This window comes from uncultured Croceicoccus sp. (genome assembly GCF_947496385.1).
Lineage (GTDB): Bacteria > Pseudomonadota > Alphaproteobacteria > Sphingomonadales > Sphingomonadaceae > Croceicoccus.
Genome location: NZ_CANMCP010000005.1, coordinates 115,344 through 228,242 on the forward strand (window position 1 = coordinate 115,344; position 112,899 = coordinate 228,242).

At 64.6% G+C, this 112,899-nt stretch carries 110 protein-coding genes, 2 tRNA genes and 1 other RNA gene (2 of these 113 running past the window's edge); 58 read left to right on the forward strand and 55 right to left on the reverse strand.

What is annotated here, in order from left to right; all coding sequences use genetic code 11:
- The 3 genes in view from Q0897_RS09900 to Q0897_RS09910 are tightly spaced (each overlapping or abutting the next) and all read left to right on the forward strand, a layout consistent with a single transcriptional unit that may run on beyond the window.
- Positions 1-128 carry the end of an HAD-IA family hydrolase gene (locus Q0897_RS09900; RefSeq protein WP_299309227.1) on the forward strand. It extends 529 nt beyond the left edge of the window, so only the last 128 of its 657 coding nucleotides appear in the window; its start codon lies off the left edge, out of view; it ends in the stop codon at positions 126-128.
- On the forward strand, positions 125-340 hold the full coding sequence (locus Q0897_RS09905; RefSeq protein WP_299309228.1) for a hypothetical protein: 216 nt from the start codon (positions 125-127) through the stop codon (positions 338-340). Before Q0897_RS09900 ends, Q0897_RS09905 begins: the two co-directional genes overlap by 4 nt.
- Positions 337-1,035 (forward strand): ATP12 family chaperone protein, encoded by a 699-nt coding sequence (locus Q0897_RS09910; protein WP_299309229.1) that lies wholly within the window; start codon positions 337-339, stop codon positions 1,033-1,035. The genes Q0897_RS09905 and Q0897_RS09910 overlap by 4 nt, the downstream gene beginning before the upstream one ends.
- Before the next feature lie 46 nt (positions 1,036-1,081).
- On the opposite strand, the gene Q0897_RS09915 is transcribed toward Q0897_RS09910, so the two are convergent.
- The 4 genes from Q0897_RS09915 to Q0897_RS09930 are packed head-to-tail and all read right to left on the reverse strand — an operon-like array spanning position 1,082 to position 4,669.
- Positions 1,082-1,675 (reverse strand): ABC-type transport auxiliary lipoprotein family protein, encoded by a 594-nt coding sequence (locus tag Q0897_RS09915; RefSeq protein WP_299309231.1) that lies wholly within the window; start codon positions 1,673-1,675, stop codon positions 1,082-1,084.
- 11 nt (positions 1,676-1,686) lie between these two features.
- The gene (locus Q0897_RS09920) at positions 1,687-2,631 is read right to left on the reverse strand and encodes an MlaD family protein (protein WP_299309232.1); all 945 of its coding nucleotides are present in this window, start codon (positions 2,629-2,631) and stop codon (positions 1,687-1,689) included.
- A 9-nt stretch (positions 2,632-2,640) separates the two neighbouring features.
- Positions 2,641-3,516, reverse strand: a complete 876-nt coding sequence (locus Q0897_RS09925; RefSeq protein WP_299309368.1) for an ABC transporter ATP-binding protein — start codon at positions 3,514-3,516, stop codon at positions 2,641-2,643.
- Positions 3,517-3,559: 43 nt separating this feature from the next.
- Positions 3,560-4,669 (reverse strand): ABC transporter permease, encoded by a 1,110-nt coding sequence (locus Q0897_RS09930; RefSeq protein ID WP_299309369.1) that lies wholly within the window; start codon positions 4,667-4,669, stop codon positions 3,560-3,562.
- Between the two features lie 215 nt (positions 4,670-4,884).
- Between Q0897_RS09930 and Q0897_RS09935 the strand changes: the two genes are divergently transcribed.
- Positions 4,885-7,647 (forward strand): valine--tRNA ligase, encoded by a 2,763-nt coding sequence (locus Q0897_RS09935; RefSeq protein WP_299309233.1) that lies wholly within the window; start codon positions 4,885-4,887, stop codon positions 7,645-7,647.
- 26 nt (positions 7,648-7,673) lie between these two features.
- On the forward strand, positions 7,674-8,417 hold the full coding sequence (locus Q0897_RS09940; RefSeq protein ID WP_299309234.1) for a 7-carboxy-7-deazaguanine synthase QueE: 744 nt from the start codon (positions 7,674-7,676) through the stop codon (positions 8,415-8,417).
- A 25-nt stretch (positions 8,418-8,442) separates the two neighbouring features.
- On the opposite strand, the gene Q0897_RS09945 is transcribed toward Q0897_RS09940, so the two are convergent.
- From Q0897_RS09945 to Q0897_RS09965, 5 genes are all read right to left on the reverse strand, one after another.
- The gene (locus tag Q0897_RS09945; protein ID WP_299309235.1) at positions 8,443-10,116 is read right to left on the reverse strand and encodes a DUF87 domain-containing protein; all 1,674 of its coding nucleotides are present in this window, start codon (positions 10,114-10,116) and stop codon (positions 8,443-8,445) included.
- A 96-nt stretch (positions 10,117-10,212) separates the two neighbouring features.
- A complete protein-coding gene (locus Q0897_RS09950) occupies positions 10,213-10,983 on the reverse strand; it encodes a TIGR02186 family protein (RefSeq protein ID WP_299309236.1) in 771 nt (256 codons plus the stop codon).
- On the reverse strand, positions 10,980-11,897 hold the full coding sequence (locus Q0897_RS09955) for a sulfite exporter TauE/SafE family protein (protein WP_299309237.1): 918 nt from the start codon (positions 11,895-11,897) through the stop codon (positions 10,980-10,982). Before Q0897_RS09955 ends, Q0897_RS09950 begins: the two co-directional genes overlap by 4 nt.
- Positions 11,898-12,027: 130 nt before the next feature.
- Positions 12,028-13,188 carry a hypothetical protein gene (locus tag Q0897_RS09960; protein WP_299309239.1) on the reverse strand — a complete coding sequence of 387 codons (1,161 nt, stop codon included), beginning with the start codon at positions 13,186-13,188 and terminating at the stop codon, positions 12,028-12,030.
- Positions 13,185-14,624: a glycosyl transferase family protein gene (locus Q0897_RS09965; RefSeq protein WP_299309240.1), complete on the reverse strand. Its 1,440-nt coding sequence runs from the start codon at positions 14,622-14,624 to the stop codon at positions 13,185-13,187. Before Q0897_RS09965 ends, Q0897_RS09960 begins: the two co-directional genes overlap by 4 nt.
- 186 nt (positions 14,625-14,810) lie before the next feature.
- Here Q0897_RS09965 and nhaA point away from each other — a divergent pair, with 186 nt between their 5' ends.
- Positions 14,811-16,034 carry a Na+/H+ antiporter NhaA gene (gene nhaA, locus Q0897_RS09970; RefSeq protein ID WP_299309241.1) on the forward strand — a complete coding sequence of 408 codons (1,224 nt, stop codon included), beginning with the start codon at positions 14,811-14,813 and terminating at the stop codon, positions 16,032-16,034.
- A gap of 81 nt (positions 16,035-16,115) precedes the next feature.
- Here the strand turns inward: nhaA and Q0897_RS09975 are convergent, their stop codons facing one another.
- Positions 16,116-16,553: a VOC family protein gene (locus tag Q0897_RS09975; RefSeq protein ID WP_299309242.1), complete on the reverse strand. Its 438-nt coding sequence runs from the start codon at positions 16,551-16,553 to the stop codon at positions 16,116-16,118.
- A 182-nt stretch (positions 16,554-16,735) separates the two neighbouring features.
- Positions 16,736-17,563 (reverse strand): TorF family putative porin, encoded by an 828-nt coding sequence (locus Q0897_RS09980; RefSeq protein ID WP_299309243.1) that lies wholly within the window; start codon positions 17,561-17,563, stop codon positions 16,736-16,738.
- A gap of 292 nt (positions 17,564-17,855) precedes the next feature.
- On the opposite strand from Q0897_RS09980, the gene Q0897_RS09985 reads away from it, so the two are divergent.
- A complete protein-coding gene (locus Q0897_RS09985; RefSeq protein ID WP_299309244.1) occupies positions 17,856-18,614 on the forward strand; it encodes a metallophosphoesterase family protein in 759 nt (252 codons plus the stop codon).
- A 22-nt stretch (positions 18,615-18,636) separates the two neighbouring features.
- Here the strand turns inward: Q0897_RS09985 and rnpB are convergent.
- The 8 genes from rnpB to Q0897_RS10025 all read right to left on the reverse strand — a co-directional run bounded on the left by rnpB (position 18,637) and on the right by Q0897_RS10025 (position 26,889).
- Positions 18,637-19,109: RNase P RNA component class A (rnpB, locus tag Q0897_RS09990), an RNA gene on the reverse strand.
- Positions 19,110-19,116: 7 nt separating this feature from the next.
- Entirely contained in the window at positions 19,117-19,866 is a 750-nt protein-coding gene (locus Q0897_RS09995; RefSeq protein WP_299309245.1) for an N-acetylmuramoyl-L-alanine amidase, read from the reverse strand.
- On the reverse strand, positions 19,859-20,515 hold the full coding sequence (locus Q0897_RS10000; protein ID WP_299309246.1) for a histidine phosphotransferase family protein: 657 nt from the start codon (positions 20,513-20,515) through the stop codon (positions 19,859-19,861). The genes Q0897_RS09995 and Q0897_RS10000 overlap by 8 nt, the downstream gene beginning before the upstream one ends.
- A gap of 157 nt (positions 20,516-20,672) precedes the next feature.
- On the reverse strand, positions 20,673-22,172 hold the full coding sequence (locus Q0897_RS10005; RefSeq protein ID WP_299309247.1) for an exopolyphosphatase: 1,500 nt from the start codon (positions 22,170-22,172) through the stop codon (positions 20,673-20,675).
- Positions 22,173-22,227: 55 nt separating this feature from the next.
- Positions 22,228-24,348 carry an RNA degradosome polyphosphate kinase gene (locus Q0897_RS10010; protein WP_299309249.1) on the reverse strand — a complete coding sequence of 707 codons (2,121 nt, stop codon included), beginning with the start codon at positions 24,346-24,348 and terminating at the stop codon, positions 22,228-22,230.
- Between the two features lie 99 nt (positions 24,349-24,447).
- Entirely contained in the window at positions 24,448-25,491 is a 1,044-nt protein-coding gene (locus Q0897_RS10015; protein WP_299309250.1) for a glycosyltransferase family 1 protein, read from the reverse strand.
- On the reverse strand, positions 25,491-26,312 hold the full coding sequence (locus tag Q0897_RS10020; RefSeq protein ID WP_299309370.1) for a UDP-2,3-diacylglucosamine diphosphatase: 822 nt from the start codon (positions 26,310-26,312) through the stop codon (positions 25,491-25,493). Before Q0897_RS10020 ends, Q0897_RS10015 begins: the two co-directional genes overlap by 1 nt.
- 199 nt (positions 26,313-26,511) lie before the next feature.
- Positions 26,512-26,889 carry a M67 family metallopeptidase gene (locus Q0897_RS10025; RefSeq protein WP_299309251.1) on the reverse strand — a complete coding sequence of 126 codons (378 nt, stop codon included), beginning with the start codon at positions 26,887-26,889 and terminating at the stop codon, positions 26,512-26,514.
- 17 nt (positions 26,890-26,906) lie between these two features.
- Between Q0897_RS10025 and Q0897_RS10030 the strand changes: the two genes are divergently transcribed.
- Together Q0897_RS10030 and rpoH are read left to right on the forward strand one after the other, a co-directional pair.
- A complete protein-coding gene (locus tag Q0897_RS10030; RefSeq protein WP_299309253.1) occupies positions 26,907-27,860 on the forward strand; it encodes an RluA family pseudouridine synthase in 954 nt (317 codons plus the stop codon).
- 131 nt (positions 27,861-27,991) lie between these two features.
- Positions 27,992-28,891 carry an RNA polymerase sigma factor RpoH gene (gene rpoH / locus Q0897_RS10035; protein ID WP_366519921.1) on the forward strand — a complete coding sequence of 300 codons (900 nt, stop codon included), beginning with the start codon at positions 27,992-27,994 and terminating at the stop codon, positions 28,889-28,891.
- A 62-nt stretch (positions 28,892-28,953) separates the two neighbouring features.
- On the opposite strand, the gene map is transcribed toward rpoH, so the two are convergent.
- Positions 28,954-29,721, reverse strand: coding sequence for a type I methionyl aminopeptidase (gene map / locus Q0897_RS10040; protein ID WP_299309255.1), 768 nt, complete (start codon positions 29,719-29,721; stop codon positions 28,954-28,956).
- 1 nt (position 29,722) lies between these two features.
- Entirely contained in the window at positions 29,723-29,926 is a 204-nt protein-coding gene (locus Q0897_RS10045; protein ID WP_299309256.1) for a ParD-like family protein, read from the reverse strand.
- A gap of 182 nt (positions 29,927-30,108) precedes the next feature.
- Here Q0897_RS10045 and mtgA point away from each other — a divergent pair, with 182 nt between their 5' ends.
- Positions 30,109-30,801 carry a monofunctional biosynthetic peptidoglycan transglycosylase gene (mtgA, locus tag Q0897_RS10050; protein WP_299309258.1) on the forward strand — a complete coding sequence of 231 codons (693 nt, stop codon included), beginning with the start codon at positions 30,109-30,111 and terminating at the stop codon, positions 30,799-30,801.
- An 81-nt stretch (positions 30,802-30,882) separates the two neighbouring features.
- Here the strand turns inward: mtgA and Q0897_RS10055 are convergent, their stop codons facing one another.
- On the reverse strand, positions 30,883-33,384 hold the full coding sequence (locus Q0897_RS10055; RefSeq protein ID WP_299309259.1) for a TonB-dependent receptor: 2,502 nt from the start codon (positions 33,382-33,384) through the stop codon (positions 30,883-30,885).
- 355 nt (positions 33,385-33,739) lie between these two features.
- On the opposite strand from Q0897_RS10055, the gene Q0897_RS10060 reads away from it, so the two are divergent.
- Complete coding sequence (locus Q0897_RS10060; RefSeq protein ID WP_299309260.1) at positions 33,740-34,669, forward strand: cation diffusion facilitator family transporter; 930 nt, start codon at positions 33,740-33,742, stop codon at positions 34,667-34,669.
- A gap of 66 nt (positions 34,670-34,735) precedes the next feature.
- Here the strand turns inward: Q0897_RS10060 and clpX are convergent, their stop codons facing one another.
- Positions 34,736-35,992, reverse strand: a complete 1,257-nt coding sequence (gene clpX / locus Q0897_RS10065) for an ATP-dependent Clp protease ATP-binding subunit ClpX (protein ID WP_202086032.1) — start codon at positions 35,990-35,992, stop codon at positions 34,736-34,738.
- A 176-nt stretch (positions 35,993-36,168) separates the two neighbouring features.
- Positions 36,169-36,831 carry an ATP-dependent Clp endopeptidase proteolytic subunit ClpP gene (gene clpP / locus Q0897_RS10070; protein WP_299309262.1) on the reverse strand — a complete coding sequence of 221 codons (663 nt, stop codon included), beginning with the start codon at positions 36,829-36,831 and terminating at the stop codon, positions 36,169-36,171.
- A gap of 144 nt (positions 36,832-36,975) precedes the next feature.
- Between clpP and Q0897_RS10075 the strand changes: the two genes are divergently transcribed.
- The gene (locus tag Q0897_RS10075) at positions 36,976-38,499 is read left to right on the forward strand and encodes an amidase (RefSeq protein WP_299309264.1); all 1,524 of its coding nucleotides are present in this window, start codon (positions 36,976-36,978) and stop codon (positions 38,497-38,499) included.
- Between the two features lie 438 nt (positions 38,500-38,937).
- On the opposite strand, the gene tig is transcribed toward Q0897_RS10075, so the two are convergent.
- Positions 38,938-40,530: a trigger factor gene (tig, locus tag Q0897_RS10080; RefSeq protein WP_299309266.1), complete on the reverse strand. Its 1,593-nt coding sequence runs from the start codon at positions 40,528-40,530 to the stop codon at positions 38,938-38,940.
- Between the two features lie 67 nt (positions 40,531-40,597).
- Positions 40,598-40,682: transfer RNA gene (locus Q0897_RS10085), tRNA-Leu, on the reverse strand.
- A 159-nt stretch (positions 40,683-40,841) separates the two neighbouring features.
- Here Q0897_RS10085 and Q0897_RS10090 point away from each other — a divergent pair.
- The gene (locus Q0897_RS10090) at positions 40,842-41,024 is read left to right on the forward strand and encodes a hypothetical protein (protein WP_299309268.1); all 183 of its coding nucleotides are present in this window, start codon (positions 40,842-40,844) and stop codon (positions 41,022-41,024) included.
- 18 nt (positions 41,025-41,042) lie between these two features.
- Here the strand turns inward: Q0897_RS10090 and sppA are convergent, their stop codons facing one another.
- Positions 41,043-42,932, reverse strand: a complete 1,890-nt coding sequence (gene sppA, locus Q0897_RS10095; protein ID WP_299309270.1) for a signal peptide peptidase SppA — start codon at positions 42,930-42,932, stop codon at positions 41,043-41,045.
- A 137-nt stretch (positions 42,933-43,069) separates the two neighbouring features.
- Here sppA and Q0897_RS10100 point away from each other — a divergent pair, with 137 nt between their 5' ends.
- Together Q0897_RS10100 and Q0897_RS10105 are read left to right on the forward strand one after the other, a co-directional pair.
- Positions 43,070-44,134 carry an aspartate carbamoyltransferase catalytic subunit gene (locus Q0897_RS10100; protein WP_299309271.1) on the forward strand — a complete coding sequence of 355 codons (1,065 nt, stop codon included), beginning with the start codon at positions 43,070-43,072 and terminating at the stop codon, positions 44,132-44,134.
- Complete coding sequence (locus Q0897_RS10105) at positions 44,131-45,366, forward strand: dihydroorotase (RefSeq protein ID WP_299309273.1); 1,236 nt, start codon at positions 44,131-44,133, stop codon at positions 45,364-45,366. The genes Q0897_RS10100 and Q0897_RS10105 overlap by 4 nt, the downstream gene beginning before the upstream one ends.
- Positions 45,367-45,378: 12 nt before the next feature.
- On the opposite strand, the gene Q0897_RS10110 is transcribed toward Q0897_RS10105, so the two are convergent.
- From Q0897_RS10110 to Q0897_RS10120, 3 genes are all read right to left on the reverse strand, one after another.
- On the reverse strand, positions 45,379-46,263 hold the full coding sequence (locus tag Q0897_RS10110; RefSeq protein ID WP_299309274.1) for a universal stress protein: 885 nt from the start codon (positions 46,261-46,263) through the stop codon (positions 45,379-45,381).
- On the reverse strand, positions 46,263-47,747 hold the full coding sequence (locus tag Q0897_RS10115; RefSeq protein ID WP_299309275.1) for a SulP family inorganic anion transporter: 1,485 nt from the start codon (positions 47,745-47,747) through the stop codon (positions 46,263-46,265). The genes Q0897_RS10110 and Q0897_RS10115 overlap by 1 nt, the downstream gene beginning before the upstream one ends.
- A 120-nt stretch (positions 47,748-47,867) precedes the next feature.
- Positions 47,868-48,065 (reverse strand): hypothetical protein, encoded by a 198-nt coding sequence (locus Q0897_RS10120; protein WP_299309277.1) that lies wholly within the window; start codon positions 48,063-48,065, stop codon positions 47,868-47,870.
- Between the two features lie 130 nt (positions 48,066-48,195).
- On the opposite strand from Q0897_RS10120, the gene Q0897_RS10125 reads away from it, so the two are divergent.
- Positions 48,196-48,627: a DUF3597 domain-containing protein gene (locus Q0897_RS10125; protein ID WP_299309278.1), complete on the forward strand. Its 432-nt coding sequence runs from the start codon at positions 48,196-48,198 to the stop codon at positions 48,625-48,627.
- A gap of 77 nt (positions 48,628-48,704) precedes the next feature.
- On the opposite strand, the gene Q0897_RS10130 is transcribed toward Q0897_RS10125, so the two are convergent.
- The gene (locus Q0897_RS10130) at positions 48,705-50,288 is read right to left on the reverse strand and encodes a phosphoenolpyruvate carboxykinase (RefSeq protein ID WP_299309279.1); all 1,584 of its coding nucleotides are present in this window, start codon (positions 50,286-50,288) and stop codon (positions 48,705-48,707) included.
- Between the two features lie 380 nt (positions 50,289-50,668).
- Here Q0897_RS10130 and Q0897_RS10135 point away from each other — a divergent pair, with 380 nt between their 5' ends.
- From Q0897_RS10135 to Q0897_RS10165, 7 genes are all read left to right on the forward strand, one after another.
- Entirely contained in the window at positions 50,669-51,379 is a 711-nt protein-coding gene (locus Q0897_RS10135) for a response regulator transcription factor (RefSeq protein WP_299309280.1), read from the forward strand.
- Positions 51,366-52,988, forward strand: coding sequence for an ATP-binding protein (locus Q0897_RS10140; protein ID WP_299309281.1), 1,623 nt, complete (start codon positions 51,366-51,368; stop codon positions 52,986-52,988). Before Q0897_RS10135 ends, Q0897_RS10140 begins: the two co-directional genes overlap by 14 nt.
- The gene (locus tag Q0897_RS10145; protein WP_299309282.1) at positions 52,985-53,416 is read left to right on the forward strand and encodes a serine kinase; all 432 of its coding nucleotides are present in this window, start codon (positions 52,985-52,987) and stop codon (positions 53,414-53,416) included. Before Q0897_RS10140 ends, Q0897_RS10145 begins: the two co-directional genes overlap by 4 nt.
- Before the next feature lie 81 nt (positions 53,417-53,497).
- The gene (gene rapZ, locus Q0897_RS10150; protein WP_299309283.1) at positions 53,498-54,433 is read left to right on the forward strand and encodes an RNase adapter RapZ; all 936 of its coding nucleotides are present in this window, start codon (positions 53,498-53,500) and stop codon (positions 54,431-54,433) included.
- Positions 54,434-54,509: 76 nt separating this feature from the next.
- Positions 54,510-54,914 (forward strand): PTS sugar transporter subunit IIA, encoded by a 405-nt coding sequence (locus Q0897_RS10155; RefSeq protein ID WP_202086057.1) that lies wholly within the window; start codon positions 54,510-54,512, stop codon positions 54,912-54,914.
- Entirely contained in the window at positions 54,911-55,201 is a 291-nt protein-coding gene (locus Q0897_RS10160; RefSeq protein WP_299309284.1) for an HPr family phosphocarrier protein, read from the forward strand. Before Q0897_RS10155 ends, Q0897_RS10160 begins: the two co-directional genes overlap by 4 nt.
- A gap of 20 nt (positions 55,202-55,221) precedes the next feature.
- Positions 55,222-56,019, forward strand: a complete 798-nt coding sequence (locus Q0897_RS10165; protein ID WP_299309371.1) for an RNA methyltransferase — start codon at positions 55,222-55,224, stop codon at positions 56,017-56,019.
- Between the two features lie 10 nt (positions 56,020-56,029).
- Here Q0897_RS10165 and rmuC read toward each other — a convergent pair whose 3' ends face one another.
- Positions 56,030-57,610 carry a DNA recombination protein RmuC gene (gene rmuC / locus Q0897_RS10170; protein ID WP_299309285.1) on the reverse strand — a complete coding sequence of 527 codons (1,581 nt, stop codon included), beginning with the start codon at positions 57,608-57,610 and terminating at the stop codon, positions 56,030-56,032.
- Between the two features lie 124 nt (positions 57,611-57,734).
- Here rmuC and Q0897_RS10175 point away from each other — a divergent pair, with 124 nt between their 5' ends.
- Positions 57,735-58,136: a four-helix bundle copper-binding protein gene (locus tag Q0897_RS10175; protein WP_202086061.1), complete on the forward strand. Its 402-nt coding sequence runs from the start codon at positions 57,735-57,737 to the stop codon at positions 58,134-58,136.
- A 56-nt stretch (positions 58,137-58,192) separates the two neighbouring features.
- Here the strand turns inward: Q0897_RS10175 and Q0897_RS10180 are convergent, their stop codons facing one another.
- Positions 58,193-58,759, reverse strand: coding sequence for a peptide deformylase (locus Q0897_RS10180; RefSeq protein WP_202086063.1), 567 nt, complete (start codon positions 58,757-58,759; stop codon positions 58,193-58,195).
- Positions 58,760-58,815: 56 nt separating this feature from the next.
- Positions 58,816-59,424 carry a recombination mediator RecR gene (recR, locus tag Q0897_RS10185; RefSeq protein ID WP_299309288.1) on the reverse strand — a complete coding sequence of 203 codons (609 nt, stop codon included), beginning with the start codon at positions 59,422-59,424 and terminating at the stop codon, positions 58,816-58,818.
- Between the two features lie 44 nt (positions 59,425-59,468).
- Between recR and fmt the strand changes: the two genes are divergently transcribed.
- Together fmt and truA are read left to right on the forward strand one after the other, a co-directional pair.
- Positions 59,469-60,374, forward strand: a complete 906-nt coding sequence (gene fmt, locus Q0897_RS10190) for a methionyl-tRNA formyltransferase (protein ID WP_299309289.1) — start codon at positions 59,469-59,471, stop codon at positions 60,372-60,374.
- The gene (truA, locus tag Q0897_RS10195; RefSeq protein WP_299309291.1) at positions 60,371-61,117 is read left to right on the forward strand and encodes a tRNA pseudouridine(38-40) synthase TruA; all 747 of its coding nucleotides are present in this window, start codon (positions 60,371-60,373) and stop codon (positions 61,115-61,117) included. Before fmt ends, truA begins: the two co-directional genes overlap by 4 nt.
- Here truA and Q0897_RS10200 read toward each other — a convergent pair.
- A complete protein-coding gene (locus Q0897_RS10200; protein ID WP_299309293.1) occupies positions 61,102-62,505 on the reverse strand; it encodes an MATE family efflux transporter in 1,404 nt (467 codons plus the stop codon). The genes truA and Q0897_RS10200 overlap by 16 nt on opposite strands.
- Positions 62,506-62,663: 158 nt before the next feature.
- Here Q0897_RS10200 and Q0897_RS10205 point away from each other — a divergent pair, with 158 nt between their 5' ends.
- Entirely contained in the window at positions 62,664-63,779 is a 1,116-nt protein-coding gene (locus tag Q0897_RS10205; protein ID WP_299309295.1) for a zinc-binding dehydrogenase, read from the forward strand.
- A 7-nt stretch (positions 63,780-63,786) separates the two neighbouring features.
- Here the strand turns inward: Q0897_RS10205 and Q0897_RS10210 are convergent, their stop codons facing one another.
- The 3 genes from Q0897_RS10210 to Q0897_RS10220 form a co-directional block, all read right to left on the reverse strand.
- Entirely contained in the window at positions 63,787-65,715 is a 1,929-nt protein-coding gene (locus Q0897_RS10210; protein ID WP_299309297.1) for a transglycosylase domain-containing protein, read from the reverse strand.
- A 51-nt stretch (positions 65,716-65,766) separates the two neighbouring features.
- Positions 65,767-66,756 carry a cobaltochelatase subunit CobS gene (gene cobS, locus Q0897_RS10215; protein WP_299309372.1) on the reverse strand — a complete coding sequence of 330 codons (990 nt, stop codon included), beginning with the start codon at positions 66,754-66,756 and terminating at the stop codon, positions 65,767-65,769.
- Positions 66,757-66,825: 69 nt separating this feature from the next.
- Positions 66,826-67,425: a J domain-containing protein gene (locus Q0897_RS10220; RefSeq protein WP_299309374.1), complete on the reverse strand. Its 600-nt coding sequence runs from the start codon at positions 67,423-67,425 to the stop codon at positions 66,826-66,828.
- 62 nt (positions 67,426-67,487) lie between these two features.
- Here Q0897_RS10220 and Q0897_RS10225 point away from each other — a divergent pair, with 62 nt between their 5' ends.
- The 10 genes from Q0897_RS10225 to Q0897_RS10270 are packed head-to-tail and all read left to right on the forward strand — an operon-like array spanning position 67,488 to position 75,267.
- Positions 67,488-67,784 carry a BolA family protein gene (locus Q0897_RS10225; protein WP_299309299.1) on the forward strand — a complete coding sequence of 99 codons (297 nt, stop codon included), beginning with the start codon at positions 67,488-67,490 and terminating at the stop codon, positions 67,782-67,784.
- Entirely contained in the window at positions 67,781-68,506 is a 726-nt protein-coding gene (locus Q0897_RS10230) for a glutathione S-transferase (protein WP_299309300.1), read from the forward strand. Before Q0897_RS10225 ends, Q0897_RS10230 begins: the two co-directional genes overlap by 4 nt.
- On the forward strand, positions 68,503-69,396 hold the full coding sequence (locus Q0897_RS10235; protein WP_299309301.1) for a pirin family protein: 894 nt from the start codon (positions 68,503-68,505) through the stop codon (positions 69,394-69,396). The genes Q0897_RS10230 and Q0897_RS10235 overlap by 4 nt, the downstream gene beginning before the upstream one ends.
- Before the next feature lie 26 nt (positions 69,397-69,422).
- A complete protein-coding gene (locus tag Q0897_RS10240) occupies positions 69,423-70,349 on the forward strand; it encodes an alpha/beta hydrolase (protein ID WP_299309303.1) in 927 nt (308 codons plus the stop codon).
- A gap of 44 nt (positions 70,350-70,393) precedes the next feature.
- On the forward strand, positions 70,394-71,086 hold the full coding sequence (gene hisG / locus Q0897_RS10245) for an ATP phosphoribosyltransferase (protein WP_299309304.1): 693 nt from the start codon (positions 70,394-70,396) through the stop codon (positions 71,084-71,086).
- Positions 71,086-72,390: a histidinol dehydrogenase gene (gene hisD / locus Q0897_RS10250; protein ID WP_299309305.1), complete on the forward strand. Its 1,305-nt coding sequence runs from the start codon at positions 71,086-71,088 to the stop codon at positions 72,388-72,390. The genes hisG and hisD overlap by 1 nt, the downstream gene beginning before the upstream one ends.
- Entirely contained in the window at positions 72,387-72,911 is a 525-nt protein-coding gene (locus tag Q0897_RS10255) for a DUF1993 family protein (RefSeq protein WP_299309306.1), read from the forward strand. The genes hisD and Q0897_RS10255 overlap by 4 nt, the downstream gene beginning before the upstream one ends.
- On the forward strand, positions 72,908-73,360 hold the full coding sequence (nusB, locus tag Q0897_RS10260; protein WP_299309307.1) for a transcription antitermination factor NusB: 453 nt from the start codon (positions 72,908-72,910) through the stop codon (positions 73,358-73,360). Before Q0897_RS10255 ends, nusB begins: the two co-directional genes overlap by 4 nt.
- Positions 73,347-74,306, forward strand: coding sequence for a thiamine-phosphate kinase (gene thiL, locus Q0897_RS10265; RefSeq protein ID WP_299309308.1), 960 nt, complete (start codon positions 73,347-73,349; stop codon positions 74,304-74,306). The genes nusB and thiL overlap by 14 nt, the downstream gene beginning before the upstream one ends.
- A gap of 58 nt (positions 74,307-74,364) precedes the next feature.
- Positions 74,365-75,267, forward strand: a complete 903-nt coding sequence (locus tag Q0897_RS10270; protein ID WP_299309310.1) for an acyl-CoA thioesterase II — start codon at positions 74,365-74,367, stop codon at positions 75,265-75,267.
- 13 nt (positions 75,268-75,280) lie between these two features.
- Here Q0897_RS10270 and Q0897_RS10275 read toward each other — a convergent pair whose 3' ends face one another.
- Positions 75,281-76,528 (reverse strand): tetratricopeptide repeat protein, encoded by a 1,248-nt coding sequence (locus Q0897_RS10275; RefSeq protein WP_299309311.1) that lies wholly within the window; start codon positions 76,526-76,528, stop codon positions 75,281-75,283.
- Between the two features lie 110 nt (positions 76,529-76,638).
- Between Q0897_RS10275 and Q0897_RS10280 the strand changes: the two genes are divergently transcribed.
- The 3 genes from Q0897_RS10280 to bfr all read left to right on the forward strand — a co-directional run bounded on the left by Q0897_RS10280 (position 76,639) and on the right by bfr (position 78,826).
- Complete coding sequence (locus Q0897_RS10280) at positions 76,639-77,943, forward strand: DUF418 domain-containing protein (protein ID WP_299309313.1); 1,305 nt, start codon at positions 76,639-76,641, stop codon at positions 77,941-77,943.
- Positions 77,944-78,019: 76 nt separating this feature from the next.
- Positions 78,020-78,190: a (2Fe-2S)-binding protein gene (locus tag Q0897_RS10285; RefSeq protein ID WP_299309315.1), complete on the forward strand. Its 171-nt coding sequence runs from the start codon at positions 78,020-78,022 to the stop codon at positions 78,188-78,190.
- 117 nt (positions 78,191-78,307) lie between these two features.
- Positions 78,308-78,826: a bacterioferritin gene (gene bfr, locus Q0897_RS10290; RefSeq protein WP_202086097.1), complete on the forward strand. Its 519-nt coding sequence runs from the start codon at positions 78,308-78,310 to the stop codon at positions 78,824-78,826.
- Between the two features lie 62 nt (positions 78,827-78,888).
- Here the strand turns inward: bfr and der are convergent, their stop codons facing one another.
- Positions 78,889-80,265 carry a ribosome biogenesis GTPase Der gene (gene der, locus Q0897_RS10295; RefSeq protein WP_299309316.1) on the reverse strand — a complete coding sequence of 459 codons (1,377 nt, stop codon included), beginning with the start codon at positions 80,263-80,265 and terminating at the stop codon, positions 78,889-78,891.
- A 76-nt stretch (positions 80,266-80,341) separates the two neighbouring features.
- Positions 80,342-80,680 (reverse strand): DUF3297 family protein, encoded by a 339-nt coding sequence (locus Q0897_RS10300; RefSeq protein ID WP_299309318.1) that lies wholly within the window; start codon positions 80,678-80,680, stop codon positions 80,342-80,344.
- A 143-nt stretch (positions 80,681-80,823) separates the two neighbouring features.
- On the opposite strand from Q0897_RS10300, the gene Q0897_RS10305 reads away from it, so the two are divergent.
- A tRNA-Val gene (locus Q0897_RS10305) sits at positions 80,824-80,898 on the forward strand.
- Between the two features lie 372 nt (positions 80,899-81,270).
- Here the strand turns inward: Q0897_RS10305 and Q0897_RS10310 are convergent.
- The 10 genes from Q0897_RS10310 to Q0897_RS10355 form a co-directional block, all read right to left on the reverse strand.
- Positions 81,271-81,603: a hypothetical protein gene (locus tag Q0897_RS10310; protein ID WP_299309319.1), complete on the reverse strand. Its 333-nt coding sequence runs from the start codon at positions 81,601-81,603 to the stop codon at positions 81,271-81,273.
- 287 nt (positions 81,604-81,890) lie between these two features.
- Positions 81,891-82,298 carry a hypothetical protein gene (locus Q0897_RS10315; RefSeq protein ID WP_299309320.1) on the reverse strand — a complete coding sequence of 136 codons (408 nt, stop codon included), beginning with the start codon at positions 82,296-82,298 and terminating at the stop codon, positions 81,891-81,893.
- A 14-nt stretch (positions 82,299-82,312) separates the two neighbouring features.
- On the reverse strand, positions 82,313-82,984 hold the full coding sequence (locus tag Q0897_RS10320) for a DUF2231 domain-containing protein (RefSeq protein WP_299309321.1): 672 nt from the start codon (positions 82,982-82,984) through the stop codon (positions 82,313-82,315).
- A gap of 231 nt (positions 82,985-83,215) precedes the next feature.
- Positions 83,216-83,947 (reverse strand): PepSY domain-containing protein, encoded by a 732-nt coding sequence (locus Q0897_RS10325; RefSeq protein WP_299309322.1) that lies wholly within the window; start codon positions 83,945-83,947, stop codon positions 83,216-83,218.
- Between the two features lie 27 nt (positions 83,948-83,974).
- On the reverse strand, positions 83,975-84,493 hold the full coding sequence (locus Q0897_RS10330; protein WP_299309324.1) for a nuclear transport factor 2 family protein: 519 nt from the start codon (positions 84,491-84,493) through the stop codon (positions 83,975-83,977).
- Positions 84,494-84,517: 24 nt separating this feature from the next.
- Positions 84,518-85,831, reverse strand: a complete 1,314-nt coding sequence (locus Q0897_RS10335) for a copper resistance protein B (protein ID WP_299309325.1) — start codon at positions 85,829-85,831, stop codon at positions 84,518-84,520.
- Complete coding sequence (locus tag Q0897_RS10340; RefSeq protein ID WP_054522842.1) at positions 85,828-87,636, reverse strand: copper resistance system multicopper oxidase; 1,809 nt, start codon at positions 87,634-87,636, stop codon at positions 85,828-85,830. Before Q0897_RS10340 ends, Q0897_RS10335 begins: the two co-directional genes overlap by 4 nt.
- Before the next feature lie 55 nt (positions 87,637-87,691).
- The gene (locus tag Q0897_RS10345) at positions 87,692-88,252 is read right to left on the reverse strand and encodes an RNA polymerase sigma factor (RefSeq protein ID WP_299309326.1); all 561 of its coding nucleotides are present in this window, start codon (positions 88,250-88,252) and stop codon (positions 87,692-87,694) included.
- A gap of 6 nt (positions 88,253-88,258) precedes the next feature.
- The gene (locus Q0897_RS10350) at positions 88,259-88,693 is read right to left on the reverse strand and encodes a periplasmic heavy metal sensor (RefSeq protein WP_008603940.1); all 435 of its coding nucleotides are present in this window, start codon (positions 88,691-88,693) and stop codon (positions 88,259-88,261) included.
- Between the two features lie 3 nt (positions 88,694-88,696).
- Entirely contained in the window at positions 88,697-88,993 is a 297-nt protein-coding gene (locus Q0897_RS10355; protein WP_299309328.1) for a hypothetical protein, read from the reverse strand.
- 133 nt (positions 88,994-89,126) lie between these two features.
- On the opposite strand from Q0897_RS10355, the gene Q0897_RS10360 reads away from it, so the two are divergent.
- The 16 genes from Q0897_RS10360 (at position 89,127) to Q0897_RS10435 (ending at position 107,268) form a co-directional block, all read left to right on the forward strand.
- Complete coding sequence (locus tag Q0897_RS10360) at positions 89,127-89,831, forward strand: class I SAM-dependent methyltransferase (protein WP_342528958.1); 705 nt, start codon at positions 89,127-89,129, stop codon at positions 89,829-89,831.
- Positions 89,828-90,292 carry a DUF411 domain-containing protein gene (locus tag Q0897_RS10365; RefSeq protein WP_029140646.1) on the forward strand — a complete coding sequence of 155 codons (465 nt, stop codon included), beginning with the start codon at positions 89,828-89,830 and terminating at the stop codon, positions 90,290-90,292. The genes Q0897_RS10360 and Q0897_RS10365 overlap by 4 nt, the downstream gene beginning before the upstream one ends.
- A 211-nt stretch (positions 90,293-90,503) precedes the next feature.
- Complete coding sequence (locus tag Q0897_RS10370) at positions 90,504-90,776, forward strand: hypothetical protein (RefSeq protein WP_010240151.1); 273 nt, start codon at positions 90,504-90,506, stop codon at positions 90,774-90,776.
- A gap of 284 nt (positions 90,777-91,060) precedes the next feature.
- On the forward strand, positions 91,061-92,365 hold the full coding sequence (locus tag Q0897_RS10375; RefSeq protein WP_299309375.1) for an APC family permease: 1,305 nt from the start codon (positions 91,061-91,063) through the stop codon (positions 92,363-92,365).
- Complete coding sequence (locus Q0897_RS10380; RefSeq protein WP_299309334.1) at positions 92,362-92,775, forward strand: potassium channel family protein; 414 nt, start codon at positions 92,362-92,364, stop codon at positions 92,773-92,775. Before Q0897_RS10375 ends, Q0897_RS10380 begins: the two co-directional genes overlap by 4 nt.
- On the forward strand, positions 92,772-93,299 hold the full coding sequence (locus tag Q0897_RS10385; RefSeq protein ID WP_230782961.1) for a DUF305 domain-containing protein: 528 nt from the start codon (positions 92,772-92,774) through the stop codon (positions 93,297-93,299). The genes Q0897_RS10380 and Q0897_RS10385 overlap by 4 nt, the downstream gene beginning before the upstream one ends.
- On the forward strand, positions 93,296-93,784 hold the full coding sequence (locus tag Q0897_RS10390) for a DUF6692 family protein (protein WP_054522845.1): 489 nt from the start codon (positions 93,296-93,298) through the stop codon (positions 93,782-93,784). Before Q0897_RS10385 ends, Q0897_RS10390 begins: the two co-directional genes overlap by 4 nt.
- A 108-nt stretch (positions 93,785-93,892) precedes the next feature.
- Positions 93,893-94,597, forward strand: a complete 705-nt coding sequence (locus tag Q0897_RS10395; RefSeq protein WP_299309337.1) for an NAD(P)H-binding protein — start codon at positions 93,893-93,895, stop codon at positions 94,595-94,597.
- 43 nt (positions 94,598-94,640) lie between these two features.
- Positions 94,641-95,990, forward strand: a complete 1,350-nt coding sequence (locus tag Q0897_RS10400; protein ID WP_299309338.1) for an MBL fold metallo-hydrolase — start codon at positions 94,641-94,643, stop codon at positions 95,988-95,990.
- Positions 95,991-96,524: 534 nt separating this feature from the next.
- Entirely contained in the window at positions 96,525-97,760 is a 1,236-nt protein-coding gene (locus Q0897_RS10405; protein WP_299309339.1) for a TolC family protein, read from the forward strand.
- Between the two features lie 8 nt (positions 97,761-97,768).
- Positions 97,769-99,265 carry an efflux RND transporter periplasmic adaptor subunit gene (locus Q0897_RS10410; protein ID WP_299309340.1) on the forward strand — a complete coding sequence of 499 codons (1,497 nt, stop codon included), beginning with the start codon at positions 97,769-97,771 and terminating at the stop codon, positions 99,263-99,265.
- Positions 99,262-102,429: an efflux RND transporter permease subunit gene (locus tag Q0897_RS10415; RefSeq protein ID WP_230782966.1), complete on the forward strand. Its 3,168-nt coding sequence runs from the start codon at positions 99,262-99,264 to the stop codon at positions 102,427-102,429. The genes Q0897_RS10410 and Q0897_RS10415 overlap by 4 nt, the downstream gene beginning before the upstream one ends.
- A complete protein-coding gene (locus Q0897_RS10420) occupies positions 102,408-102,794 on the forward strand; it encodes a copper-binding protein (RefSeq protein WP_225082053.1) in 387 nt (128 codons plus the stop codon). The genes Q0897_RS10415 and Q0897_RS10420 overlap by 22 nt, the downstream gene beginning before the upstream one ends.
- 58 nt (positions 102,795-102,852) lie before the next feature.
- The gene (locus Q0897_RS10425; protein ID WP_010240406.1) at positions 102,853-104,394 is read left to right on the forward strand and encodes a multicopper oxidase domain-containing protein; all 1,542 of its coding nucleotides are present in this window, start codon (positions 102,853-102,855) and stop codon (positions 104,392-104,394) included.
- A gap of 13 nt (positions 104,395-104,407) precedes the next feature.
- Complete coding sequence (locus Q0897_RS10430; protein WP_010240409.1) at positions 104,408-106,747, forward strand: heavy metal translocating P-type ATPase; 2,340 nt, start codon at positions 104,408-104,410, stop codon at positions 106,745-106,747.
- Positions 106,748-106,776: 29 nt separating this feature from the next.
- A complete protein-coding gene (locus Q0897_RS10435; protein ID WP_230782967.1) occupies positions 106,777-107,268 on the forward strand; it encodes a hypothetical protein in 492 nt (163 codons plus the stop codon).
- A 17-nt stretch (positions 107,269-107,285) separates the two neighbouring features.
- On the opposite strand, the gene Q0897_RS10440 is transcribed toward Q0897_RS10435, so the two are convergent.
- Positions 107,286-109,238 carry a cytochrome c/FTR1 family iron permease gene (locus tag Q0897_RS10440; RefSeq protein ID WP_299309343.1) on the reverse strand — a complete coding sequence of 651 codons (1,953 nt, stop codon included), beginning with the start codon at positions 109,236-109,238 and terminating at the stop codon, positions 107,286-107,288.
- A 96-nt stretch (positions 109,239-109,334) separates the two neighbouring features.
- Positions 109,335-109,952, reverse strand: coding sequence for a cation transporter (locus Q0897_RS10445; RefSeq protein ID WP_299309345.1), 618 nt, complete (start codon positions 109,950-109,952; stop codon positions 109,335-109,337).
- A 75-nt stretch (positions 109,953-110,027) separates the two neighbouring features.
- Here Q0897_RS10445 and Q0897_RS10450 point away from each other — a divergent pair, with 75 nt between their 5' ends.
- On the forward strand, positions 110,028-110,426 hold the full coding sequence (locus Q0897_RS10450) for a helix-turn-helix domain-containing protein (RefSeq protein WP_060703638.1): 399 nt from the start codon (positions 110,028-110,030) through the stop codon (positions 110,424-110,426).
- Between the two features lie 137 nt (positions 110,427-110,563).
- Here Q0897_RS10450 and Q0897_RS10455 read toward each other — a convergent pair whose 3' ends face one another.
- The gene (locus Q0897_RS10455; RefSeq protein ID WP_054522851.1) at positions 110,564-111,958 is read right to left on the reverse strand and encodes an aldehyde dehydrogenase family protein; all 1,395 of its coding nucleotides are present in this window, start codon (positions 111,956-111,958) and stop codon (positions 110,564-110,566) included.
- Positions 111,955-112,899 carry the 3' portion of an acetolactate synthase large subunit gene (locus tag Q0897_RS10460; protein WP_054522852.1) on the reverse strand. The gene runs 696 nt beyond the window's last position, so only the last 945 of its 1,641 coding nucleotides appear in the window; its start codon lies beyond the right edge, outside the window; its stop codon occupies positions 111,955-111,957. Before Q0897_RS10460 ends, Q0897_RS10455 begins: the two co-directional genes overlap by 4 nt.

The following is a 112,899-nucleotide window of genomic DNA, read 5'->3' on the forward strand; positions in this document are numbered from 1 at the left end:
ATGCCGCCGGCGTTCGCGGCATCGGGGTCGCGTGGGGCTATCATGCGCCGGACGAATTGATGGCGGCCGGTGCCGATGCGGTGGCGAACGACATGGACGATCTTCAAAAACTGCTGGGCGCGGCGTGAGCGATCCTGCGGCGCGGCGGTTCTTCGTGATACAGGCGGTGCGGGTGGCAGGCGTCGTGGTGGCCGTGTGGGGCTTGTCGGCCAGCTATGGCCGGGCGCCCTGGCTGGGCGGCGCGCCTGCGTGGGTCGGCGCGGTGATGCTGGCGGCGGGAACGGCGGTGGCGCTGATCGGGCCGCGGCTGCTGGCGCGCAAATGGCGGAGCGGATCGTGAAGCGATTTTACAGCGATGTGCATGTCGATGCGCAGGACGGCGGCTGGCAGGTCCGGCTCGATATGCGGCCACTGAAAACCGCGGGCGGCGCGCCGCAGATCGTGCCGGCTCGCGATCTCGCCGAGGCGCTCGCCGATGAATGGCGCGCGCAGGAGGACGAGATCGACCCTGCGGGCTTTCCCTTGCGCGACATGGCGGATTACGCGATCGACCGCGTCGCACCCGACCGGCGGGCGACCATCGCCAAGCTGCTCAGCTATGCCGAAACCGACACGCTGTGCTATCGCGCGGACGAAGGCGATGCCTTGCGCACGCGGCAGGACGAGGCGTGGGAGCCGCTTCTGACCGAAGCGGAGCGGCGGTATGAGGTGCACTTCGAACGGATAGGCGGCATCGTCCACCGACGGCAGCCCGACGCGACCATGACCCGCCTGCGGGACGAGCTCGACGGGTTCGGGCCGTTCGTGCTGACCGGCCTGCTCAATCTTGCCGGGCTTGCCTGCTCGCTCACCGTGGCGATGGCGGCCCAGGCGGACGACGCCGATGCCGACGCGCTCTGGGCCATCGCCAATCTGGAAGAGGATTGGCAGGCGGTGCAGTGGGGCTGGGATTCAGAGGCGCTCGAAAACCGCAATCGCCGCCTTGCCGGCTTTGCACTGGCGCTGCGTTTCGCGCAATTGTCGCGCGGCGGCTAAGCGCGCGCTCCGGCGGTGCGCCGGATCCCCGCCCGCGGCGATAGGCCTATTGCGCGATCCAGTTTGCGATTTCCATCGCCACCGTATTGGCCGCCTGGTTCAAAGCAGGCGCAACCGCCGCGGCATCGGGCGCGATGCCGGGCACCGTGCTCGAAAACCGGCGTGAAACGACCTCGCGCCCTTCCTCGATCCGGATGGCGTCATAGGTGACGGTCACGCTGCTATCGCGGGCGTCATAGCCCATCTCGATCAGCCGGCCGTGGAGGCGGATGCGCGGCTCGGCGCCGGGCTCGATCCCCTCGAACACGAGCCGGCCGGTCTGTGCGCGCAATGTCTCGGCCAGGAGATGCTGCATCAGCCGCGTCGGCTTATCCACCAGGAACGCGTTTTCGAGATAGGCGATGCCCGTCTCGTCGATCCGCACCGGCACGCGTTTGGCATTCAGCCTGTCTTCGGTTTCCGCCTCCATCACGGCGATGGCCGTGCTGGCCGTGCCAGTGGTGCTGCTCGCGCCTGCCGGGGTAACCGCCTGCGACGTGAGGCCGATGAGCTGTTCGGGCGCATCGCCGCCGCCGATGCTGACGCAGGCCGGCAGGAGGCCGAACAGGGCCAGCGGGGCGGCGATACGGGTGATACGCATGGGAGGCATCCTCAATTGTCGGGTTCGTATGTGGGCAGTTTCTGCCCGCCGATCAGTCCGGTCGCCCCCTGATCGTCAAGCTTTTCGGTAATCGTGCGCAGCGAGCGTGTCGTCGTGCGCAATTCGCGGATCGCGGCCTCCGCCTCCGGCAGGGTGCCGGTGGTAATCTGGCGCGCGGCGGGACGAATATCGGCGAGCGTCGCCTCCAGCTCCTCCATCGCACCATTCGCGGTGCGCAGCGTCACGCGCAATTCGTCCGCGATCGATCCGCCTTCCTGATTGATGACCTTGTCGGTGGATGCGGCGACCTTTTCGAACTGCGCCAGCGTCATGTTCGCCTGGCGCAGCGTCGCCTGCAATTCGGCCATGGTCTGATCGATGCGCGGGCTCGTATCGGCGAGCGTGTCGGTCAGCCGCTCGGTATTCTGCAGAATGCCGGTCAGCGCCTGCTGATTATCGTCCGACAATGTCATCGTCAGCCGCTCGGTCAATGTCGAGAGCCGTTCGAGCAGAAGCGGCGCATTCGACAGGATCTCGCCAATCCCGCCGCGACGGGTCGGAATGACGGGCACGCCTTCGGGCCCGATCTCGGTAATGGGCGGGGCGCCGCGGACCGCGCCTTCCATCTGGATCGTGGACACGCCGGTAAAGCTACCCTGCATCGTGGCGGTGGTGCCCTGAAGAATGGGGACACTTTCGTCGATCTCGATCCGCACGCGCACGAATTCGGGATCCTTGTCCCAGAGGCGAATCTGCTTCACCTGCCCCACCGGCACGCCGGAATAGGCCACCTGCGATCCGCGGGCGAGGCCGCTGACCGACTGGCTGAAGAAGATGTCGTATTCCTGCTGCGCCCCTTCGTTCAACCGGGCGAGCCAGATGATGAACCCCGCCAGCAAGGCGAGCAGGATGAGCGTGACCGCCCCGACCCAGATATGATTTGCGCGCGTTTCCATCGCGATGTCCTATGCCTTGTCCATGGTCGGGTTGTCCACTTGCGCGTGTTCGTCGGCGAGGCCGCGCGCCTGCGTTTCCTCGCGCAGGTCGGTGGCCTGGGCGGCGCGTCCGCGCGGACCGTTGAAATATTCCTGAATCCACGGATGATTGGTTTCGAGCAGTTCGGGGATCGTGCCGACCGCCGTCACCTTCTTGTCCGCGAGCACCGCCACGCGGTCGCAAATGGCGTAAAGCGTGTCGAGATCGTGGGTGATGAGAAACACGGTCAGGCCCAGAGTATCGGTCAATTCCCGCGTCAACGTGTCGAACGCGGCCGCGCCGATCGGGTCCAGCCCGGCCGTCGGCTCGTCGAGGAACAGGAGTTCGGGATCGAGCGCGAGCGCACGGGCCAGGCCGGCGCGTTTCTTCATGCCGCCCGACAATTCGGAGGGAAACTTGCTCGTCGCTTCCTCGGGCAGGCCGGACAGCCGCACCTTGTAGCGGGCGATTTCATGGCGCAACTCCGGCGTCAGCTCGGGAAAGAACTGCCGGAGCGGCACCTCGACGTTCTCCGCCACCGTCAGCGTGGAGAAGAGCGCGCCGCCCTGGAACAATACGCCCCAGCGCGAGCGGATGTCGATGTCTGCGTCCTCCTCCGCCTCCGTGATGGAGCGGCCCAGCACCTCGATCGAGCCTTCGTCGGGCACCTGCAACCCGATGATCGAGCGCATCAGCACCGATTTGCCCGTGCCCGATCCGCCGACCACGCCGATGATCTCGCCGCGCCGGACGTTGAGGTCGAGATTGTCGTGAACCGTCTGCGAACCGAACTTGTTGACCAGCCCCTTCACCACGATGGGGTATTCGCCGGTGAACATCGGCGGGACGTATTCCGCCTCGTTCATGGCGCGCTTCATCAACTTTCTGGCGCGTGCGCTGCTCATCGCATCAATCCCAACCCAGATTGCTGAAGAATACGGCGAAGAATGCGTCGAGCACGATCACCATGAAGATGCCCTGCACCACCGCGATCGTCGTGCGCAGGCCGACATCCTCGGCATTGCCCTTCACCTGCATCCCCTGATAGCAGCCGGCGATGCCGATGATGAGGCCAAAGACCGGCGCCTTGATCAGGCTGATATAAAGGTCGGTGATCGGCACCACCTCGCGCACACGCAGGAGGAAGGTCCAGAACGGAATGTCGAGCGCGAAATTGGCGATGAACGCCCCGCCGATGATCGCCAGCACCGAGGAATAGAAGCCCAGCACCGGCATCAGGAACACCACTGCGAGGATGCGCGGCATCACCAGCCGCTCCATCGGCGAGACACCGATGGTCCGCATCGCGTCCACCTCCTCGGTCAGGCGCATCGTGCCGATCTGCGCGGCAAAGGCGCTCCCCGAGCGGCCCGCCACCATGATCGCGGTCATCAACACGCCGAGCTCGCGCAGCGACAGCCGCCCGGTCAGGTTGATGGTGTAGATTTCGGCGCCGAACTGCTGCAACTGCACCGCGCCCTGCTGCGCGATGACGATGCCGATGAGGAAGCTCATCAGTCCGACGATGGGCAATGCGGCGACGCCGACCACCTCGAACTGACGGACCATCGCGGTAAAGGGAAACCGGCGCGGATGGCGGATCAGCGTGAAAGACGAGGACACCACCGCGCCGAAGAAACCGACGACGCCCTTGATCCCGCTGCCGAAATTGTCGACCGCCTCGCCGACGGCGGCGGGCACGCGTTCGACCGGGCCGGGCCGCGGCGGCGCGATCGCCGCCTCGCTCTTGGCGTCCTGCACGGCGGAGATCAGCCGTTCGGCCTTTTCACTGACCCCGCGCAATTCGGCATCGAAATGCCCCGCGGCGCGCGACACGGTCCAGGCGCCGACGGTGTCGATCTCGGTAATGTCGGCAATGTCGATGACGTCGAGCGGTTCGTCGATTTCGCGGAGCCGATGATCGAGCGGCCCCACCGACGATACCGTCAGCGGCCCACTGATTTTCAACGTGCGGCCACCCTCCGCATCGATCGTATCGAAATCTGCCCATTCGCGCATGGCCATGCTCATGGGCGAAATCACGGCCCGCGACAAGCGTTTCGTAAAGGCGCCACGCAAGGTCGGTCCATTTCCGGATTTTCTTCACGCCGCATTTCGGCCCCGCCTGATCGGTCGCTGCGCGTGCCCGTGCCCCCCCCCCCCCATGCACCATGTGCGCCGCGCGTTGCGCTATACCCTTGCCCCCCTCGCCCGCCGCTGGCAAAGCGCGGGCCATGACGACGCACGAAACCGACACGCCCGCCCACACCGATCAGGCCGATGGCGGCGCCCTGCCCAAGACGTTCGACCCCGCCGGGATCGAGGCGCGATGGTACGCGCATTGGGAAGAAACCGGCCTGTTCCGGCCCGAGCGCCCGGATGCAGAGCCCTTCACCATCGTCAACCCGCCGCCCAATGTGACGGGATCGCTGCATATCGGCCACGCGCTCGACAATACGTTGCAGGACATCATGGTCCGCTACGAACGGCTGCGCGGCAAGGATGCGCTCTGGGTCGTGGGGACCGACCATGCCGGCATCGCGACGCAGATGCTGGTGGAGCGCAAGCTGGAGGCCGAGGGCGACAAGCGCACCAACCACTCGCGCGAGGATTTCATCGCGAAGGTATGGGAGTGGAAGGAAGAAAGCGGCGGCACCATCACCCGGCAATTGCGGCGGCTGGGCTGTTCCATGGACTGGAGCCGGGAGCAGTTCACGATGGACCCGCATTTTACGCAAGCGGTGCTCAAGGTGTTCGTCGACCTGCACGAACGCGGGCTGATCTACCGTGACAAGCGGCTGGTGAACTGGGATCCGAAGCTCAAGACCGCGATCTCCGACCTCGAGGTCGAGACGAAGGACGTCGCCGGCGGTTTCTGGCACTTCCGCTATCCGCTGGCCGATGGCGCGGTGCTTGCCGACGGGCGCGATTATATCGAGGTGGCGACGACCCGGCCCGAAACCATGCTCGCCGACATGGCCGTCGCGGTGCACCCCGATGACGACCGCTATGCCAGCGTGGTGGGCAAGGAGATCGTCCTGCCGATCACCGGGCGGCGCATTCCCATCGTCGCCGACGAACATGCCGACCCGGAACTCGGCAGCGGGGCTGTGAAGATCACGCCGGGCCACGATTTCAACGATTTCGAGGTCGGCAAGCGCGCCGGCTTCAAGCCCGTCGACATGCTCAACATGCTCGATGGCGAGGGCAATGTGGTGCAGACCGCCGACGGGCGCGTACCGGACGAATTCATCGGCCTGCACCGGTTCCGCCGCGATGGCACCGATGGCGCGCGCGAGGCGGTGGTGCAGCGGATGAAGGCCGACGGGTTCCTCCTCCCCCATGTCACGAAGGACGCCGACGGCAACGAGACCCAGCACGATGCCGAACCGCGCAACATCGCCACCCCCTATGGCGATCGTGGCGGCGTGGTGATCGAACCGTGGCTGACCGATCAATGGTATGTCGATGCCGCGACGCTGGCCAAACCCGCGATCGAGGCGGTGCGTTCGGGCGCGATCGAGATCGTCCCGAAGACATGGGAAAAGACCTATTTCAACTGGATGGAGAACATTCAGCCCTGGTGCGTCTCGCGCCAGCTGTGGTGGGGGCACCGCATTCCGGCGTGGTACGACGCGGACGGCACGCCCTATGTCGCCATGACCGAGGAAGAGGCGCAGACAAAGGCGGGCGCAGGCGTCGCGCTGACCCGCGACAATGACGTGCTCGACACCTGGTTCTCCTCCGCGCTGTGGCCGTTCGCGACGCTGGGCTGGCCGGAAAAGACGGATCTTCTCGCCAAGCATTACCCGAATGACCTGCTGATCTCCGGCTTCGACATCTTGTTCTTCTGGGACGCGCGCATGGCGATGCAGGGGATCGAATTCATGGGCGAAGCCCCGTGGAAACGGCTTTATCTCCATGGCCTCGTCCGCGCCGCGGATGGCGCGAAAATGTCGAAGTCGAAGGGCAATGTCGTCGATCCGCTCGGCCTGATCGAGCAGTATGGCGCCGATGCGCTGCGCTTTTTCATGGCGGCGATGGAGAGCCAGGGCCGCGACGTGAAGATGGATGAAAAGCGCGTCGAGGGCTATCGCAATTTCGCGACGAAGCTTTGGAATGCAACGCGTTTCTGCCAGGCGAACGGCATTGGCGCATCGCAAAGCGTCGCTGCGCCGCCTGCGACCAGTGCGGTCAATCGCTGGATCGTGGGTGCGGTCATCGCGGCGCAGGGCGAGCTGGACCGGGCGCTGGGCGATCTGCGCTTCGATGCGGCGGCCAATGCGATCTACCATTTCGTGTGGGACGATTTCTGCGACTGGTATGTGGAGCTGATCAAGCCTGCGCCGGGCGCGGAGATGAATGCCGAAACGCGCGCCGTCGCGGGATGGGTGCTCGACCAGATTTTCGTGATGCTGCACCCGTTCATGCCCTTCATCACCGAGGAATTGTGGCATGCGCAGGGGGAGCGCCCCTACGAATTGATCGTGGCGCAATGGCCCCGGCCCGATGCCGCCGTCGATGCCAACGCGAAGGCCGAGGTCGAATGGCTGATCGCTCTTGTCGGCAATCTGCGCGCGGCGAAGAACGAGCTGGGCATCGCGCCGGGCGCCCGGCTCGACGCCTATCTTGCCGAGCCGTCCGCCGCCGGTCGCCGCGCGATCGAGCGTAACGCCGCCGCGATCGAACGGGTCGCGCGGCTGTCGTCGGTGCAGTTCGCGCCCGCCCCCGATGGCCCCGCAATGCAGGTCGGCGCAGGCGAGGATGTGTTCGTCATCCCCCTCGAAGGGGTGATCGACATTGCGGCGGAACGTGCGCGCCTCGAAAAGGCGAAGGCCGCCGCGCAGAAGGAAGCCGACAGCCTCGCCAAGCGGCTCGACAATCCGAAATTCGTGGAAAAGGCAAAGCCCGAAGCGGTCGAAAAGGCCCGCGCCGATCACGCGCATCACATGGCGGAGGCGGAGCGGCTCGACGCGGCGCTGGCGCGGCTTGGATAAGGCCGGGCGCGCATGATGACACGCATATGCTGACCCTCGCGACCGTCACGCCGGGCGAACCCGAAATCTTCGCCTCGTTACAGGGCGAAGGCCCGTCGATGGGGCGGCCCAGCGTATTCGTGCGCGTGTCGCGGTGCAATCTCGCCTGCGTATGGTGCGACACGGCCTATACCTGGCATTTTACCGGGGACGAACGCCCGCATCGCGGGGGCGAGACATTTGCGCGGACCGCCAATCAGCTCGCCCTGCCGGAGGCGGAGGTCGCGCGCCGCGTGTTGCGCGCCGGCGCGGACCGGCTGGTGCTGACCGGCGGCGAGCCCTTGCTGCAGGGGGCGGCGCTGGCGCGGATGGTGGGCCTTGTGAAAGAAACGCGGCCCGATTTCCACGTCGAGGTCGAAACGAACGGCACCGTCGCCGCGCCCGCCGCGCTCGACCCGCTGATCGACCAATATAACGTCAGCCCGAAACTCGCGCATAGCGGCAATCCCGCCAGCCTTGCGCTCCTGCCCGACCGGATCGCGGCCTATGCCGCCGACGCGCGGGCCTTCTTCAAATTCGTGGTCGCGGACGAGGACGATGCCCGCACGGTGCTGAGCCTGCGCGACGCATTCGGCATGGCGGCCGACCGGCTTTTCCTGATGCCGGAGGGGACGGAGAGCGCGACATTGCGCGAACGGATGCAATGGCTGGCACCGTTCTGTCAGCAGCACGGCCTCCGCCTGTCGGACAGGCTGCACATTCACCTCTACGGCGATACGCGCGGGACCTGAGCGCGGGCGCGTCCTATCGCGGTCCCTATCGCGATTGCGCGCGCCAGCGTCCCACGATGCGCTCCACAGCCTCGCTTTCGCCGCCGGTCTCGTTCCACAATGCGGCAAAGCTGGGATCGTCGGACGCGGGGCGCTTTTCCTCCTCCAGATCGTCGAAGGTCACGCGCATCGGGATCGCCGTGCCCTCGCCGCACACGATGCATTCCCGGTTGCGCAGCGCCGGAATCGCGGCGAGGAAGCCGCGCGCACCCTCCGGCATGGCGGCCTTCACGAAATCCTGGTCCCGCTCGTTATTGAGCCGCATCGACAGGATGGTCCCGCATTGCGAAAGCACCCCTTCGGCAAGATCCGACGGACGCTGCGTAATGAGGCCGAGCGAGATGCCGTATTTGCGCCCTTCCTTCGCAATGCGCGACAGGATGCGCCCGACCGACGAACCGTCCGCATTGCGTTCGTTCGGCACGTATCGGTGCGCCTCCTCGCATACCAGGAGGATCGGACGTGTCTTTTCATCGCGGCCCCAGATGGCGAAATCGAACACCAGCCGCGACAACACCGCCACCACCGTGCTGGTGATTTCGGACGGCACGCCCGATACGTCGATGATCGAAATGGGCTTGCCCTCGCCCGGCATGCGGAAAATGCGTTGCAGGAACCCGGCCATCGTATCGGCCACCAGCATGCCGGAAAACATGAACTGATACCGCGGATCGGTCTTGATCTCGTCGATCTTGCTTTTCACCCGCATGAAGGGGGCGGTGTTGGTCGCCTTGTCGAGCTTGCCCATTTCGGCGGTGATCGCGCCGGTCAGGTCGGACAGGAGGTAGGGGATCGGCGCGTCCACGGTCAGCTTGCCGATCTGTTCGGCGAGCCTGTTCTTCGACCGGGCATGCAGCAGGCATTTGGCGAGGATGTCCATGTCCGCCTGCCGGTCGGGGCCTTCGTTGGTGATGAAAACCTCGCAATGTTCCTCGAAATTCATGAGCCAGTACGGCATGCGCAGGTTCGTCACGTCGAGGATTTCGCCATTGCCCGCAAAGGCCGCGGAATATTCGCCGTGCGGGTCGATCATCACGACATGCCCCTCCGGCGCCATCTGGCAAATGCGGTGGAGGATGAGCGCCGCACTCGTCGATTTGCCCGTGCCGGTGGAGCCGAGTAGCGCGAAATGCTTGCCCAGCATCGCGTCGACATAGAGGCCCGCGCGGATATTGCGGGTGGGAAACACCTTGCCGATCTGGATATTGGGGCGCCCGTCACTGGCGTAAATCTGCTCCAGATCGGAATTGGTCGCGGGGTATACCTCTGCACCGGGGACGGGATACTGGCTGATGCCGCGGCGGAAACCGCGGATCCGGTTGGTGACCCTTTCGTGCTGCCCCTCCCCCAGAAAGTCGATCTCGGCGATGATCCGCCCGGTCGCGAGGTCCTGTTTCTGTGTGCGGACATTGGCCAGAAGCCAGTTCGACCCGGCCCGCACCTTGATCTGGCTCCCGACAAGGCCGGCAAGCTGCACCGTCGGGTCCTCGTCGCAGGCGCAGGCCTTCAACGCCTCCGGATCGAGCACGGCGCGCGACGAATCGCCGGCGATGTCGCACACCATGCCGATCGGCCGGGACGCGGCGCCGGATGGCGTCACGGCGGCATCCGGCGAGGCCGCGGCGGAATCGGCGACGAATTGCGAGACCATGTCGTTCATTGGGCGATACCATTCTCGATAGACTGAAACATTCGTCCACGAGTGCTATCGCCGCAGGGTTAACGCCCTCTAAACACCGCGCCGGATCGCGGCGCGTCAGGCCATCGCGAACAGGCGCCCGGCGCCCCACCCCATCAGCACCGACAACACCATGGCCGTCAGACCGTAGAGAAACGCCTGCCGGATGGAGAACAGCTCGATCCCGCGTTCGAAGCCGCGCTTGACCACGGTGACTTCGCTCGTGGCGGACGCGACCACGCGGCCATCGGCAATGGCGAAGGTTTCGGCCGTATATTCGCCGGTGATCACGCTCGACGGGAGGGGGATGCGCGCCTGATACAGGACATCCCCGCTGATGGTGACGCCATCGTCGTCCTGCCGGTAAAGGCCGGAGGCGACGCGCTTTTCCACCAAACCGGCGGCAAAGCGCACCTGCTCGTCCGGGTCGATCGTGCCGATAGGCGACAATTGCAGCCAGCGCAGCCCAAGCTCGTAAATCGCGGCGGTCCGCTCATCGACGATCCGGTCGACAGGCCGCGACGAGGCCAGCGCATAGAACGACGGGGCTGAGCGCAGATTGGTGCTGTCGGCATTGATCCACATGCCGAGGCGCTTCTGCTTTTCGCGCAGGGTGATCGATTGCAGCGGACCTTTGAGGACGACGACGATATCATATTGCCGGTCCGGGTCGGGCCGCGTCCCGTCGGGTTCGAGAATCGCCCCGTAAAGGAGCAGGTCCGCCCCGGTGAAGCCCTGCCGCACGACGATTTCATGCTGCGATATTTCCGGCACCAAAATCGGGTCGCGCGCACCGGTCGCACCCACGAGGATGCACAAGCCGGCAAGGATGCGCCAAAACCGCCTCACAACGGTTCCACCGTGTAGATTTCGGACGGCCGGAACGTCAGCCCCACCGCCATGCCGAGCGCCACGGCAAGCACCAGCGCCGCCAGCACCAGCCGCAGGATTTCAGGCCGCGCGTTCGACGCAAAGCGCGCCCCCACCTGCGCCCCCGTCACCGAACCGAGCAGCAGCAGCGCGGCCAGCACGATATCGACCGCCCGCGTGGTGAGCGCGTGCATCATCGTCGTCGCCATCGTCACGAACAGAATCTGAAACAGCGAGGTGCCGACAACGACCTGCGCGCTCATCCCCAGAACGTAGAGCATCGCGGGCACGAGCAGAAATCCGCCGCCGATCCCCATCAGCATGGTGAGCACGCCCACCCCCATGCCAAGCAGGAGCGGCGCCAGCGGGGAGATATAAAGACCCGAGCGATAGAACCGCCAGCGCAGCGGCAATGTCGCGACGAGTGGATGGTGCCGCCGTTTCGTCGCCGGTTTGGCAAAGCGGGAAAGATGGCGCGAAAACACCTGCGGCACCGATTCGCGTGCCATCACGATGCCAATGCTGCCCAGCACGACGACATAGAGGATGTTGATCACGACATCGATCTGACCCAACGCGGAAAGCAGGTTGAACAGCACCGCGCCGATGCCGGTGCCGATGACGCCGCCGGCCACCATCACGCCGCCAATCTGGAAATCGATGCCGCCGCGCCGCGCATGGGCAAAGGCGCCCGATACGCTGGCCCCGGTGACCTGGCTCGCGGCGGAGGCGGCGGCCACGGTCGGCGGCACGCCGTAGAAGATCAGCAGCGGCGTGGTCAAAAACCCGCCGCCCACGCCGAACACACCCGAAAGCAGCCCAGTCAGACCGCCCAGAAGGACGATGACCAGACCGTTTACCGAAAGATTCGCAATCGGGAGATAGACATCCATCGCCGGCCGCCGGAATTGCCGCCAACGAATGGGCGGCTATGGCGGCTTATGCACAAATGCTGCGCCTGTGTCTGCACCCGGCGGGACTGTTTTTGCGGATTATTTCGCTGTTATAGCGCAATCGCGGCGATCAGAACCCTGCCGAAAGCGTGAGCACGGGACCGGAGCCCGGCTCCGCATCGCCCGCCACCCTTTGCCGCCAATCGACCGCGATGCGGGCAAAGCCCGGCCCCACAGGCACGAACGCGGCGACAGTGGGACCGACATCGACGCGCGCGGCCCCGCTCTGCGCACCCGCCCTCGCGCCCGCGCCGGCGCGGACCGCCGTCCGCCCCGCCCGCATGATTTCCCGCGAGAGCCGGATCTGACCATCGGCAAAGGCGGTGGCATCGCGCCCACCGACATAGCCCGCCTGCACATAGCTCTCCGCCTCGATATTGAGGGGGAGCGATACGAGCGGCGGGCCGGCGACCGCGACGATGGCGGGCCGCACCTGCGTCTCGGTGGCAAAGCGCCCAATGCGCGCCTCCGCCAGGATTTCGACCGGGACGCGCGACAAAGGCCGCACCCCGAAGCCGAGGGCGAGCTCATCCTGCCGCGGGCCGTCGATGGCGCTCGTGATGCGGGCGTGGGCGCGCGGATCATGCCTACCCGGCGAACCAAGGCGATACCGCACGATCGCCCCGGCCTGGCTCCCGCCATAGGATGACGCACCGATCCCCGCCGCCGCGGCCCCGCTCTCCCGCAACAGCAACCATCCATCCGCGGACCAGCGTGATGGCCCCTTCGCGGCGCCCCGTATCGCCGACGCCCCCGAAAACCCCGGGGCAGCTTCGCGTTCGCGCGGGACGGGCACCGCGTCGGATGCGGCGCGCGCGGCGGCGGACGGCGAAGTTCCCGCGGCCATTCCCCCGCCCGCCGCACGCCCCGTGGCAGCGCCGCGCGCGGACGGCGGGATTGGGCGCCGGTGCGGGGCAACGTCTGCGAACCGGGTCGGGGCACCTGTCCGCGACCCGGTCGCCGCCAGCGGGCCTCCGCCCCGGCGCAAGGCCATGCGCCCGTCGCCTTGCCCTGCCGCGTCGAAGAAGCCTTGTCTGTCACCCAATGCCGGCGTTTCGAGCGCCGGTCCGCGTCGTTGCGCAGTCATGGGCGGGCCTGCATCCGCCCCCTCCGACGCCACCGGAAGCGGGAGCGGCGGGAGCAGCAGGTCGCGCCCCGGCCCGGTCACGCGGAATGCCATCCACGCTCCCGCAATCGCGACCAGCGCGACCAGCGGCGCCCCCCGCTTCACGTCGCATGCTCGGCAGGATGGAAATCATGCTCGGTCTTTTCCCAGCGTGTCGGCTCGCCGCGCAGCGAGCGCGCATATCGCACGAGGGCGAGCCGCGCCGCGATGATTGCGATGATATTCGCAACCGGGATGCGCACCACCGCGGCGAGCCCCTCTTCCCAACCATATTCGCGCGTCACCGTCGCCGCCCGCACCAATGCGCGCCATGCAAAGGCGGCGGTCGTGATGACCAGCATCCAGTCGACCACGAGCGGCAATTCGCGCACCCGGTACCAGCCCAGCCATTGCGCCACCGCCAGAGCACCCGTCAGGACGAAGGCGACATAGGCTGCAGCCAGCACGATCGCGACGAGCGGCCCGCGCCGGTCGCGCATCCGCATCCACAATTCGAACGGATGCGAGGCCCAGCCCAGCGTGTCCCACCCGTCAAAAGCGATGCCCTGCAACCAGCGCGCCTTTTGCCGCACCGCAGCGTCCAACCGGTGCGGAAACGGCGAACGCGTCGCGATGAGCGTGCCATCGGCGGCTCGCACCCGGACAAAGCGCCCGCCCTTCCCCGCGCGATCCTGCGGCGGACCGGCGCGCGACGGTCGAGAGCGCGCCGCACGGCCGATCTTCATGCCAAGCTCGTAATCCTCGGTCAGCGCGTCGGGGGTGAACGGCGCATCGCGGTCGTCGCGCTCCATCGTGCGGGCGAGCGCCTCGCGCGAAAAGGCACAGCCCACCCCCGCCGCCGGAATTCCCGCGCCCAGCCGGTCCCGCACGACCATTTCGCGCAGATGCGCCTCGGTAAACTCGTCGGTGTAATGGCCCGCGATCCACGTGCTGCGCGATTGCGGTTCGGGCCGCACGGGCAATTGCACGAAATCGGCATCGTGGAGTGCCTCGTCCACCAGCGTCAGCGCGTCGGGATGGACCATGTCCTCCGCATCCTGAAGCAGGATGGCGCGATACTGGCGGGCGGACGCGATTTCGTCGCGCACCATCGCGTGCCAGATCGCGTTGAGGCAATCGCCCTTCGTCGTAGGTCCGTCATGCCCGACGACGACCGGACGCACGCGCCGGTCGGCCCGCGCCACCACCGCAATGGCACGCGCGGTCGCCGCATCGTTGGGATAGCATCCGACATAGATGCGCAGGTCGCGATGGGGCCAGGTGCGCAGGCAATGCGACAACATCGTGCCGATGACCCGCGCTTCGTGCCAGGCCGGGACATAAAGCGCGATCGGCCCGGAAAGCTCGGCCGGAAGCGCAGCGTCGAGCACGCGGGTGCGGCCCTTTCCGGCAAGGTGCAGGCCCGCCCAGACCCCGTCCATCAGCAATTCGTCAAGCGCGCCGACACAGAACCAGAAACCGGCAAACAGTAACAATTCCAGCCGGATCGCGTCGACCCCGGCAAAGAATGCAGGCACCCACCCCGTTTCTGCGACCCACATCCCTTATCCCCCCCGCGCCCCAGAGGCGCTCGGTGCAACTTTGCTTACAAAGCCGCCCGGTGTCTTGCAAGGCCCGCCAATTTCGGGAAAAGGGGGCGGCATGAACGCTTTCTTCGCATCCACAGCATCGAGCCCGGTCGTTTTCGGCCCTTGCCGCCTCACCCGCGCAAGACAGGGTGCACGCCCATGGTGATCGCCACGAAAGAAGTTCTTAACCGCACGCTCAAGCGGTTTTTCGACAGCGAGGCGTCCTCGGGCATCCTGCTCATCGTGGTCGCGATCCTGGCGATGCTGGTGGCCAATTCGCCGCTCGCCCACGGCTATCACGACCTGTTCCACGGCAAGCTCGCTTGGACGCCGATTCCCAAGCTCGACACGCTGCACATGTGGATCAACGATGCGTTGATGGTGATCTTCTTCTTCGTCGTCGGGCTGGAGATCAAGCGCGAGGTGGCCAATGGCGCGCTCTCCAATCCGGAGGCGCGGCGCCTGCCGGTGATCGCCGCCTTCGCCGGGATGGCCGCGCCCGCCGCCGTGTTCCTGCTCGTGATCAGAAGCGCGGGCGAAACCGGGCTGACCAATGGCTGGGCCATTCCGGCCGCGACCGACATCGCCTTTGCCATGGGGGTCATGGGCCTGCTTGGCAACCGGGTGCCGTCCTCGCTGCGCCTGTTCCTGCTCACCGTGGCGATCGTGGACGACATCGGCGCGGTCGCGATCATCGCGCTGTTCTATACCGCGAATATCAAGCTTTTGTGGATCATCCTGTCGATGGTCGTGCTGGGCGTGATGATCGCGTGCAACCGGTTCCGGATCGACCGGTCCTGGGCCTATGCCCTGCTGGCGATCGTGCTTTGGTTCTGCGTGCTGAATTCCGGCGTGCATGCGACCATTGCCGGCGTCCTTGCCGCGTTCACGATCCCCATGCGCCTCGACGCGAAGGGGGACAGCCCGTTGCTGCGCTTCGAACATGCGCTGCTGCCGTGGAATGCGTTTCTCGTGGTGCCGCTTTTCGGGTTTGCCAATGCGGGGGTGGAGCTTGCCGGCGTCGGGCTGGCGGGGGCGTTGGCGCCCTTGCCGCTGGGCATTGCGGCGGGTCTCGTCATCGGGAAGCAGGTCGGGATTTTCAGCGCCGTCACCATCGCGGACAAGCTCGGCCTGGCAAAACGTCCCAAAGGCGCGTCGATCATGCAATTGTGGGGAACCGCCGTGCTGTGCGGGATCGGCTTCACGATGAGCCTGTTCATCGCCGCGCTTGCCTTCCCGCGCTATCCCATATTGGTGGAGGAAGCGAAGATCGGCGTTCTGTCGGGCTCGCTCATCTCCGCCCTTCTGGGGTTTGCGCTGCTGCGCTTTGCCCCCGGTCCGCGCGGCGATACGGAGGAAGAGCAGGAGACGCAGACCGCCTGAGCGGGTTTGCGCGATCTGCGAGAAAAAAGGGGCGCCGGTGTCGATCCGGCGCCCCTTTTCACATGCGTAATCTATGCGAGATCACCAGCTTCCGGTGTTTTCCATGCTCGCCCATGGCTCCTGCGGCGGCAGATGCCCGTCCTGCAACAGCTCCACCGAAATGCCGTCGGGCGTGCGCACGAAGGCCATGTGTCCGTCGCGCGGGGGACGGTTGATGGTGTGCCCCGCGGCAGCCAGCCTGGCGCAGGTGTCATAGATATTCTCGACCTGATAGGCGAGATGACCGAAATTGCGCCCGCCGGCATAGACCTCGGGCGCGCTGCCATCCTCCGCCGGCCAGTTCCAGGTCAGCTCGACCTCGGCAATGCCCTCTTCACCCGGCGCGGCGAGGAAGACGAGCGTGAAGCGGCCGCCTTGCGATTCCTGCCGCCGCACTTCGTGCACGCCGATCAGTTCGAAAAAGGCAAGCGTCGCGTCGATGTCGGTGACGCGGATCATCGTGTGGAGAAATTTGGTCATGAAGCCCCTCGTTCGGACGCGGTGATGGCAGCGCCCGCTCCGGTTGAGCAGGCGATGCCGCAGCCGCCCCCTTCGCATTTGCCGCGGCGCAGCGCGAGGGTTTTTCCGGATCGGGAGGGGTGGCGACGACCGGTTCGGGACGGCCCACTTCTGCGGACCGCCCCGAAATCCGGATGACGCGATCAGAAGCCGGCCGAAACGCCGAACACGATCTGACTGTCGGCGATGGAACCGCCGTTCTTGGTGTTCTGGAAATTCGGCAGCAGATAGGCCGATTCCGCACGGCTGATGTCGGTGTCGACATAGGCGACGCTGAGCGTGAGCGGACCCAGCGCGTAGCCTGCACCCAGCGACCAGTCGAGATAGGTGCCGGTCGGCGCGATGCTGGTGCCGTTGGGGCCGAGGCCGGGGTTACCGTCCGAATAGCCGAGATGCGCGCTGAGCGAGATCGGCGAGTTGGGAATGCCGGTCGACAGGTCGCCCCAGATGTAGAGATTGTCTTCCTTCTGCCCGTTGCTGAACGGCGTGGCGGCCACATTGGCCAGCGCTTCCTGCTTGGGCGCGTAGGCGACACCGACGAGCACGTCCGCCGGGCCGAGACCGTAGCCGACCTTTACATAAGGTTCGGCGAAATCGGTCGTGTCCGAGCCGCCCGGATACATGTACCAGGTCAGGCCGACATCGACCGACGCGTTCTGAAGCTCGAACACGTAGCCGCCGTAGAGGTCGAGTTCCATGTTGGAGCCGCCAAACGTGCCCCAGCCCGCGAGGTTCGACGCCCAGGTCCCCGCATAGAGCCCCGATTCGTGCGAAACGGAGATACCGCCTTGAAGCGCCATTTCCTCATCGGTCTGCGAAACGCCGCGGAACCGGTAATCGGAAACCAGCGCGACATCGGCGGAAACCTCGAACGGTCCGGGAGGGGCGACATCCTGTGCATGGGCGGTGCCGGCCATCATGGTCCCGACAACGAGAGCGGCGCCCAGGGCGCGGCGGGTGAAAGCGGTCATAGCGATTTAATCCCTTTTATTATCCAAGACCCTCTTCCTCCTGGATGCTTGCGCCATGGCCTCTTTTCGTTGCGGGCTGATGTGCACTTGCGCAACAAAACTGCAGAATAATGCCGCATTGCACAAGCGTTAACTCGCTCTTCATCACCGACCAATCATAAGGTGTGTGGTTTTTGCAACGCGGCATCGGCGCTACCCTCGCGGATCGGCTTGGACCGGACGGGCTTTTGCCGTAGCGAACCGGCTTTCGCGCAACAGACAGAGAGACATGTTTCGAAAACTGGGCAATCTTATGGGACGATCGCGCGATGATGCATCCGCTCCCTCCGTTCCCGCGGGGCAGCGAGTCTATGCGATCGGCGACATTCACGGCCGGCTGGACCTGTTCGACGCGCTGATCGCGAAGATCCGCGCCGACGATGCCACCCGCCCCGCCGCGGAAACGACGATCGTCCTGCTCGGCGACCTGATCGACCGCGGTCCCGACAGCGCCGGCGTGGTCGAACGCGCCCGCGAACTGTCGCAGGCCGGCGACATGCGCGCGATCATCGGCAATCACGAGGAAATGTTCCTTCGCGCGCTGGGGGATCCCGATGCGCTGCGCCATTTCCTGAAAGTCGGGGGCAAGGAAACGATCCTGTCCTATCCGGTCCCGAACGAGGCGTATCGCGATGCGACGCTGGACGAATTGTGCGCTCTGCTGGCGCAATACGTGCCCGACGAACATCTGGCCTATCTGCGCGCGATGGAAACGCATGTCGTGATCGGCGATTACCTGTTCGTGCATGCCGGTATCAAACCGGGCGTGGATATTGCCGAGCAGAGCGCGCGCGACCTGCGCTGGATCCGGGAGCCGTTCCTGTCGCATCCGGGGCCGCACAGCCATTGCATCGTGCACGGCCACACCATCCGCGAGGAGGTGGAAATCCTGCCTTCGCCGAAACGTCCGCACCGGATCGGGATCGACACCGGCGCCTATTCCTCCGGACGGTTGACGGCGATCGGGCTGGAGGCGCGCGAGCGGTGGTTCATCGAGGCTGCGCTGCCGTAAAACACCGTGCGCGTGCCAAAATGATGCCGGGGGGCCTGTAAGCCGGGTTCTGTATCGCGCGCCCGTTTCCGCCGTGCCCTTGCAGGCGGCGGCGGACGCGGCGCACGATGGCAGCCATTCCTCTAGACGCCATGTCGCCACGGCGTTCCAGCAACCAACCCGGGCGATCACGGTCCGAAACGGACCTGCCTGTGGCACGAAGCCTTCGGCGCGCCGCCCCTATTCGGTCTTGCTCCGGATGGGGTTTACCATGCCGCGAACCGTTGCCGGCCGCGCGGTGCGCTCTTGCCGCACCCTTTCACCCTTGCCTGTGTCCGCATGCGGACCATCGGCGGTCTGCTCTCTGTGGCACTGTCCCTGAGCTTCGGCGCGGTGCGCAATGCACCATCGCCTCGCCCGGCGGGCGTTACCCGCCATCCTCGTTTCGTGGAGCCCGGACTTTCCTCGGCGCACCAACGGTTTCCCGTGATGCGACGCGGCTGCCCGGCCCCCCGGCACGCCCCTATCTAGCGTTTCCGCGGTCGCGGTCCAGCAATAATGCGAAAAGCAGCGCGCGCACCTGCCCGTCGATGACGCCGTCGATCCGTTCGGGGCGAAAGCGCCGCTGAAACGCGCGGACGGCGGCGGGGCCATCGGTAATGTCGTAACCGAACCGTTCGAGCGCCAGATAGAACGCCCCGTCATTGTCGAACGGATCGCCCAGCTTTACCGCAGGCCGCGGCAGCGCCAGCCGCAATTTCGCCAGCCGCTCCCAATCGAACAGCTCGCCGGGGTCTTCCTTGCGCTCCGGCGCCACATCGGAATGGCCGACGATATTGGCGCGCGGCACGTCATGACGCTCGATAATGCCGGACAACAGCAGGATCAGCGCCTGCATCTGTTCCTCGGTAAACGGGACGTAGCCGTGGGTATGCCCCGGATTGTCGAGCTCGATCCCGATGCTGGCCGAATTGACGTCGGTATGCCCGCGCCAGTACGATTTTCCCGCATGCCATGCCCGCTTCGTTTCGGGGACGAGCCGGATGACCTCCCCCGCGCGCGTGATGCAGTAATGCGCGCTCACCGCCGCGTCGGGGTTGCACATCTTGTCGATGGCATTCTCGACATCGGGCATGTCGGTGTAATGGATGACCACCATGCTCACCGGCAGGGTGCGTTCGTTGAAATTGGGGGACAGCATCTCGCGATGCACGATCTCGCCGGGACGCGGACCGCGCGGGAGCGGCCCCGTTTCGCGCGGGCGGTCAGTCATGGGGGATGACCGCACCCAGGATCAGCGAGCCTTCGCTTATCGCATGCTGCACCGCGCCGCCGCTGTCGGCTGCGACCAGCCGGACAAGCTCGGCCGCGGCGGTATGCGCCGACAGATCCTGTGCCGCGACCTTCCCGTCGAGCGCATGGCCCAGCTCCGCGTCGAACACGACCCGCTGCCCTTCGGCGCGCAGGGCGATTTCATGCGCCCCGGCCGTTTCCTCCGCCGCGACGGAGAGGGTGCCGCCGCGGGGCATGGCCTCGATCCCCATCATGGCGAGATTGAGCAGCACCTTGGCCGCCGGTTTGGGCAAGGTCGGCACGGCCACGGCCCAATCCACCTTCACGTCGCGCGCCTCGCCCGCCAGCGTCTCGACCAGTTCCTGAAGGTCGCGGCTCGGCAATTGCGAATCGAAACCGCCCGCAACCCCGAAGGCGAGCCGGAAAAAGCGCAGCTTTGCCGACGCGCGCCGGGCGCCTTGCGACAAGAGCGTCACGCATTGCTCCCGCATGCCCGGATCGCTCTCATCCTCGAGCAGTTCGACGCCATTGATCATGCCGCCCACCGGCGAAAGCAGATCATGGCAAAGGCGGGAACACAGCAGGCTGGCCAGATGGGTGCAGTCTGCGGTCAAGTCACGGTCGGCCATGGGCGGGAACCTTGTCGGAGCGAATGGGTGGCGGGCAATGCGCGGCAACGCATCCTTGCCGGCACGAAAACGGAAGGGCCGTGCCATAGCGGCACAACGGGCAACAGGAAAGGCCCGCCAGCCGTTCGTCCGCAAAACGCAGCCGGCGGCCCCCGGGCTACTCCACCGCGCCGACCCGCATTTCGGATTTCAGCCGCGACGCGTCGGCAAGATTGGCGAGATCCTTCGCCGTCCCCTCCCCGTAAAGCGGCAGCAGGCGGCGGTTCAGCGTGAGGACGAGCGTGCCATCCTCGATCGAGAGGTCCGACGCGACAAGCGATCCGATCGACGCCCCGCCGAGCCGTTGACACAGCCGCACGGCCAGACCCCAGATGCGCCCCTCGCGCAATTGCTTCTCGCTCGCCATCGCGGCGACGTCATCGGGCACCGGTTCGGCGCGAATGGCAGCCAGCAATGCGGAGGCCAGCATCGCGCGTTCGGACGGCAGGATCGCCATCCACCGCTTGCGCAGCGCCCAGTCGAGCACGTGCTGCCGGCGCAGGTTGGGCTCGATGTCCCGGCTCGCCAGGGTAAGCAATATCGCGGCAAGATGCAGGCTCTCCCCGGCATAGCCGCCATCCTTGCGCACGGCCGCGCTCCACCCCGCGATCATCGTCGCCAGCCGCGGCGACCCGCCCCTCTCCGCGGTAAAGGCGGCCACATCGGTGACGAGCGGATCGCCGCTGCGCGTTTCGGGGCCCAGCCTGCGGAACAACAGCCCTTCGCGAAGACCCCATGCGCAGATGCGGATCGTATCCGGCTTCAATTCGCGGCACAGCACCGCCAGCAATGCCGCCGTGTCGGGAAGGGTTTCCCGCCGCGAGGACGATATGCGGCCAAAATCGTTCAGCGCCTTGACGCTGCTATCCGCCAGCATCCGGGCGAGCGAAAGCGCCTCGTCCGCATCGATGATATAGCCATGCGCATCTTCGAGCGGGCTTTGCGCGCGGATCATCGCATATTGGCCGAACGCACGGAACGATCCCCCCACGAGGTACAGCGTCTGCCCCTTGATCCTGGAAAGTTCGGCCTCTTTCAGCATTTTGGCGACCTTCGCGCCAAATTTCGCATCGCCTTTCTCGCGAAGGGGCGGCAGGCGCAGCGTACCGAGCGGCAGGCTGATTCCCGCCTGCGGCGCCGCGCCATCGACGGGCACGAGTTCGAGACTGCCCCCGCCCAGATCGGCGACCATGCCGGTCGCGCCGGGAAATGCGCCCAGCACCCCCTGCGCCGAGGCCTCGGCCTCTTCCTCCCCGCTCAACAGGCGGGGCGCAAAGCCCAGACCACGCACCGCGTTCAGGAATTCCGGCCCGTTCTCCGCGTCGCGCACGGCGGCGGTCGCGACGACCTCCACGTCGGCGACCTCCATCTCCTCGACCAGAAGCGCAAAACGGGCGAGCGCGGCCAGCGCCTGCTCGGCCGCGGCGTCGGCGATGCGCCCGGTCGTGGCAAGATCGCGGCCGAGACGCGCGGTCACCTTTTCATTGTGCAGCGGGCGCGGCACGCGCAGCGGCCCGTCATAGATGACAAGGCGCACGGTGTTCGAGCCGATGTCGACGATGGCCCGGCGCGGGCCGTTGCGGCTCCACCCCGAACGCAGGCTGCTCCTGCGCGTCATCGCGCGGTGTCCGTGGTTCGGGATTGGCCCGGCCCGGCCCGTGTTGCGGCACTTGTCATGGCTGTATCCCCTTGCGCAGGGACAGACGCGGCACGTCCTCGCCTGCGCCCAAAGCGTCGCCCCTTCCGGAAAGCGACGGATTTATCATGAAATAGCGGTGGAGGTTGAACGGGCGTGCGCCTTCCTCGACACGTTCGTACCGCCCGTCCGGCAACAATCGCCAGCTGCGTTCGGTATCGAGAAGATTGGCCAGCATCACCTGTTCCAGAACCTGATCATGCACGGTCCGGTTCCGCAAGGGGACGAGCACCTCGACCCGGCGGTCGAGATTGCGGCTCATCCCGTCGGCCGACGAGATGAACACCCGCGCCCGGCCATTGGGCAGCGTCGCGCCATTGCCGAAGACATAGATGCGGCTGTGTTCCAGAAACCGGCCGATGACCGATTTGACCGTGATGTTCTCCGACAATCCCGGCACGTCGGGCCGCAGGCAACAGATGCCCCGCACAACGAGGGCGATCCGCACGCCCGCCTTGCTCGCGGCATAAAACCGCACGATGAGGTCGGGATCGGTCAGCGAATTCATCTTGCACCAGATGACCGCCGGGCGCCCCTTGCGCGCATTGGCGATTTCGTGGTCGATGCATTCATACAGCCGTTCGCGCAGGCCCGTCGGCGAGAAATGGAGCAGTTCGGTCCGGCGCGGCTCGACATAGCCGGTGATGAAATTGAACAGCTTCGCCGCGTCGCGCCCGGCCTTGGGATCGGCGGTGAAAAAGCTCAGGTCGGTGTAGATCTTCGCCGTGGCGGGGTGGTAATTCCCGGTCCCGAAATGGCAATAGGTGCGGTAACCCTCGCCCTCGCGCCGGACGACCATCGACACCTTGGCATGGGTTTTCCAGTCGACGAAGCCATAGATCACCTGCACCCCTGCGCGTTCCAGCTCGTTCGCCCAGAGCAGGTTCTGCTCCTCGTCGAAACGCGCCTTCAACTCGACCACGGCGGTCACGGTCTTGCCCGCCTCCGCCGCCGCGATCAGTGCGCTGATCACCGGGGACTGGTTGCCGGCGCGGTAGAGCGTTTGTTTGATCGCGACGACATCGGGGTCGCGCGCGGCCTGACGCAGGAAATCGATCACCACCTCGAAACTTTCGTAGGGATGGTGGATGATGATGTCCTTTTCCCGGATCGCGGCAAAGCAATCGCCATCGTGTTCGAGCACGCGTTCGGGATAGCGCGGGCTATACGCCTCGAACTTCAGATCGGGCCGGTCCTCGCCCACGATATCGGACAGCTGGTCGATACCGATGAGGCCGTCGGTCTTCTTCACGATCGCATTGTCGAGCCCGAGCTGCTCGCGCAGCAGCGTCTCGGCCTCGGGATCGAAATCCTCCTCGATTTCCAGCTGGATCACGTCGCCGCGGCGGCGCCGTTGTATGGCGGTACGGAAATGGCGCACGAGGTCCTCGGCATCTTCCTCGATCTCGAGATCGCTGTCGCGCAGCACGCGGAACAGGCCGTTGCCCTCCACCCGAAAGCCCGGAAACATCAGCGCGGCATGGCGACACAGCATCTGCTCGATGCTGATATAGCGTGCATCGTCGCCCGGCACGCGGATGAACCGCGGCACCGATTGCGGGATCAGCACCATCTCGATCACCGGCATGCCATCGGAAATCCGCGTCAGCTTGAATAAGAGACCCATGCCGCGATTGGTCACGAAGGGGAACGGGTGGGCGGGGTCGATCGCCTGCGGGGTGATGACGGGCTGAATATGTTCGATGAAGAAGGTCTTGAGCCAGCGGGCGATGTCCGGCTTGCACCGTTCGCGCGCGATCACCTCGATGCCCGCTGCGGCCAGCTCGCCTTGAAGATCGTGCCAGATCGCCTGTTGATCGGTGTTGAGGATGTCGACCTGTTCGTGAATCGCGCGCAATTGCTGCGACGGGGTCAGGCCGTCGATCGAGGGTTCCTCGATCCCGCGCCGCGCCTGCCCGGCGAGCCCGGCCACGCGCACCATGATGAATTCGTCGAGATTGCTGCCCGAAATGGACAGGAAGCGCAGCCGTTCGAGCAGCGGATAATCGTGATTGCACGCCTCGTCGAGAACGCGGCGATTGAAAGCCAGCCAGCTCAGCTCACGGTTGAAGAAAAGGGGTTGGGGATCCGAGCTCATCGCACATTACGCACTATCATGCGCGCTGCATGCGGCCAACGTATGACAGAATTATGAAGCCTTGCAGACCTGCCCCTGCGAAAGCCGGGCGCGAGCGCTTCAGGCCGATTGTCCGGCACGCCTTTCCTGCCGTATTCCGGCGCGCATCGGGACGAGCGCATTCTCGAACTGATCCGTCGCCGCGTCCCAGGTAAAGCGGCGGGCATGGCGCACACACGCCGCCCGGTCCCGGCCAAGCGCCGCCGCGATGGCCGCGTCGAGGTCGCCGCCCATTGCCGCGACCGTGTCGCACAACACGTCGCGCGGCCCCGCCACGTCGAAGGCCGCAACCGGGACGCCGCAGGCCAGCGCCTCGATCATGACGAGCCCGAACGTATCGGTGAGGCTGGGAAACACGAAGCAATCCGCCGCGCGATAGGCCGCGGCAAGCGCCTCGCCCCGCAGCATGCCGAGGAAATGCACATCGGGATAGCGGCTTTGCAACAAAGGCCGCGCAGGCCCGTCCCCGACAATGAACTTCGTGCCGGGATGCGCGCTTCGCAGGAACGCCTCCAGGTTCTTTTCCACCGCGACGCGCCCGGTATAGAGCAGGCGCGGGCCGGGCGCCGCCATCATGACCGGATCGCGCGGCCCGTCCGGCCCGAACTGTTCGAGGTCCACCCCCCGTCCCCACCGGACGACGGGCCCGATGCCCCGCCGCGTCAGATCGCGCGACAGGCTTTGCGTTGCGGCCATCGTCGCATGCGACGGCGCGTGAAACCGGCGGACAAAGCCCCAGAATACGGAGGGCGGCATACCCGTGCGCTGCGCCAGGTAATCGGGAAATTGCGTGTGATACGCGGTGGTAAAGGCAAACCCCCGCCGCATCGCCCACCGCCGCGCCGCATGGCCGAGCGGCCCTTCGGTCGAAAGATGCAGCATGTCCGGCGCGAAATCCGCGATCCGCGCGCCCACGCTGCGCTCCCCCGCGATGGCCAGCCGGATCTCGGGATAGGACGGGCACGGGACCGACCGGAACGCGTCCGGCCCGATCACCGTCACCGCGTGGCCGCGCCGGCGAAGATGGTCGCATGTCGTCTGAAGGCTGCGCACCACGCCGTTGACCTGCGGGTGCCAGGCATCGGAAACCATGCAGATCCGCATCACGCCGCCGCCATGTCGGACGCATCCCGCGCGGCGATCTCGCTCGGCCAGTGGAGGATTTCCATCCGCCCGTCGAAATGCTCGACCAGTGCGGTGCAGCTTTCGACCCAGTCGCCATCGTTGTAATAGGCGATGCCGTCGAAATCGCGGTGTTCGGCGGTGTGGATGTGGCCGCATACCACGCCGTCGACGTTGCGCTTGCGCGCGGCGGTGGCGACCGTCTCCTCGAACCGGGAGATGAAGGCGACGGCATCCTTCACGCGGTGTTTCGCATGGGCGGACAGCGACCAGTACGGCAGGTCGAACATCCGCCGCACCGCGTTCACCGCGATATTCGCGCGCAGCAGCAAGGTGTAGGCCGCGTCGCCGGCAAAGGCGAGCCAGCGCTGCCCCATCACCACCGCATCGAACTCGTCGCCATGAATGACGAGCAGCCGGCGACCGTCGGCGGTGGTGTGCACCGCGCTGCGCCGGATTTCGACGCCACCGAAGTCCAGCCCCGAAAACTGGCGGAACATCTCGTCATGATTGCCGGGGATGTACACGACCTTCGTGCCGCGCTTGGCCCGCTTCATCACGCGGCGCACGATCGCATTGTGCCCCTCGGGCCAGTAGAATTTTTTCTTCATGCGCCACCCGTCGATGATGTCCCCGACGAGATAGAGATGGTCGCTGTCGCAATGGTCGAGGAAATCGATCAGCAGCCGGTGATTGCACCCGCGCGTGCCCAGGTGCACGTCGGAGATCCAGATCGAGCGGTAGCGCCGCCGGGGCGTCCCCGACGGGCCGAAACGCTTGTCCTGCTTCGACAGAGCCTTCATCGCGGTGCCGTCCGCGGTGCCGTCCGCCCGGCCGCGCGCCGTGCCTGCTCCGATTTTCGCAATGAGCGCCATGTGTCCCCCGCATCCCTTTTCCGCCGACGGACAGGAGGATGGCGGGACCGCATGACCGTTTCGGGGCAGTATGACCCGCAGGTTGCGCATCACCTTGCCGTGACCCGCATACCCTTGGAAACACACGCTAGTTTTCTTCGCGGAAGCCGTCCGGCCCGTCGCGCCAGCAGCGCACGCGCCCCTCCCCCGCGATGGCCCAGAGCCGCCCGTCGCCCGATGCCATGGCCCGGTCCGTGGCCGACGGCATCGCCGGGCCGGCGGGGTGCGAATGGTAATAGCCGAGGACCTGCGGCCCACCGTCCCGCGCGGCGCGATACGCATCGATCAAGGCCTTCGGATCGATCTCGAAATGGCGGGCGGGGTCGGGCGCGACATTGCGGGCGGGGCGCGCCGTGTCGATCCGCCCATCATGGCCGAGCAGCAGGCCGCAACACTCGTGCGGGTGCGCCTTTTCCGCCGCGTTCAACACCGTGGCCGCGACCGCTCTTGGCAAGCATGGTTCCATCACCCATCTTCCATAGCATGGGGGGCGAAAATCTCATTACCGGCGTGATCGGCGGCGCGGCTGGCGGCGCGCGTCTGGACAAGGCGCTGGCCGAGGCGACCGAATTGTCGCGGGAGCGGGTGAAGGCGCTCATCGCCGAAGGCTGCGTGACGGTGGATGGGCAAGTGGCGTCCTCCGCATCGGCGAAGGTCGGCGACGGGGCATCGTTCACCATCGCCGTACCGCGCGCCATTCCGGCCGAGGCCGAGGCGCAGGCGATCCCGCTTTCCATCGCCTTTGAAGACGACCATCTGATCGTGGTGGACAAGCCGGCGGGCATGGTCGTGCATCCCGCCGCAGGGAATGCGGACGGCACGCTGGTCAATGCGCTGCTGCATCATTGCACGGGGCAATTGTCGGGCATTGGCGGGGTGGCGCGGCCCGGCATCGTCCATCGCATCGACAAGGATACCTCCGGGCTGCTCGTGGCGGCAAAATCGGATGTCGCGCACGAAGGGCTGGCCCGCCAATTCGCCGATCATTCCATCGAACGGGCCTATCGCGCCGTCGTGAAGGGGCGCCCGATGCCGCCGTCGGGGACGGTGCGCGGCATGATCGGGCGCAGTTCGAGCGACCGCAAGAAAATGGCCGTCCTGCCCGACGATACGGGGCGGGGGAAACACGCGGTCACGCATTATCGCACGGAACGCACGCTGGACCGCGCGGCGCTTATCGAATGCAGGCTCGAAACCGGGCGTACGCACCAGATCCGCGTTCACATGTCGTCCATAGGTCACATGCTAATCGGAGATCCAGTCTATGGGCGTTCCGATTCGCGGCTTCGGCCGATCCTTCACAGGATTTCCTTTCACCGTCAGGCACTCCATGCCGCGGTGCTGGGATTTATCCACCCCGTCACACACGACGAGGTGCGCTGCACAAGCGACCTGCCGCGCGACATGGTGGAACTTATCGAAGAACTTGGTGGTTGATATTAAGAAATTCAACGGGCCAAACGACGGAAATTCGCCTATAACCATCTTGTGGCCGTCGACATGCAAGGTGCCCAGAAGGGGCCTGCGACCGGGGGCTGACGAATAGAAAGGTTTGAAGGAAAGTGGCAATTACGAAATCACCCAGCGTCCCGGCCCTTGGCGGCGAGCAGAGCCTCAACCGCTATTTGTCGGAGATCAAGAAATTCCCCGTGCTGAAGCCGGAGCAGGAATACATGCTCGCGGTTCGCTACAAGGAGCATGAGGACAGGGAGGCCGCGGCACAGCTCGTCACCTCGCACCTCCGGCTCGTGGCGAAGATCGCGATGGGCTATCGCGGTTACGGCCTGCCGGTGTCGGACCTCATTTCCGAAGGCAATGTCGGCCTGATGCAGGGCGTCAAAAAATTCGAGCCCGATCGCGGGTTCCGCCTCGCGACCTATGCGATGTGGTGGATCAAGGCGTCGATCCAGGAATATATCCTGCGTTCGTGGAGCCTTGTCAAAATGGGCACCACCGCGGCGCAGAAGAAGCTGTTCTTCAACCTTCGCCGGATGAAGAAGAATCTCGAGGCGTTCGAGGATACCGACCTGCATCCCGACGACGTGAAGACCATCGCCAACGATCTCGGCGTGCCGGAGCAGGAGGTGGTCAATATGAACCGCCGCATGCTGATGGGCGGTGACAGCTCGCTCAACGTTTCCATGCGCGGCGACGAGGAAGGCGCGAGCCAGTGGCAGGACTGGCTCACCGACGACCGCCCGCTTCAGGATGAAACCGTCGCCGATGCCGAGGAAAAATCGGTCCGCCACGAAATGCTGGTCGACGCGATGGACGTGCTGAACGATCGGGAGAAGCACATCCTGACCGAGCGGCGCCTGACCGAAAATCCGCAGACGCTCGAGGAACTGTCGCAGGTTTACGACGTCAGCCGCGAACGCATCCGCCAGATCGAGGTCCGCGCCTTTGAAAAGGTGCAGAAAGCGATGCAGCGGATCGCCGGCGAAAGGCTCGTCCCCGCCGCGGCCTGACCCTACACACACAGAAAAGGCCCGTGCAGCGATGCGCGGGCCTTTTTGCTTGGGCCTCTGCGTTACAAAAGCGGCCGCTCCCCCTGGCGCAGGGTCAGCACCTCCACCCCGTCCGCCGTCACCGCGACGGTATGTTCGAACTGCGCCGAAAGCTTGCCGTCGCCCGTCACCACAGTCCACCCGTCGTCCAGCGTGGCGACTTTCCGCGTGCCCTGATTGACCATCGGCTCGATGGTGAAGGTCATGCCCTCCACCAGCCGCTGCCCCGTGCCGCGCCGACCGAAGGCGAGCACCTGCGGTTCCTCGTGCATTTCGCGCCCGATCCCGTGCCCGCAATATTCGCGCACGATGGAGCAGCCGTTCCGTTTCGCATGGCGTTCGATCGCATGGCCGACATCGCCGAGCCGCGCGCCTGGCCGCACCTGCGCAATGCCCTGCCACATCGCCTCCTGCGCGATGCGGACAATCCGCCGCGCGGCGGGCGCGACTTCGCCAACCATGTAGGTCTTGCTCGAATCCGCGATGAAGCCGTTCTTCTCCAGCGTGATGTCGAGATTGATGATGTCGCCTTCCTTCACGAATTCGGTCGCGCTCGGCACGCCGTGGCACACGACGTCATTTATCGAGCAGTTGAGGACATAGGCAAAGCCATATTGCCCCTTGCTCGCCGGGCGCGACGCCAGATCGCCTGTGATGAAACGCTCGACCAGATCGTTGATCTCCATCGTGGAGCGACCGGCGAGATCCACGCGATCCAGCATTTCGAAGACCGAGGCCAGCAGCCGCCCCGATATGCGCATCAGGGCGACTTCCTCCGGCGTCTTCACCATTTCAGGCGGCGAGGTCCGGAATGTCGATATCCGCGGCGGCAAGCTGCGACCGGACGATCTCATTGAACGACAGCGCGGGATTGGCCTCCGCCAGCATGCCGATCTTCATCCAGTATTCCGCCTGCGCATTGATGGAGCGGCACATGACGGTGCTCGCCCGGCGGGCATCCTCATGCAGATCCTCGGCAATTTTCACGATGCCCATGATGTCAGTCCTCTGTCAATACGGTTCGTATGTGTTTCATATATGGTTCGTATATGGTTCGTATATGGTTCGTATATGGTTCGTATAGCCAAGGCCGGCGATTGGCAAGATTCGCGCGGCATCCTGCCCATTGCGGGCGACCGGGATTGCCCGATGCGGGGCGCGCGGATAGCGTGGCGCGCATGGCACGATCCTCCTCCAACATTTTCGCCCGCCTGTTCGGCTTCCTCTTCCGCCTTGCGCTGCTCTTCGTGGTGCTTTCGCTGGTATGGGTGGGGGCCTATGCGCTTGTGCCCGTTCCGGTGACGGCCACGATGCTGATGGATGACAACGGCATTACCAAGGACTGGACCCCGCTGTCCGAGATCGACCGCAACATGGTTCGCGCGGTCATCGGGGCGGAGGATGGCAAGTTCTGCTCCCACGACGGGTTCGATGCCGAAGCGATCGCCAATGCCATGGCCCGCAACGCGCAGGGCGGGCGTATCCGCGGCGGCTCCACGATCAGCCAGCAGACGGCGAAAAACGCCTTCCTGTGGCAGGACGGCGGCTATTTCCGCAAAGGCCTGGAGGCGTGGTTCACGTTTCTGATCGAGACGATCTGGGGCAAGCGCCGGATCATGGAAGTTTATCTCAATATCGCGGAAACGGGCATCGGAACCTATGGGGTCGAGGCGGGCGCGATCCGCTATTTCAACCACGGCGCCGACCGGCTCTCGGCGGACGAGGCCGCGCGCATGGCCGCCGCCCTGCCCCTGCCGAAGGAACGTTCGGTGGTGAACCCGTCGGGCTTCACCCGCCGTTATGGCAATACCATCCGCGCCCGCATCGGGCAGGTGGAGCGCGACGGCCTCGACGCCTGCGTTTACAACTGACGCCCCACCGGCGAACGGCGCGCACGAAAAAGCGCGGGAGGATCGCTCCTCCCGCGCTTCTTTCATCTGTGCTGTCGCGGCTTAGTAGCCGATGATCAGCGAGAGGCTGGCCGCGCGCGGCGCACCGATCTGGGCAAAGCCGAAACCGCTGAGCGAGCCGCCGAAGAAGCCGACGTAATATTCGTCGAACAGGTTCGTCACGTTCAGCTGTACCGCCACATCGCCGCCCGTGGGGAATTCGGCGATGTTCAGACGCGCGTCGAGATCGACGATCGTGTAGGCCGGGACTTCATCCTCGTTCGTGTCGTTGATGAAGCGGGGCCCGGTCCGCTTGCCCTGCACGCCCAGTTCGAGCGGGCCGAGAGCAACCTGACCACGCGCACCGAAGCTGTACTCCGGCGTGCCCGATTCGCGGTTGCCCGCGGTCGGGATGATGCCGTTGTTGGGACCGAGCACGTTGTCTTGAATTTCGGAGTCGTTGTACGAACCGAAGACGTAGATCAGCGTGTTGGTGGTCGGACGATAGGCGATGGAACCGTCCACGCCATACTTGTCGACCTCGCCCAGGTTGCGGAATATGGTCGCGCCGTCGCCACCTCGCGCCTCCGGATCGAACGCGGATGCGAGACGATTATTATACTTCGTGTACCAACCCGCGATCTGCGCCTGGATACGACCACGCTGGAACCGCAGCCCCGCGTCGAAGCTGTCCGTGGTTTCGGGAACCGGCGCCCGCGCATCCACAACGAACAGAGAATCGTAGAGTGGATCGGTACCCGGGACCGAAAGACCCTTGGCATAGTTAGCGAAAACCGAAGCCGCATCAGTGAGCGAGAAGGTCAGGCCGACATTCGGCAGCAACTTGTCATATTTGTACGTACGCGAAAGCGGCGCAACATAGGAAGGGTTAGCTGCTTCGTATGCTGACAAATCCTGACCGGCTGGTAGGCAGTCGACGTCGCCCCCTTCATTAATCGTATAACAGTTCTGGTTCAATTCACGCTCGAAGAACGGAACGCGAAGGCCAAGAACAGTAGTGAGCCGATCATCGATAAAACGACCGCGATACTCACCCGATATTTGATTCAATATCGCGTAAGACAGTCGATCGCGCTTATTGATCTGATTGCCGTTCACGTCGTTAAGAGCATTATCGATTGCGAAAACATCGCTCGGCTCGCCGTTGTTCAGCATATTTGTAATCTGGCCGGTCTGGCGATGCCGAGCGTGGTCAAGGGTATAAGCCAGTCGAACGCGGTGGGCAGGCGCCAGGTCATAAATAACATTGGCGATAACACCATAGCGATTGGTCACGGTCTGGCTGGGCGCGTTGCCTGCGATGCCATCGAGCAGATCCCCATCGCCATTGAGATCGCGACCCAGATAATAACTTTGGTCAAACGAGCCAGTTAATGGAGTGCTGGTGTTGGCGGGAGTAAAAAAGCCTTCGTTCAAAACAGCGTTACCGCCGCCATTGGCTTTAACATATTGATAGCTAGGATCAAAAGTGAACGTCAGGCCATCAGAAAGAGAGAAGCGCGACGAGCCACGAATATTGCCTGTGTCGGACGGATTATAGCGGCGATAAAACGGTGCACCGCAACCATTCCTTCGGTCATAAACATCGGCGACGGCATTTTGGCCACCCTGCCCCAACACCTGCCCGTCAGGAACGCTGCAGGGAAACGGCGCATCGCTTGGCTTTGACCAGATATTGAACCGGTCTTCCTTGGAGTACGTACCGTCATAAAACCGGAGCAGGTCGCCTAACCGTTCCGAACCGGCGAAATTGTTGCGGTTCTGGTTCCAGTGGCCCGCGACCGAGATGAAGTCGCCGTTGTTGCCGATATCCTGGAAGATACGGCCGTTGAACTGCGTCTTCTCGACTTCGCTATACGGGTTGTAGGGCACGCCATAGGAGGTGAAGCTGCCCGAAACGAACGCCCGCAGGCCGCCGCCGGTGATGTCGCCGGTGTCGACCATCGCGAACCCGCGCATGTAGAGCGAATTCTGGAAATCGTTCATGGCGAACACATCGCCCACCGACATGGTGGTGGTGATGCCGGGCTCCATGCCGGGGATGCGCGTGCGGATGTTGACGGTGCCGCCGGTGGCCGATGCGGTCGGGCTGTCGACGTCGGTGACGCCCAGGTTCACGTTCACCTCTTCCAGCACTTCGGGGTCGACCTGCTGATTGGTGTAGAGCGCGTAATTGCCCGAATCGTTCAGCGGCAGACCGTCCAGCGTCTGCGAAACGCGATCGGCGCCAAAGCCGCGAATGGTGAAGCCACCGCCCGACGAACCCCAGGGATCGTTGTTCTGAAAGCTGACGCCCGGAACCAGGTTGATGATGTCATTGACCGTCTGGCCGGGGCGCTGACGACGGATAATTTCCTGGTTGAGGACCTGCTTCGCCTTGGGCGTGTCGGGAATTTCGACACCGCCGACGCTGCGGTCGCGGGCGCCGGTGACGACGATGACGTCTTCTTCGCTGAAGTCGATCGAGCCGGTCGACTGGGCATGTGCGGAAAGCGGCAACATGATCGCCACGACGGCGCTGCTGCCAAGGAGGAAGTTCTTCATTGCAGATGTCCCCTGATACGGTGGTGACTACGAATCCCGTTAAAGCGGAAAAAACGGGGCGATCCCGATGCGGCGATTCGCCCGTTTATCCGCTTTCGGCGCCCCCTTAACGCCTCCTACGTGACAATCGAGTGACAAAACATGCGTCATTTGGGAACCTGTAATAAGCTTTCAAAAATAGGCCGCCGAATGGCGTCGTTAACCGTATCACATCGGCCCTGCGGCAAGATTCTGGCACGGGTCCAGAGCGCCAAAAAGATTTTCGCTGCACTGCGGTAAATCTGCAACGCTTCGGCGAAAGGGATCGGAAGGTGGGGCGGTTCGCATCCGTGGTTTTTGCGGTATAGGTCGCCGCATGGGTATTGGACACGATCATTCGCACGGGCACGGGCACAGCCACGCACACGCGCCAAAGGATTACGGGCGCGCGTTCGCCATCGGCGTGATTCTCAACGTCGGGTTCGTCGCGATCGAGGGGTTGGCAGGGCTGATCTACGGCTCGATGGCGCTTCTGGCCGATGCGGGGCATAATCTTTCCGACGTGCTCAGCCTGCTCATCGCCTGGGGGGCGAGCATTCTTTCCCGGCGGCCTCCTTCGGCGCGGTTCACCTTCGGCTTGAAAAGCAGTTCGATCCTCGCCGCAATCGCGAATGCGGCGTTTCTGCTGATCGCATTGGGCGCCATCGCGATCGAGACTTTGCGCCGGCTGTTCGATCCCGCCCCGGTCGAGCCGGGTCCGATCATGGTCGTTGCCGGGATCGGCATCGTCATCAACACGGCCACCGCCTTGCTGTTCATGGCCGGGCGGAAAGGCGACCTCAACATTCGCGGCGCCTATCTGCACATGGTGGCGGATGCGGCGGTGTCCGCGGGGGTGGTGGGCGCGGGCCTGCTGATCTGGCTCACCGGTTTTGCCTGGATCGATCCCGTGACCAGCCTGCTGATCGTCGCGATCATCGCGGTGGGCACGTGGGGCCTTTTGAAGGACAGCGTGAAGATGGGCCTGCTCGCCGTGCCGGACAGCGTGGACGAAGGCGCGGTGCTGCAAACGCTGTCCCGCCTGCCCGGCGTGGCGGCGGTGCATGACCTTCACATCTGGCCGATGAGCACAACCGAAACCGCGCTGACCGCGCATCTGGTGATGCCGGGCGGACATCCGGGCGATGCGTTCCTGCACGATGTCGCGCACAGGCTGGACCATGATCACGGCGTGCATCACACCACGTTGCAGGTGGAACTCAATCCCGAGGCGGGCTGCGCGCTGGCCGATGGCACGGTGGTATAGGGCGCAACGCAAAAGGGCCGGAGGTTTCCCCCCGGCCCCTCGCTATCGCATGGAAATGGCGCGGTTTTACGCGGCCTCTTCCTTGGACTTGTGCACCTGCACGGGTTCCTTGCGGCCCTCGACGACATCCTTGTCGACGACCACCTCGGCCACGCCTTCGAGCGTCGGCAGATCGAACATGGTATCGAGCAGCATGGCCTCCACGATGGAGCGCAGGCCGCGTGCGCCGGTCTTGCGCTTGATGCCCTTCTGCGCGATCGCCTCGAGCGCGTCGTCGGTGAAGGTCAGTTCGACATTCTCCAGCGCGAAGAGCTTCTGATACTGCTTGATCAGAGCGTTCTTCGGCTCCTTCAGGATCTTGACCAGCGCATCGACGTCGAGATCCTCGAGCGTGGCGATCACCGGGAGGCGACCGACGAATTCGGGAATGAGACCGAATTTCAGCAAATCCTCAGGCTCCGCCTTGGACAGAAGCTCGCCGACCTTTTTCTTTTCCGGGTCGGCGACATGGGCGCCAAAGCCGATCGAACGCTTCGCCATGCGGTCCGAAATCAGCTTTTCGAGGCCCGCAAACGCGCCGCCACAGATGAACAGGATGTTCGTCGTGTCGACCTGCAGGAATTCCTGCTGCGGATGCTTGCGCCCGCCCTGCGGCGGGACCGACGCGGTCGTCCCCTCCATCAGCTTGAGCAAGGCCTGCTGCACGCCTTCACCCGACACGTCGCGCGTGATGCTCGGGTTCTCGGCCTTGCGCGTGATCTTGTCGATCTCGTCGATATAGACGATGCCGTGCTGCGCCTTCTCGACGTTATAGTCGCTGGCCTGCAGCAGCTTGAGGATGATATTCTCGACATCCTCGCCGACATAGCCCGCCTCGGTCAGCGTGGTGGCATCGGCCATGGTGAACGGCACGTCGAAGGTGCGCGCCAGCGTCTGCGCCAGCAGCGTCTTGCCCGAACCGGTCGGCCCGACGAGCAGGATGTTCGATTTCGCCAGTTCGACATCGTCGTTCTTGCCGCCATGCTTCAACCGCTTGTAGTGATTGTGCACGGCCACCGACAGGACGCGTTTGGCCCGGTCCTGCCCGATGACGTAATCGTTCAGGGTCGCGAAAATCTCGGCCGGGGGCGGAACGCCGCCGTCCTTCTTGCCGGCGATGCCCGCCTTGGTTTCCTCGCGGATGATGTCGTTGCACAATTCGACGCATTCATCGCAGATGAACACGGTCGGTCCGGCGATCAGCTTGCGCACCTCATGCTGCGACTTTCCACAGAAGCTGCAGTAAAGCGTGCTCTTGCTGTCCGTTCCGCTCACTTTGGTCATAAGTTATCCTGTATCGCCCGAATCCGGGCGGGGTCATAAAATCTACGCTTGCGCCTGCGATAATCAAGGTCGCTGTCCGCCCTGCGCATCAGCATGTGCATAACGCACTTGTGCTGACGCGCAGGTTAAGAACGGATGGCCGTGCCAAAATTATCGTCGCCGCGGCGTTTTGCCGCTCAACTCGGCTTTGTCTCAGCGGCGGTGCCTTCGGCGTCGGTGCGGGATACGAACACCTTGTCGACGATGCCGAATTCCTTCGCCTCGTCCGCTTCGAGGAAGGTATCGCGGTCCATCGCCTTTTCGATCTCGTCGAGCGGACGGCCCGTATATTGCGCGTAAAGGTCATTCATCCGGCGGCGAATACGCAGGATCTCGCGCGCCTGAATCTCGATATCCGACGCCATGCCGCGCGCGCCGCCCGAGGGCTGATGCACCATGATCCGCGCATTGGGGAGCGCGATGCGCATGCCCGGCTCACCCGAGGCGAGCAGGAAGCTGCCCATCGATGCCGCCTGACCGATGCACACCGTGCTGACGCGCGGCTTGATATATTGCATCGTGTCATGGATCGCCATGCCGGCGGTCACGACGCCGCCGGGCGAATTGATGTACATCGAGATGTCCTTGGTGGAATCCTCCGATTCCAGGAACAACAGCTGTGCCACGATGAGCGAGGCCATGTTGTCCTCGACCTGTCCCGTGACGAACACGATCCGTTCGCGCAAAAGGCGGGAGAAGATGTCGAAACTGCGTTCGCCGCGGCTGGTCGATTCGACGACGACAGGCACCAGTGCGCCGGTTTCCGGGTCGATCCGCATGTTTCCGATCATGTCCGTCATGTATTCCTCTGATTTTCCGGTGAAGCGCCTATGTCGGCGCTTGGGACGCCATGTTCAACCCCCCTGATGCGGGGACAGCGGGCGGCACCATCCCGCATAGCCGGCGATTGACGGATGCGCCACCGACGTGGATCAATGCAGGCGATGAAAACGCTCACCCTTGCCGGGCTCGCCGCCCCTCTCGCCCTCCTGTCCGCATGCGCCGCCCCGATGACGGCGGACGCGCCACCCGCCATGCACCACGGCGCCGCGCCCGACGGCGGCGGCGCGGCGGCGGCGCGCCATTATGTCGACCGGATCGCGCGGCTCGACGATGCGGGGCCGATGCTCAATGCGGTCATCGCCCACGACCGCGGCGCGGCGGCGAAGGCGGATGCCCTGCGCGGCACGCCGCTCGCCGGGCGCACCGTGCTGGTGAAGGACAATATCGAGACGCGCGAATGGCCCACCACCGCGGGGAGCGAGGCACTGCGCAGCAACGCGACCGGCCGCGATGCCCCGCTCATCGCCAATCTGCGCGCGGCGGGCGGGCTCGTGCTGGGCAAGACCAACCTGTCCGAATGGGCCAATATCCGCAGCACGCATTCGACCAGCGGGTGGAGCGCGATCGGCGGCCTGACCCGGAACCCGCACGCGACCGACCGCAACAGCTGCGGCTCGTCCTCGGGCAGCGGGGCGGCGGTGGCGGCGGGCCTCGCATGGGCGGCGATCGGCACCGAGACCGACGGGTCGATCACCTGCCCGGCAAGCGTGAACGGCGTCGTCGGGTTCAAGCCCACCGTCGGCATGGTCAGCCGCACCCATGTCATCCCGATCAGCCATTCGCAGGATACCGCGGGCCCGATGGCCCGTTCCGTCGCCGATGCCGCGATGCTGCTCACCGCGATCGCCGGGCCGGACCCGGCGGACCCCGCCACCGCCGAGGCCGCGAGCCATCGCACCGATTTAGCCGCCGGGCTGGATGCATCCTCGCTTCGCGGCGTGCGGATCGGGGTGCTGACGAATCAGGTGGGCGACATTCCCGGCGTCACCGCATTGTTCGAGCAGGCGAAGGCCGATCTCGAGGCGGCGGGCGCCGTCCTCGTGCCCATTGCATACGAACCCGACCCGAAGATGTACGAGGATGAATTCGCCGTCCTGCTGTACGAATTGCGGGAGGATCTGGGCGCCTATCTCGCCGGATCGCCCGCCGATATTCCGATTCGCACGCTCGACGATGCGGTCGCGTTCAACATCGCCCATGCGGATACGGAAATGCGATGGTTCGATCAGGATATCTTCGTAATGGCACAGGATGCCGACGACCCCGCCGCTTACGAAAAGGCGCGTACGAATTCTCTGCGCCTTGCCAAGGACGAGGGGATCGATGCCCTGATGGAGCAGCACGACGTGCGTGTCCTCCTCGCGCCGACGACCGGCCCGGCGTGGCCGAGCGACCTTATTTACGGCGACAATTACCCCGGCGGCGTGGGCGCCGGCAGCCTGGCGGCGATCGCCGGCACGCCGCACCTGACCGTGCCGATGGGCGCGGTCGAAGGGCTTCCCGTGGGCCTGTCCTTCATGGGCGGAAAATGGGCGGACCGCGATGTGCTCGCCATCGGCGCGGCGTATGAACGGGCGCGCACCGCGCCCTTGGCGGTTCCGGATTTCGCCCCCTGGCAGCAATAGATTCGCCCCCTGGCAGCAATAGAAAGGCGCGGCGCCCGGCGGAAGAGATCTCCCGCCGGAACGCCGCGCCTTTGTCGGCCAGGTTCGTGTGAACATGGCCCGGCAACGGTCAAATGCGCGATGTGGCCCCTTTTTCTTCAGGTCGCGAATTCAACCGTCACCGTTTCGATACGACCCTATTTCCGTAGCGGAAAAAGGATTGTGAAGCGGTCCTGTGGCCCGCCCCGGCGATCACGCGCCGGTGCGAGTCTCATCGACGGCCAATAGCGCCGCAACGCCGCTCGTAAAGCCTGCCCGGATTTTTTCGCGAACCGCTGTGGTAAAAACGCCGCTATCCCATTGGGGCAGTGCGAGGCCGACGCAGCCGGACAACGAAAAAGGGGTCGCCGGACATCCGGCAACCCCCTTTCGATCCGCAAGCGGGACTGGCGCCCCGATTCAGGCGTCGTCCTTCTTGGCTGCGGGCTTTTTCGCAGCGGCCTTCTTGGCCGGAGCCTTCTTCTTCGGCGCGGCCTTTTCCGCGTCCTCGTCGGCATCCGCGTCCTTCTTGGCCGGGGCCTTCTTCGTCGCGGCCTTCTTGGCCGGGGCCTTCTTCACAGCTTCGGCATCGCCATCTTCGGCCGCGTCATCGTCGGCTTTCTTGGTGGCGGGCTTCTTCTTGGCCGGGGCCTTCTTCTTGGCGGCGGGCTTCGCCTCTTCACCGTCTTCGGCCTCGATCGCGGCCTGCAATTCCTCGCGCGTGACTTCGCGCTCGGTCACCTCGGCCTTGTCGAAGAGGAAATCGACGACCTTGTCTTCGTAGAGCGGGGCGCGAAGCTGCGCAGCGGCCATCGGTTCCTGCTGAATATACTGCATGAAACGCTGGCGATCCTCGGGGCGGTACTGCTGCGCGGCCTGCTGGATCAGCATGTTCATTTCCTGGCCGCTAACCTCAACATTATTGGCCTGGCCGATTTCGGACAGCAGCAGGCCGAGGCGGACGCGGCGCTCGGCGATCTTGCGGTAATCGTCCTTCTCGCCCTCGATTTCCTTCATCGCGGCTTCGGGATCGTCCTCGCGCGCGGCTTCCTGCTCAAGCTGTGCCCAGATCTGCTGAAACTCGGCGTCGACCATGCTCGGCGGGACGGCGAAATCATGCCCCTCGGCCAGCTGGTCGAGCAGCGCGCGCTTCATCTGCGTGCGGGTCATGCCGTCGGTTTCCTGCTGCAGCTGACCGCGGAGCAGTTCCTTGAGCTTGTCCAGCCCTTCGAGGCCGAGCGACTTTGCGAAATCCTCGTCGATCTTCGTCTCGGTCGGGGTCTTCACCTCCTTGACCGTCACGTCGAAGGTGGTTTCCTTGCCCTTCAGGTTCTCGGCCGGGTAATCGTCCGGGAAGGTGACGGTGATGGTCTTTTCCTCACCGGCCTTCGCCCCGATCAGCTGCTCCTCGAAGCCGGGGATGAACTGACCCGACCCGATTTCCAGGCCGTGATCCTCGCCCTTGCCGCCTTCGAAGGGTTCACCGTCCAGCTTGCCGACGAAATCGATGATGACCTGGTCGCCCTCGGCGGCCTTCTTGGTCTTGGCGGCGGACTTGAAGCTCTTCTGCTGCCCGGCGATACGCTCGAGCGCCTCGTCCATCTGCGCGTCCTCGACCGGCACGACCAGCTTTTCCAGCTTCAGCCCGTCGAGCGAGGGAACCTCGACCTCGGGCAGGACCTCGAGCTCGATCGTCACCTCGGCATCCTTGCCCTGCTCGTAATCCTCGCCCAGCGAGACGCTCGGCTGCATCGCGGGGCGCAGCTTGTTTTCGGCGACGACCTTGTCCACGCTCTCGCGCACGACATTGTTGAGCGCGTCGGCGTGGAGCGCCTCGCCATGCATCTTGCGGACCAGATTGGCGGGCACCTTGCCGGGGCGGAAACCGGGCATCTTCACCTGCGGGGCGATCCGTTTCACCTCGGTATCGACGCGGCCCGAAATCTCGTCGGCGGGGATGGTGACGGTGTATGCGCGGGCCAGGCCCTCGTTCTTGGTTTCGCTAATCTGCATCGTGCTCTCTTTCGAACAGGTCTTGTAAAGCCGGGAGAAACAGCGGGTGCGAAGCGGCGCTTGGGCCTGGTGCGGGCGAAGGGACTCGAACCCCCACATCTTGCGATACCAGGACCTAAACCTGGCGCGTCTACCAATTCCGCCACGCCCGCAGCACACCTCGCTGCCCTACGGCAGGAAATTCGGCTGTGCGCCTCTATCGAAGCCATGAACAAAGAGCAAGCGCGACGGCGCAATTGGATGCGCCGCGCCGGGGCAATCGCGCGACGGGACGGCGGAACGCGTCCGCGGGCCCATGCGTTTCAGTTTCCATGGCTACACGACCCGACATTCCCGCCCCCGACCGCATCGAACCGGCCGCACCGCCCGAAACCCCGGCGACGCCCGATCCGTCGGAAACCCCGTTCCGCGAACCGGACGAGATCACCCCGCCCACGCCCGACCGCGACAATCCGGGGACGCAGCCGCTCGAAACGCCGCCGCCGCCCGACTGATAGGCGGCGCGTCGCGGACTAAGCTGCGAAGAACGCGCGAAGGGCCGCGAACCATCCGCCCGGCGGCGGCGCGGTATCGGCACCGCGCATGGTGGCGGGACAGTCGAGGCAGCGCGCCTCGATCCCCGCCTCGCCCATCAACCTCTGCCCGTCGCGCAGCATGTTGGCGAGCATCGCGTTGCGCCCTGCCGCGACATGCGCGAACAGGTCCGCCCGGCGCACGGTTGCGGCGCTGTCCTCGTCCGGCCCGGCCATCGATGCAAAGATCGCGGTAAAGGGATCGGGCTCCGGGTCGAGGAAATCGTAATGCCAGGCTCCTTCGTCGAGCCCGGCCTTCGCCGCGGCGAAAGCGGCCGCATCGTCGAGCCCGCCGAACCTGTCCACGAGGCCGAGCTGGCGCGCGGTGCCGCCGGCCCACACGCGCCCCTCCGCAATCGGGGCCAGCCGGGCAAGCGGCATGTTCCGCGATTTCGCGACGAGCGACAGGAAACGCGAATACGTCCCCTCGACCTGCGCCTGCAACACCTGCTCCAGTTCGGGCGTGAACCCGCCCAGAACGTCGGGCTGTCCCGACAGCGGCGTGGTCTGCACCCCGTCCGCGTTGACGCTGATCTCGCTGAGCGTACGCTCGAAACTGGGCAGCACGGCAAAGACGCCGATGGAGCCGGTGATCGTGGATGGTTCGGCAAAGATCGCATCGGCCGGGGTGGAGATCCAGTATCCGCCGCTCGCCGCGACATTAGCCATCGACACGACCACGGGGATGCCGCGTGCCTTGTGGCGCAGGATCGCCTGCCGGATTTCCTCGGACGCCAGCACCGACCCGCCCGGCGAATCGACCCGCACGACGAGCGCGGCCAGATCATTGTTTAACGCATCGTCGAGCTGCTCGGCAATGCGCGTGCCCCCGGCAGAGCCCGGTCCGGCGTCGCCATCGACGATCTCGCCCGCCACGGTGATGACGCCGATGGCGCCCCCGCCCGTGGGAAGCGGATTGTTGTCGAGCCAGGTCTGATACCCGCTATGCGCGAAACTGCCGGGTGCGTCTTCGGTGTCGTCGACCCCGACCATTTCGGCGACATGCGCACCGAACGCCGCCCGCGTGCCCAATCTGTCGACCATGCCGGACGCCAGCGCCGCGCGCGCCGGATCGCCGCCCGCCGCACGGATCAGCGCCGCCGGCTCGCGCACCACCGCGTCGATCTGCGCCTTGGGCCGGGCGCGGGTCACGCCTTCGCGATAATTGGTCCAGATCGTGTCGTAGAGCGCGCGAGCCGCCTCCGCCGCGGGTTCGGACTGCTCATTGAGGATATAGGGTTCGACCGCGCTTTTATACGTGCCCACGCGATAGACGTGGACATTGACATTCAGCCGGTCGAGCAGGTCCGCGTAATAGAGATTGGTGCCCCCCGGCCCCGCGACCAACGCGCCGCCGAGCGGGTCGAGCCAGATCTCGCTCGCATGGGCGGCGAGCTGATACGAATCGTCGGCATAGAGGATCGCATGGGTGAGCACCGGCTTGCCGGCGGCGCGCACCTTGTCCATCGCCTCGCCGATGCGTTCCATGTGGACCGGCCCGCCGCCGAGGAAATAATCGAGGTCGAGCACGACCGCCTTGATCCGGTCGTCATCCGCGGCCCCCTCGATCGCGCGCACGACGTCCAATGCGCGGTGCTCGCGGGTCGGCGCGCTGTTCGAAAGGAGCAGCGAGACAGGGTCGATGATCTGCGGTTCCTCAACCACCACCCCGTCGAGCGTCACGAGCAGCGCGCCTTCCTTCACCGCTGCGACGGTGGGCGTGTAGCTGAGCGCGGCATAGAGCAGGCCGAAGAACAGGAGCAGGAGCAACAGCACCAGCCCGTCCTTTATCGCCACCAGCAGTTTCCAGACCTTGCGCGCGAATGCCATGCGGATTGCCTTGATTGTCGTGTCGGTTGTTCGGAACCGTCTCTAGGCGCGGCGATCCGATGCCGCAAATGGGAAAAGCGCACAGCCGCCCGCCACCGCTTGCGCGGCCCATCGCGCCCGGTTAAGCACCGCCCGCGATGAGCGACACCTCCTCCCCCGATCCAGACCGCACCGCCCGCAACGGCGAGGATGCGCCCCATCCGGTATCGGGCCATCGCTATCCCCGCGGCGGCGCGGCGTTTCCGCCCAAGGATCTGGTCGGCATATCCTCGCTCGCCCCGTGGCAGATCCTCTATCTGCTGGACGAGGCGGAGCAATATGTCGCCCTCAACCGGCAGCGGCAGAAGCATGTCGATACGCTGGCCGGGTTGACCATCATCAACGCCTTTTTCGAAAACAGCACGCGCACGCTTCTGTCGTTCGAGATCGCGGGCAAGCGGCTGGGCGCCGATGTCGTCAACATGCATGCCGCCACGAGCAGCGTGAAAAAGGGCGAGACGCTGATCGACACGGCGACCACGCTCAACGCCATGCGCGCCGATGCCATCGTCATCCGCCATGCCAGCTCCGGCGCGGTGCAGCTCATCGCCGACAAGGTGGCGTGCCCCGTGCTGAACGCTGGGGACGGGCGGCACGAGCACCCGACGCAGGCGCTGCTCGATGCGCTGACCATGCGCGGGTGGATGCGCGGGCGGGGACAGGCAGAGTTTGCAGGGCTCAAGGTCGCGATCTGCGGCGATATATTGCACAGCCGGGTCGCGCGTTCGAACATGTTGCTGCTCTCGGCGCTGGGCGCGGAGATCCGGGTCTGCGCGCCGCCCGCGTTGATGCCGCACGCGGTGGAGCGGATGCGGGTCACGCCCTTTACCGATTTCGACGCGGCGATCGACGGCGTCGACGTGGTCATGATGCTTCGCCTGCAACAGGAACGCATGGCCGGGCCGTTCATCCCCTCAGAGCGCGAATATCGCCATCTCTTCGGCCTGACCCGCGAACGGTTGCGCCGCGCGGCGCCCCATGCGCTGATCATGCATCCCGGCCCGATGAACCGCGGGGTGGAGATCGACAGCGACGTCGCCGACATGGTCGAACGCTCCGCCATCACGACGCAGGTGGAAATGGGCGTGGCGATCCGCATGGCCTGTCTCGACGTGCTGACCCGCCGGGCGCGCGGCGTCGCCGGGTGGGAGAACGCGGCATGAAACCTGCGCAGCCGCTCTATATCGCCAATGGCCGCCTGCTGACGGGCGATGGCCCGCCGCGCGACGGCGCCCTCCGGTGCGAAGGCGACCGCATCGTCGCGGTGGGCGATATTTCACCGTGCGAGGGCGACCGGATCGTCAATGCAAAGGGCCGCATCGTCATGCCGGGCCTCGTCGACCTCGGCGTGTTCGAGATCGACAAGCCCGCCTTTCATTTCGGCGGCATCACCCGTGCCGCGGTCATGCCCGACCAGTCGCCCCCGCTCGATTACCCGGCCCGCGTCCGTTTCGCGGCGAGCTATGGAAAACCGGACCTGTGGGTCCACCCCATCTGCGCCGCGACCCGTGCGCTGGCCGGCACGGAACTGGCCGAAATGGCATTGATGAAGGAGGCGGGCGCGCGTGCCGTCGCGACCGGCCGCCGCTGGATCCAGGATAGCGGCGTGATGCTGCGCGTGCTGCAATATGCCGCGATGCTCGACCTTCCCGTGATCGCCCATGCCGAGGATGCCGCCCTTGCCGGCGACGCGGTGGCGACGGCAGGCGAAATGGCGACCCGGCTCGGCCTGTCCAGCGCGCCGAGCGAGGCCGAAACGCTCGCCATCGCGCGCGATCTGGCGCTGGCGGAGATGAGCGGCGCGCATCTCCATTTCCGGCAGGTGACGACGGCGGGCGGACTGACCCTCGTGCGGGAGGCGAAGCGGCGCGGAATGCGCGTGACCTGCGGCGTGACGCCGGCGCATTTCATGCTGTCCGATATTGCGGTCGCCGATTTTCGCACCTTTGCCCGGCTGTCGCCGCCGCTCCGCACCGAGGATGACCGGCAGGCGGTGCGCGCCGCGCTGGCCGACGGGACCATCGATGTCGTCGCATCGGGGCATGATCCGCGCGGGCCGGAGGACAAGCGCCTCCCCTTCGCCGATGCGGCGCCCGGAATGGCGGGGGCGGAAACGCTGCTGCCGCTGACGCTGGCGCTGGTCCGCGATGGGGTGATCGACATGGGCCGGGCGTGCGAATTGCTGTGCCGCAATCCTGCGCGGATCCTGAACGTGGATGCCGGGATGCTCGCGCCGGGATACGAGGCCGACATCGCCATCGTCGATGCCGACCGCCCGTGGATCGTCGATTCCGATCGCATGGCCGCGCAGGCCGGCAATACGCCCTTCGACAAGCAACCGGTGCAGGGCCGCGCCATCGCTTTGTTCAAGGGCGGGACGGACGTCTCGCACTAAGGCAGCGCGGGCTTACCCCTCTCGGGCGAGCATGACCGGCGCGTGCACCATGCGCAGGACCGACGTCGTGGTCGACCCGACGATGAGCTGCCGCAGCGGCGAATGGCCGTAGGCGCCCATGACGAGCATCGCGCCCGGCGTATCCTTCACCACCTCGGCGATGACCTGATCCGCCTTGCCCTGCCGGTGCACGGCGGTGACCTCGAACTGCTCCCGCAGGCGTTCCACGCCCAGCGTCAGCACGTCGCGGTGCGTCCGGTCATCCGCGCCGACGATCACGATGGTCACCGGCAGGCCGGCATAGACGGGCGACTGACACAGCCGGTTCACGGCATGGCGGGAGGCCTTGCTGCCATCGAACGCCACGATCAGCGAGGTCGGCGGCGCGGCCTCCCGGTTGGCGACGAGCACGGGCCGGCTGCTCGCCCTGACGACGCGCTCCACCTTGGACCCCAGATGCTCGCGCGCGAAACCGTGGCTCGCGCCGCGCTTGCCGATGATGACGGTGCGGGCATGTTCCTCCCGCTCGATCACGTTTTCGACGATGCCGCCATGCCGGTGAAGCAGGCGCACCGCCGGTGCCCCCTCCTCGATCGCGACGTCGTGCGCGGCCTTGAGCAGCGCGCGCCCGCGCTCCACCTCGAGCCGGGCGGATTTCTCCTCCAGCTCGGTCAGCTCTTCGAGCAGGTCGCCCTTCACGCCGAGGCCGATCGCCCCCGACAGATCATGCCGCTGAGTCACCGCGTCCTTGCGCTGCACCACGTGGAGGATCTCCACCGGGAGATCGAGCCGCCGAGCCGCCCACGACGCCAGCCGCACGACCGGCGCGGCGTAGGGGGAGCTGTCGATGCACGCGAGCACGCATTCGTCCTCGTGGGCGGTATCCATGTCGGTCATCAATGCGCTCCTGCGGCGGGGACGGCGTCCGGCTTGTCATGCGTGCCGTATTTTTCGATCATGCGGGCGCTTTCGGCATTCAGCCCGACAATATCCACGTGGGTGCCTTCGCGCCGGAAACGGTGCACCACCTTGTCGAGCACGCCGATCCCGGTGATGTCCCAGAAATGCGCGGCCGACACGTCGAGCGTGACGCGGTCCGTCACCTCGCGGAAATCGAAGGACGAGAGGAACCGGTCCGAACTGGCGAAGAACACCTGCCCCGCAATGCGATAACGGCGGTGGCGCGTGTCCTCGTCGAACTCGCTCGTCACCTCGAACAGGCGGGTCACCTTGCCGGCAAAGAACAGGCCCGACAGGATCACGCCCGCCAGCACGCCCTGCGCCAGATCGTGCGTCCATACCACGACGATCACGGTGACCAGCATGACCACGCTTGATTGCCACGGATTGTATCGCACGTCGCGGATGGACCGCCAGCTGAACGTGCCGATCGATACCATGATCATCACCGCGACGAGGCTGGGCATCGGGATTTGCGCAACGAGCGGGCCAAGCACGAGGATGAGGAACAGCAGCGCCACGCCGGCCGTCAGCGTCGACAGGCGCGTCGACCCGCCCGATTTCACGTTGATCACCGATTGCCCGATCATCGCGCAGCCGCCCATCCCGCCGAAAAAGCCGGTGATGAAATTGGCGATGCCCTGCCCGCGCATCTCGCGCCTTTTATCGGAGCCGGTATCGGTAAGCTCGTCCACGATCTGCGCCGTGAGCATCGATTCCAGGAGGCCCACCGCCGCCATCGTCGCCGCATAGGGCGCGATGATGAGCAGCGTTTCCAGCGTGAACGGCACGTCCGGCAAGGCAAGGAACGGCAGCGTTTCGGGAAGGCGCCCCATGTCGCCGACCGAATTGACCGCGACCCCGCTATAGATCGCGAAGGCGGTGAGCACCACGATCGCCACCAGCGGCGAGGGCACCGCACGCGTCAGCAGGGGGAACAGGTAGATGATGGCAAGCCCCGCCGCCACCATCGCATAGGTTTCCCACCCCATCCCGATCAATTGCGGCAATTGCGCGATGAAGATCAGGATCGCGAGTGCGTTGACGAACCCCGTCACCACCGATTTCGACACATATTGCATCAGCAGGTCGAGCCGGAGCAGCCCCGCGATCACCTGTATGATGCCCATCAAAATCGTCGCCGCGAAGAGGTAGCCGACCCCGTAATCGCGCACCAGCGGCAGCACCACAACCGCCACCGCCGCCGTCGCCGCCGAAATCATGCCCGGCCGCCCGCCGGTAAACGCGATGATCACCGCGATGGTGAAACTCGCATACAGGCCCACGCGCGGGTCCACCCCGGCGATGATCGAAAAGCCGATCGCCTCCGGTATCAGCGCAAGCGCCACCACCAGCCCGGCGAGCAGGTCATTGCGCGGAGAGGACAGCCATTCGCGGCGAATGGCGTTGAACGAAGGCATGCTGGAACCCTTGAAACGGTTTGGAAAAAACAGGGCAAATGGCCGGGTGGGTCACCAATGTTGCCCCGGCCCATGGATCACGCGTAGCGATGCAGGCCCGATGCTGCAAGTGCGAGGGGGTCAGTCGGCGGGCGTATCGATGAGGGTTGCCCCATTATCGGTCGGAACGGTCCAGATCGCGACATTGACCATGAGCGCGAAGGCGAGGATCGTCATCAATCCGGCGCGGTTGCGATCCCCGCGGCGCCACGCGACGAACGCGCCGAACACGAACACCGCGGCGGCAAGCACGAGAATGGACAGCACGAGGTCGGTCATCGCCCTTTCCTAACGGCTGAGCCCGGCGATGCAATATCGCGCGGTCGCCTGCGGGAACGCTTTGCCATATCCGGACGCTTTGGCCGGGTAATGCCCGCCGGCCCCTCCGGCGGCGCGAGAGGAGACAGCGATGAGCATATTCGGCAAGCTGAAAGACGCGATCCTGGGCGACAGGAAAGAGGAAGCCCGGCCCGCACCGCCGGCACAGGACAAGGGAAGCTTCGGCAAGCCGCTGGGCGGCGCGGGAACGGCATCGGCGGGCCGGCCGGCACCAACGCCCGCGCCCGCACCCGCCCGGGCCGCCTCGATCGATTCGGTCGATGTCGAGCGCCGCCTCGATGCGCGGCCGGGCGCGGACAATCTCAACTGGCGCACGTCGATCGTCGACCTGATGAAGCTCGTCGGCGTCGACAGCAGCTATGACAATCGCAAGGAACTGGCGCAGGAACTCGGCCGGAGCGATTATGCGGGTTCGGCGGAAGACAATATCTGGCTGCACAAGGCGACCATGCGGCAGATCGCGCAGAACGGCGGGCGCGTGCCGGCCTCGATGACGGACTGAGGGCAGACACCCGAAACGAAAACGTCCCCGGACGCGCATCGGCGGCCGGGGGCGTTTCGCATGGCGGAATGCGGGAATTACGCGACGCTGGGCGCGGCCTTGCGGACGCCTTCATCGACATGCGCCTCGAACTCGGCGAAATTGTCGACGAACAGCTGCACCAGCTTTTGTGCAGTGCGGTCGTATTCCTCCTTGTCGTCCCAGGTCGAACGCGGGTCGAGAATGGCGCTGTCGACGCCGTTCACCGCGACGGGCACCTCGAATCCGAAATTCGGATCCTTGCGGAATTCCGCATCGTTGAGCGAACCGTCGAGCGCGGCATTGAGCAGGGCGCGCGTCGCCTTGATCGGCATGCGGCTTCCGGTGCCATACTTGCCGCCGGTCCAGCCGGTGTTGACGAGCCAACACGACACGCCGCCCTTCGCGATGCGTTCCTTGAGAAGATTGCCGTAGACCGAGGGATGGCGCGGCATAAACGGCGCGCCGAAACAGGTGGAGAACGTCGCTTCCGGCTCGGTCACGCCGATCTCGGTCCCGGCCACCTTCGCGGTATAGCCCGAGAGGAAATGATACATCGCCTGATCCGGGGTGAGCCGCGAAATCGGGGGCAGCACGCCAAACGCATCGGCGGTCAGCATGATGACGTTCGACGGCACCGGCCCCATGTTCTCGTCCGAGGTGTTGGGGATCGATTCCAGCGGATAGGCACCGCGCGTATTTTCCGCGAGCGAGTTGTCGTCGAAATCGAGATTGCCGTTTTCGTCCATCACCACGTTTTCGAGCACGGTGCCGTGCATCTTCGTCGTGGCGAAGATTTCGGGCTCGGCCTCTTCGGACAGGCGGATCATCTTGGCATAGCAGCCGCCCTCGAAATTGAAGACCGCCGTGTCGGACCAGCCATGTTCGTCATCGCCGATCAACGTGCGGCTGGCGTCGGCGGACAGTGTCGTCTTGCCCGTGCCGGACAGGCCGAAGAACACCGCCGTTTCCCCGTCGGGCCCGATATTGGCCGAACAATGCATCGGCATCACGCCCTTGGGCGGGAGGAGATAGTTGAGGATGCCGAACACGCTCTTCTTCATCTCGCCCGCATATTTGGTCCCGCCGATCAGGATGAGCTTTTCGGTGAGGTTCACGGCGACGACGGTTTCGCTGCGCGTGCCGTGGCGTTCGGGATCGGCGCGAAAACTGGGCAGGTCGATGATGGTGTATTCGGGATCGAACCCGTCAAGCTCGCCTTCCGTCGGGCGGACCAGCAGGGTGCGGATGAACAGATTGTGCCAGGCCAACTCGTTCACGACGCGCACGTTGACGCGGTGTTCGGGCTGCGACCCGCCGAACAGGTCGGCGACATAGAGCGTGTCCTTGCCCGCGAGCGCCTCGAGGAAATCGGCCTTGAGCGCGGCGAAATGGTCGGGCGTCATGGGCACGTTGGTCTTACCCCACCAGATCGTGTCCTCGGTCGTGGCATCGCGGACGATGAACTTGTCCTTGGCCGAACGGCCGGTGTGCTTGCCGGTTTCCACGACGAGCGGACCGCTGGCGGCCAGCTTGCCCTCATCGTTCTTCAGCGCGTGTTCGACGAGATCGTCGGTACCGAGATTGCCATGGATTGTGGCGGACGTCTCGAATTTCAAAGGGGTGCTCAGCGACACGGGCATTCTCCTGACGGGGCCCTCGTTCGGCAAACCGCACCACGCGGCAGGAGGGCAAATTGCACGGCGGCAAATGAACTAGGCCGCGAACCCACCCGGCCTGCAGAGCGATGGAACTGCCCCTTGCGAAACGCGACCCCCGACTGGATTCGCCTAGCGCATAGCCGCGGGGGCGCGGTCCGTCAAACGTCACGCGACACAGGGTGAATGACGCCGATTTATGCGATAAATGAGCCGGATTTGGCCTGTCTCGGCCCACCGGGAGAATGCGGCGACCGCGCCGAAATTCGGACCATTGGCACTTGGCCATGCCGGGGCCATATTGCATGGACGTGCGAGAGGGTTGCAGCCCGCCCGCGAACCGCATAACCGAAAGCCGCACCGCAATGACGCAGACGATTGCCCTGGTCGATGACGACCGTAATATATTGACCGGCCTGTCGATCGCATTGAAGGCCGAGGGGTTCGACACGCGCGTCTATCCCGACGGGTCCGCCGCGCTGGAGGCGCTGCTCGACAATCCGCCCGACCTTGCCGTGTGCGACATCAAGATGCCGCGCATGGACGGGCTGGAACTGCTGCGCCAGCTGCGCGAGCGTTCGTCCCTGCCGGTGATCTTCCTCACGTCGAAGACGGGCGAGGAGGACGAGGCGCTCGGCCTGTCGATCGGCGCGGACGATTATATCGCGAAACCGTTCTCGCAGGCGCTGCTCATCGCGCGCATCCGTGCCCTGCTCCGGCGCGAGGAACTCGTCCGCGCGCGTGTCGCCGGGGAGGCGGGCGAAACCGCGGCCGAAACGATGGAGCGCGGGCGGCTCGTACTCGAACCCGAACGGCACCGGGTGACATGGGACGGGGCGCCGGTGTCGCTCACCGTCACGGAATTCCTCATCCTGGAGGCGCTGGCGCAGCGGCCCGGCGTGGTGAAGACCCGCGATCAGCTGATGGATGCGGCGTACAAGGACGACGTCTTCGTCGACGATCGCACCATCGACAGCCATATCAAGCGTCTGCGCCGCAAGTTCCGGCAGGTCGATGGCGATTTCAACGGCATCACCACGCTTTACGGCGCAGGCTACAGCTTTGCCGGCGACTGAGACCACCGAAGATCTCGCCGCCCGCCCGGCGGAGGATATTCCCGACCGCCTGTTCTGGACCCGGCGCTTTTCCCTCACCACGCGTATCCTCGCGGTGAACGTGCTGATCGTGGCGTTGCTGGCGGGCGGGCTGTTCTTTCTCGACACCTATCGCAAGCAGCTCATTGCCGAGCGGTTCAAGCTCGCACGCTCTGAAGTCGAGATCATCGGCAACGCGCTCGCCGAGGCGCCGTCGAGCGAGCATGCCGCCCTGCTCGCCCGGATCGGCGCGGAGCAGGAGCTGCGCCTGCGCACCTTCGGCGCCCTCGGCCGGCTACAGACCGACAGCTTCGTCGTGGGCGAGCCCAGCTTTACCTTTGCCGAGGACAGCGACGAGGCGTTTTCGGCCCGCGTCGCGCAATGGATGGACCGCACGGTCGATTTCCTCGTCGGGGCACCGCCGGTACCGCCCTATTACCCCGCCGCCGACCGGCCCGACATGAACAACCCCGCGACGAAGCCCGAATTTCCCGAGATCTTCGTCGCGGAGCAGGCCGGGTCCGGGACGGTGATGCTGCGCTATGCGCCCGACCGCACGCCGGTGATCACCGCCGCCGCGCCCTATGGGCCGCAGGGCGAAACGCTGCTTTCGGTGCGCAATGCGTCCGACATCACGCAATCCGTGCGCGCCGCGCGGCAGACGCTGCTCGTGTTGCTCGCGCTGTCCATTCTCGCATCGGTGCAGTTGTCGCTGTTCCTCGCGCGGACCATCGTGCAGCCATTGCGCATGCTGGCGCGGGCGGCGGCGCGGGTGAGACTTGGCCGCGACCGGGAGGTGGTCGTGCCCCGCCTGCCCGAACGCGGGGACGAGATCGGCATGCTGGCCCGCGCGCTGTCCGACATGACGAGCGCGCTGCGCGAAAGGATCGACGCGGGCGAGGCCTTTGCCGCCGATGTCAGCCACGAGCTGAAAAATCCGCTCGCCTCGCTGCGATCCGCGCTGGAGACGATGGACAATATCGACGATCCGGACCTGCGCGCGCAATTGCTCGACCTCGCGCATCAGGACGTGCGGCGCATCGACCGGCTGATCACCGAAATCGCGGATGCGAGCCGCGTCGACGCGGAATTGAGCCGCGCGACATTCGTGCCGGTCGACCTGTTCGCCCTCGCCGAAGGGGTGCTGGGCGGGCGCACCGCAGCCTCGCGCATCGGCGAGGAACGGCATCTCAGCTTCGAGGTGGAAAGCGCACCGACCAGCGCCACGATGGTCATGGGCGATCCCGCCCGGCTGGAACGGGTGGTCGAAAATCTCGTCGACAACGCGGCGAGCTTCTCCCCGCCCGAAGGCCGCGTCGTCATCCGTTTCGCCGAACGCGCCGACATGGTGGAAATGACCGTCACGGACGACGGCCCCGGCGTCGCGCCCGAAAACCGCGAGCGCATTTTCGAACGCTTCCACTCCGACCGTCCGGGCGAGGAACATTTCGGCAAGCACAGCGGGCTCGGCCTTGCCATCGCGCGGTCCATCGTGCGCGGACATGACGGGACCCTACAGGTGCAGGGGCGCGACGATGGCGAGAGCGGCGCGGTGATGGCCATCGTCCTGCCCGCGCTGAACCCCGAATGAGTGCGCAGCGACACGGCCTCGCGCATCAGGCGAGCGTGGTCGCCATCGCGGGGCGCGCCATCATGATCGAGGGCGCGCCGGGCACCGGGAAAAGCGCGCTCGCCCATGCGCTGATCGACCGGGGGGCCGCGCTCATCGGGGACGATGGGGTGATGCTCGATGTGCGCGAGGGGCGTTTATGGGCCGCGCCCCATCCCGCCACGCGCGGCCTGTTCGAGATCCGCAATGTCGGAATCGTGACGATGCCGGTGGTATCCGCGCCGGTCGCGCTCGTGCTGATCCTCGCCGGCGATGCGCCCCGCTATGTCGAAGCGGCGGCACGGGTCGTGCGTGGCGGGTGCGACATCCCTGCCCTCACCCTGTTCGCGGATACGCCTGCGCTGCCACTCCGCGCGGAGGCCGCGCTGACCCTTCACGGCTTGGGATGAGAGGCGAAAAGCGCCCCTTTATCGGACGGATTTGCGACAAATCCTTGCATGCTGCTTGTGCGAAGCCATAGCTCGTCCGACATGACCAGCGATTCGCCCGAAAACCCGACCCGATTGCTGATGGTCACCGGCATGCTTGGCGCGGGCAAGACGACCGCGCTGCGTGCGCTGGAGGATCTGGGCTGGGAGCCGGTCGACAATTTTCCGATCCGCATGCTGCCCATTTTGATGGAGACGGAGCGCGGGCTCGGCCATGCGAGCGAGGACGGCCCGCCGCCGCCGCTCGCCATCGGATTTGACGCCCGCACGCGCGGTTTCGACCCGCTCGCGATCATCGGCGACGCGCGCGCGCTGGCCGAGAAAAAATCGGTCGAGGTGACGAGCCTGTTCCTCGATTGCAGCTCGAACGAGCTGGAGCGCCGCTATAACGAGACGCGGCGCCGCCACCCGCTCGCCAGCGATCGCCCGCTCGCCGCCGGGATCGCGGCAGAGCGCGAATTGCTCGCCCCGCTGGCACGATGGGCCGATGTCGTCGTGACGACCACCGCATTCTCGACACAGGATCTGCAACAGACCTTGCGCGAATTGTTCGCGCCCAGCGCGCCGCAATCCATGACCGTCACGATCAGCAGCTTCGGCTTTTCGCGCGGCATGCCGCCGATTGCCGATCTGGTGTTCGACATGCGCTTTCTCGACAATCCGCACTGGGTCGATGCGCTGCGCCCGCTTACGGGGCGCGACCCGGCGGTGGCCGACCATATCGCGCGCGATCCAGCGTGGGACGATGCCTTCACCCGCATTCGCGATCTCGTCCTCTCGCTGCTCCCCCGATACGAGGCGCAGGGAAAAAGCTACGTCAATATCGCCTTTGGCTGCACCGGCGGGCGGCATCGCTCGGTATTTTCGGCCGAAATGCTCAATACCGCGCTCACCCGCGCAGGCTATGCACCGGTTTTGCTGCACCGCAACCTTGACTCAGGCGCCAACGATCTGGTCGAAGGCGCCGCGAAAAGCTGATGCGCACCAATATGTCCGGGTCGAGAATTGTTAAGGATGGTGCGTGCATACCCATGCGGTGCTACGAAGGAATGACATGATCGGCCTCATTCTTGTGACTCATGGCGAGCTGGCCCGCGAATTCGTCGCCGCGATGGAGCATGTCGTCGGCCCGCAGGCGGATATCGTGCCCATCTGCATCGGCCCGAACGACGACATGGAGATGCGCCGCGACGAGATCCGCAACGCCATCGCCGCGGTCGACAGCGGGCGCGGCGTCATCATCCTGACCGATCTGTTCGGCGGAACGCCGTCGAATCTCGCGATCTCGCTGCTGCGCGCGGGCGAGGTCGAGGTGATCGCCGGGATCAACCTGCCGATGCTGATCCGGCTGGCCGGTGCGCGCAAGCAGATGGGCGTGGGCGACGCGGTCGGCGCCGCGCGCGAGGCCGGACGCAATTACATCACCATCGCCTCCGAATTTCTGGGTCAGGACGTATGACGGGCGACGCCGAGACCCTGTCCCGCCGCGTCACCATCGCCAATCAGCGCGGCCTCCACGCGCGGGCCAGCGCGAAATTCGTCGAGATGGTGCAGCAATACGCCCCCGACACGCAGGTCCGTGTCGCCAAGGACGGGAACGAGGCGGCGGGCGGATCGATTCTCGGCCTGATGATGCTGGGTGCCGCGCGCGGTGACGAGATCGAGATCCGCACGCGCGGCGAACGGGCGGACGATGCGCTCGACGCGCTCTGCACGCTCGTCGACGACCGGTTCGGAGAGGATTGAGCGCGACGCGCCTCATCGCCATGCGTCAGATCACCGGCCTGTCCAATCCCACCGTCAAATATCTGCGCGCCCTGCGTGACAAGAAACACCGGCGGCGCGAGGCGCGTTTCCTCGCCGAAGGGCTGCGCCTGCTCACCGACGCGCGCGAGATGAGACACCTGCCCGAAACGCTCGCCATGGCGGAGGGACGCGAGCCGCATCCGTTACTCGCGACGCTGATCCATGATGTCGAGGCGGCAGGCGGCGATGTCATCGCATTGTCCGAAGCGGCCTTGTCCAAGATCACGGGCAAGGACAATCCGCAGGCCGTGTGCGGCGTGTTCGCCGAATTCGACACGGCGCTCGACCATATCGACCGGACGCGTGCGCCGCTTTTCCTCGTGGCGCAGGCGATGCGCGATCCGGGCAATCTGGGCACGATGTTGCGCACGGCGGATGCGGTCGGCGCGGGCGGGCTTATCCTGATCGACGATTGCGCGGATCCGTTTTCGGTGGAGGCGGTGCGCGCCAGCATGGGCGCCATTTTCACCGTCCCGCTGGCGATGGCGCGCTGGAACGAATTCGTGCCGTGGCTGCGCGGCGGGACGGGACAACTTGTCGCCGCATCCCTGCGCGATCCGCACGATTATCGCGGCGCCCCCTATGCCGCGCCGTGCTTCGTCATGGTCGGCAACGAATCGCAAGGCCTGCCGCAGGCGTACGAGGCGGAATGCGACCTGCGCGTCACGATGCCGATGCTGGGCCGCGCCGACAGCCTCAATGCCGCGATTGCGGGCGCGGTGCTGGCCTACGAGGTGCTGGCGACGCTGCGCGACTGACCCTGCGGGTTCAGCTTTCGGTCGGGACGGCTTCGTCGCTGTCGGCGAAATTGTTCAGCCGTCGGGGGATCGAATTGATCGGCGGCGCGTCGAGCAGCTCCTTGGCCGAGGTGTCGATCGACAATTCCTCGAACCGTTCGCCGGTCTTGCGCAGATTGGTGTCGAAGGAGCCGACCAGCGCATCGAAATGCTGATTCGTGGATTGCAGCCCCTTGCGCAGGCTCGACAGGTGGCGCGCCACGACGGCGAGCCGTTCGTAGAGCTCCTTGCCGAGCTTCGCGATCTCGTTCGCGTCGGCCTGCTCGCCCGCCTGCCGCCAGACGGTCGCCACGGTCAGCGCGATCGACATGAAATTGAGCGGCGACGACAGCACGATCTTGCGCTGTAGCGCGTAGTTCAAAAGATGATTGTCCTGTGTCAGCGCGGAATAGAGCACATGTTCGCCCGGCACGAACATCACCACGAAATCGGCCGAACCGGCGACGTGATCCTGGTACCGCTTGGCCGAAAGCTCGTCGATATGGGTGCGCAATTCGCGGGCATGCGCCTTGAGCAGTTCCAGCCGTTCCTCCTCGCTCTCCGCCTCGTTCGCGCGGGCGTAGGTGTTGAAGACATTCTTCACATCGACGACGAGCCGCCGCCCGCCCGGAATGTTGATCACCGCATCAGGGCGCAATTGCCCCGTATCGCCCGCCACGCTGACCTGAAAATTGAAATCCGCCTTGTCATGAAGGCCGCAGCTTTCGAGCAGGTTTTCGAGCTGGAGTTCGCCCCAGTCGCCGCGGGCCTTGGTCGCGCCGCGCAGCGTGGTGGTGATGCGATTCGCCCCTTCGAGCACGCGCTCCTGCCCGGCGCGCATCTCGCCGATCACACCCTTGAGCTGGTCGAAGCCCGACGCATTGTTCTTTTCGATCTCCTCGACCCGCTTGCGATAGCGTTCCAGCGTCTCGCCCACCGGCGCCACTTTCTTTTCCAGCGCGGCGAGGCTTTCCTTGTTCAGGGCGTCGAGGTCGGTCTTCGCCTTTTCGAAAAACCGCCCCTGCACCCCGGTCAGCATCTTTTCGCCGATCTCGTTGAACTTGGCCTGCAACTTGTCCTCGGCCTCGACGAGACGCTTCATCTCGCGGGCAAAATTCTCCTCCCGGTCGGCGAACCGCTGTTCCAATGCCTTTTCGCGTTCGCTTGCCTCACTTTCATGGCGGGCCAGCGCGTTTTCCGCGGCATTGCGCGCGCGCGCCTGCTCTTCCAGCTTTTCGCGCAAGCCCTGCAACTCGCCGCGCAGGTCATGGAGCGCGCGGGACCGTTCGCCATGCTCCGACCGGACCCCGGCAAGCTCGGCGCGCGCGCCGCTCAACGCCTGCTCGCTCTCGCCCAGCCGGCGTTCCAGGTCGGCGGCGCGGTCTGCGCGATCGCTCATCGTGGCGAGTTCCGAAATCGCCTTGCGATAGGCGTCCTCGGTCTCGCGCAGCTTCGTCTCCGCCTCGCCATGGCGGCTGCGCCATTCGGCAACGGGTCGCGACCCGAGAAAATAGCCGGCGGCCAGCCCCGCCAGCAGGCCAAGGATAACGATCAGGATTGCAATGGGTTCCATGCGCCGGAACATACTATGAACGGGGCACGCGGCAAGCCCCCGCCGCCGCTCTCCCGGAACTTATTCCCCTCTCCCGGAACTTATTCCCCGGCATTTCGCTCCTTTATCAAAGGAGAACGTACCCATGTCGATTCAGAAGATGATTTCCGAACACCCCGCCGTCGGGGACGATTACAATGACAGCCTCGGCCTCGCGGTGAAACATGCGCTGTATTGCGCGGCGATCTGCAACAGCTGCGCCGATGCATGCGTGGCGGAAGAAGGCGACATGGCGCGCTGCATCCGCCTGTGCAGCGATTGCAGCGACATCTGCACCGCGACCTACCGCGTCGCCAGCCGCCGGACCGACGAAAACCGTGCCATCATCCGCGACATGCTCGCCCTGTGCATCAAAGCCTGCGAAACCTGCGCGGAGCAGTGCGAGAGCCATGACGATGCGCATTGCCGCCGCTGTGCCGAGATGTGCCGCGAATGCGCACGCGATTGCAAGGCCGCGCTCGACGACCTGCGCAAGGAAGCCGCATAACAAAAAAGGCCGGGGTCACATGCCCCGGCCTTCCCCGTTTCACCGACGCGCGGCGATCAGGCCGCCATGCGCATCTTCTTAAGCTTTTTCAAAGCCATCTGCCGTTTCAGCCGCGACAGGTGATCGATGAACACGATCCCTTCGAGATGGTCCATCTCGTGCTGCAGGCAGATCGCCATCAGCCCGTCCATCTCCTCCTCGTGGACCGTACCGTCGAGATCCTGCCACCGGGCGCGGATGTGCGAAGGGCGATCCACCTCGGCATAGATGTCGGGGAGCGAGAGGCAGCCTTCGGAATAGGTCTGCAACTCCTCCGACGGGTCGAGGATTTCGGGGTTGATGAACACGCGCGGGTTCTTCTTCACCGGGCGATGATCGTGGCCGCATCCGTGATCGCCGCAATCCTCCGCCGGCGCATCCTCGTCCGGTTCCTGAAGATCGATGACGAGCACGCGTTTCGGCACGCCGACCTGCACGGCGGCAAGGCCGATGCCGGGGGCGGCATACATGGTTTCGAACATGTCCTCGACCAATGTGCGCAATTCATCGTCGAACTGTTCGACGGGGGTGGACACCTGCTTGAGCAGCGGATCGGGAACTTCGATGATTTCTCGGATAGCCATAGGTGCCATTTAGGGCGCCCCGGCCCATCCGGCAAGACGCGCCGCCGCGAAAGGGATCAAAGTGGCTTGCGCGCCCGCAACGCCTGCGCCAGCGTTCCTTCGTCGAGATAGTCGAGCTCGCCGCCCACCGGCAGGCCATGGGCGAGCTGCGTCACGCGCACGGGCCGCCCCTCCAGCCGCTCGGCAATGTAATGCGCGGTCGTCTGCCCCTCGAGCGTGGCATTCATGGCGAGCACGACCTCATCCACCCGCACGCCGTCCACGCCTTCTCCATCGACGCGGTCGAGCAGCGCGCCGATCGACAGATCCTCCGGCCGCACCCCGTCGAGCGCCGACAACCGCCCGCCCAGCACGTGATAGCGCCCCGGAAACAGCCGCGCGCGGTCCAGCGCCCAAAGATCGGCCACATCCTCCACGACGCAGATGCTGGACGCATCGCGGCGCGGATCGGCGCAGATACCGCAAGGGTTGCGCGTATCGACATTCCCGCACACCGTGCATTCGACGAGCGTTTCGCGCACCGTGTCAAGGCTGTTCAGCAAATCGACGAGTGCGGTTTCGCGCCGTTTCACCAGCCACAGAACCGCCCGCCGCGCCGAACGCGGGCCCAGCCCCGGCAGCCGGGCGAGCGCGCCGGCCAGTGCCTCGATCTCTTGCGATGCCATGTGGGGGCAGATAGGGACTGCGCCCGGTGATAGGAAGACACAACATGCGCGTCATATTCATGGGCACCCCGCAATTCGCCGTTCCCACGCTGGAGGCGGTGATCGCGGCCGGGCACGAGGTGATCGCCGCCTATTCGCAGCCGCCACGCCGCGCGGGACGGGGCAAGAAGCTGCAAGCCTCCCCGGTGCAGCAGGTGGCCGAGGCGCATGGCATTCCCGTCCATACGCCCGCCTCGCTCCGCGGCGAGGAGGAACGCGCCGCTTTCGCAGCGCTCGATGCCGATGTAGCGGTGGTCGCGGCCTATGGCCTGTTGCTGCCGGTGCCGGTGCTGGAGGCGCCGAAATACGGCTGCCTCAACGTCCATGGCTCGATCCTGCCGCGCTGGCGCGGGGCGGCGCCGATACAGCGCGCGATCCTCGCCGGCGACCAGACGACCGGCGTCACCATCATGCAGATGGAAAAGGGGCTGGATACCGGCCCGATGATCGAGAAACGCCGCACGCGGATCGAGCGCAAGACCGCGAGCGAGTTGACCGAGGAAATCGCCCGGATGGGCGCGGAGGCGATGGTCGATGTGCTGGCGAGCCTTCCCCATGTCCGACAGGAGGCGCAGCCGAGCCTCGGCGTGACGCATGCGGCCAAGATCGACAAGGCGGAGGCGCGGCTCGACTTCACGCAGAGCGCGGAGCAGCTCGGCCGGCAGGTGCGCGCCTTCGCCCCGCGTCCCGGAGCGTTCTTCGAATGGGAAGGCGAGCGGTTTCGCGTGCTGGAGGCCGAGGTCATCGGGCGCGAGGGGCCGGCGGCGACCGTGCTCGACGATATGCTGACCATTGCGTGCGGCTATGGCGCGCTGCGGCCCACCATGGTGCAGCGGGCGGGCAAGCCGGCAATGCCGACCGCCGACATGCTGCGCGGCCATCCCATTGCGGCGGGGACCGAGATCCGGTGACGCGCTTTGCCCTGACGCTGGAATTCGACGGCGGCCCGTTCATGGGCCTGCAACGGCAGAAACACGGCCCCTCGGTGCAGCAGGCGGTGGAGGAGGCGGTGCACGCCATCACGCATCAGCATGCCGCGATGCATGCCGCGGGCCGCACCGATGCGGGCGTGCACGCCATCGCCATGCGCGCGCATATCGACGTGGACCATCCGCGCGGGGCGGATCACCTTCGCGACGGGCTGAACGCGAAATTGCGCCCGGCGCCTGTCGCCGTGACCGATTGCGTCGTCGTACCCGATGAATGGCATGCCCGCTTTTCGTGCACCGGGCGGCGCTATCTCTATCGCATTGCCAACCGGCGCGCGCCGCTGACGCTGGATCTCGGCCGGGCGTGGCAGATGGGCATCCCGCTCGATGCAGAAGCGATGCACGACGCGGGTCAGGTGCTGATCGGGCATCACGATTTCACCACGTTTCGCTCCACCGCGTGTCAGGCGAAGAGCCCGATGCGCACGCTCGACCGCCTCGATGTGGAGCGGGTGGCCGGCGAAATCCACGTCCACGCCGCCGCGCGCAGCTTCCTGCATCATCAGGTGCGCTCGATGGTGGGGTGCCTCGTGCGCGTGGGCATGGGCCGTTGGACCAAGGGCGATCTGGCCGACGCGCTCGCCGCGCGCGACCGGCAGCGGCTGGCGATGAATGCCCCGCCGCAGGGGCTCTATTTCGTGGACGCGACCTACGACCCGGATTGACCCGCCGCGCCGCGCCTCTTCCGCACCAGCACCCAATATGCCGCCCCCGCGGCAATCGCCCCGCCCACGACATTGGCCGCAAGCTCGGCGGTATAGACCGCATCCGCGCCCCACGCGCTCTGCAATATCCACGCCACCGGCACCATGATCGCGAGCACGCGCAGGAGCGATTGCAGCAAGGCAAGCCCGGCATGGTCCACCGCGTTCAACGCCCCGTTCGACGCGATGAGCAGGCCATAGCCGCCGTAACCCCACACCCCGATCTCGACATAATCGGTGAGCGCGGCGATCACCGCCGGATCGTCGGTGAACAGCCGCGCCAGCGCACCGCGCGCGAGAAACAGCGCCAGCCCCACCGCCGTGCCATAGGCGACACAGAACCCCGCCGCCAGCATCGCGGCATGGCGCACCCGCCCATGGCACCCCGCGCCCCAGTTCTGTCCCACGATGGCGCCGATCGCCCCCGAAAGGCCGAGCAGCGGCACCACGGCAAAGCTTTGCAGCCGCCCCGCCGCGCCGAACCCGGCAACGGCGGCCTGCCCCTCCGCAGCGAGAAAACCGGTCAGCACGGACAGGCCGATGGGATTGATCGAATTAGAAAAGGCCGCCGGCCCCGTCACCCGCGCCAGCGCCAGCGCATCGCCCAGGCCCGCATGGCGCAATGCGGAAACCGACAATCCGACCCGACTGCGCGCGAGCAGGACGAGCCCCATCGCCATTGCGCTCGCAAACCCGCCGATGCTCGCATAGGCGGCGCCGGCGATGCCAAAGCCCGCCATGCCGAACGCGCCATTGATGAGCACGGGATCGAGCAGCCAGTTCACCACCGCAAAGGTGATCAATATCGCCATCGAATGCCGCGCCAGCCCCTGCCCGCGCAGCGCCCCGTTGGCGCCCATCATCAAGAGCTGCAGCGGATAGAACATTGCATAGGGCCGCATATACGCATCGATGAGCGGGAGCAGCGTATCCTGCGCCTGCATCAGTTCGAACAACGGCAAGCGCCAGATGAACAGCGCCGCCGCCAGCACGAGGCCCAGCCCCGCCGCAACGCCGATCCCCATCGCGGCCAGCCCGCGCGCATGATCCATGTTCCCCTTGCCCAGGGCGCGGCTCACGACCGAGCTGATCCCCGCCATCACCCCGACGCCGAGGCTGGACAGCGCGGTCGTGACGGGAAAGATGAACGCCACCGCCGCCAGCGCATCGGCGCCGAGCTGCCCGATGAAATACGCATCGATGATGCCGACCGACATGATCGCCGCGACCCCGACGATGAGCGGCGCGGTCTGCGTGACCATGAGGCGCGGGATCGACCCCGTGACCAGTCGTGCCTTTTGCGCGCGGCGCGGTTCTGAGGATGCGGTTTCGTCGGCTGTATCGGACATGCGAAGGCCCTTAACGCGGATCACGGCGCTTGTATGCCCTTCCCGCCATCTTGTGCGCGGGGCGGTCCGGCGCGCATGTTCGCGTCATGCTCTGGCCAAACGGGGCGGGAGCGGCCATGACCATACCCAAAGATGAAAAACACGAAGGAGCCAACCGCATGACCGCGACCACAGCACGGCATATCTATTCGAAACTCGACGCGGACGGCACGCTGACCGTCGGCATCGCGGAGGAAAGCCTGCCCGAACCGACCGGCTCGCAGGTTCTGATCGAGGTGGAAGCCGCGCCGGTCAATCCCTCCGATCTCGGCCTTCTGTTCGGGTCCGCCGATCTTGAAAATGCCGAGTTCGGCGACGGCACGATCACCGCGCAAATGCCCGCCCCCGCCCTGCGCGCGATGCAGGGCCGCGTCGGGGAGGCCATGCCCGTCGGGATCGAAGGCGCCGGCCGCGTCGTGGCCGCCGGCGATGACGCGGCGGCACAGGGGCTGATGGACCGGCGCGTCGCCTGCGCAGCGGGCGGCATGTATGCGACGCACCGCGTCGTGGAGGCGCGCGAATGCATGACGCTCCCCGATGACGTCCCGGCGGAGCTGGGCGCTGCGTCCTACGTCAATCCGATGACGGCGCTCGGCTTTACCGAAACCCTGCGTGCAGAGGGCGGCAAGGGTATCGTCCACACCGCGGCTGCGTCCAACCTGGGCCAGATGCTCGTGAAGATCTGTGCCGAGGATGACATTCCGCTCGTCAATATCGTGCGGTCGGACGAACAGGTAAAGCTCCTGCGCGACATTGGCGCAAAGCATGTCGTGAACAGCAGCGACGACGATTTCTTCGCCCGGCTGAAGGACGCGATCGCCGAAACGGGCGCGATGACCGCCTTCGACGCGATCGGCGGGGGGCGCATGGCCTCCACCATCCTGACCGCAATGGAACAGGTCGCCTCCGCGAACGACGAATACAGCCGTTATGGCAGCAGCACGATGAAGCGGGTGCATGTCTATGGCGCGCTGGACCTGTCCGCCATCGAACTGACGCGCAGCTTCGGCTTTGTCTGGACGGTTTCGGGATGGCTGCTGATGCCGTTTTTGACGCAGGCCGGGCGCGACACGGTGGAGCGGATGCGCGGCCGCGTGCGGGACAATCTCACCGGCATGTTCGCGAGCCAGTATTCCGCGCGCGGCGATCTGTCCGCCATGCTGCGCCGTGAAAACGCGCTGTCCTACAATGCGAAGAAGACGGGCGAGAAATTCCTCGTCACGCCGAACGGGTAAGCGGCGGTCAGTTCGCGCCCGGCACCGCGCGGATCATGAACTGCCGCCAGATGCGCGCCGGTGCGTCGCCGCCCGAAATGCGGCTGCGGTCGGCGGCGTCCGCATCGGCATAGACCCACACGCCCGCCACGATCCCCCCGGCCCAGCCGACGAAGACCGCATTGCGGTTTTCCTGGCTGGTGCCGGTCTTGCCGAAATTGGGAATGGGGAGCCGGGCGGCCTGCCCCGTGCCGCGGTTCACCGTTTCGCGCAGCATCTCGATCATCTCGGCATGGACGCGGGGGTCGAGGCGGTAGCGTCCGCCATGATCCTCCGGCTCACCGCGGGCGGGCTGCACCGCATAGGGGTGCACCGGATATTCGCCGCGCGCGACGCCCGCATAGGCGGCGGTAAGCTGCAACAGGGACACGTCCGCCGTTCCCAGCGGCAATGACGTATCTGCCGGGTCCATCGCCGCGTCGATGCCGAAATCCTGCGCGAGCGAGACGACCGCGTCGCCGCCGACCTGATTATAGAGCCGCGTCGCGACGACATTGCTGGAATGGACGAAGGCATCCTCCAGCGTGATCTGCCCGCGATAGGCATTGCCCGCATTGCGCGGCCCGCCGGGCATCTCGGTATCGCTCACCATCATGCCGGGACTCATCCCCTGCTGTAACGCGGCGAGCCAGACGAACAGCTTGAACGTGGAGCCGGGTTGCCGCCCGGCCAGCGCGTGGTTGAATTGATTCGCGTTGTAATCCTTGCTGCCGACCATGGCGAGCACGGCGCCGTCGGGCCGCATCGCGACGAGCGCGACCTCCGCATCGCCGACATCGACCGAACGCACCGCCGCCTCCGCCGCGCGCTGCACCTCCACGTCGAGCGTCGTCGCGATGATCGGCGCATCGGCGCCATACCCCTCCGCCACGGCGAGCCGGCGGATCCAGTTGGTGAAATGGGCATAGCGCGGCGGTTCGCGATTGGATTGCAGGCGCAGCCGCGCATCGGGCATCGCGCGGGCCTCCGCTTGCGTCAGATAGCCTGCATCGACCATCGCGATCTTCACCACGTCGGCGCGGGCGCGGGCGGCGGCGGCATGGACGCTGGGCGCAAGGCTGCTCGGCGCCTTGGGCAGACCGGCGAGCAGGATCGCCTCCTGCGGGGCGAGATCCTCCGGCGCCTTCCCGAAATAGCGCATGGACGCCGCGCGCAGGCCATAGGAGCGGTCGCCGAAATAGATCTTCGAGAGATAGCGTTCGAGGATTTCCTCCTTCGTCAGCCACAATTCGAGCCAGAGCGCCGTCGGCACCTCCAGCAATTTGCGCCCCATCGTGCGATCGTGGCTGTAATAGGTGACCTTGGCGAGCTGCATCGTGATGGTCGAGCCGCCCTGCATCGACCCGCCGCCCAGATTATGGACGAACGCCCGCGCCACCCCGCGCGGATCCACGCCCCAGTGGGAGAAGAACCGGCGATCCTCGATCGCGAGGAAGGGCTGTATCACGTGGGCGGGCAGCATCTCCGCCTCCACAGGGGCGAGCACCACGTCGCCGCCGCGCGCGATCGGCTGACCGTCCTGCGACACCAGCACGAAGGGATCGCCATGCGGATCGAGCGTTTCCGAAACGGGCTTCGTCGCGGCGAGCCACACGATCGTGAGGCCGAGCAGCACGACGAACGCCACAGCCCCCCATTTGACCAGCCGCGCGGTGAGCGTGAACGGCAGCAGCAGGCACCCGGCGATACACCCCCGGCGCCGCGGTTCGTCCGGCGGCGCGGGGTAATATTCGTCCGCATAGGGATCGGCGCCGCCGTCCCGCTCGTCCCAGTCATGGCCGGAACCGTAGCCCTGCGATTCTTCGAGATAGCCGGGTTCGTCCGCGATCCGCGCGTCATCGCGGCGCGAACGGCGCCACCACCTGTCGCGGCGCGGCTTTTCGAAATCATCCGCCATGACGCACCGCCCTACCCGATGGCGTGCCCGGCCGCATCCGGCCGACGCGCATTATCCGGCGCGCGACACGACGCTTTCGGGAAGGTCGGTGCCAAAGACGCGCTGATAATATTCGGCGACCAGCATGCGCTCGGTCTCGTCGCACTTGTTGAGGAAGGACAGGCGGAAGGCAAAGCCGACATCGTTGAAGATGCGCGTGTTTTCGGCCCAGCTGATGACCGTGCGCGGCGATGCGACGGTGGAAATGTCGCCATTGATGAACCCTTCGCGGGTCAGATCGGCGACCTGCACCATCTTGCGCACGAGGTCGGGTTCGGCATCGGGCACCTGCGCGCGCACGATGTTCACTTCGGTCGCCTCGGGCAGGTAATTGAGCCCGACGACGATGTTCCAGCGGTCCATCTGCCCCTGGTTGATGGCCTGCGTGCCATGGTAAAGCCCGCTGGTATCGCCGAGGCCCACCGTGTTGGCGGTCGCGAACAGGCGGAAATGCGGATCGGGGCGGATGACGCGGTTCTGATCGAGCAGGGTCAGCTTGCCGCTGGTTTCCAGGACGCGTTGGATGACGAACATCACGTCGGGGCGGCCCGCATCATATTCGTCGAACACCAGCGCGGTCGGCGTCTGCAGCGCCCAGGGCAGCAGCCCTTCGCGAAATTCGGTGACCTGCAACCCGTCGCGCAGCACGATGGCATCGCGCCCGACGAGGTCGATCCGGCTGATATGCGCATCGAGATTGATCCGCACGCAGGGCCAGTTGAGCCGCGCGGCAACCTGCTCGATATGGGTCGACTTGCCTGTGCCGTGATACCCCTGCACCATGACGCGGCGGTTGTGCGCGAACCCGGCCAGGATCGCGAGCGTGGTGTCGGGATCGAACACGTAATTGGGATCGGTATCGGGCACGCGCTCGTCCGCGCGGCTGAAGGCCGGGACCTTCATGTCGATGTCGATCCCGAAGGTCTCGCGCACGTCCACTTGCATGTCGGGCGCGGCCAGTGCGGTTTCGTGGCTGTTCGTGTTCTGGGTAATGTCGTTCATGGCACCATTGCGGTTAAACATGTGCCGCGGGCGGGGCAACAGGCAATCGGCCACGGCGCCGGTTTTGCATCACCCGAAGCGGCCCGCGCGGCGAAGATGCTGATACGCGGCGACGACCTGTTGCAGGCGATTTTCATGGCTGCGGTCGCCGCCGTTGCGGTCGGGATGATACCGCCGGACAAGTTCGGAATAGCGGCTTCGCAATTTCTGCCGGTCGGCATCGACGCAAAGGCCCAGCACGTCGAGCGCCCGGGCATCCTCGCCCGAAACGCCGGCGCGGCGGGCGCGGTCCTCTTCCCGCCATTGTCGTTCGCGGTCCGACCGGCGGGCCCGGGCGCGCGCCGAAATCGCCTCCAGCGGATCGTCGAAATCGGCCCAGCGCGGCGCACCGTCAATGCCCGCCGTCGGCGAATAGGCCCGCGAATCGCGCCATCCGGACACGGGCGATTGCGCGTCGAGGATTTCCTCCGCGCTCATCCCTTCGAAAAAATCGTAGCCTGCATTGAACTGCCGCACATGGTCGAGACAGAACCAGCGCCACTCCCCCGGCCCGTCGAAACCGGGGCCGCGCGCGCCCGGCGCACGAAATTCGCCCGCCTCCTCGCATCCGGGGGCGTGGCAGATCGTGCCGGGATTTTCGTGTCGTCCATGGAACCGGTCTCGTGACATCGCCATTGAAATGATACGCCCGCCCCGAAATGTGAACCCCCCGAATTGAAAGCACCCCCATCATGCCCCAACCCAATTCCCCATCGGGCCCGCTCGAAGCGGAAATCCGTGAACGGCTTACCGCCGCATTCGCGCCCGCCAGGCTCGACGTGAAGAACGACAGCGCCGCCCATCGCGGCCACATGGGCGACGACGGCAGCGGCGAATCGCATTTTTCGATCTTTATCGAGGCCGACGTATTCAAGGATCGCTCCCGGCTCGAACGGCAGCGCATGGTCAACCACGCGCTGGGCGACATTCCGGGAGAGCGCGTCCACGCCATCGCGATCAAAGCCGAAGCGCCGGGGATCGTCCCATGAGCTACGATCTGTGGTACTGGCCCGGCCTTCCGGGGCGCGGCGAGTTCGTGCGGCTCGTGCTGGAGGCGGCGGACATCGCCTATACCGAGCCGGCCCGCGCGTCCGGCCTTTCCACCGATGACGGCATGTCGAAAGTGGCCGAACATCTCGCCGCGATGAAGAGCCGGCCGGCGTTTGCCGTGCCGCTGCTCGAAACGGCAGGCGAATCGATTGCGCAGACGCCGAACATCATCGCCTTCCTGACCGAGGAGCACGACATCGGCACGAATGATGCAGCGGCCCGGCGCTATATGAATCAGCTGCAGCTCGACATCGCCGACATGACGGAGGAGGTGCACGGCGTGCATCATCCCATCGCGACCTCGCTATATTACGAGGATCAGAAGGACGCGGCGATGCAGGCGGCGGAGGATTTCCGCGAAAACCGCATCCCCAAATATTGCAATCATTTCGAGGCCGCCGTGCAAGCGAACGGCGGCGACTGGGCCATCGGCAAGACGTGGAGCGGGCTGGATGCGTCGCTTGCCTATCTGCTCGACGGGCTGCACTGGATGTTTCCGAAACGCATGGCCGCCCTTGCCGGGGATTATCCGAAGCTGCACGCGATCCGCGACGCATTCTTTGCCTTGCCGCGCATCGCCGAATACCGGAAAAGCGACCGGTGCCAGCCTTTCGGCAAGGAGGGCATCTTTCGCAACTATCCCGAACTGGACGCTGCATGACCGACCCCATTTTGAAAACCGTCACGCCCGTAAGCCACGATCTCGGCGCGTTCACCGTGCATCGGGCCGTGCCGCAGCAGGCGTGCCGGTCGGTCGGCCGCTTCGTCTTCGTCGACGAATTCGGGCCCAGCACGCTCGACATCGGGACCGGCATGGACGTCCGGCCGCATCCGCATATCGGCCTGTCGACCGTCACCTATCTCCTCGAAGGGGCGATCGAGCACCGCGATTCGCTCGGCAGCAGGCAGGTTATCACGCCCGGCGCGGTCAATCTGATGACGGCGGGGCGCGGTATCGTCCATTCCGAACGGTCGCCTGCGGACGAACGCGCCGCCGGCCCGCGCCTTTTCGGGACGCAGACATGGCTCGCGCTTCCCGATGGGCAGGAGAATATCGACCCGGCGTTCGAATCCATCGCGTCGAAGGATCTTCCCATCGTTGCCGACGGCGGATCGCAGGCGCGGATCATCATGGGCACCCTGTGGGGCGAAACCGCGCCGACCACCTGCCATGCCGAAACGATCAATGCCGACATCGAACTGGCGCCCGATGGCAAGATGCCGGTCGACGCGGACGTCGCGGAGCGCGCGGTGATGCTGCTCGCCGGCGATGCGAGCATTGACGGCATTGCGCTCGACCCGTTGAAGCTCATCGTGCTGCGCCCCGGCGCGGCGGCGGTGCTGTCGTCGCGCGACGGGGGCCGGGTCTTTCTGCTGGGCGGGGAACCGGTGGGCAAACGGCACGTGTGGTGGAATTTCGTGCACAGCAGCCGCGACCGGATCGAGCAGGCGAAGGAAGACTGGCGCGACGGCAAGTTCCCGCGCGTGCCGGGTGACGAGGCGGAATACATCCCCTTGCCCGACCGGCCAAAGACTGTCAGCTATCCTTGAAAGAAAACGGGGTATGGGACAGGCCTATGAAAACGGTGCAGCTGGCTAACGGAATCGAATTGCAGGTTCGCGACGAAGGGCCGCGCGATGCGCCTGCGCTGATCTTCCTGCACGGTTTCCCCGAATCGCACCGCACCTGGCGGCATCAGATCCCGCATCTGTCGCACCGCTTTCGCTGTGTCGCACCGGATCAGCGCGGATACCGCCATTCGTCGAAGCCCGGCGGGCCGGAGCATTACCGGGCCAGCCTGCTGGTCGGCGATGTGTTCGCGCTCGCCGACGCGCTCGACATCGGGCAATTCACGGTCGTCGGGCACGATTGGGGCGGCGCGATCGCATGGGCCGTGGCGATGGCGGGACAGCCCAACGCCGATCCGGTCGCGGCAAGCCCCCATGCCGGCCGCGTCACCCGCGCGATCATCGCCAATGCCCCGCACCCCGCGGTGATGCAGACGCTTTTATATACCGACCCGGAACAGCGCGCCGCCTCCCAGTATATTCGCGTGTTCCGCGATACCGGCAATGACGCGTTGATCGAACAGGGCGGCCTGCTCCCCCTGCTGGCGAAGGCATTTCCGGACCGGGATTCCTCACCCCGCCCGGAAGCCGAGGAGCAGGCCGCGTTGATCGAGGACTGGTCCGATCCGGAGCGCGCGTTCGGCATGATCAACTGGTATCGCGCATCCGCCATGGACGTGCCGCCGATGGACGCGCCCTTTGCCATTCCCGACGATGCAAAGGCGATCGCCATGCCACAGATCACCATCCCGACGCTCGTCATCTGGGGGATGGAGGACCGTGCGATCCGGCCTGCCAATCTCGACCGGCTTTCGGATCATGTCGACGATCTTTCCATCACGCGCATTGCCGATGCGGGTCATTTCGTCATCTGGGAGCGGCCGGAGGCGGTGAACGCGGCGATGGACGGGTTTCTCGGCACGGGCGAACGGTAACGCCCATTGCCAGCCAAGGCCGCGACGCCTAAGTCGCGGCTGTCATGACAAAACCGCTCACCTTCGCCATTCCCAAGGGTCGCATTCTCGACGAAGCCCTGCCGTTGATGGCCCGCGCCGGGATCGTTCCCGAACCGGGCTTCCACGACAAGGCCAATCGCGCGTTGAGCTTTGCGTGCGAGGATCCCTCGATCCGGCTCATCCGGGTGCGCGCGTTCGACGTCGCCACCTTCGTCGCGCACGGCGCCGCGCAGGCCGGGATCGTCGGCTCCGACGTGATCGAGGAATTCGATTATTCCGACCTCTACGCCCCCGTCGATCTCGACATCGGGCACTGCCACCTGTCCATCGCGGAGCCGGTGGACGGGGCCGAAGAAGACGGGCGCAGCGCCAGCCACATGCGCGTCGCGACCAAATATCCCAACATCACCCGCCGCTGGTTCGAGGCGAAGGGCGTGCAGGCCGAATGCGTGAAGCTGAACGGCGCGATGGAACTCGCGCCCTCGCTCGGCCTTGCCAGCCGCATCGTCGATCTCGTGTCGACGGGCCGTACGCTGAAACAGAACGGGCTGGTCGAAACGGCAAAAATCCTGCCCGTGTCGGCCCGGCTCATCGTCAATCGCGCCGCGCTCAAAACCGACAGCGCCCGGCTCGGCCCCATGATCGAGGCGTTTCGCGCGCTGGCCGAACACAACCCGGGCCATGAGGCGGCGGGCCTGCCCGCGGGTGCGGCGTAATGCGCAGGCTGGACGCATCGGACGCGGATTTCGACACCGCCTTTGCCGCCATCGTCGCCGACCGGCGCGAGGAGGACGCGGGCGTCGGGCGCGACGTCACCGCGATCCTGGCGCGGGTGAAAGAAGACGGCGACGACGCGCTCATCGCCTATACCGAGAAATTCGATTCCCATACGCTGGCCGGCAATGGCGACGCGGGGTGGACCATCGGGGCGGAGGAATGCCGCGCGGCCTATGACGCGCTGGCCCCGGCGCTGCGCGATGCGCTCGAAACCGCGGCGGCGCGCATCCGGGCCTATCACGCGGCGCAATTGCCCGAGGATCGCGATTACCGCGACGATGCGGGCGTGCGGCTCGGCGCGAAATGGCGGGCGGTGGATGCCGCCGGGCTTTACGTGCCGGGTGGGCGCGCGGCCTACCCGTCCTCGCTGCTGATGAATGCGATCCCGGCGAAGGTGGCGGGCGTCGAACGGCTCGCCGTCGCGACGCCGACGCCCGGTGGCGCGGTCAATCCGCTCGTGCTGGCCGCCGCCCATGTCGCCGGGGTGGACGAAATCTGGCGCGTCGGCGGGGCGCAGGCGATCGCCGCGCTTGCCTATGGCACCGGGCGGATTGCGCCGGTCGACGTCATCACCGGCCCGGGCAATGCCTGGGTCGCGGAGGCGAAGCGGCAATTGTTCGGGGTGGTGGGCATCGACATGGTGGCGGGGCCGTCGGAAATCCTCGTCATTGCGGACGCGGACAACGACCCGGCGCATATCGCCGCCGATCTGTTGAGCCAGGCCGAGCACGATCCCGTCGCGCAATCCATCCTCATCACCGACGATCCCGGCTTTGCCGCCCGTGTCGCGGACGCGGTGGAGGATGAGCTGGCCCGCCTCCCCGATCCGGGCGTCGCGCGGCAAAGCTGGACCGATCATGGCGTCATCATCACCGCACCGATGGCCCGCGCGGCCGAGCTTGCCAATGCACTGGCCGCCGAACATGTGGAACTCGCCGTGGCTTCGCCCGAACCGCTGCTGGGCGCGATCCGGCACGCAGGGTCGGTCTTTATCGGCCGCCATGCGCCCGAAGCGGTCGGCGATTACGTGGCGGGGCCGAACCACGTCCTGCCCACCGGACGACGCGCCCGGTTCGCGAGCGGGCTGTCCGTGCTCGATTTCATGAAGCGGACGAGTTTCATCGAACTCGACCGCGCGGCACTTGCCGCCATGGGTCCCGCCGCCGTCGCACTGGCCGAGGCGGAGGGGCTGCACGCCCATGCCCGATCGGTCGCCATCCGCCTCGAAGGAGAAGATTCATGAGCATTTCGCTGCACCACGCGCTCGTCCCCCAGTGGATTCAGATGATCGACGGGCTTGAGCGTGTGCTCACCAAGGCGGACAGCCATTGCGGCGAAACCGAGCGCAGCGAGGACGAGTTCGTCCAGATGAAGCTTGCCCCCGACATGCTTGATTTCGCGTATCAGGTGAAATCGGTGCGCACCCATTCCATCGGCGCGGTCGAAGGTGTGCGGGCCGGCGTGTTCAGCCCGGACATGTCCGAAAGCCCGCGCGATTTTGCCGCCATGCGCACGATGCTCTCGCAAACGCGCGACGCGATCAACGCGCTCGACCCGGCGGAGTTCGAGGGCTTTATCGGCAAGCCCGTCGAATTCCGTTTCCGCGATTTCGTCATGCCGTTCGACGGGGAGGAATTTCTCCTCTCCTTCTCGCAACCCAATTTCTATTTCCACGTGACGACGGCCTACGCGATCCTGCGTCAGGCCGGTGTCGCGGTCGGCAAGTTCGACTATCTGGGATCGGTCCGGAAGAAAGTTTCATGACTCAAAAAGCCCGTTCGCAATCGCGCTCCGCCGCGCGGCTGGCCGCGGTGCAGGCCCTGTATCAGCACGATATGGAAAAGACGCCGATCACGCGCCTGCTCGACGAATTTCATCAGCACCGCCTCGGCCGCGAGATCGAGGAGGCGCAATATGCCGATGCCGAGGTCGCGTTTTTCGACGATCTGGTAAAGGGCGTCGACGCCCGCCGCGAAGAGATCGACACCCGCATTACGGAGCGGCTGGCAACAGGGTGGTCGCTGACCCGGCTCGACCGCACGATGTTGCAAATCCTGCGCTGCGGCACGTATGAGCTGATGGCCCGCGCCGACGTGCCCACGGCCAGCGCGATCAGCGAATATGTCGACGTCGCCCATGCCTTTTTCGAAGCGCGCGAGGCAAAATTCGTGAACGGCCTGCTCGACGCGATTGCGAAGGATGTCCGGTCCTGAAACCCGCGCGGTGACCGGTCCCGGCGACGATAGCGGCGAGGCGCGCTTCATCGCGGCCATGCGCGCTCTCGCCACCGGGCCGGGCTCGCGGGCTCTTGCCGATGATGCCGCGGTTCTCGACGCGCATGGCCCGCTCGTCGTGACGCATGACATGATGGTGGAGGGCGTGCACTGGCTTCCTTCGCAGGACGCCGCCGACGTCGCGTGGAAACTGGTCACCTCCAATCTGTCCGACCTTGCCGCAAAGGGGGCACGTCCGGTGGCGCTGATCCTCGGCTACATGCTCGGCGATGCGGCGTGGGACGCGGCATTTGCGGACGGTCTTCGCGCGGTGCTTGCCGTCCATCCCGCGCCGCTGCTCGGCGGTGATACGGTGGCCGGGCCCTCTTCTGCTGCCACGCGCACGCTCGGCCTCACGGCCATCGGCGCGCCGGTGCGCAACCCGCCGCCCGCGAGAGCCGACGCACAGGTGGGCGACCGCGTCTGGGTCACAGGCGTGCTCGGCGCAGCCCTTGCCGGGTTCGAGGCGTTGCAGCGCGGCGTCGACGATCCCGCGCTGACCGCCGCGTTCCGGCGACCCGAACCGCTGCTTGCCACAGGCGCGACGCTGGCGCCGGTGGTGCACGCGATGATGGACGTGTCCGATGGCTTGCTCATCGATGCGCGCCGGATGGCGGAGGCGAGCCGGACCACGATCGCGATCAACAGCGCGGCGGTGCCCGTCCACCCCGCCCTCGCGGACCGGCGGGACGAGGCGATGCGATGGGGTGACGATTACCAGCTGCTGTTCACCATGGCCGACGGGATCGCCCCGCCGGTCGACGCCTGCTGCATTGGCACGGTGCTTGCGGCGGGACGCGAGCCCGTACTGATCGATCGCGTGCCGCCCGATGGATCGATCCCGCTCGGTTACGCGCATGGGCGGGACACGGCGCCCAAGGATTGAGGCGCCGCACGACGATGCGCGATTGACCCGGACCACGCCCGGCGGCACAGGATGGGTCATGACCGAACCGATCAACCCGCTCGACGACGATATCACGCCTGCCGAAAGCGTCGCGGGCCTCATCGCGCTGCTCTCCCCGGAACAGGTGGGCGAGGACCGTTTCGTCGGCCCCCGCAAGCCGGGCGGACGCGGACGCATATTCGGCGGGCAAGTCATCGGCCAGGCGATCGCCGCCGCGCAGATGACAGCCCCCGAAGGGCGCACCGCCCATTCGCTCCACGCCTATTTCCTGCGCGGCGGGGACGAGGACCATCCCATCGACCTGATGGTGGAGCGCGATTTCGACGGGGGGAGCTTTTCGAACCGCCGGGTGATCGCAGCACAAAAGGGCCAGCCGATCCTGAACCTGACGGCGAGCTTTCAGAAACCGGAGAGCGGGCTTGAGCATCAGTTCCCGATGCCGGACGTGAAAATGCCCGAAGATCTGCTCGATGAAGACGCTCTCGTCCGCAAGCTGGCTGGGCCGAAACGCGGAACCATCGCCTTGTTTCACAAAAGTCGCGGGTTCGAGGCGCGCGTACCGCCGATGCGCTTTTCCGAAGATGCCGGTCCCAACGATGGCTATATCTGGTTGCGCACGCTGGCCCCCCTTCCCGACGACCCGGCGGTCCATCGCAACGTGCTCGCGCTGTACAGCGATTACGGTCTGCTCTCGGCTGCGCTGCTGCCGCATGACATGGTGTTCCACAATCGCGATATCAAAGCGGCGAGCCTCGATCATGCGATATGGTTCCACGGCGATGCGCGGATGGATGAATGGGTGCTCTACAGCTTTGATTCGCCATGGGCGGCGAATGCGCGCGGGTTCACGCGGGGCGCGTTCTATACCCGCGATGGGCGGCTGATCGCCTCCACCGCGCAGGAAGGTCTGATCCGCCCGAAATCCGTCAAGAGCGCCTAGCCGCCGCGCGCCTTTATCGCGCGCTCGCCATACGCGTGGGGCGCAGGGGCGTGCCGAGTCGTTCGCGCGCAATGGGCAAACAGCCGTGGCCGCTGGCCTTCACCGCCCGGCACATGCGGGCCGCGTCCTGCGCGTCGAAACCGGCGGCACCCACCCGGTAATAGGTGCGCCCCGCCACGCGCGCGGTCCCGATGGCGGGCATGACGCCGCGCAAATTGGCATAGCGCGACTGGAACACCGCCCACCCGGCGCGGGCGTCGGCCATGGAAAGAAACGAGCCGAGTTGCGCGACATGGCTTCCCCCCGCGCCGGCCTGCGGCAGGGCGGCGGGCGCGCGAACGGGCACCACGGCCGCGGAGCGCGGCGCAGCTTTGGCCTCCACCTTCGGCGCGGCGGAAAGCCCGCTCGACGCAGGCAGGGCCGTCGTGGAAGCCGTCGCGATCGCCGGCGCCTCGATACGCGGCAGATCCACCGCACCGGCAGCGTTGAGCGCAACCGCATCCGGCGCAGGCTCATTCGCGAAGGCCGGTGCCTGCGGTTGTTTGAGAGCGAGTTGCAAGGGTTGCCCGCGGTCGCTTACTGCAAGGGTCGTGCCCAGAAGCCCGGCGATCCGCTGCGCCGAAAGATCGGGGCGCGCCGTCATCGCCCAATGGGTGATGCGCTGGTCGAGCCTGTCCGCCGGCACATCCTGCGCCGCCATGATCCGTGCGTCGCGCCAGCGCCCGTCGAGCGCAAACGCATAGGCGAGATTCTGCCGCGCCCGCACGCTATTGTCGCCGGCGCGGATCGCATCGGTCAGGATCTGCACCCCGCGCGCCGTTTCCCCCGCGAGCGCGAGCGCCAGACCCCGTTCGCTCGCCGGAATGGCCGTGCCCTGCGCCTCGATCGTGGTGACGGCGATTCGCGGATATCCCGTTCCGATCTGCGCCAGGGCCAGCATCAATGCCGTGCGCGCCGACCCGTCGCCTAGCGTGACCGCATCGCCCAATGCCTCGCGTGCGGACACCAGCCGCCCGGCGTCGAGATAGGCACGCCCCAGCATCGCACGCGTCGCCGCATCGTCCGGCCGGGCCAGCACCGCCCCCTCCGCAAGGGCGATCGCCGTGTCGCTCTGCCCCGCATCGAGAGCGGAGGCGATCTGGCTTTCCGTGCTTTGCGATGCGGGATAGAATGACGAACACCCCGCCAGCACGGCGGAGCCCAGCACGGCGAGGCCGAGTTTTCGCGCGCCGTTTCGTGTGCGGGCGAACGGGTCGATCATGAAAGCATCCTCGTGCAGGCAGGTGACTGGCTTCCCGCAGTCTCGTGGCCTATCGCTAATATTCGGTTAAGGGCTTTGAAAATCCGTGCGCAGCATGCAGTGCGGGCCTCATGGCAGACATTTCCGCTTCGCCGTGCACCACCCTTGCGGGCGCCGTCCCGCCGGATCCGGCCGCCTCCTCCTCGGGCCGGATCGATGCGCTCGATCTCGCGCGCGGGATCGCCGTGCTGGGCATCGTGGTCATCAATATGGAGGGCTTTGCCGGGCCTTTCGCGGCGGTCGGCAATCCCGACTGGAACGGTCATGCGGGCGTCGCCGATTTCGTCAGCTTTTCGGTCGCCGCGCTTTTTTTCGAAGGGAAGATGCGGGCCCTTTTTACCCTGCTGTTCGGCGCGGGGATCGTTTTTTTCGCGGCGCGTCGTTCGCCCGGCGGCGATGCCGGGGACGGGGCGGCGTTGGCCCCGCAACTGCGGCGGCTGGGCTGGCTCGCGGTGTTCGGCTATCTGCATTACCTGGTGTTGTGGCGGGGGGACATATTGTTCCTCTACGCGGTGGCGGGGACGTGTGCGCTGGCGTTTCTGCGGTTGTCGGCGTTGCGGCTGATCGTGGCGGGACTGCTCAGCACGCTGATCTTCGGTGCCTATTGCACGTGGGGGGTCGGCCCGATCATGATCGCCATCGACGCGGCGGTCCACGGCCATGCCAATGCCGAACAGATCGCCTCGCTATCCGATTATACCGACGGGCTTTCGATCGAGAGCGCCGCCGATCGCGCGCTGTTCTCCAGCGGCATGGCGGCGCAGATCGGGCATCGGCTGGCAAGCGATCCGTTCTATCCGCTGCTATCGCTGAAAATCTCGGTGTTCGAGACGCTTCCGCTCATGCTTCTCGGCATGGGGCTGGCGAAGGGCGGGTTTTTTACAGGGGCGGTTTCACGCTCCGAACTGGCGCGGATCGGGTGGGCCGGGTGCCTGCTCGGGCTGGTATGGGCGGCATTGTCGCTGGCCTGGCTCTTCCATGTCGGGTTCTCGCGCGCGGCGACCCCGTGGCTGTTCTACTACACCGGTCTGCCCGGACGCATGGCGATGGCGCTCGGCTATCTCGCCATCGTGGTGCGCTATGCGCCGGCGTGGATGGAAACGGCGCTGGGGCGGCGCTTTGCCGCGGCGGGGCGCATGGCCTTTACCAATTATATCGCGACCAGCCTTGTCATGACATTCGTCTTCCACGGCTGGGGACTGGGCCTGATCGACCGCGATTTCGGCCATGCGGGGCTGATGGTGTTCGCCGGCGCGATGGGCGCCGCGATGCTGGCATGGTCGGCGCCGTGGCTGCGGCGATTCGGGTCCGGCCCGCTCGAACTGGCGTGGCGCAGGCTGGCGCTCATCGGAGCCACGCGGCGCAAACGCGACTGATTATCAATAGTGCTTGCTCTTGCAAGAGATTCGCATTACCATCCTTTCCGAACAGCACGGAAAGGTCCTCGCTCCGATGATTGTCTGCATCTGTAATGCCATCCGCGAAAGCCAGATTCGCACCGCCGCCCGCAATTGCCCCGGCGATGCGGAGGCGGTCTACCGGTCGCTCGGCTGCGCGCCGCAATGCCGCCAATGCCTCGACGATGCGACCGACATTCTCGATGCGGAGCGTTGCGCCGCCTGATCGGGATCGATGCGCGCGGTTTCGGCGCCGGATCCGGAAAAACTGCCCGATACGGCTTGCGCGACGGGGCGGTGGGCGCCATCACCCTGGCCTGCCTGATGCAACAAAGGACGCGCCATGAAGGGTGACACCAAGGTCATCGAATATCTGAACAAGGCCTTGTTCAACGAATTGACCGCCATCAACCAGTACTGGTTGCATTACCGCATGTTCGACCATTGGGGCATGGCGAAACTGGCGGAATATGAACGCCACGAATCCATCGACGAGATGAAGCATGCCGACTGGCTTGCCGACCGCATCTTCATGCTCGACGGGCTGCCCAATTTTCAGAATATCGGCCGGCTGAAGGTCGGCGAAACGGTCGAGGAAATCCTCAAGGCCGACCTCGCGATGGAGGAGGAGGCCATCCCTCTCCTGCGCGAAGCGATCGAGCATTGCGAGAAGGTCAGCGATTTCGTCAGCCGCGAATTGCTCGTCCGCATCCTCGAGAACGAGGAAGAGCATGTCGACCACCTCGAAACGCAGTTCGAAATGATCGCGCGCATGGGCCTGCAAAACTACGTACAGCTGCAATCCGCGCCGATCGGAAGCGAGAAGGACAGCGGCAATTTCTCGGGCCGCGACCTCGGCTGAGACCGCATGTTGCGCTGGCGGGGCCGAACGCGGCACCCGCCAGCCGCGGCATCACGCCGGCGTCATTCCTTGGTGTGATAGGGGTTCTTCGGGCTGCGCAGCGTGAGCCGCACGGGCACCGAACCAAAGCCCAGCTCCCGCCGCAATCCGTTGACGAGATAGCGCCGGTAGCTTTCGGGCAGCTGATCCAGCCGCGTCCCGAACAGCACGAAGCCCGGCGGGCGCGTGCGAACCTGCGTGATATAGCGCAGCTTGATCCGCTTGCCGCCGGGCGCGGGCGGCGGATTTTGCGCCAGCGCATCGTCGAACCACCGGTTGAGCGCCGCGGTCGGCACGCGCCGATTCCAGATATCGCGCAATTCGTGCGCGGCGGACAGCATCGCGTCGGTCCCCTTCCCCGTGCGCGCCGACACCGCGATGAGCGGAATGCCGCGCGCCTGCGCCAGCCCTTCGTCGAGCGCGGCGCGGATGCCGTTGAAAAGGCCCGACGGATCCTCGGCAATGTCCCATTTGTTGATGGCCACCATCAAGGCGCGGCCTTCCTCGATCACATGGCTCGCGATCTTGAGATCCTGATGCTCCAGCCCCTGCGTCGCGTCGAGCAGGAGAACGACCACCTCGGCGAAATCGACCGCGTGTTTCGCATCGGCAACGGCCATCCGCTCCAGCTTTTCGGTCACGCGCGCGCGCTTTCGCATGCCCGCCGTGTCGATCAGCTTGATCGGCATCGTCTCGCCCGATTTCGGGTCCTGCCATTGCCAGTCCACCGCGATCGAATCGCGCGTGATGCCCGCCTCCGGCCCGGTGAGCAGGCGATCTTCCTGTAGCAACCGGTTGATCAGCGTGGATTTGCCCGCATTGGGACGCCCGACGATGGCGAGCTGCAACGGGCCGAGCGGCCTGTCCTCCCCCTCGTCCAGCGCCGGCGCCTCTTCGGGTTGCAGCGGTTCGAGATGCGGCAGCAGAACCTCGAACAGATCGGCGACGCCCTCGCCATGTTCGGCGGACAATGCGACCGGATCGCCAAGGCCCAGCGAATAGGCGTCGAAGATACCCGAATCGCCGGCCTTGCCCTCGGCCTTGTTGGCGACGACCACCACCGGCACATCCGCCCCGCGCAGCCAGCGGGCGATTTCCTCATCGAGCGGGGTCAGCCCCGCGCGCGAATCGAACACGAACAGTGCCAGCGTCGCGCCCTCAAGCGCCGCCTCGGTCTGCTTGCGCATGCGGCCAGGCAGCGAATGGGGGTCATCGTCCTCCCACCCGGCGGTGTCGACGATGGTGAATTTCAGGCCGAGAAGATCCGCCTCGCCAAATCGCCGGTCGCGGGTCACGCCGGGCTGGTCATCGACCAGCGCGAGTTTCTTGCCCACGAGACGATTGAAAAGCGTGGATTTGCCCACGTTGGGGCGGCCAATGATGACGACTTCGGGAAGCATGCGCGTCAGTTGGCCCGCCTGCGCCGCAAGCGCAAGCGAATTGCGGATTCAGAGGCGATTGCGCGGGCTGCGGCGTTCAGCCCTTTTTCGCGACCGGAGCGTCGTCGCCGAGATCCTCGTACCACGCTTCGACCGGACCATTCAGCTTGATGGTCAGCGGGTTGCCCTTGCGATCCATCGTCTTGCCGGCCTGCACCCGGACCCACCCTTCGGAGATGCAATATTCCTCGATATCGCGACGCTGAGTACCCTTGAACCGGATTGCGATTCCGCGGCGGAGGCGGTCCGCGTCGAAAAATTCGCTGCGCGGATTGATCGCCACGTGGTCGGGCGGCAGCTTTTCCACATTGCCTTCGGTTTCGGGGGCCTCGGTTTCGTGGGCTTCGGTTTCGGGCGTGCTGTTGTCGTCGGTCATGGAGCGCGCATGTAATCCCGGGGCGCCCTTTGTCAACGAAATGCGCTTTTCACCGACACGGCTTGTCAATGGCGATCCATTCTGGCAAAGGCGCGCGACACGTTGACGGCACCGTCGGATGATATCCGGCCCGAAGCCGCGACGGGCGCGTAGCTCAGTGGTAGAGCACACCCTTCACACGGGTGGGGTCGCAAGTTCAATCCTTGCCGCGCCCACCACGATTTCAACGACTTAGCTGATCTCGTAAACCACCGTATGAAAAAAGTATGAAACGGATTTCCCGGGCATTGCTTGGTCGTCGGGAGAAAGTTCGGGACTCTGCTCCAATCGGTTCAAAGTTTTGACGGAACCTCATGTCGGGGAGCGCAGGCGGGGTTGCCATCGGTTTACCTGTCAAATGACAGGTGCTCGAGCCAAAGGCCGAGGTCGACAGCAAGATTGCCGACCTAACGTCGTTGCGCGCCGAACTGCGAGGTCAGCAAAATCGTCTCGATCAACCTGATGCCTCCGTTAATCGTCTGAGGCGCTCTCTGAGGCGAACAGAAACATGCGCATTGTAGGGTTTGGTTAAAGGCTCAACTGCTGGAAGCCTAAATTCGTCGGGCGCGCTCGACAAAGTGCTCCATCTGTGTAGCAGCATGCAAGGTAAGCGGATGAGGCTTCGCATCGGCATGTGGGGATATGAATTCCGCCATTTCTTCGATTGCTGCCAGCTGATCGGCGCTAGCCCTCGACATAAGGCCGAGCACCATGTTCTCGAGGGCGATCACCCTGATGCGCAATTGGATGATCTCGGCATCGGAAAGCGGCGGAATATCCCACTTCTCGCAATCGGCCGCGAGCGCTTCCTGCGGCCCGCAGGGTAGTGCCCCGCCTTCGTCTTCCCAGCGCGACAGCGCACCGGCTTTTCCCGTTTCCGACATATGCGGTTCCTTTCATAACCATCGAGGCGATCGTCTGCGCGCTGCTCACATAGCACAAAGCCATGCCGGAAGCGCCTGGCAGGGCGACGGCGAAGCCGGGCAAACGGAACCCCGCGCGTCTAGTTGGTCTTCACGCGGGGTTCCTGAACGGCCCCTTGGGGGCACCTGCGATCCGCAGGGCTTTGGGTGGGGAGGCGGGGCCGTCCTTTCCTGATCTTGCGTTGTTCGTTGCGATTTCTTGCCGAGGGTATCTCCTGAATAGCCGTGTCACTGGGAAACGCGCCCGATCACATGCCTTCCATGTCGTGATCGCCCATCGAGGACATGTCATGGCCCGCATGGGGGTCGGCGGGCGGGGTCGCCTCGCTCGCGGGTTGCGTGCGCGTCGGTGGCGCTGCGGGTGTCGCAGTTGCGCCTGATGCGGGAGAGGCGGCGCGCCGTGAGGCGGGCGTGGTGGCGTCATTTGTCGAAAGAGCGTCCTGCCGCGCGGTCGCTGCCTCATCTTCGGAGGGAGAGGCTGCCGGGTCTGCAAGACCCGCCTCGGGTGCCGAACCAGCCATCACCGCCGCTTCGCCCATCGGCGAAACCTCGGTGATCGGTGTGCTCTCCTGCGCCTCGTCGCAAGCAGCAAGAGCGGACATCAATGGCGCGATCGCGAGAAACCCGAATGCCACATTCAATCTGGAAGTACGCATGCTCTTCAACTCCTTCAGAGCCAGGAAATACCGAGGTGGTTCGACCCATGCGCGAGCTCGCCGCCAAGAAAGCCCTGAATGAGAACGAGTGCCGCCATGGAGAAGATCGACGCGCGCAACCATGCGCGGCTCTGGCTCGGCCTGCTCGCGAGGTATGCCATCGCAATACCGAGAACCGCGATCAGCATACCGGTCCATCGATGGACTTGCATGACAGTATCGCCGCCGAACCACAGACCGGTGTGAATCCATCCGAACAGAACTGCGACGACTGCGCCGATTGCTCCGCCGTAGACGAGTACGCGCACCGCACTTTCCAGGCCCGCTCCTTTCCGGCGCATCACGAACAATTCGGTGGCCGCAGCCATGAGAAACAAGGCGATCGGGAAATGGATCGTTGCCGGATGCAGCTTCTTCAGTACGGCCATGACGCCGGCTTCGCCCTCATCCGCATGGCCAACGGCCTCGTCATGACCTCCGCCCGCTTCATCGTGCGCGCCAGAGGATTCGCCAGCATCCGCAGCCTCACCCATCTGCGCCATGGCCGCCTGGTCGTGCGCATCGCCATTGGTGGCAGCAGGCGCGGCGCTCGCCTCTTCGCCATGTTTTTCGTCGCCATGAGCATGAACGGGTCCGACGAAGAGCAGGCTTGCGACGAGCAGCGCCAAGAATGAGGGGGCTTTCATGTCTCGTATGTCTCCCGACCCTGCAGTTAAAGTGCGACCTATGTGCCTGATACGCACCGCAGCCGCCTGCCCCTCACATTAATTTGATGGTATTGGCGCGACAGATGTGCGTCCGCCGTATCGCGTCTGATGGCGGCACCATCGCGATTGTCGAACGCAGTCGGCTCCTGGCCCCGTTCGGCCTGACGAACGGGGTTAAGGCGTTCGCCCACGCGCATTAGCCCCATGGGCTCAGGCGAGTTTGCTCTTCTTTGTGCGACGACGCAGCCGCGGCATCCGGTTCGCAAGCAGGACGAAACCCGACAGGGCTATGATCGTGCCGCCAATGCCGAACAGCAGAAGCCACCAACTGTTGATACGATCGCGCTCGGTCCAGTCCATGATGTGCAGGCCCCAGATGAAATCGAACAGGCGCCAAGTATCACTACGCGCCGCCCCGAGGGTACCGCTGCTGGCATCGATGTAGAGGCGCGTCGAAGCGTCGTCAGCATAGGCGACCTGCCAGGCCGGAAAAGGGCCGCGAAACTCGGTCCCCACCGGTTCGTGAACGAGCCGCGCGCCTTCGATCGTCGTGCGCGGTCCGGTCCATGCGCGCAACGCGATGGATCTTGCCGTCGCAGCCGAGATGGGGGGGAGTTTGCGCCCTGTCACCGGATCGTGGAGGCTCACGCTACCGTCGACCTTTCGGACCTCGGTCACGGCATCGCCGTCGAGCGAATGCGTCGACACCGCCGCAAGAGTACCGTCGTTTGCGACCCAGGCCGGGAGCGGGGCATCGGCAGGCAGCGCCTCTTGTTCACGCGAAACGACATGTTCGGAGCGAACTTCTTCCAGGTCGAGAAACGACATGAGGGCGCCGGTTCCCATCCACAAGAGAACCTGGACACCGACGAAAATCGCCAGCCATTTGTGGATCTTGCTGCCGAGCACATGCAGGCGCAGCTTCAGCGACGGCGTTGCCAACCGGTGCTACCTCTTCGAAAGCCGTAATCAGTTGCGCAGCGCGCGCGACGAGGAATGGTACTGGACGATTCTCCAGCCGTCCGCATCGTGAGCAAGCACCGATGTCGCCACGCCGTCGCGCTCTATCACCCGGCCATCGGTAAGTTCGATGCGATAGCCATACGTCTCATTAGCATGGGCCATGTGCCCCATCCGGGTGACGGTCAGCGTGGGGTCGGTAAAGGTGAAGCTCACAATCGCGTCGAGCTCGGGGCCCAAATGGTGCTCCATGTAATTGGCAAAGCTTCCTTCCGCCTTGCCATTCTCGAAGATCGCCGAGTTCTCGGCGAAGAGCGCGCGCATTGCCTGCGCGTCGCGCGCTTCAAGAGCGGTGCGATAGGCCTTGAGGGTTTCTTCAGCGCCCGCGACATCCTCCGCCGAAGCGTCCATCGCGTGCATCTGATTGTTCGCATGGGAAGAGTGGTCCATCTGCTGCGCGAAGGCTGGCAGCGGTATCAGCGCGGCAACAAACGCAGTCGCCGCGATGCGCGTCAAAGTCTTGGTCATGGAAGTTCTATCCTTTTTGAGATTTCAGAACCAGAATCGCACGCCGACGACATAATTGGTGACGCTCGGATCCTCTCCGGCGGCCCGCGCAAAATCCGCGCTGTCGCCGATGCGCCATTCCTGCGAAACGCCGACATAGGGTGCGAATTCGCGCGCGAACTCGTAGCGAAGACGCAGGCCCGCCTCGATCCGATCGAGCCCGGCACCGATGCCCAGCTCGGGAATGTCCTGCGCAGAAAGCGCGAGTTCGGCTCTGGGCTGGAGGATCAGCCGCTGCGTGATGCGCTGATCAAGTTCGCCCTCAAAACGCGCCGTCACATCGCCCTTGGTGGAGACGAAGGCCGCGGCATCGACCTCGAACTGGTAAGGCGCGATCCCTTGGATACCGATAACCGCGTGCGTGCGTTCCGGACCGGTCAGGTCCTGGCGAACACCCGCCTGGAAATCGAAGAAGGGCGCAATGGCGCGGCTCCAGAGCGCCTGGACCTCGGCGCCTTCTATGGGTTCGCCGAAGCTGCCCTCACCCTCGGACTTGAACCAGAATTTGTCGATGTCGCCGCCATAATATCCCTGGATGTCCCACAGATATCCATCCTTCCCCTCGCGGGCGCGGTACTCGAGCCGGTCGCCCTGAAACCAGAAGCGCATTCCTCCGTCGGTCTCGCGGACAAGCTCGCGGCGCGCTTCGTTCATGGCTTCCTCGCCCCAGATGGCGACCGCCGCGCGCGCTGGGCCGCTCCCTGCTTCTGGAGGAGGCGGCAGCAGCGGGATATCATCGTCCGAGCCCATCTGGATCGCCGAATGGTCCATGCCCTGCCTGTCCTGCGAAGGCGTCTCCCCATGGTTCATCTGGCTGTGATCCATCTGCCCATGGTCCATCGACGAACTGGCCTCCGCCTGACCCATCTCGCCGTGATTCATCTGCGAATGATCCATCGCGCCTTCGGCGGGCTTGCCCTGCGGCATCGAGCCGTGATCCATTCCTTCATGACTTTCGGGCGATGCCTGTGGACGGGCAGCGTCCACAGGCATTGTCATGCCAGAATGGCCATCCTGAGCGGTCATCGCACCATGATCCATGGTTGAGTGATCCATCTGCGAGCGGTCCATGGCGGCTTCAGGTTGAGCAGCCGGTTCGCATGCTCCATCTGCAACCGGATGCCCCATCGCGCGATGGCGCTCGGCTTCTTCCTCGCACTTCGTCTTCGCGTCAGCCTGCGCCTCGGCGCTTTGCTGCGGCTCCGCCGGCGAATGACCGGCATGCTGCGCCGCCGCGGGGGAGGCGAGAACTGAGCCGGCTGCGACCGATGCGAGCAGGCTGACAATACGAATTTTCATGCTTCGCTCCCGTCGGGATTGGCGACCGTGACGATCTGAAACATCCCGGCATGCATGTGGTAGAGAAGGTGACAGTGGAAGGCCCAGTCGCCCGGCTCGTCCGCCGTCAGGTCGAACTGCGCGCTGCCACCCGGCTGCAGGATTACCGTGTGCTTGAGCGGTTGACGATCGGCCGGCGCGCCATTGACCAGCTCGAAGAAATGACCGTGCAAGTGAATGGGGTGCGCCATCATCGTGTCGTTGACGAGCTTCACGCGCACGCGCTCGTTATAGGCGAAACGGATCGGCTCGTCTGAGACGGCGGAGAACTTCTTGCCGTCGAACGACCACATGTAGCGCTCCATATTGCCGGTCAGATGAATTTCCATTCGCCGGGACGGCGTGCGGCCCTCGCGGTGTGGAGTCAGAGCGCGCAGCTTGCGATAGTCGAGCGTACGATGCGGCACATCGGCGAGACCGATGCCGGGATCGCCCATGCGGTCGACCGGGTTCATCGAGACCATGTCGAGACCGGGCCCGACCTTCACATCGGGCGGCAGAAGCGACGTGTCGCGCATCTGCATCCCCGACATGCCGGCCATGCCTGCCATCTCGGATTGGCCGGACGAACCATGATCCATCCCCGCCATGTCGCCGCCACTTCCGTGGTCCATGCCCGACATGCCGGCATCGCCAGACGAGCCGTGGTCCATGCCGCTCATGCCCATGTCGGCCATGGTCAGAAGCGGCGGATCGCGCAGCGGCGGAATGGCGGCGCGAGCGCCGGGTGCGCTCGCGAGTGTGGCAATACCCATGCCCGAGCGGTCCATCGACTCCGCGACCAGCGTGTAGGCTTGTTGCGCGCCCGGCGTCACGACGACGTCGTATGTCTCGGCCACACCGATCTGGAACTCGTCGACCTCCACCGGCTCGACGTTCTGCCCGTCCGCCTGAACGATGGTCATCGGCAGGCCGGGAATGCGAATATTGAAGAAGGTCATGGCGCCAGCATTGATGAAGCGCAGCCGCACGCGTTCGCCCGGGCGGAAGAGGTATTCCAGATTGTCGAGCGGGCCATGGCCGTTCAGAAGATAGGTATAAGCCGCGCTCGACACGTCGAGGATGTCCGTCGGCATCATGCGCATTTTCGCCCACATCCGGCGATCCTCGCCCGAAAGCGGGTAATCGTCGGTCCAGGTGTTCTGGTTGTAGTTGAAGTAGCCTTCGCCCTTCTTGAGCTTGTCGAAAATCGTGTGGGGCGACATTTCGCTGAATTCGCTCAGCACCACGATATATTCGCGGTCGGCCTGGACCGGATCGGGTCCGGCGGGGTCGACCACGATCGCGCCGTAATGCCCGGCCTGTTCCTGCAGGCCGCTATGCGAGTGCCACCAGTAGGTACCCGACTGGCGAACCGGAAATTCGGCGGTGAAGGTCTCTCCCGGTTTGACGCCGGGAAAGCTCACGCCAGGCACTCCATCGAGCTGAAACGGCACGAGCAGACCGTGCCAGTGGATCGAGGTATCTTCCTCGAGCTGGTTATGGACATTGAGCCGGACGGTCGTGCCTTCCTGCAATCGCAACAGCGGACCGGGGATCGTGCCATTGACGGCGATCGCGCCGCCGCGCCTGTTGCCGGTCGCGAAGGCCGATCGGGCAACGGTGAGGTCGATATTGGGGCCGGATATCTCGTCCAGCCCCTTGCGGGCGTTACCTGCGAGGATGTCCGCGCCCCGTGCCCAGGCAGGCATCGCCCCGGCAAGGCCGAGCAGACCCATTCCTCCTGCTCCGGCTCCGAGAAACTTGCGTCGATTGACGGCGATCATAAAGGGCTCCTGACTTGGCGTTTACCGTTACTTACGCGCGCGCCCAGCCAACCCCTCAAAGTTTTTCGAAGCGCTCCTTCAGCCTGTTGCGCGCGCGATATACGCGGGTTTCGATCGCCTTTTCGGTCGTTCCGAGAAGATCGGCCGCCTCGGCCTGGCTACGCCCCTCGATGGTCACGAGCACAAGCGCTTCGCGCAGCCTTACAGGCATTCGCGCGATCTCGGCCTGAACGAGATTGAGCTCTTCCCTGGAAACGGCCAACGCTTCAGGACCCGGCAAATCATCGGCGATGGAATGGAGTTCGTCATCACCCGACGGTCCGAAAAAGCCCGCGACCTTGCGCCTGCGCAAACGGTCCCGGCAGCGGTTGAGGACGACGGTTGTCAGATAGGGTCCGATCGGCTTGTCCGGATCAAGCCGATGGCGCGTCAGCCACACCGAGGCCAGGCTGTCCTGAACAACGTCCTCGGCCTGAGAAGGAGAGGAAAGCATGCGTGTCGCGAGCGCGAGAAGCCGACCCGTTTCATACTCGACGAGTTTGCTGAAAGCCCGCTTGCTTCCGGCCCTCGCCTGTGAAACAAGGGCCTCATCCGGATTGTCGCCCGCCCCCGACATGGCGCTTCAGTCGCGTGGGTCGCGGGTCAGGGCGTCGGAGACCTTGCGATCGAACTGGCGTTGCTGCTCGGGTTCGAGAATTTCACGCATGTCGAAGACATGCCGTACCGTTGCTTTCTGCAGATCGCCCATACGCGCATGCACCTCGTCGATCGCGGCCGAAACCTCGGGACCGTACTCGTGCTCATTTTCCATCGCCTGGGCGAGCCGGGCATTGGCTGCGCGCGCCGATCCTTCGAGCCGTGCCCTTTCGACAGCGAAACGGGCCTCGAGCGCATCGAGACGCTGCTCCTGGTCGGCCGTCAGGGTGAGCTCGTCGTGCACGAAATCGTGGAGGCCGGAGCCGGCCTCGTGATTGGCCCAGCGGTCCGCGGCAATCGCGCCGAGGCATCCTGCGAGCGCTGCGAGAAGCACCGCGAGAACGATATGTGTCGTCTTCAAACCTTATTGCTCCACATGGAGGAGTGCCGATGGGGACAGCTGTTCGTCGAGGATAAGACTCTCGCCCAGTGGCGCGGACGACGTGCCATAGCTGCCAGGCCAACCGCTTGTTCCGGCGCCAGCTCCAAGCCCGACGACGAACAGACCGACGAACAGAGCCGTCCGGCGGCGTCGGTCGGCGATTTCGCCAAGCTGTCCGGCGCGCTGCCAAACGCCATCCATGAAGTCGGCGGGGACCTCGCTGGTGCCGGTGGCGGAAAGGGTTCCGAGCACCGCATCAAGAGAGTGATTGTCACGCATCCGAAAAACTCCTGTGGGTTGCACGTGTCCTATACGCGCTCGCCTGCACAATCCCTTAAACTTCTTTTTTTGAGGGAATGTCCACCACCATACGTAATCGAGACGGGTCTGTCAGAATCGGGTCGAAGCCGGGATGAATGGAAACCAACTCGTGAGCAATATCACCGCACCTGAAGATCACGGCGAATTTACGCCTCTTCTTGGCAAGAGCTTTCTGACGCCGCTTTACGACCGGGCGATCGGTCTGTTCACCCGCGAACATCTCTGGCGCCAAAGGATTGTCGAAGAGCTGCACCTTGTCCCCGGCGACCGGGTGATCGATGTTGGCAGCGGAACCGGCACTCTTCTCAAGGCCTTGATGACGGATTGTCCGGAAGCGGGTCTGATCGGTGTCGAACCCGACCCGGATGCGCTCGCGCTTGCGCGGCGCAAGTTTGGCGCGGGAGCCGATCTCGTGAAATGGCACAATGGCTTTCTCGAAAGCCTCAAGCTACCCGCAGGGTGGCAGCCGAACAAGATCGTCAGCAGCCTCGTCCTGCACCAGGTCCCCTTGCGCAAGAAGCAGACAATCCTGGAAACCATCGAAAGCTTGCTCGTGCCAGGCGGAACCGTCTTGATCGCCGATTATATGAAGCAGGAGAGCCCACTCATGCGGAGCCTCTTCCGGGCGACCGTCCAGTCGCTTGACGGCATTAGCGACACGCAGCCCAGCGCCGACGGCGAAGTCGAAAAACTGTTCGCCGAAATCTTCACCGAGCCATGCCTGCTCCACCGGCTCCCGACGGTGACCGGGACGATCTCGCTATGGCGCGGATACAAGAAAGGAATTGCACAATGATCTGGAAAAAGCCTGCCCTGTTCCGGCGATCGGTTAGCGGCGCGGCTTTGCTCGTGCTGGCAGCCTGTTCGAACGTGGCTCAGGCAGCGACCTATACGATGTTCAGGGACCCCGGATGTGGATGCTGTCTCAACTGGGCAGGCCATCTTGAAGATGGGATGAACGCGAAGGTGGCATCGGTCGATAGCAACGACATGGCGGCGATCAAGACAGCGCGCGGCGTACCGGAAGAATTGTGGTCGTGCCACACGATGGAGGTCGATGGATACATCATCGAAGGTCACGTGCCCGCCGAAGCCGTCGCCCGACTTTTGCGCGAGCGGCCCGACGGCGTTGCCGGTCTAGCGGTTCCGGGAATGCCTCTGGGATCGCCCGGCATGGAGGCCGGAAACCGGATCCAGCCCTATGAGGTCATCGCCTTTGGTCCGACCGGACAGAGCGTCTTCGCATCTTATCGGTGATTGTAAGGAACTGACGCCAGTGGCCGCGCGAGAAATAAGGGCGATGTCTCGTTGAAGAACAATCGCGCGGGAATAACACAGAAGCCCGGGACACCGGGACGGGCGCTAAGATGCCTGTCGATCATCCCGCTGGGTCCGGGGCCGGCTGCCCCGACGGTCCCGGACCCTTCCGTTTGCATAATTTTAGGACGCACGAAGTGGGAGAAATGCGATGGTAAAAGGATCAATCAAGAACTCGATATTCGCATGGGGCTGGACGCTCAGCGTGTTCCTGCTTGTCAGCTACCTCCTATGCATTGCCTTCGGAGTCCTCGCACCCGAGCGGTTTCACATGCACCAAGCTTGGGCTCCGTTGCTGCCATGGTTCGAATGGCTGACCCTGTCGGGATTTCTCGCAGGAGCGGTGGGCAGTTTTCTCTACGGCTGGTACATCGCACTCATCGCGGTCCCGCTGCACCGGTTTTTCCAGGCCCGGTTTTCCTGATTTGACGCGCTGAATATTAGGCGCACTCAGCGTGGACTGCCGTGCCTTGACGCGCCGCCATCGGCATCGCTGCAGGAAGAAAGAGCGCGCCGCCGGAAATCGATAGCTCATCGCGATTCCGGGGCCAGCCCAAGGATGGCTCATGCCCCGCCAGAAAATTTTTTGAGGGGTGAGCCGCTTCGCAACGTACTGCTTGTCGTGATGTTTCTCGGACGGGAGGCCATCGACAGGGGAAAGACTTGCAGACAGATGGCAACGATCAACATGGGAAGAGTGCTGGATCGATAACGCTGCTTGGCGGTATCGCAATGGGAACCGGCGTCATGATCGGCGCTGGTATTTTCGCACTGACCGGCCAGATTGCCGAACTGGCTGGACCGCTATTTCCGCTTTCTTTCATAGTCGGCGCCCTGGTCACTTCCCTAGCCGCCTACAGCTACATCAAGATGTCGAACCGCTGGCCCTCCTCTGGCGGCATCGCGATGATTCTTCAGAAGGCCTACGGACCGGGTGTTGTTGCAGCATCGGCATCGCTCCTGATGGCGCTGTCGATGGTCATCAACGAAAGCCTGGTCGCTCGGACCTTCGCGACCTATGCCTTGCGGCCCTTTGGGCTCGAGAGCAGCGGCATTCTGGTTTCCGTCGCAGCGCTTGCGCTCATCGTCTTCGCCTATTTCGTGAATGCGGCAGGCAACAAATCGGTCAGCGGTTTCTCTCTCGTCATGTCGGCGATCAAGATCGGCGGCATCGCCCTGTTCGCGATTGCGGCGATCTGGGCCAGCGGCTTTTCGGGCGGCGCCTTCTCAGAGCCAGTCGCGCTTTCAGGTCTCGACGCGTTGCTCGCGTCGGTCGCCTTCTCGATCCTCGCGTTCAAGGGTTTCACCACCATCACCAACAGCGGCGGCGAAATCATCGATCCGCACCGAAATGTTGGCAGAACCATTATCATTTCGATCACAGTATGCGTGGTCGTCTACCTTCTGGTCGCGGTGGCGGTCGGAGCCAGCCTCGGCACTTCGGAAATAGCCCAAGCACGCGATTACTCGCTTGCGGCAGCTGCGCGCCCCGCGCTCGGAGAGCTTGGGTTCTATTTCACAGTCGCAATCGCGATCGCAGCCACGACCTCGGGTGTCATCGCCAGCGTTTTCGCCGTTTCGCGAATGCTGACGATGCTGACCGAAATGAAGATGATCCCGCATAGCCATTTTGGGATGAAGGGACCGATCCGCAGTCACATGCTGGTCTATACCGTCGTGGTCGCCGGCACGCTCGCGGTCCTGTTCGATCTTTCGCGGATCGCCTCGCTCGGAGCGTTCTTCTATCTCGTAATGGACATGCTCGTGCATTGGGGCGTGCTGCGCGGTTTCCGGGAAGAGATAGGCGCGCGTGCCTGGATCCTCTGGTCGGCGCTCATGGCGGACGGCGTAGTCCTGACAGCTTTTGCCCTCGCCAAGCTTAAAACCGACCCTGCGGTCGTTGCCTATGCGGTCGCAGGTATTGCCGCAGTGTTCGGAGCCGAATGGTTCTATCTACGTCGGAATCCTGCGCTGCGTGAAATGCCCGCCACAGACGATGGAGATCATCGATGATCGCCGCACTAATTCTCGCCATTGCACTTTTCCTGGCCTCGGTCGGCGTGCATCTGTCGATCCTCGGCGCCGGGCATCGCCTGCTCCACGCACCCGGAAATTTCTCCGCCAAGCTTCGGGTCGCGCTTCTCGTCCTGGCATCGCACCTGCTTGTCGCGACGCTCTTCGCTGGCGGTTTCTGGCTGGGCGCGGAGCTGGGCCTCGGCGGGTTCGACAAGACGCCGGCGATGTGTGCGATGGACTATTTCTATTTCTCGCTGATCAACGTGACCACGCTGGGGCTCGGCGACATCTACCCGACCGAGCACCTGCGCGTCATTGCCGGCGTCGAAGCCTTGACCGGCTTCGCGCTCATCAGCTGCTCGGCACAATTGTTCTGGACCATGATGAAGGAAGGAGAAAACGCATGACTGAAAGCTCATCCCACTCGGATAAGGGAGGGGGCGGCAACTACTGGCGGTTTATGGCCATGGTATCGACCTCGACCGTGATCATGTTCTTCCTGATGTACGCCAACAGCTTCGACATGGACGACGTGTTCTGGAGCGAGACGCGCTTCTGGATGATGTTCGTCATGGGCGCGATGATGATGGTGGTCATGCTGCTCTTCATGTGGGGCATGTACAAGGACCGGACCAAGAATTTCATCATCCTGGGTGTCGGAGCCGTCGTTTTCGCACTCGCGCTATGGCTCGTACGCAGCCAGACCACGGTCGACGACACCGAATACATGGCGGCGATGATCCCGCACCACTCGATCGCGATCATGACCAGCGAGAGAGCGAGCCTGAAGGATCCGCGTGTCCGCGAACTTGCTCAGGCCATCATCGTCGCGCAGCGGCGCGAGATCGCCGAGATGAAATATCTCATCCAGGACATCGAGGAGAACGGTCCGCGCACCGAAGAACGCCTGCCCGAGGAGATGCAGCAATGAACAAGATCGCACTTCTGACGCTTGCAGCCCTCCCGCTGGCGGCCTGCAACACCAATACCGCCATCGGCAATGATCGCGAAGCGCAGCTCGATCCTCCGGCAACGGCGGCGCCGATAGAGAGTGCCGCGAGCGCTCTTGCCAATCTCAGCCCCGGCCTCATGTTGCCCGAAACGATGAGCGACGCGGATCTTACCGCGCTGGGAGCCGAGAACACGTGCCAGTTCCGCCTGACCGAGGTCGCGTTCCCGTCGTTCGTCTACGACAACAGCGGTCGCGGGGCGATCAAGATCAATGGCAAACTGATCCCGGTCACGGCAAGCGCTTCGGGTGAGTATGCGGATGGTGAGCTTCGTATCCGTACGCGCCTTCTCGATGACGAGGGAGACGCGGGCCTGCAGATGCAGGAGCTGATCGTCGCCGGACCCCGGATGAAGGACGAGTTCGGGTTCTGGGGTTACACGACCTGTGGCAACAGCGAGGCGTGAAGACGAGCGAGCGGGCGCTAGCGTCCGTCGGTGCCCGCTCCACGATCACGATCAGCCCGGCACGCGCCGCCGAATTCATAATGAGGTACGACCGTGGAAGCTGAACCTGTGACCGATGCAGCCCCCCTTGCGGTCTTCGGTGCCGGAGGAAAGACCGGCACGGAAATATTGCGCCATGCGGTCCGCAAGGGCATCGCGGTACGAGCGTTCGAACACACCCTGCCCGAACCATCGGACAGGGTCGACAATGTCGAGTATTTCCAGTGCGACGTTCTCAATGACGACTTCAGCAGCGAGCTTGAAGGTTGTCGTGCGGTCATTTCCGCACTCGGTATAGGGTTTAGTCCATCTACGGCGATCGATCCGCCTCCGCTTTATACGGAGGGAACCCGCAAGCTGGTGGAAGCGATGTCGACGACCGGCATTTCCCGGATCGTCGTGATATCGGCGGCGTTTGTAGAGCCGCAGCCCAGCGTTCCTGCATGGTTCGAGCTCACGGCAAGACCAGCCTTGCACAATATTCTCGAACAGATGCGCGCCATGGAAGATCTTCTGGAGCGCGCGAAAGGCCTGAATTGGACGTCTGCGCGACCGGGCTGGCTCCTCGACGAACCCTATACGGGTGAAGCCGTCATTACCGACGAGCGTCTTGCCGAGGGTTGCTTTCGTTGCCGGCACGCCGACCTCGCGGCAGCCATGCTCGAATTCATCTGTGAGAACACCTGGGTCAACGCCAAGCCCGCTATCGCCCGGCCAGAAGCAGACCGCTTCGAGAACGTCTCGGCACTCAAAGCCGAACTCGGGATCGACTAGATCGACGCGGTCTCACGGAAACACTCCAACAACGAGGCAAAACATGCTGCTCGAGAAGATAAAGACCCCCGGCCTCTCCCACCTTTCCTATCTGATTGGTTCGCAGGGCAAGGCAGCGGTCATCGATCCGCGCCGGGACTGCGAGATTTATGTCGAGCGTGCCCGCGCCGAAGGGCTGGAGATCACGCATATCTTCGAAACGCACAGGAATGAGGATCTCATCACGGGATCGCCGGTATTGGCCAAAATGACCGGTGCCCGCGTTCTGCACGGTCCAAACCCTGCGGACGAGATTGTTTTCGCCGACACCGCGCGAGAGGGCGACGTTTTCGAGATCGGGAAGTTGCGGATTTCGGTGCTCGAAACTCCCGGTCACACCGACGATCATCTCGCCTTCGTCCTCCATGACGACGATTTTCCCGAAGGACCGATCGGCGTGTTCACCGGCGATGCGCTCTTCGTTGGCGACGTCGGACGCACCGATTTCTATCCCGAGCGCGCGCGGGAGGTCGCGGGCCTCCTGTACGATTCACTGCAGAAGATTTGCGGTCTGGGTGACCAGACGATCATTTACCCCGCGCATGGAGCAGGCTCGGTCTGCGGTTCGGGAATGGCGGACCGGGAATTCTCGACCATAGGCCACGAACGTCGCAACAATCCGAAGCTCCAGATCGCCCATCGCGAGGAATTTATCGAGGCCAAGCTCGCCGAGCATCATTACCAGCCGCCCTACTTCAGACTGATGGAACGCCTGAACGTCGAGGGAACATCTCCTGCGCCACGGATCTTGCGACCAAAACGTCTCAAACTCTCCGACATTCGCGAAATCGACGCCGATCATGTCGTCGACGTGCGGGATCCGCTTGCATACGCAAGCGGGCATCTGCCTGGTTCGATATGCCTTCCGGTCGGCATGATCTCGGCGTTTGCGGGCTGGTTCATCAGGGAGGGTGAAACAATCGTCCTCGTCGGATCGGCGGAAGACCAGCTGGCTTCGGCCATGACACACCTTGTGAGGATCGGACTCGACTCGATCGACGGCGGCTATGTCGGTATCGTCCCGGCTGCAGCGCAAGGAATGGACATGGCGAACCTTCCGATGATCGGGACGAGCGAGGTTCAGGATCGTCTCGAGCGCAAGCGCGACAACTGGACCTTGCTTGACGTGCGTGACCTCGATGAGCGGCGCAGCAGCGCGATCGAGGGATCGGAACACATCTACGTGGGCGAACTCAATTCCCGCTTCGCCGAGCTCGATCGCGAACGCGCCTATTCCGTCATGTGTGCCAGTGGCATGCGTGCGAGTGTGGCGGCGGGCTGGCTGCAAAGCAAAGGATTCGAAAAGCTCGATATATATCTGGGCTCGATGGGTGCCTGGCAGCACGCGTCGTGATGAACCATCGCACCCGATGCGAGGTCCTTGTCTTGCTCTGCGGGAAGCTTTACGCTTTTATTATGCGAGACTTGCGCACCCTTGGACTGCTTTTGATCGCTTGCGGGCTGTTCGTTCAATCGGCAGCGCATGCATCTGCCCTGCCTCAGGCGCTCGATGCAGGCAAACCGGCCTGCGCCGAGATGGAGATGATGGCGGGCGCAGCTTCCATGGACGATCATGACGGCGTGCCTTGCAAGAACCTTCGGCTGGATTGTCTTGTGGCATTCGGCTGCATCCCGTCCCTCGTTCCAGGGGGTGATGCGACCCTGGTCGGTGAAATACCGGCGCAGGCTTCTCAGTTCAGCAGATTAGTCTCCAATTCGCTCGCAGCCACAGGACTAGGGCCAGAGCCGCCACCTCCGCAACTTCCGGCATGACCCGTGTGCAGGCTCAAGCCTGCGCGCTCCTGCCTCTGGATGAACGGCCTGCGCTCGACGCGGGCCGGTGATCCGGAACGCGTGTCTGACGCGCTCCTTTTGCGGATGAACGATCATGAAACGAATAAGCTGGACCGCGCTTCCGGTCCTGCTGGCCCTCGCGCCGGCGAGTAATGCCCAGTCGGTGGGCTATGAGGAAGCTTTGCGAGCAGCAACGAGCGACCAGCCCCAGGTTCGAACAAGCGAGCTAAGACTGGAAGCCCGGCGGGAGATCGCCGATGCTGCCGATGAATTGCCCGATCCGCGCCTTCGCGCGGGCATCCAGAACCTGCCGGTAAGCGGGCCGGCTGCGTTCGAGCTGGATCGCCAGCTCCCAACGCAGATCCAAGTCGGCATCGAACAGGAGATCCCCAATCTCGCGAAACGTCGGGCCCGGTTCGGAATGGCGGAGGCCGACATCGGACTTGCCGCAGCACAGTTGCGTCAAACCCGTTACAGGGTGCGCGTCGGAGCAGGAATGGCATGGATTTCGTTGGCTTATGCCCAACAGGCTCTGACCGTCGCCGACGATGCACTTACTGAAATCGAGGGGCTCGTACCACTCGCCCGCAGTTCTGTCTCCGCCGGTTCGGCCAGACCCGCCGAAAGTCTCGAAATACGCCGTGCCGTGCTCGAGGTCGAAGATATGCGGACCAAGATTGAAGCCGACCGAGAGGCCGCGCAAGCCATGCTGTCGCGCTATACCGCTCTGACGAACGCTATCGCGACCGGAACCACGCCTTCGCCCGATCTCGATCCCGAAGGTTTGCGGGCAAGTTTGCAAAGCAATCCGGAACTTGTCGTGGCGCTTGCGCAGGTTCGTCAAGCGGAAGCGCGAAGTGATCTTGCCCGATCGGAAAGGCGTCCGGATTTCGGCGTCAATGTGAGCTATGGAAGGCGCGATCCCGACTTTGGCGATGTCGTCTCGGTGATGGGTTCGATCACGCTCCCGATTTTCGCCGACCGGCGCCAAAACCCGCGTGTAGCCGCCGCCGACGCCGAGGCGGCGGCGGCGCAGTCGGCCAGAGCAGACCGGCTCCGTGAACTCGAAGCCCAGTTCGAGACCGATCTCGCCGCATGGCGCAGCGCTTATCGACAATGGCAGCGCGCGACGGACGAACTGCTCCCTCTTGCCGAAAGCCGCGTGGACCTCGAACGCGCGAGCTTTGCCGCAGGCCGCGCGGATCTGCTCGACATCATCGACGCCATCAAAACGCTCGCCATGCTGCGGGTGGAAATTCTGCAACGCGAAGAGGCGTCCGTCGAGGCCGCCGCGAACCTGCGACTGACTTATGGGGAGTATGGCCGATGAGACCCGCAATGGGAGCCGCGTGGGACAGGCTGTCGCCGCGCCAGAAATCCTGGATGATGGCAGGCACGGTCGCGCTCATCAGTCTTGCCGCCGGCTATGGTCTCTCGCAGCTCGGCGAAGGCCAGGGTGGTGCAAGCGACGCGGGCGGCAGTGCGACCGAATGCGAGGAGGTCCTTTACTGGTACGACCCGATGGTGCCGGGGCAGCACTTCGACGAGCCGGGCAAGTCGCCCTTCATGGATATGCATCTGGTGCCCAAGTGCGCGGGCGAGGAGGCCACTGCAGGCGTCAGGATAGATCCCGGCCTGGTGCAGAATTTCGGCATCCGCACCACTGAAGCCGAGTACGGCGTCCTCGAGCCGGGAATAACCGTCACAGGCGTTCTGGCCTACAATGAACGCGACGTCGCGATCGTCCAGCCACGTGCCGGAGGCTATGTCCAAAGAACCTACGGCCGCGCGCCCGACGATGTCGTTGGACGGGGCGCGCCGCTCGCGGATATCCTGGTTCCCGAATGGGGCGGAGCGCAGCAGGAGTATCTGGCCGTCCTGAACAGCGGTGATGAAGAACTTGCGCAGGCCATGCGCGAACGCATGCGCCTTTTGGGCATGCCTCCAGGCCTGATCTCATCGGTAGGGCGCAATGGACGTCCGCAGTCCACGATCACCGTTACCGCGCCGATTGGAGGTGCCATCACATCGCTCGGCGTGCGTCCGGGAATGACAGTCATGGCCGGACAGACGCTCGCCGAGATAACCGGTTTCTCACCGATCTGGCTCGAAGCCGCGGTGCCTGAAAGGCAGGCGGCGACTGTCCGCGTCGGGCAACCTGTCAGCGCGACGCTGACCGCATTCCCCGAGGAACGCTTCTCCGGGCCCATCATCGCTATCCTGCCGAGCGCGCAGGATGCAAGCCGTACGATCACCGTTCGTGCGCAACTGCCCAATGCATCCGGGCGCCTCAAGCCGGGCATGTTCGCACAGGTCTCGCTGACCCCGGACACACGCCGCGCGCTGCTGGTACCGTCCGAAGCGGTTATCAGGACCGGACGTCGAACCATCGTGATGGTGAAGCAGGACGAGGGCGGTTTCATGCCCGCCGAGGTCCGGATCGGCCGCGAAGCGGGTGGAAGGACCGAAGTGCTGGCCGGTCTGTCGGCAGGCGACCAGGTCGTGACATCGGGTCAGTTCCTGCTCGATTCCGAAGCAAGCCTCACCGGACTGGACGTCCGTCCGATAGATCAGGCAGATGACGCTTCCACCGGCGGCGAGGACGCATCAGCGACCTTCGGTGCCACCGGCACGATCCAGTCGATCGCCAATGGTTCGGTGACGCTGCGGCATGGTCCTGTGCCCCGGCTCGATTGGCCCGCGATGACCATGACCTTCCGCACGAAGAGCGCGGCGCAAACGCGCGGGCTCGAGACGGGAGACAGGGTGCGCTTCACCTTCACCCAGCAGGATGCCGGCCCCCGGATCGAGTCTATCACGAGGGCCGGACAATGATTGCTCGGATAATCGATGCCTCGATCGCCAACCGCCTGTTTATCGTTCTCGCCGCCGTCGCGGTAACGCTGGCCGGTTTCTGGGCGGTGCGCACGACGCCGGTCGACGCGTTGCCCGATCTGTCCGATGTGCAGGTTGTGGTCCGGTCAAACTATCCGGGTCAGGCCCCCCGGATCGTCGAGGAACAGGTCACCTATCCCCTGGCAACGACCATGCTCTCGGTGCCGGGGGCGAAAACCGTCCGTGGCTATTCGATGTTCGGTGACAGCTATGTCTATATCATCTTCGAGGACGGTACCGACCTCTACTGGGCACGCTCGCGCGTGCTCGAATATCTCAACCAGGTGCAGAACCGCCTGCCCGATGGCGTCACGAGCACGCTTGGGCCCGATGCAACCGGTGTGGGGTGGATCTACGAATATGCGCTCGTCGACCGGACCGGCGGGCACGACCTTGCCGGACTGCGCAGCCTGCAGGACTGGTTCCTGCGCTACGAGCTCAAGACGATTCCCGGCATTGCCGAGGTCGCCAGCGTCGGCGGAATGGTCAAGCAATACCAAGTCGTGCTGGAACCTTACCGGATGGCATCGCTCGGCGTGACTCACGCCGAGATCGTGAGCGCAATCCAGGCCGCCAACCAGGAAGCGGGCGGCTCGATCGTCGAGATGGGCGAAGCCGAATATATGGTCCGCGCCTCGGGCTATCTCGGCGACCTCGAGGATTTTCGGCAGATTCCACTACGCACTGCGAGCGGCGGCATTCCGGTCACGCTTGGCGACGTAGCGACAATCCAGGTAGGCCCCGAGCTGCGCCGTGGCATCGCCGAGCTCAATGGCGAAGGCGAGGTTGCCGGGGGCATCATCGTTCTGCGGCAGGGCGCGGATGCGCGAAGCGCGATCCAAGCCGTGGAACTCAAACTCGACGACTTGCAGGCAAGCCTTCCCGAAGGCGTCGAGATCGTCACGACCTACGATCGCTCTCAGCTCATCGATGCGTCTATAGAGAACCTCACCACGAAGCTCATCGAAGAGTTTATCGTCGTGGCGCTCGTATGCGCGCTGTTCCTCTGGCACGCGCGTTCGGCACTTGTCGCCATCATCACCCTGCCTTTGGGCGTGCTCGCGGCCTTCATCGTGATGCGCATCCAGGGCGTTAATGCCAACATCATGTCGCTGGGTGGAATAGCCATCGCGGTCGGTGCGATGGTCGATGCCGCCGTCGTCATGATTGAGAACGCGCACAAGCATCTCGAGCGATGGGAACACGAGAATCCCGATACCGCGCTCGCGGTGAAGGAACGCTGGCGGATCATCGCCGATGCATCGAAGGAAGTGGGACCGGCGTTGTTCTTCAGTCTGCTGATCATTACGCTGTCGTTCCTACCGGTCTTCACCCTGCAGGCGCAGGAAGGGCGGTTGTTCGCTCCGCTCGCTTTCACCAAGACCTATGCCATGGCGGCCGCGGCCATTCTGTCGGTAACGCTGGTGCCGGTAATGATGGGATGGCTGATCCGTGGGAAGATCCCTTCGGAGGATTCCAATTTTCTCAACCGCTGGCTGACGAAAATCTATCGTCCGGGGCTCGACTGGGTCATGCGGCGCCCAAAGGCAACGCTGGTGATCGCGGCGCTGATCTTCCTGACCACCGCGATCCCCTTCACCCGGCTTGGCGGCGAGTTCCTCCCGCCGCTCGATGAAGGCGATTTGCTTTATATGCCGAGCGCGCTGCCCGGCCTTTCCCCCGGCGAGGCTTCGGCGCTGCTGCAGCGCACCGATCGCCTGATCAAGTCGGTCCCCGAGGTGGAAACGGTGTTCGGCAAGGCGGGGCGCGCCGATACAGCGACGGATCCGGCTCCCCTGACGATGTTCGAAACGACGATCCGCTTCAAGCCGCGCGAGGAGTGGCGCGAGGGAATGACGCCCGATCTGCTGGTCGAGGAACTTGACCGGGTCGTTCAGGTGCCGGGCCTCGCCAATGTCTGGGTGCCGCCGATCCGCAACCGGATCGACATGCTCGCGACCGGGATCAAGAGCCCGATCGGGGTCAAGGTTTCAGGCGACGATCTCGATCAACTCGAACGCGTTGCACTCGATGTGGAGCGTATCGCCAAGACCGTGCCTGGCGTGAGTTCCGCCCTGGCGGAGCGCCTGTCGGGCGGTCGCTATGTCGATGTCGATATCGACCGGATGGCGGCCGCGCGATACGGGCTCAACATTGCCGACATCCAGCAGATCGTCTCTGGTGCAGTTGGCGGTGCCAATGTCGCACGGACCGTCGAGGGGCTGGCGCGCTATCCGATCAATGTGCGCTATCCCCGCGAAATCAGGGACAGCGTCGAGGAACTCAGGGCCTTGCCGGTTCTGACGCCGTCCGGCCAACAGATCACGCTTGGCACTGTCGCCCGTATCGCCGTCAGCGACGGTCCGCCCATGCTCAAGAGCGAACAGGGCCGACTGACCAGCTACATCTACGTCGACGTCCGGGGCCGCGATCTTACTTCGGTGGTCGCCGATCTGCAGGAGGTCGTCGCCGCGGGTGTCGATCTTCCTGCCGGCGTCAGCCTGTCCTATGCGGGCCAGTTCGAATATCTGACGCGCGCCTATGAGCGACTGAAGGTCGTGGTTCCCGCGACGCTTGCGATCATTTTCCTGCTGCTCTATCTCATTTTCCGGCGCTGGGACGAAGCCTTGCTGATCATGGGCACGCTGCCCTTCGCGCTGACGGGCGGATACTGGTTGCTCTATCTGATGGGCTACAACCAGTCGGTGGCGACTGCGGTCGGTTTCATCGCGCTTGCCGGCGTCTCCGCCGAATTCGGCGTAGTGATGCTGATTTACCTGAAAGCCGCACTGGAGCGGCGACGCGGTGATCTGAGCGCCGAAGAAGTAGACGAGGCCATCCGGGAAGGCGCGCTCCTGCGCGTGCGGCCCAAGGCGATGACCGTCGCAGTCATCCTTGCGGGTCTCTTTCCGATCCTGATCGGCACCGGCGCGGGCTCGGAAGTCATGAGCCGCATCGCCGCGCCGATGGTTGGCGGCATGATCACCGCCCCGCTCCTGTCCATGTTCCTGCTTCCCGCCGCCTATCTGTTGTTGCGGCGCCCCCGTCCGGAAAAACCGGCCAACCCTCAAGGAGAAGAAGAGTGCGTACCCCAACCTACATGATCCTGCTCGCGGCACCGCTGGCGCTTGCAGCCTGCGACGCTGCAGACGACAGCTCAGAGACCATGATGTCAGACGACATGGCGAACTCGGACAGCATGCCCATGTCAGGCGAAATGCCGATGGCGGAGGAGACCGGCGGCGAGCAGAGCGCCAGCGCGGAGGGAACGGTTACAGCCATCGATTCCGAGGCGGGCACGGTGACCATCGAGCATGGTCCGGTCGAAAGTATCGGATGGCCCGCGATGACCATGACCTTCGAAGCCGACGCGCAAATCCTCGAACAGGTCAGTGTCGGTGAGGGAATAGCCTTTGAATTTCGTACTGGAACCGAAGGCAGCGTCGTTACCTCGGTAACGCCGCGATAGGACGGTGGGTGGGAGGCGCTCGGTTGCGCCGGTGCCTCCCACGCAAAAACAGGTGAATATGCCAGGTATCGACAGACCCGACTTTAAGGATCGCCGCGACTTCATCAAGAGCGCCGGCCTCGCGGCGACGGGTTTCGCCGCGCTGCCGCTGCTGGGTTGCGGTACGCAAAGCAGGATGTCGCTCGATCAGGGAGGCGAAAGCAATCCTCTTGCCATACCTCGGCTACAGGCAGGAACGATCGAACGGGGCGAGCGTGTCTTTCGCCTGTCCCTGACACCGGGCGAGAAAGAATTCGTGCCCGGCACGGCGTCACCGACGATCGGTATCGACGCATCCTATCTCGGCCCGACCCTCGAAATGCGCCGCGGCGAACAGGTTCGCTTTCACATCGACAACAAGCTTGCCGAAGATGCGACCGTTCACTGGCATGGTTTCGAACTTCCCGCCACAGCGGATGGCGGGCCGCACCAGCTCATACGGCCCGGTGAGCGCTGGAGCCCGTCCTTCGAAATACGCCAGCGCGCTTCGTTATACTGGTATCATTCGCATCTGCATCGCCGGGCCGGACCACAGGTCTATGCCGGACTTGCTGCCCCGATCTACGTGCGCGACGAGGAAGAGGATCGCCTCGATCTGCCGAGCCGGTACGGTGTAGATGACATACCGCTCGTCGTGCAGGATCGCGTGATCGACGGCGCGGGCCGCCTTGTTTACCCGCTCGATATGCACTCGCGGATGATGGGGGTGATGGGTGAGCGCATCTATGTGAACGGAACGGCCAATGCCGTTTTCGAGGCCGCCGCCGGTCCGCTGCGCCTGCGGCTTCTCAATGGATCGAATGCGCGGTTCTACACCTTCTCGCTCGAAGGTGATCGTCCGATGCAACTCATCGCAAGCGATGGCGGCCTGCTTGCCGCGCCAAGCGAGGTTCGCAGTCTTACCCTTGCCCCAGGCGAACGCGCACAAGTGATCGTCGATCTTTCCGAAGGGCGCCCGCTCCGGCTGATTGCCAGCAGCCCTGCTAACGCCATGGGCATGATGGGCGGGCAAGGCGGGGGTATGATGGGCGGCGGAATGATGGGAAACCGGGCCGATCGCGAGAGGCAGGGGCGCACGTTTTCGATCCTCGATATGCGCCCCTCAGGCGCGTCAACTCCAGTAATGCTCCCGCCCACTCTGGCCGCGCTTGCTGCGCCAGACCCCTCACTCGCCGTTCGCAGCCGCCGTTTCGTGCTCGATATGGGCATGATGGGCCGGGGCATGTCGATCAACGGCGAAACCATGGACATGGACGTCATCAATCAGCGCGTACCGGTGGGTCAGTGGGAAATATGGGAAATCGCCAACGCATCGATGATGGCCCATCCCTTTCATATTCATAACGTGCAGTTCCGCTTGCTCGACCGGGACGGTCGGCCTCCGCGGGCGGAAGAGGCGGGCTTCAAGGACACCGTAATCGTCAACCCGCGTGAACAGGTCAGGCTGCTGTTGCGGTTCGAAGAAAATACCGATCCCGACACTCCCTACATGTATCACTGCCATATCCTCGAGCACGAGGACGCAGGCATGATGGGGCAGTTCGTGGTGATGGCCAACTAGGGGAGAACGACAGATGAGCGATGGGCACAATGCAATCGAGGGTATGGCGACCGACCCCGTTTGCGGAATGAGCGTGAAGATGGACGGCGCCCGCTTCGTCGATCGACACGAGGGTGGCGACCATTACTTCTGCTCCTCGCGCTGCCTCGACAAGTTCCGCGCGGATCCGGAGATGTATCTTTCGAAGGCGCACCTCGATGCTGTCGAGGATGTCCCGGAAGGTACCATATACACCTGTCCGATGCATCCGGAGATCCGGCAGCCGGGGCCGGGCTCTTGCCCGATATGCGGGATGGCCCTCGAACCCGAAACGGTCACTCTGAACGAGGGCCCCGATCCCGAACTCGTCGACATGCGGCGAAGGTTCTGGTGGAGCGCGCTCTTCACGCTGCCGCTCTTCGCCTATGCGATGGGCGACATGATCCCGTCGCGACCGTTCGATCAGGTCATCGAACCCGCTATCGCGCAGTGGCTGCAGCTCCTGCTGGCAACTCCGGTGGTGCTTTGGGGCGGCTGGCCCTTCTTCACCCGCGCGCTGCAATCGGTCCGGACCATGAACCTCAACATGTTCACCCTGATCGGCTTCGGCGTCGCCATCGCCTATCTGTTCAGCCTTGTGGCAACCCTCGCCCCGGACATCTTTCCCGAGGCATTCCGCGATCATGCGGGCCGGGTCGGCGTCTATTACGAGGCCGCAGCGGTTATCACGACCCTCGTGCTGCTCGGGCAGGTGCTCGAGCTCAAGGCGCGCGGATCGACATCGAGCGCCTTGCGAGCGCTTCTCGAACTCGCACCCCCGACCGCGATGAAGATCTTCGGTCGCGGGGACGAGCGCGAAGTACCGCTCGATGAATTGACGTCGGGGGACCTGCTGCGCGTGCGTCCGGGCGACAAGGTCCCCGTCGATGGCACGCTCGAGGATGGAAGCAGTGCCATCGACGAATCCATGATCAGTGGCGAACCCATTCCCGTCAAGAAAAGCGCGGGCGATCCCGTGATCGGGGGCACCGTAAACCAGACCGGCAGCTTCACCATGCGCGCGACGCAGGTCGGCGCGGACACCATGCTCTCGAAGATCGTGCAGATGGTCGCGGAGGCCCAGCGCAGCCGGGCACCGATCCAGCGGCTCGCCGACCAGGTCACCGGATGGTTCGTACCCATCGTCGTCCTTGTCGCTATCGTGAGTTTTGTCGTCTGGGCCATCTGGGGACCGGCACCGGCCCTTGCCTACGCGCTCGTCAACGCGGTCGCCGTTCTGATCATCGCGTGTCCCTGCGCGCTCGGACTGGCGACGCCGATGTCGATCATGACCGGTACCGGCAAGGGCGCGCAGCACGGGATCCTGATCAAGAACGCCGAAGCGCTCGAAACGCTGGAAAAGATCGATACGCTGGTCGTCGACAAGACCGGAACGCTGACCCGGGGCAAGCCTGATCTTGTCGACGTAAAACCGCAGCCAAATTTCGACGAGCAGGAATTGCTGAGCCTTGTCGCTGCCGTTGAGAGAGGAAGCGAGCATCCGCTCGCCCACGCGATCGTGGAAGGGGCTCAAAACAGGGGCGCTGCCATTCTCGACGCTTCCGATATCGAATCCGTGACCGGCGAAGGTATCCAGGCAAATGTCGACAAGCGCCTGGTCGCGATCGGGAATGAAAAGATGATGGAGCGTATAGGGGCGCTCGAAGAAGGCTGGCGGTCAACGGCGGACGAAGGCCGAAGCCTCGGACAGACGGTGATGTTCGTGGCCGTGGACGGGGCACCGGCAGGCCTTATCGCGGTCGCCGATCCGATCAAGGCAACCAGCCGCACCGCTATTGCCGCGTTGCATGAGCGCGGCATCAAGATCGTGATGCTTACCGGCGACAGCGAAGCCACCGCGCGTGCGGTAGCAAGCCAGGTCGGTATCGACGAAGTCGAAGCGAACGTCTCGCCCGAGGACAAACATCGCAAGATCGAGCAGTTGAAGAGCGATGGTCGCCGGGTCGCTATGGCCGGCGACGGCATAAACGACGCACCCGCGCTTGCCGCTTCGCATGTCGGCATCGCGATGGGAACGGGTACCGATGTCGCGATCGAAAGCGCGGGCGTGACATTGGTGCGCGGCGACCTCGTCGGCGTTGTTCAGGCGCTCGTCCTGTCTCGGGCCACTATGCGCAACATCAGGCAGAACCTGTTCTTTGCCTTTGCGTATAATGCGCTCGGCATACCGGTCGCAGCAGGTGTCCTCTATCCATGGACCGGGTTGCTTTTGAACCCGATGATCGCGGCCGCAGCGATGAGCCTGTCTTCGGTATCGGTGATCGGCAACGCCCTGCGCCTGCGCGGCCTCGCTCTTCCCAAATTCGATACCTGAGCGATGGGGACGGGACGGAGATCGCAGGAGTGACGAATCAGACGATGCAGGATCAGGACCAAATCTCTGAGGAATCGCGCGAATGGCGCGGTGCTCATCCAGCCCTCTGGATCGCGATATTCGGAATTCTCATCGCTTTCGCCTGGGAGATGCTCCAGCTTCCTTTCTACCAGTCGGGAGGTCTGTCGCCTGCCGAGGCAGCACGTCGCTGCGGCCTGGCCTCGTTCGGCGATGCCGGGATCATGGTGGCCGCTTATCTCGGCGCCTCTGTCGGCAGTGGTAAAACGCCGTGGCTCGTAGACTGGCCGATCTCGCGTTTTGTCGTGTTCCTGGGAATCGGCCTGGCCATTACTGCCATGGTCGAAGTGCTGGCTGTCGGTGCCGACTGGGGGTGGTCCTATAGTGCAATCATGCCGCTGGTGCCCGGAACCAAAATCGGTCTCATACCGATCGCGATGTGGGTCGCGGTTCCCACAGCCTCCTTGTGGCTCGCGCGCCGTCTCGGCACCGGACCCCGCTGATCGCAAACCGGGATCACCTATCCCTCGACAGCTGCCGGCTGCGGTCCCGATGGTGATCGACTTATCCGAAATCCGGCAATCAGAGCGAGCAGCGTGAGCAATTGCGCGCCGATCGTCTCGACAGTCGGGAAGAAGCCGAGTTCGGCGAGGCGCGGCAAGCCGGCAATGAAAGCGGCGGAAAGAACTCCGGCCTCCTGGAAAGCGCCCACGCCCTTGCCCGCGAGAATGACCGCAAGGATCGCAATCAGGATAGCACTATAGCGGAAGAACTGGGTGATCGGCAGTTTGCGGCTGTAGCGCAGCATAACCCATGCGATGAACGCTAGCAGCGCGACTGCGGACAAGGCACCTGCCAATATGATGCCGCTGCTCTGCGGGTTCCACAGGGCAGCGTAGAACAGAATAGTCTCGAACGCTTCCCGGTAGACGACCACGAATGCAAGACCAAAGAGAAACCATGCCGATCCGCGCGAAAGCGCCTTGCCCATTTTTTCCTGGATATAGCGCCGCCACTCCTCGGCCTGGGATTTGCCGTGCATCCAGATCCCGACCGATACGAGAATGACAGCCGCAAGCAGCGCGCCGATCCCTTCGGTCATCTCGCGGCTCGCCCCGCTGATGCTTACGAAGTAGGTTGCTACGACCCAGGTGGCGACACCTGCGAAAAGAGCAGCGATCCACCCACCATGGATATAGGGCAATACCTCGGAGCGCTGCGACTTTTTCACAAAGGCGATCATGGCGATCACAACCAGAATTGCTTCGATCCCCTCGCGCAGGAGAATGGTGAACGCCCCGAGAAAGGTCGAGATTTCGCTGGCCGCCTCAGGAGCCAACGCTTCCTCGGCTCTTGCCAGCAGACTATCGATGCGAGCCCTTAGTTGCTGTAGTTCGGATGGATTCGCACCGGACTCTATTCCGGCCCGGAATTGCCCGAGCGCCTGTTCTACCTCCCGCATCAAACCGCCATCGCGCGTTGCCAGGAGGGCCTCCAGGGGTTCAAGCCCGTCGAGATAGGCAGACAGGGCAAGCTGCCGCGCTTCCTCTCGGTTGCCAGCCCGATAAGCTGACAGGCTGCGATCGAGCGTATCGCGAACGAAGGCGAGCGAACCTGCGTCATTTGCCTGTCCCACCGCATCGGGATTGGCGCGAAGATAGGCAATGACGGCGAGCGCACGGTCCTCGCCGATCTGCTCGGCCAGACTTTCCGGTGTGAGCGCGGCGAGCGTCTCGAGATCGGGGACAAGCTGGCGTATGCCATCATCTTCCCGCCAAATACGCTCGCCCTTGGCCACATCTTCAAAAGCAATGCTGCCGGCATGGAATGCAAGCGCCCAGCGATCCTCGTCGGACAGCGATGCGAAGCTGGCCATGGACGTTCCTTCCAGCCCTTGCGTGATGACCTGGTAAAGCCCGAACGCACTGCGCTGCCGCGCCCGGTCGATATCGGTGAAGTCGATCGGCGGGGGATCAAGTGCCTGCATTGCGGCCGGTGGCGCACTTCCGGCGGCGCCGTGACACGAGGCGCAGTTCTGCGCGAAGAGAGTGCGGGCGCGGTCAAGGTCGGGCGCTTGCGAAGGGGCAAGCGGAACCGGGTAGGCTGTCAGCAACGAGGCTGCCAGCGCGCGCGCTAAGCGCCCAACTCGCTCGGCGGGTTCCTTATTGGCGATCAGAGCTCGCAGCTGGTCCGATCGGCGGATGAGTGCTTGATTGTCTTTAGTATCCGGCAATGCAGCGATCTGCCGCGCCACGACATCGGAAAACTCCACCATTTCGCGATATTCGAATTCGTCGGCAACACGTCCCTCGGAAACGGCGGAGGCGTAGTCGACCGCGATATAATCGAGCAGACGCCATGTGGTTCGCACGTCGGGTTCTTCCGCGTTCGCGGTGACGGACAGACACAGCGCAAGCGCCAGCAGAATGAGCCGCAGTGCCGGATGGACGGTGGCGGAGACGATGCGATGCATGAGGGGTCTCTATATCTGTTGCAATTAATTCGCAATAGCAGGGTGTAGACGGAAATGTATTTCCTCCAACCCCCGATCGCGGGGATATTCTGGAGTTTAGGTAGAGCGCAGTTCGCCACGGGCCTGTTTGGAGACTTCGGCACTTCCCCACACCGCCAGTCCTGACATGATGCTCGCCACAACCAGATCGGGCCACGCACGGCCGGTGCCGAAAACGCCAATCGCTGCCGCCAGCACGGCGATATTACCGATCGCGTCGTTGCGCGAACAGATCCACACCGAGCGCATGTTCGCATCGCCCGAGCGATACCGGAACAGCATCGCGGCGACGGCGAGATTTACCGCCAGAGCAAGAGAACCGATGGCGCCCATCGTTCCCGGGTCGGGCGACGCCCCGACAAAGAAACCCCAGATGGCCGAGCCGAGCACCCACAGGCCGAAAGCCAGCATGGTCGCCGCCTTTACGAGAGCCGCACGCGCGCGCCAGACGAGCGCCATCCCCGCTACACCGAGACTGATAGCATAGTTTGCCGCATCACCGAGAAAGTCGAGCGCGTCGGCCTGCAAGGCGCGCGAATCCGCAGCAATGCCTGCCACGATCTCCACGCCGAACATGATTGCATTAAGGCCCAGTGCGATCCACAGAATGCGCCGCCATGTCGGATCGTTGTTGTTTGCACCGGCCTCATCGGGGCCGCAGCAGGTCTTTCCCATTTACTCGACTCCTTGCGTCGATCCGCCCTATGCACCTTGTAGTAACTACAAGGTCAAGCGGCAGGAGCCTTTGTCATGAGAATTGGTCAACTTGCCCGGATAACCGGCGTCAAATCCGAAACAATCCGCTTCTACGAGCGTGAGGGTATCCTCGCTGCCCCTCCACGCACGCGGGCCAATTATCGCGATTATGGACCAGCAGAGGAAGCGCGCCTTAACTTCATACGGCGCGCGCGTGATCTCGGCTTCTCCATGGCACGCATCAGGGAATTGCTCGATCTCTCCGATGATGCCGACCGGTCCTGCGCGGGCATCGACGCTCTGGCCAGAAGCCATCTCGGCGAGGTCGAGCGCAAGATCGCGAGCCTGGAGGCGTTGCGGACGGAACTTGGGCGTATGATCGCTGCCTGCGAGCAAGACACTGTAGGCGATTGCCGCATCATCGATGCACTTGCGGGTACCGCCGAGCCTTGATGTCCGCGCCTCGTGCGCCAGTTCGGTCAGGCTCGCCAATGCACGGCTTTTGTCGGCCGCCCATAAGAGACTTAACTTCGGGAAAGGCCGACGAGTGCGAAGCTGCCCGTGTCGCCATCCCGGGTCTGTCGAACGGGCTATGATGCCGCCGCAGGCCAGTTCCAGACGGCCATTTTTTCAATGCTCATATCCGCCATAGTGTAGGGGATCCCGCCGACGCCAAGCCCGGAGCGGCGCAGCCCTGCAAAAGGCATCCAGTCCACGCGGAATGCCGTATGGTCGTTCACCATCACAGCCGATCCCGCCAGAGACTGTATGCAATGATTGGCGATTGACAGCCGATCGCTGAATACAGCGGCCTGAAAGGCGTAAGGCAGGGCATTGGCCTGCTCGATAGCCAGGTCGATATCGTCATAGCCATACACGCAGATCACGGGGCCGAAGATTTCTTCCCGGGATATCTTGGCACTTTCGGGAGGATCGACAATGACGGTCGGGGAGAAAAGAGTGTCACTCAGACGGCTTCCCCCGCACACCAGGGTGCCTCCTGCTGCGATGGCTTCATCGACCCAGCGTTCGACGCGGTCAACTTCCTCCGTTCGGATCAGGGGTCCGCATTGGGTCTCAGCATCGGCGGGATCGCCCACTACCAGCTTTTCGGCAGCTCGCCTTAGGTCATGAGCGAAGTCTTTCAATTCTGCAGCAGGGACGTACACGCGCTGCACGGAAACGCAGACCTGACCCGAATGATAGAACCCGCCTTTGAGCAACGAGGCGATCACTGCTGCGCGCTCCACGCCGCTGTCCACGATTACCGGCGCCGCGCCGCCGTGCTCGAGAGCAATGCGGGTTCCCGGCGCCAGCTTCGAGCGAAGCATCCAGCCGATCTTCGCAGAACCGATGAATGAGAAGAACTCCGTGCGCGGATCGGTTACCATTCTTTCGGCAATATCGTTGCCGCAAGGTGCGAACCGGCACCAGGCCTCGGGCAGGCCGGCTTCATGAAGAATGCTCACAAAGCTCTGGCATGACAGAGGCGTTTCCAGCGCAGGCTTGATGAGAACGGGGCACCCGGCTGCTACCGCCGGTCCAACCTGATGGACGATCAGGTTGAGCGGGTGATTGAATGCCGAGATCGCCACGACAGGACCGATCGGCTCGCGGAAGGTATATGCCGTCCTTCCCGCACCCGCTTCTGTCAGGTCCATGGGGATCTCGTGACCGCCGCCATCGCTGAGCGCCTGAACGCATAAGTCGACGCTGTTGATCGCGCGACCGGCTTCCACGCGCGCATCGACCAGCGGTTTGCCGCCCTCCCTGACGATCTGGAGAGCCAGATCCTCGGCTCGTTCGCGCATGATATCCGCAGCCCGCCGGAGGATGGCGACACGCTCGTGCACGGCAAGCCAGCCATGGCGGTCGCGGTGGAGCAACTGCGCTTCATTCAGCCATTCATCGATTTGAGGCCAGTCGACAAGCGGCACTTCTGCAACCGGCTCGCGGTCGAACGGATTGTGAACGATCGTCTTCATAGCTCGCACACCTTTGCGCCGAGTTCGTCGATCAGCACCTTCTTGTTTTCGGAGTAGTCGACGGGCAGATCGACAAGGTGCACGCCGCCCGCCTCGAATGCGGCGTTCAGGACCGCCACAAGATCTGCGCTCCGCTCGACCCGGTGACCGGTCGCTCCATAGCTTTGTGCGTAGGTGACGAAGTCGGGATTGGAAAAGGTTAGGCCGTAGTCCGGAAAGCCGAGCTGGTCCTGCTTCCAGCGGATCATGCCGTATGCCGCATCGTTCAGGACGAGTACGACGAGGTTCAGGCCCAGCCTGACGGCCGTTTCCAGCTCCTGCGAGTTCATCATGAACCCGCCATCGCCGCATACCGCGAGCACTCTGCGCCCCGGCGACAGCATCGCCGCCATCATGGCCGATGGAAGGCCTGCGCCCATCGTCGCCAATGCATTGTCGAGAAGGATGGTACCCGGTTCATTCGCAATGTAGTTTCTGGCGAACCAGATCTTGTAGATACCGTTGTCGAGCGCAACGATATCATCGCGCGCCATTACGCTGCGTACGTCGGCAACCACGCGCTGGGGGACCATCGGAAAACGTTCGTCGTCGCTGGTCTCGGAAATGTGCGAAGCAATCTCGTGGTGCAGCACAGTGTAATAGCTGCGATCGCACTGCAGCTTGCCATCCAGACGGTTTCCCAGCCGCTCGACCGATCCGGCGATGTCGCCGATGACCTCGAGCTGCGGGAAGTAGACCTGATCGACTTCGGCTGCCTTGTAATTGATATGGATGACGGTCTGCCCGCCCGGCTCCATGAAGAAGGGCGGCTTCTCCACCACGTCGTGACCGATATTGACGATCAGATCGGCCTTTTCGATTGCGCAGTGAACATAATCGCCCGACGATAGCGCCGCGGTGCCCAGATAGAGCTCGCTATCTTCATCGACCACGCCCTTGCC

Excerpts from the sequence above, each read along its gene's own strand:
- Q0897_RS09915 (WP_299309231.1), bottom strand. The coding sequence starts at position 1,675 with ATGCGTATCACCCGTATCGCCGCCCCGCTGGCCCTGTTCGGCCTCCTG.
- Q0897_RS09920 (WP_299309232.1), bottom strand. The coding sequence starts at position 2,631 with ATGGAAACGCGCGCAAATCATATCTGGGTCGGGGCGGTCACGCTCATC.
- Q0897_RS09925 (WP_299309368.1), bottom strand. The coding sequence starts at position 3,516 with ATGAACGAGGCGGAATACGTCCCGCCGATGTTCACCGGCGAATACCCC.
- Q0897_RS09930 (WP_299309369.1), bottom strand. The coding sequence starts at position 4,669 with ATGCGCGAATGGGCAGATTTCGATACGATCGATGCGGAGGGTGGCCGC.
- Q0897_RS09935 (WP_299309233.1), top strand. The coding sequence starts at position 4,885 with ATGACGACGCACGAAACCGACACGCCCGCCCACACCGATCAGGCCGAT.
- Q0897_RS09940 (WP_299309234.1), top strand. The coding sequence starts at position 7,674 with ATGCTGACCCTCGCGACCGTCACGCCGGGCGAACCCGAAATCTTCGCC.
- Q0897_RS09945 (WP_299309235.1), bottom strand. The coding sequence starts at position 10,116 with ATGAACGACATGGTCTCGCAATTCGTCGCCGATTCCGCCGCGGCCTCG.
- Q0897_RS09955 (WP_299309237.1), bottom strand. The coding sequence starts at position 11,897 with ATGGATGTCTATCTCCCGATTGCGAATCTTTCGGTAAACGGTCTGGTC.
- Q0897_RS09965 (WP_299309240.1), bottom strand. The coding sequence starts at position 14,624 with ATGTGGGTCGCAGAAACGGGGTGGGTGCCTGCATTCTTTGCCGGGGTC.
- nhaA (WP_299309241.1), top strand. The coding sequence starts at position 14,811 with ATGGTGATCGCCACGAAAGAAGTTCTTAACCGCACGCTCAAGCGGTTT.
- Q0897_RS09975 (WP_299309242.1), bottom strand. The coding sequence starts at position 16,553 with ATGACCAAATTTCTCCACACGATGATCCGCGTCACCGACATCGACGCG.
- Q0897_RS09980 (WP_299309243.1), bottom strand. The coding sequence starts at position 17,563 with ATGACCGCTTTCACCCGCCGCGCCCTGGGCGCCGCTCTCGTTGTCGGG.
- Q0897_RS09985 (WP_299309244.1), top strand. The coding sequence starts at position 17,856 with ATGGGACGATCGCGCGATGATGCATCCGCTCCCTCCGTTCCCGCGGGG.
- Q0897_RS09995 (WP_299309245.1), bottom strand. The coding sequence starts at position 19,866 with ATGACTGACCGCCCGCGCGAAACGGGGCCGCTCCCGCGCGGTCCGCGT.
- Q0897_RS10000 (WP_299309246.1), bottom strand. The coding sequence starts at position 20,515 with ATGGCCGACCGTGACTTGACCGCAGACTGCACCCATCTGGCCAGCCTG.
- Q0897_RS10005 (WP_299309247.1), bottom strand. The coding sequence starts at position 22,172 with ATGACGCGCAGGAGCAGCCTGCGTTCGGGGTGGAGCCGCAACGGCCCG.
- Q0897_RS10010 (WP_299309249.1), bottom strand. The coding sequence starts at position 24,348 with ATGAGCTCGGATCCCCAACCCCTTTTCTTCAACCGTGAGCTGAGCTGG.
- Q0897_RS10015 (WP_299309250.1), bottom strand. The coding sequence starts at position 25,491 with ATGCGGATCTGCATGGTTTCCGATGCCTGGCACCCGCAGGTCAACGGC.
- Q0897_RS10020 (WP_299309370.1), bottom strand. The coding sequence starts at position 26,312 with ATGAAGGCTCTGTCGAAGCAGGACAAGCGTTTCGGCCCGTCGGGGACG.
- Q0897_RS10025 (WP_299309251.1), bottom strand. The coding sequence starts at position 26,889 with ATGGAACCATGCTTGCCAAGAGCGGTCGCGGCCACGGTGTTGAACGCG.
- Q0897_RS10030 (WP_299309253.1), top strand. The coding sequence starts at position 26,907 with ATGGGGGGCGAAAATCTCATTACCGGCGTGATCGGCGGCGCGGCTGGC.
- map (WP_299309255.1), bottom strand. The coding sequence starts at position 29,721 with ATGGTGAAGACGCCGGAGGAAGTCGCCCTGATGCGCATATCGGGGCGG.
- Q0897_RS10045 (WP_299309256.1), bottom strand. The coding sequence starts at position 29,926 with ATGGGCATCGTGAAAATTGCCGAGGATCTGCATGAGGATGCCCGCCGG.
- mtgA (WP_299309258.1), top strand. The coding sequence starts at position 30,109 with ATGGCACGATCCTCCTCCAACATTTTCGCCCGCCTGTTCGGCTTCCTC.
- Q0897_RS10055 (WP_299309259.1), bottom strand. The coding sequence starts at position 33,384 with ATGAAGAACTTCCTCCTTGGCAGCAGCGCCGTCGTGGCGATCATGTTG.
- Q0897_RS10060 (WP_299309260.1), top strand. The coding sequence starts at position 33,740 with ATGGGTATTGGACACGATCATTCGCACGGGCACGGGCACAGCCACGCA.
- clpX (WP_202086032.1), bottom strand. The coding sequence starts at position 35,992 with ATGACCAAAGTGAGCGGAACGGACAGCAAGAGCACGCTTTACTGCAGC.
- clpP (WP_299309262.1), bottom strand. The coding sequence starts at position 36,831 with ATGACGGACATGATCGGAAACATGCGGATCGACCCGGAAACCGGCGCA.
- Q0897_RS10075 (WP_299309264.1), top strand. The coding sequence starts at position 36,976 with ATGAAAACGCTCACCCTTGCCGGGCTCGCCGCCCCTCTCGCCCTCCTG.
- tig (WP_299309266.1), bottom strand. The coding sequence starts at position 40,530 with ATGCAGATTAGCGAAACCAAGAACGAGGGCCTGGCCCGCGCATACACC.
- Q0897_RS10090 (WP_299309268.1), top strand. The coding sequence starts at position 40,842 with ATGGCTACACGACCCGACATTCCCGCCCCCGACCGCATCGAACCGGCC.
- sppA (WP_299309270.1), bottom strand. The coding sequence starts at position 42,932 with ATGGCATTCGCGCGCAAGGTCTGGAAACTGCTGGTGGCGATAAAGGAC.
- Q0897_RS10100 (WP_299309271.1), top strand. The coding sequence starts at position 43,070 with ATGAGCGACACCTCCTCCCCCGATCCAGACCGCACCGCCCGCAACGGC.
- Q0897_RS10105 (WP_299309273.1), top strand. The coding sequence starts at position 44,131 with ATGAAACCTGCGCAGCCGCTCTATATCGCCAATGGCCGCCTGCTGACG.
- Q0897_RS10110 (WP_299309274.1), bottom strand. The coding sequence starts at position 46,263 with ATGACCGACATGGATACCGCCCACGAGGACGAATGCGTGCTCGCGTGC.
- Q0897_RS10115 (WP_299309275.1), bottom strand. The coding sequence starts at position 47,747 with ATGCCTTCGTTCAACGCCATTCGCCGCGAATGGCTGTCCTCTCCGCGC.
- Q0897_RS10120 (WP_299309277.1), bottom strand. The coding sequence starts at position 48,065 with ATGACCGACCTCGTGCTGTCCATTCTCGTGCTTGCCGCCGCGGTGTTC.
- Q0897_RS10125 (WP_299309278.1), top strand. The coding sequence starts at position 48,196 with ATGAGCATATTCGGCAAGCTGAAAGACGCGATCCTGGGCGACAGGAAA.
- Q0897_RS10130 (WP_299309279.1), bottom strand. The coding sequence starts at position 50,288 with ATGCCCGTGTCGCTGAGCACCCCTTTGAAATTCGAGACGTCCGCCACA.
- Q0897_RS10135 (WP_299309280.1), top strand. The coding sequence starts at position 50,669 with ATGACGCAGACGATTGCCCTGGTCGATGACGACCGTAATATATTGACC.
- Q0897_RS10145 (WP_299309282.1), top strand. The coding sequence starts at position 52,985 with ATGAGTGCGCAGCGACACGGCCTCGCGCATCAGGCGAGCGTGGTCGCC.
- rapZ (WP_299309283.1), top strand. The coding sequence starts at position 53,498 with ATGACCAGCGATTCGCCCGAAAACCCGACCCGATTGCTGATGGTCACC.
- Q0897_RS10155 (WP_202086057.1), top strand. The coding sequence starts at position 54,510 with ATGATCGGCCTCATTCTTGTGACTCATGGCGAGCTGGCCCGCGAATTC.
- Q0897_RS10160 (WP_299309284.1), top strand. The coding sequence starts at position 54,911 with ATGACGGGCGACGCCGAGACCCTGTCCCGCCGCGTCACCATCGCCAAT.
- Q0897_RS10165 (WP_299309371.1), top strand. The coding sequence starts at position 55,222 with ATGCGTCAGATCACCGGCCTGTCCAATCCCACCGTCAAATATCTGCGC.
- rmuC (WP_299309285.1), bottom strand. The coding sequence starts at position 57,610 with ATGGAACCCATTGCAATCCTGATCGTTATCCTTGGCCTGCTGGCGGGG.
- Q0897_RS10175 (WP_202086061.1), top strand. The coding sequence starts at position 57,735 with ATGTCGATTCAGAAGATGATTTCCGAACACCCCGCCGTCGGGGACGAT.
- Q0897_RS10180 (WP_202086063.1), bottom strand. The coding sequence starts at position 58,759 with ATGGCTATCCGAGAAATCATCGAAGTTCCCGATCCGCTGCTCAAGCAG.
- recR (WP_299309288.1), bottom strand. The coding sequence starts at position 59,424 with ATGGCATCGCAAGAGATCGAGGCACTGGCCGGCGCGCTCGCCCGGCTG.
- fmt (WP_299309289.1), top strand. The coding sequence starts at position 59,469 with ATGCGCGTCATATTCATGGGCACCCCGCAATTCGCCGTTCCCACGCTG.
- Q0897_RS10200 (WP_299309293.1), bottom strand. The coding sequence starts at position 62,505 with ATGTCCGATACAGCCGACGAAACCGCATCCTCAGAACCGCGCCGCGCG.
- Q0897_RS10205 (WP_299309295.1), top strand. The coding sequence starts at position 62,664 with ATGACCGCGACCACAGCACGGCATATCTATTCGAAACTCGACGCGGAC.
- Q0897_RS10210 (WP_299309297.1), bottom strand. The coding sequence starts at position 65,715 with ATGGCGGATGATTTCGAAAAGCCGCGCCGCGACAGGTGGTGGCGCCGT.
- cobS (WP_299309372.1), bottom strand. The coding sequence starts at position 66,756 with ATGAACGACATTACCCAGAACACGAACAGCCACGAAACCGCACTGGCC.
- Q0897_RS10220 (WP_299309374.1), bottom strand. The coding sequence starts at position 67,425 with ATGTCACGAGACCGGTTCCATGGACGACACGAAAATCCCGGCACGATC.
- Q0897_RS10225 (WP_299309299.1), top strand. The coding sequence starts at position 67,488 with ATGCCCCAACCCAATTCCCCATCGGGCCCGCTCGAAGCGGAAATCCGT.
- Q0897_RS10230 (WP_299309300.1), top strand. The coding sequence starts at position 67,781 with ATGAGCTACGATCTGTGGTACTGGCCCGGCCTTCCGGGGCGCGGCGAG.
- Q0897_RS10235 (WP_299309301.1), top strand. The coding sequence starts at position 68,503 with ATGACCGACCCCATTTTGAAAACCGTCACGCCCGTAAGCCACGATCTC.
- Q0897_RS10240 (WP_299309303.1), top strand. The coding sequence starts at position 69,423 with ATGAAAACGGTGCAGCTGGCTAACGGAATCGAATTGCAGGTTCGCGAC.
- hisG (WP_299309304.1), top strand. The coding sequence starts at position 70,394 with ATGACAAAACCGCTCACCTTCGCCATTCCCAAGGGTCGCATTCTCGAC.
- hisD (WP_299309305.1), top strand. The coding sequence starts at position 71,086 with ATGCGCAGGCTGGACGCATCGGACGCGGATTTCGACACCGCCTTTGCC.
- Q0897_RS10255 (WP_299309306.1), top strand. The coding sequence starts at position 72,387 with ATGAGCATTTCGCTGCACCACGCGCTCGTCCCCCAGTGGATTCAGATG.
- nusB (WP_299309307.1), top strand. The coding sequence starts at position 72,908 with ATGACTCAAAAAGCCCGTTCGCAATCGCGCTCCGCCGCGCGGCTGGCC.
- thiL (WP_299309308.1), top strand. The coding sequence starts at position 73,347 with ATGTCCGGTCCTGAAACCCGCGCGGTGACCGGTCCCGGCGACGATAGC.
- Q0897_RS10270 (WP_299309310.1), top strand. The coding sequence starts at position 74,365 with ATGACCGAACCGATCAACCCGCTCGACGACGATATCACGCCTGCCGAA.
- Q0897_RS10275 (WP_299309311.1), bottom strand. The coding sequence starts at position 76,528 with ATGATCGACCCGTTCGCCCGCACACGAAACGGCGCGCGAAAACTCGGC.
- Q0897_RS10280 (WP_299309313.1), top strand. The coding sequence starts at position 76,639 with ATGGCAGACATTTCCGCTTCGCCGTGCACCACCCTTGCGGGCGCCGTC.
- Q0897_RS10285 (WP_299309315.1), top strand. The coding sequence starts at position 78,020 with ATGATTGTCTGCATCTGTAATGCCATCCGCGAAAGCCAGATTCGCACC.
- bfr (WP_202086097.1), top strand. The coding sequence starts at position 78,308 with ATGAAGGGTGACACCAAGGTCATCGAATATCTGAACAAGGCCTTGTTC.
- der (WP_299309316.1), bottom strand. The coding sequence starts at position 80,265 with ATGCTTCCCGAAGTCGTCATCATTGGCCGCCCCAACGTGGGCAAATCC.
- Q0897_RS10300 (WP_299309318.1), bottom strand. The coding sequence starts at position 80,680 with ATGACCGACGACAACAGCACGCCCGAAACCGAAGCCCACGAAACCGAG.
- Q0897_RS10310 (WP_299309319.1), bottom strand. The coding sequence starts at position 81,603 with ATGTCGGAAACGGGAAAAGCCGGTGCGCTGTCGCGCTGGGAAGACGAA.
- Q0897_RS10315 (WP_299309320.1), bottom strand. The coding sequence starts at position 82,298 with ATGCGTACTTCCAGATTGAATGTGGCATTCGGGTTTCTCGCGATCGCG.
- Q0897_RS10320 (WP_299309321.1), bottom strand. The coding sequence starts at position 82,984 with ATGAAAGCCCCCTCATTCTTGGCGCTGCTCGTCGCAAGCCTGCTCTTC.
- Q0897_RS10330 (WP_299309324.1), bottom strand. The coding sequence starts at position 84,493 with ATGACCAAGACTTTGACGCGCATCGCGGCGACTGCGTTTGTTGCCGCG.
- Q0897_RS10335 (WP_299309325.1), bottom strand. The coding sequence starts at position 85,831 with ATGAAAATTCGTATTGTCAGCCTGCTCGCATCGGTCGCAGCCGGCTCA.
- Q0897_RS10340 (WP_054522842.1), bottom strand. The coding sequence starts at position 87,636 with ATGATCGCCGTCAATCGACGCAAGTTTCTCGGAGCCGGAGCAGGAGGA.
- Q0897_RS10345 (WP_299309326.1), bottom strand. The coding sequence starts at position 88,252 with ATGTCGGGGGCGGGCGACAATCCGGATGAGGCCCTTGTTTCACAGGCG.
- Q0897_RS10355 (WP_299309328.1), bottom strand. The coding sequence starts at position 88,993 with ATGCGTGACAATCACTCTCTTGATGCGGTGCTCGGAACCCTTTCCGCC.
- Q0897_RS10360 (WP_342528958.1), top strand. The coding sequence starts at position 89,127 with ATGAATGGAAACCAACTCGTGAGCAATATCACCGCACCTGAAGATCAC.
- Q0897_RS10365 (WP_029140646.1), top strand. The coding sequence starts at position 89,828 with ATGATCTGGAAAAAGCCTGCCCTGTTCCGGCGATCGGTTAGCGGCGCG.
- Q0897_RS10370 (WP_010240151.1), top strand. The coding sequence starts at position 90,504 with ATGGTAAAAGGATCAATCAAGAACTCGATATTCGCATGGGGCTGGACG.
- Q0897_RS10380 (WP_299309334.1), top strand. The coding sequence starts at position 92,362 with ATGATCGCCGCACTAATTCTCGCCATTGCACTTTTCCTGGCCTCGGTC.
- Q0897_RS10385 (WP_230782961.1), top strand. The coding sequence starts at position 92,772 with ATGACTGAAAGCTCATCCCACTCGGATAAGGGAGGGGGCGGCAACTAC.
- Q0897_RS10390 (WP_054522845.1), top strand. The coding sequence starts at position 93,296 with ATGAACAAGATCGCACTTCTGACGCTTGCAGCCCTCCCGCTGGCGGCC.
- Q0897_RS10400 (WP_299309338.1), top strand. The coding sequence starts at position 94,641 with ATGCTGCTCGAGAAGATAAAGACCCCCGGCCTCTCCCACCTTTCCTAT.
- Q0897_RS10405 (WP_299309339.1), top strand. The coding sequence starts at position 96,525 with ATGAAACGAATAAGCTGGACCGCGCTTCCGGTCCTGCTGGCCCTCGCG.
- Q0897_RS10410 (WP_299309340.1), top strand. The coding sequence starts at position 97,769 with ATGGGAGCCGCGTGGGACAGGCTGTCGCCGCGCCAGAAATCCTGGATG.
- Q0897_RS10415 (WP_230782966.1), top strand. The coding sequence starts at position 99,262 with ATGATTGCTCGGATAATCGATGCCTCGATCGCCAACCGCCTGTTTATC.
- Q0897_RS10425 (WP_010240406.1), top strand. The coding sequence starts at position 102,853 with ATGCCAGGTATCGACAGACCCGACTTTAAGGATCGCCGCGACTTCATC.
- Q0897_RS10430 (WP_010240409.1), top strand. The coding sequence starts at position 104,408 with ATGAGCGATGGGCACAATGCAATCGAGGGTATGGCGACCGACCCCGTT.
- Q0897_RS10440 (WP_299309343.1), bottom strand. The coding sequence starts at position 109,238 with ATGCATCGCATCGTCTCCGCCACCGTCCATCCGGCACTGCGGCTCATT.
- Q0897_RS10445 (WP_299309345.1), bottom strand. The coding sequence starts at position 109,952 with ATGGGAAAGACCTGCTGCGGCCCCGATGAGGCCGGTGCAAACAACAAC.
- Q0897_RS10450 (WP_060703638.1), top strand. The coding sequence starts at position 110,028 with ATGAGAATTGGTCAACTTGCCCGGATAACCGGCGTCAAATCCGAAACA.
- Q0897_RS10455 (WP_054522851.1), bottom strand. The coding sequence starts at position 111,958 with ATGAAGACGATCGTTCACAATCCGTTCGACCGCGAGCCGGTTGCAGAA.